At 70.4% G+C, this 96,610-nt stretch carries 85 protein-coding genes, 3 tRNA genes and 4 pseudogenes; 37 read left to right on the plus strand and 55 right to left on the minus strand.

What is annotated here, in order from left to right; translation table 11 throughout:
* From ACXJMZ_RS04440 to ACXJMZ_RS04470, 7 genes and pseudogenes are all read right to left on the minus strand, one after another.
* Nucleotides 1–695 (minus strand): annotated as a pseudogene (locus tag ACXJMZ_RS04440) (SUKH-4 family immunity protein); the annotation flags it as partial.
* Nucleotides 692–1,720 carry an SMI1/KNR4 family protein gene (locus ACXJMZ_RS04445; RefSeq protein WP_457028664.1) on the minus strand — a complete coding sequence of 343 codons (1,029 nt, stop codon included), beginning with the start codon at nt 1,718–1,720 and terminating at the stop codon, nt 692–694. The gene ACXJMZ_RS04445 and the pseudogene ACXJMZ_RS04440, both read right to left, overlap by 4 nt.
* A 275-nt stretch (nt 1,721–1,995) precedes the next feature.
* A complete protein-coding gene (locus ACXJMZ_RS04450; RefSeq protein WP_457028665.1) occupies nt 1,996–3,105 on the minus strand; it encodes a DegT/DnrJ/EryC1/StrS family aminotransferase in 1,110 nt (369 codons plus the stop codon).
* Nucleotides 3,102–4,583, minus strand: coding sequence for an MBL fold metallo-hydrolase (locus tag ACXJMZ_RS04455; protein ID WP_457028666.1), 1,482 nt, complete (start codon nt 4,581–4,583; stop codon nt 3,102–3,104). The genes ACXJMZ_RS04450 and ACXJMZ_RS04455 overlap by 4 nt, the downstream gene beginning before the upstream one ends.
* Nucleotides 4,580–5,692 (minus strand): DegT/DnrJ/EryC1/StrS family aminotransferase, encoded by a 1,113-nt coding sequence (locus tag ACXJMZ_RS04460; RefSeq protein WP_457028667.1) that lies wholly within the window; start codon nt 5,690–5,692, stop codon nt 4,580–4,582. The genes ACXJMZ_RS04455 and ACXJMZ_RS04460 overlap by 4 nt, the downstream gene beginning before the upstream one ends.
* Nucleotides 5,693–5,745: 53 nt before the next feature.
* A complete protein-coding gene (locus ACXJMZ_RS04465; protein WP_457028668.1) occupies nt 5,746–6,723 on the minus strand; it encodes an NAD-dependent epimerase/dehydratase family protein in 978 nt (325 codons plus the stop codon).
* Nucleotides 6,720–7,880 (minus strand): Gfo/Idh/MocA family protein, encoded by a 1,161-nt coding sequence (locus ACXJMZ_RS04470; RefSeq protein WP_457028669.1) that lies wholly within the window; start codon nt 7,878–7,880, stop codon nt 6,720–6,722. Before ACXJMZ_RS04470 ends, ACXJMZ_RS04465 begins: the two co-directional genes overlap by 4 nt.
* A gap of 363 nt (nt 7,881–8,243) precedes the next feature.
* On the opposite strand from ACXJMZ_RS04470, the gene ACXJMZ_RS04475 reads away from it, so the two are divergent.
* The 3 genes from ACXJMZ_RS04475 (at nt 8,244) to ACXJMZ_RS04485 (ending at nt 10,448) form a co-directional block, all read left to right on the plus strand.
* On the plus strand, nt 8,244–8,705 hold the full coding sequence (locus ACXJMZ_RS04475; protein WP_457028670.1) for a YwqJ-related putative deaminase: 462 nt from the start codon (nt 8,244–8,246) through the stop codon (nt 8,703–8,705).
* Nucleotides 8,706–8,719: 14 nt separating this feature from the next.
* The gene (locus ACXJMZ_RS04480; RefSeq protein WP_457028743.1) at nt 8,720–9,232 is read left to right on the plus strand and encodes an SUKH-3 domain-containing protein; all 513 of its coding nucleotides are present in this window, start codon (nt 8,720–8,722) and stop codon (nt 9,230–9,232) included.
* Between the two features lie 118 nt (nt 9,233–9,350).
* Nucleotides 9,351–10,448, plus strand: a complete 1,098-nt coding sequence (locus ACXJMZ_RS04485; protein ID WP_457028671.1) for an acyltransferase family protein — start codon at nt 9,351–9,353, stop codon at nt 10,446–10,448.
* Here ACXJMZ_RS04485 and ACXJMZ_RS04490 read toward each other — a convergent pair.
* Complete coding sequence (locus ACXJMZ_RS04490; protein WP_457028672.1) at nt 10,360–11,634, minus strand: sensor histidine kinase; 1,275 nt, start codon at nt 11,632–11,634, stop codon at nt 10,360–10,362. The two genes, ACXJMZ_RS04485 and ACXJMZ_RS04490, sit on opposite strands and share 89 nt — an antisense overlap.
* Before the next feature lie 221 nt (nt 11,635–11,855).
* Here ACXJMZ_RS04490 and ppc point away from each other — a divergent pair, with 221 nt between their 5' ends.
* Nucleotides 11,856–14,651 carry a phosphoenolpyruvate carboxylase gene (gene ppc, locus ACXJMZ_RS04495; RefSeq protein WP_457028673.1) on the plus strand — a complete coding sequence of 932 codons (2,796 nt, stop codon included), beginning with the start codon at nt 11,856–11,858 and terminating at the stop codon, nt 14,649–14,651.
* Between the two features lie 388 nt (nt 14,652–15,039).
* Here ppc and pth read toward each other — a convergent pair whose 3' ends face one another.
* From pth to ACXJMZ_RS04520, 5 genes and pseudogenes are all read right to left on the minus strand, one after another.
* Nucleotides 15,040–15,615 carry an aminoacyl-tRNA hydrolase gene (gene pth, locus ACXJMZ_RS04500; protein ID WP_457028674.1) on the minus strand — a complete coding sequence of 192 codons (576 nt, stop codon included), beginning with the start codon at nt 15,613–15,615 and terminating at the stop codon, nt 15,040–15,042.
* A gap of 101 nt (nt 15,616–15,716) precedes the next feature.
* The gene (locus ACXJMZ_RS04505) at nt 15,717–16,301 is read right to left on the minus strand and encodes a 50S ribosomal protein L25/general stress protein Ctc (RefSeq protein ID WP_457028675.1); all 585 of its coding nucleotides are present in this window, start codon (nt 16,299–16,301) and stop codon (nt 15,717–15,719) included.
* Between the two features lie 232 nt (nt 16,302–16,533).
* Nucleotides 16,534–17,493 (minus strand): annotated as a pseudogene (locus ACXJMZ_RS04510) (ribose-phosphate diphosphokinase); the annotation flags it as partial.
* A 202-nt stretch (nt 17,494–17,695) separates the two neighbouring features.
* Entirely contained in the window at nt 17,696–19,138 is a 1,443-nt protein-coding gene (gene glmU / locus ACXJMZ_RS04515; protein WP_457028676.1) for a bifunctional UDP-N-acetylglucosamine diphosphorylase/glucosamine-1-phosphate N-acetyltransferase GlmU, read from the minus strand.
* Between the two features lie 149 nt (nt 19,139–19,287).
* Nucleotides 19,288–19,358: transfer RNA gene (locus ACXJMZ_RS04520), tRNA-Gln, on the minus strand.
* A 181-nt stretch (nt 19,359–19,539) separates the two neighbouring features.
* On the opposite strand from ACXJMZ_RS04520, the gene ACXJMZ_RS04525 reads away from it, so the two are divergent.
* The 3 genes from ACXJMZ_RS04525 to ACXJMZ_RS04535 all read left to right on the plus strand — a co-directional run bounded on the left by ACXJMZ_RS04525 (nt 19,540) and on the right by ACXJMZ_RS04535 (nt 21,827).
* Nucleotides 19,540–20,502, plus strand: a complete 963-nt coding sequence (locus ACXJMZ_RS04525) for an acyl-CoA desaturase (protein ID WP_457028677.1) — start codon at nt 19,540–19,542, stop codon at nt 20,500–20,502.
* Entirely contained in the window at nt 20,499–21,239 is a 741-nt protein-coding gene (locus ACXJMZ_RS04530; RefSeq protein WP_457028678.1) for a TetR family transcriptional regulator, read from the plus strand. Before ACXJMZ_RS04525 ends, ACXJMZ_RS04530 begins: the two co-directional genes overlap by 4 nt.
* A gap of 93 nt (nt 21,240–21,332) precedes the next feature.
* Nucleotides 21,333–21,827 carry a MarR family winged helix-turn-helix transcriptional regulator gene (locus ACXJMZ_RS04535; protein ID WP_057228027.1) on the plus strand — a complete coding sequence of 165 codons (495 nt, stop codon included), beginning with the start codon at nt 21,333–21,335 and terminating at the stop codon, nt 21,825–21,827.
* Nucleotides 21,828–21,959: 132 nt separating this feature from the next.
* Here the strand turns inward: ACXJMZ_RS04535 and ACXJMZ_RS04540 are convergent, their stop codons facing one another.
* From ACXJMZ_RS04540 to ACXJMZ_RS04575, 8 genes are all read right to left on the minus strand, one after another.
* Nucleotides 21,960–23,495: a polysaccharide biosynthesis protein gene (locus ACXJMZ_RS04540; protein ID WP_457028679.1), complete on the minus strand. Its 1,536-nt coding sequence runs from the start codon at nt 23,493–23,495 to the stop codon at nt 21,960–21,962.
* A 55-nt stretch (nt 23,496–23,550) separates the two neighbouring features.
* Nucleotides 23,551–24,414, minus strand: coding sequence for a LuxR C-terminal-related transcriptional regulator (locus ACXJMZ_RS04545; RefSeq protein WP_457028680.1), 864 nt, complete (start codon nt 24,412–24,414; stop codon nt 23,551–23,553).
* A 222-nt stretch (nt 24,415–24,636) separates the two neighbouring features.
* Nucleotides 24,637–25,767, minus strand: a complete 1,131-nt coding sequence (gene galK / locus ACXJMZ_RS04550; protein ID WP_457028681.1) for a galactokinase — start codon at nt 25,765–25,767, stop codon at nt 24,637–24,639.
* Nucleotides 25,764–26,726 (minus strand): UDP-glucose 4-epimerase GalE, encoded by a 963-nt coding sequence (galE, locus tag ACXJMZ_RS04555; protein WP_457028682.1) that lies wholly within the window; start codon nt 26,724–26,726, stop codon nt 25,764–25,766. Before galE ends, galK begins: the two co-directional genes overlap by 4 nt.
* Entirely contained in the window at nt 26,723–27,808 is a 1,086-nt protein-coding gene (gene galT, locus ACXJMZ_RS04560; protein ID WP_457028683.1) for a galactose-1-phosphate uridylyltransferase, read from the minus strand. The genes galE and galT overlap by 4 nt, the downstream gene beginning before the upstream one ends.
* 87 nt (nt 27,809–27,895) lie before the next feature.
* Entirely contained in the window at nt 27,896–28,564 is a 669-nt protein-coding gene (locus tag ACXJMZ_RS04565; protein ID WP_457028684.1) for a response regulator transcription factor, read from the minus strand.
* A gap of 176 nt (nt 28,565–28,740) precedes the next feature.
* Nucleotides 28,741–28,816 (minus strand) — tRNA-Thr (locus ACXJMZ_RS04570).
* 91 nt (nt 28,817–28,907) lie between these two features.
* Nucleotides 28,908–30,212, minus strand: coding sequence for an MFS transporter (locus ACXJMZ_RS04575; protein ID WP_457028685.1), 1,305 nt, complete (start codon nt 30,210–30,212; stop codon nt 28,908–28,910).
* Nucleotides 30,213–30,355: 143 nt separating this feature from the next.
* Here ACXJMZ_RS04575 and ACXJMZ_RS04580 point away from each other — a divergent pair, with 143 nt between their 5' ends.
* Nucleotides 30,356–30,544: a hypothetical protein gene (locus tag ACXJMZ_RS04580; protein WP_457028686.1), complete on the plus strand. Its 189-nt coding sequence runs from the start codon at nt 30,356–30,358 to the stop codon at nt 30,542–30,544.
* Nucleotides 30,545–30,552: 8 nt separating this feature from the next.
* On the opposite strand, the gene ACXJMZ_RS04585 is transcribed toward ACXJMZ_RS04580, so the two are convergent.
* The 8 genes from ACXJMZ_RS04585 to rsmI all read right to left on the minus strand — a co-directional run bounded on the left by ACXJMZ_RS04585 (nt 30,553) and on the right by rsmI (nt 39,346).
* Nucleotides 30,553–32,343 (minus strand): ABC-F family ATP-binding cassette domain-containing protein, encoded by a 1,791-nt coding sequence (locus tag ACXJMZ_RS04585; protein WP_457028687.1) that lies wholly within the window; start codon nt 32,341–32,343, stop codon nt 30,553–30,555.
* Nucleotides 32,344–32,409: 66 nt separating this feature from the next.
* Entirely contained in the window at nt 32,410–33,396 is a 987-nt protein-coding gene (locus ACXJMZ_RS04590) for an aldo/keto reductase (protein WP_457028688.1), read from the minus strand.
* A gap of 74 nt (nt 33,397–33,470) precedes the next feature.
* Nucleotides 33,471–34,388, minus strand: coding sequence for a 4-(cytidine 5'-diphospho)-2-C-methyl-D-erythritol kinase (locus ACXJMZ_RS04595; protein WP_457028689.1), 918 nt, complete (start codon nt 34,386–34,388; stop codon nt 33,471–33,473).
* The gene (gene rsmA / locus ACXJMZ_RS04600; protein WP_457028690.1) at nt 34,388–35,266 is read right to left on the minus strand and encodes a 16S rRNA (adenine(1518)-N(6)/adenine(1519)-N(6))-dimethyltransferase RsmA; all 879 of its coding nucleotides are present in this window, start codon (nt 35,264–35,266) and stop codon (nt 34,388–34,390) included. Before rsmA ends, ACXJMZ_RS04595 begins: the two co-directional genes overlap by 1 nt.
* Nucleotides 35,267–35,316: 50 nt before the next feature.
* Nucleotides 35,317–36,186, minus strand: a complete 870-nt coding sequence (locus tag ACXJMZ_RS04605; protein ID WP_457028691.1) for a TatD family hydrolase — start codon at nt 36,184–36,186, stop codon at nt 35,317–35,319.
* The gene (gene metG, locus ACXJMZ_RS04610; RefSeq protein WP_457028692.1) at nt 36,186–37,805 is read right to left on the minus strand and encodes a methionine--tRNA ligase; all 1,620 of its coding nucleotides are present in this window, start codon (nt 37,803–37,805) and stop codon (nt 36,186–36,188) included. Before metG ends, ACXJMZ_RS04605 begins: the two co-directional genes overlap by 1 nt.
* A gap of 75 nt (nt 37,806–37,880) precedes the next feature.
* Nucleotides 37,881–38,297 carry a hypothetical protein gene (locus ACXJMZ_RS04615; protein WP_457028693.1) on the minus strand — a complete coding sequence of 139 codons (417 nt, stop codon included), beginning with the start codon at nt 38,295–38,297 and terminating at the stop codon, nt 37,881–37,883.
* A 203-nt stretch (nt 38,298–38,500) separates the two neighbouring features.
* A complete protein-coding gene (gene rsmI / locus ACXJMZ_RS04620) occupies nt 38,501–39,346 on the minus strand; it encodes a 16S rRNA (cytidine(1402)-2'-O)-methyltransferase (protein WP_057227441.1) in 846 nt (281 codons plus the stop codon).
* Nucleotides 39,347–39,547: 201 nt separating this feature from the next.
* Between rsmI and ACXJMZ_RS04625 the strand changes: the two genes are divergently transcribed.
* Nucleotides 39,548–41,398 (plus strand): dolichyl-phosphate-mannose--protein mannosyltransferase, encoded by a 1,851-nt coding sequence (locus ACXJMZ_RS04625; RefSeq protein ID WP_457028694.1) that lies wholly within the window; start codon nt 39,548–39,550, stop codon nt 41,396–41,398.
* 119 nt (nt 41,399–41,517) lie between these two features.
* Nucleotides 41,518–43,224: a penicillin-binding transpeptidase domain-containing protein gene (locus ACXJMZ_RS04630; RefSeq protein ID WP_457028695.1), complete on the plus strand. Its 1,707-nt coding sequence runs from the start codon at nt 41,518–41,520 to the stop codon at nt 43,222–43,224.
* A gap of 7 nt (nt 43,225–43,231) precedes the next feature.
* Here the strand turns inward: ACXJMZ_RS04630 and ACXJMZ_RS04635 are convergent, their stop codons facing one another.
* The 8 genes from ACXJMZ_RS04635 to ACXJMZ_RS04670 all read right to left on the minus strand — a co-directional run bounded on the left by ACXJMZ_RS04635 (nt 43,232) and on the right by ACXJMZ_RS04670 (nt 54,151).
* Complete coding sequence (locus ACXJMZ_RS04635) at nt 43,232–44,764, minus strand: N,N-dimethylformamidase beta subunit family domain-containing protein (protein WP_457028696.1); 1,533 nt, start codon at nt 44,762–44,764, stop codon at nt 43,232–43,234.
* Between the two features lie 40 nt (nt 44,765–44,804).
* Nucleotides 44,805–46,127, minus strand: coding sequence for a hypothetical protein (locus ACXJMZ_RS04640; protein ID WP_457028697.1), 1,323 nt, complete (start codon nt 46,125–46,127; stop codon nt 44,805–44,807).
* A 158-nt stretch (nt 46,128–46,285) separates the two neighbouring features.
* Nucleotides 46,286–47,917 (minus strand): DUF2079 domain-containing protein, encoded by a 1,632-nt coding sequence (locus ACXJMZ_RS04645; protein ID WP_457028698.1) that lies wholly within the window; start codon nt 47,915–47,917, stop codon nt 46,286–46,288.
* 12 nt (nt 47,918–47,929) lie between these two features.
* Nucleotides 47,930–49,165, minus strand: a complete 1,236-nt coding sequence (locus tag ACXJMZ_RS04650; protein WP_457028699.1) for a glycosyltransferase 87 family protein — start codon at nt 49,163–49,165, stop codon at nt 47,930–47,932.
* A gap of 202 nt (nt 49,166–49,367) precedes the next feature.
* On the minus strand, nt 49,368–50,774 hold the full coding sequence (locus ACXJMZ_RS04655) for a penicillin-binding transpeptidase domain-containing protein (RefSeq protein WP_457028744.1): 1,407 nt from the start codon (nt 50,772–50,774) through the stop codon (nt 49,368–49,370).
* A 113-nt stretch (nt 50,775–50,887) separates the two neighbouring features.
* A complete protein-coding gene (locus ACXJMZ_RS04660) occupies nt 50,888–52,225 on the minus strand; it encodes an FtsW/RodA/SpoVE family cell cycle protein (protein ID WP_457028700.1) in 1,338 nt (445 codons plus the stop codon).
* Between the two features lie 115 nt (nt 52,226–52,340).
* Nucleotides 52,341–52,850 (minus strand): DUF1269 domain-containing protein, encoded by a 510-nt coding sequence (locus ACXJMZ_RS04665; RefSeq protein WP_457028701.1) that lies wholly within the window; start codon nt 52,848–52,850, stop codon nt 52,341–52,343.
* 113 nt (nt 52,851–52,963) lie between these two features.
* Complete coding sequence (locus tag ACXJMZ_RS04670; protein WP_457028702.1) at nt 52,964–54,151, minus strand: FAD-dependent monooxygenase; 1,188 nt, start codon at nt 54,149–54,151, stop codon at nt 52,964–52,966.
* Between the two features lie 92 nt (nt 54,152–54,243).
* Between ACXJMZ_RS04670 and ACXJMZ_RS04675 the strand changes: the two genes are divergently transcribed.
* The 3 genes from ACXJMZ_RS04675 to ACXJMZ_RS04685 all read left to right on the plus strand — a co-directional run bounded on the left by ACXJMZ_RS04675 (nt 54,244) and on the right by ACXJMZ_RS04685 (nt 57,200).
* A complete protein-coding gene (locus tag ACXJMZ_RS04675) occupies nt 54,244–54,942 on the plus strand; it encodes a TetR/AcrR family transcriptional regulator (RefSeq protein WP_457028703.1) in 699 nt (232 codons plus the stop codon).
* Between the two features lie 66 nt (nt 54,943–55,008).
* Nucleotides 55,009–56,325, plus strand: coding sequence for a VWA domain-containing protein (locus tag ACXJMZ_RS04680; protein WP_457028704.1), 1,317 nt, complete (start codon nt 55,009–55,011; stop codon nt 56,323–56,325).
* A gap of 2 nt (nt 56,326–56,327) precedes the next feature.
* On the plus strand, nt 56,328–57,200 hold the full coding sequence (locus ACXJMZ_RS04685) for a peptidase (RefSeq protein ID WP_457028705.1): 873 nt from the start codon (nt 56,328–56,330) through the stop codon (nt 57,198–57,200).
* A gap of 180 nt (nt 57,201–57,380) precedes the next feature.
* Here ACXJMZ_RS04685 and ACXJMZ_RS04690 read toward each other — a convergent pair whose 3' ends face one another.
* Nucleotides 57,381–58,331: a GNAT family N-acetyltransferase gene (locus ACXJMZ_RS04690; protein WP_457028706.1), complete on the minus strand. Its 951-nt coding sequence runs from the start codon at nt 58,329–58,331 to the stop codon at nt 57,381–57,383.
* 185 nt (nt 58,332–58,516) lie between these two features.
* Nucleotides 58,517–60,058, minus strand: a complete 1,542-nt coding sequence (locus ACXJMZ_RS04695; RefSeq protein ID WP_457028707.1) for a M20/M25/M40 family metallo-hydrolase — start codon at nt 60,056–60,058, stop codon at nt 58,517–58,519.
* Nucleotides 60,059–60,327: 269 nt separating this feature from the next.
* Here ACXJMZ_RS04695 and ACXJMZ_RS04700 point away from each other — a divergent pair, with 269 nt between their 5' ends.
* On the plus strand, nt 60,328–61,341 hold the full coding sequence (locus ACXJMZ_RS04700) for a hypothetical protein (protein WP_457028708.1): 1,014 nt from the start codon (nt 60,328–60,330) through the stop codon (nt 61,339–61,341).
* On the opposite strand, the gene ACXJMZ_RS04705 is transcribed toward ACXJMZ_RS04700, so the two are convergent.
* The gene (locus ACXJMZ_RS04705) at nt 61,329–61,928 is read right to left on the minus strand and encodes a hypothetical protein (RefSeq protein ID WP_457028709.1); all 600 of its coding nucleotides are present in this window, start codon (nt 61,926–61,928) and stop codon (nt 61,329–61,331) included. The genes ACXJMZ_RS04700 and ACXJMZ_RS04705 overlap by 13 nt on opposite strands.
* Before the next feature lie 259 nt (nt 61,929–62,187).
* Here ACXJMZ_RS04705 and ACXJMZ_RS04710 point away from each other — a divergent pair, with 259 nt between their 5' ends.
* The 9 genes and pseudogenes from ACXJMZ_RS04710 to ACXJMZ_RS04750 all read left to right on the plus strand — a co-directional run bounded on the left by ACXJMZ_RS04710 (nt 62,188) and on the right by ACXJMZ_RS04750 (nt 68,885).
* On the plus strand, nt 62,188–63,081 hold the full coding sequence (locus ACXJMZ_RS04710; protein WP_457028710.1) for an RNA polymerase sigma-70 factor: 894 nt from the start codon (nt 62,188–62,190) through the stop codon (nt 63,079–63,081).
* Between the two features lie 48 nt (nt 63,082–63,129).
* Nucleotides 63,130–63,933, plus strand: a complete 804-nt coding sequence (locus ACXJMZ_RS04715) for an SDR family oxidoreductase (RefSeq protein ID WP_457028711.1) — start codon at nt 63,130–63,132, stop codon at nt 63,931–63,933.
* A 97-nt stretch (nt 63,934–64,030) separates the two neighbouring features.
* Nucleotides 64,031–64,855: a hypothetical protein gene (locus tag ACXJMZ_RS04720; RefSeq protein ID WP_457028712.1), complete on the plus strand. Its 825-nt coding sequence runs from the start codon at nt 64,031–64,033 to the stop codon at nt 64,853–64,855.
* 69 nt (nt 64,856–64,924) lie between these two features.
* Entirely contained in the window at nt 64,925–65,062 is a 138-nt protein-coding gene (locus ACXJMZ_RS04725) for a hypothetical protein (protein ID WP_457028713.1), read from the plus strand.
* Between the two features lie 87 nt (nt 65,063–65,149).
* Nucleotides 65,150–65,338 (plus strand): hypothetical protein, encoded by a 189-nt coding sequence (locus ACXJMZ_RS04730; RefSeq protein WP_457028714.1) that lies wholly within the window; start codon nt 65,150–65,152, stop codon nt 65,336–65,338.
* Nucleotides 65,339–65,394: 56 nt separating this feature from the next.
* Nucleotides 65,395–65,925, plus strand: coding sequence for an RICIN domain-containing protein (locus ACXJMZ_RS04735; RefSeq protein WP_457028715.1), 531 nt, complete (start codon nt 65,395–65,397; stop codon nt 65,923–65,925).
* Nucleotides 65,926–67,238: 1,313 nt separating this feature from the next.
* Nucleotides 67,239–67,535 (plus strand): hypothetical protein, encoded by a 297-nt coding sequence (locus tag ACXJMZ_RS04740; protein ID WP_457028716.1) that lies wholly within the window; start codon nt 67,239–67,241, stop codon nt 67,533–67,535.
* Between the two features lie 132 nt (nt 67,536–67,667).
* Nucleotides 67,668–67,760, plus strand: a pseudogene (locus tag ACXJMZ_RS04745).
* Between the two features lie 591 nt (nt 67,761–68,351).
* Nucleotides 68,352–68,885, plus strand: coding sequence for a hypothetical protein (locus ACXJMZ_RS04750; protein WP_457028717.1), 534 nt, complete (start codon nt 68,352–68,354; stop codon nt 68,883–68,885).
* A gap of 58 nt (nt 68,886–68,943) precedes the next feature.
* Here ACXJMZ_RS04750 and ACXJMZ_RS04755 read toward each other — a convergent pair whose 3' ends face one another.
* On the minus strand, nt 68,944–69,153 hold the full coding sequence (locus ACXJMZ_RS04755; RefSeq protein WP_457028718.1) for an Lsr2 family DNA-binding protein: 210 nt from the start codon (nt 69,151–69,153) through the stop codon (nt 68,944–68,946).
* 409 nt (nt 69,154–69,562) lie between these two features.
* Here ACXJMZ_RS04755 and ACXJMZ_RS04760 point away from each other — a divergent pair, with 409 nt between their 5' ends.
* Nucleotides 69,563–70,777 (plus strand): hypothetical protein, encoded by a 1,215-nt coding sequence (locus ACXJMZ_RS04760; protein WP_457028719.1) that lies wholly within the window; start codon nt 69,563–69,565, stop codon nt 70,775–70,777.
* Nucleotides 70,778–71,009: 232 nt separating this feature from the next.
* On the opposite strand, the gene ACXJMZ_RS04765 is transcribed toward ACXJMZ_RS04760, so the two are convergent.
* The 4 genes from ACXJMZ_RS04765 to ACXJMZ_RS04780 all read right to left on the minus strand — a co-directional run bounded on the left by ACXJMZ_RS04765 (nt 71,010) and on the right by ACXJMZ_RS04780 (nt 72,939).
* Nucleotides 71,010–71,312 carry a hypothetical protein gene (locus tag ACXJMZ_RS04765; protein ID WP_457028720.1) on the minus strand — a complete coding sequence of 101 codons (303 nt, stop codon included), beginning with the start codon at nt 71,310–71,312 and terminating at the stop codon, nt 71,010–71,012.
* Nucleotides 71,313–71,392: 80 nt separating this feature from the next.
* A complete protein-coding gene (locus ACXJMZ_RS04770; protein WP_457028721.1) occupies nt 71,393–72,238 on the minus strand; it encodes a helix-turn-helix domain-containing protein in 846 nt (281 codons plus the stop codon).
* Nucleotides 72,225–72,743: a DUF6879 family protein gene (locus tag ACXJMZ_RS04775; protein ID WP_457028722.1), complete on the minus strand. Its 519-nt coding sequence runs from the start codon at nt 72,741–72,743 to the stop codon at nt 72,225–72,227. Before ACXJMZ_RS04775 ends, ACXJMZ_RS04770 begins: the two co-directional genes overlap by 14 nt.
* Nucleotides 72,727–72,939: a hypothetical protein gene (locus tag ACXJMZ_RS04780; RefSeq protein WP_457028723.1), complete on the minus strand. Its 213-nt coding sequence runs from the start codon at nt 72,937–72,939 to the stop codon at nt 72,727–72,729. Before ACXJMZ_RS04780 ends, ACXJMZ_RS04775 begins: the two co-directional genes overlap by 17 nt.
* A 425-nt stretch (nt 72,940–73,364) precedes the next feature.
* Here ACXJMZ_RS04780 and ACXJMZ_RS04785 point away from each other — a divergent pair, with 425 nt between their 5' ends.
* Nucleotides 73,365–74,414 (plus strand): hypothetical protein, encoded by a 1,050-nt coding sequence (locus ACXJMZ_RS04785; RefSeq protein ID WP_457028724.1) that lies wholly within the window; start codon nt 73,365–73,367, stop codon nt 74,412–74,414.
* Between the two features lie 201 nt (nt 74,415–74,615).
* On the opposite strand, the gene ACXJMZ_RS04790 is transcribed toward ACXJMZ_RS04785, so the two are convergent.
* Complete coding sequence (locus ACXJMZ_RS04790) at nt 74,616–75,686, minus strand: hypothetical protein (RefSeq protein WP_457028725.1); 1,071 nt, start codon at nt 75,684–75,686, stop codon at nt 74,616–74,618.
* A gap of 159 nt (nt 75,687–75,845) precedes the next feature.
* On the opposite strand from ACXJMZ_RS04790, the gene ACXJMZ_RS04795 reads away from it, so the two are divergent.
* From ACXJMZ_RS04795 to ACXJMZ_RS04830, 8 genes and pseudogenes are all read left to right on the plus strand, one after another.
* On the plus strand, nt 75,846–76,139 hold the full coding sequence (locus ACXJMZ_RS04795; protein WP_457028726.1) for a hypothetical protein: 294 nt from the start codon (nt 75,846–75,848) through the stop codon (nt 76,137–76,139).
* A gap of 264 nt (nt 76,140–76,403) precedes the next feature.
* Entirely contained in the window at nt 76,404–76,577 is a 174-nt protein-coding gene (locus tag ACXJMZ_RS04800; protein ID WP_457028727.1) for a hypothetical protein, read from the plus strand.
* Nucleotides 76,578–76,726: 149 nt separating this feature from the next.
* Complete coding sequence (locus ACXJMZ_RS04805) at nt 76,727–76,912, plus strand: hypothetical protein (RefSeq protein WP_457028728.1); 186 nt, start codon at nt 76,727–76,729, stop codon at nt 76,910–76,912.
* The gene (locus ACXJMZ_RS04810; protein ID WP_457028729.1) at nt 76,906–79,131 is read left to right on the plus strand and encodes a type IV secretory system conjugative DNA transfer family protein; all 2,226 of its coding nucleotides are present in this window, start codon (nt 76,906–76,908) and stop codon (nt 79,129–79,131) included. The genes ACXJMZ_RS04805 and ACXJMZ_RS04810 overlap by 7 nt, the downstream gene beginning before the upstream one ends.
* Before the next feature lie 173 nt (nt 79,132–79,304).
* Nucleotides 79,305–80,051: a replication-relaxation family protein gene (locus ACXJMZ_RS04815; protein ID WP_457028730.1), complete on the plus strand. Its 747-nt coding sequence runs from the start codon at nt 79,305–79,307 to the stop codon at nt 80,049–80,051.
* Between the two features lie 55 nt (nt 80,052–80,106).
* A complete protein-coding gene (locus ACXJMZ_RS04820) occupies nt 80,107–80,538 on the plus strand; it encodes a helix-turn-helix domain-containing protein (protein ID WP_457028731.1) in 432 nt (143 codons plus the stop codon).
* Between the two features lie 71 nt (nt 80,539–80,609).
* On the plus strand, nt 80,610–81,230 hold the full coding sequence (locus tag ACXJMZ_RS04825; RefSeq protein WP_457028732.1) for an ImmA/IrrE family metallo-endopeptidase: 621 nt from the start codon (nt 80,610–80,612) through the stop codon (nt 81,228–81,230).
* Between the two features lie 30 nt (nt 81,231–81,260).
* Nucleotides 81,261–82,397, plus strand: a pseudogene (locus ACXJMZ_RS04830) (recombinase family protein); the annotation flags it as partial.
* A gap of 775 nt (nt 82,398–83,172) precedes the next feature.
* Here the strand turns inward: ACXJMZ_RS04830 and ACXJMZ_RS04835 are convergent.
* From ACXJMZ_RS04835 to ACXJMZ_RS04870, 8 genes are all read right to left on the minus strand, one after another.
* Nucleotides 83,173–83,249, minus strand: a tRNA-Ala gene (locus tag ACXJMZ_RS04835).
* 56 nt (nt 83,250–83,305) lie between these two features.
* A complete protein-coding gene (gene sepX, locus ACXJMZ_RS04840; RefSeq protein ID WP_457028733.1) occupies nt 83,306–84,334 on the minus strand; it encodes a divisome protein SepX/GlpR in 1,029 nt (342 codons plus the stop codon).
* 150 nt (nt 84,335–84,484) lie between these two features.
* Complete coding sequence (locus ACXJMZ_RS04845) at nt 84,485–85,084, minus strand: GNAT family N-acetyltransferase (RefSeq protein WP_457028745.1); 600 nt, start codon at nt 85,082–85,084, stop codon at nt 84,485–84,487.
* A 23-nt stretch (nt 85,085–85,107) separates the two neighbouring features.
* Complete coding sequence (locus ACXJMZ_RS04850; protein WP_457028734.1) at nt 85,108–85,629, minus strand: MogA/MoaB family molybdenum cofactor biosynthesis protein; 522 nt, start codon at nt 85,627–85,629, stop codon at nt 85,108–85,110.
* Nucleotides 85,626–86,072, minus strand: a complete 447-nt coding sequence (gene moaC / locus ACXJMZ_RS04855) for a cyclic pyranopterin monophosphate synthase MoaC (RefSeq protein ID WP_457028746.1) — start codon at nt 86,070–86,072, stop codon at nt 85,626–85,628. The genes ACXJMZ_RS04850 and moaC overlap by 4 nt, the downstream gene beginning before the upstream one ends.
* Before the next feature lie 107 nt (nt 86,073–86,179).
* Nucleotides 86,180–87,487 carry a molybdotransferase-like divisome protein Glp gene (glp, locus tag ACXJMZ_RS04860; RefSeq protein ID WP_457028735.1) on the minus strand — a complete coding sequence of 436 codons (1,308 nt, stop codon included), beginning with the start codon at nt 87,485–87,487 and terminating at the stop codon, nt 86,180–86,182.
* A 20-nt stretch (nt 87,488–87,507) separates the two neighbouring features.
* Nucleotides 87,508–88,428 carry a UTP--glucose-1-phosphate uridylyltransferase GalU gene (gene galU, locus ACXJMZ_RS04865; RefSeq protein WP_457028736.1) on the minus strand — a complete coding sequence of 307 codons (921 nt, stop codon included), beginning with the start codon at nt 88,426–88,428 and terminating at the stop codon, nt 87,508–87,510.
* A gap of 72 nt (nt 88,429–88,500) precedes the next feature.
* Nucleotides 88,501–89,391 (minus strand): GGDEF domain-containing protein, encoded by an 891-nt coding sequence (locus ACXJMZ_RS04870; RefSeq protein ID WP_457028737.1) that lies wholly within the window; start codon nt 89,389–89,391, stop codon nt 88,501–88,503.
* A 100-nt stretch (nt 89,392–89,491) separates the two neighbouring features.
* On the opposite strand from ACXJMZ_RS04870, the gene ACXJMZ_RS04875 reads away from it, so the two are divergent.
* Nucleotides 89,492–90,070 (plus strand): 5-formyltetrahydrofolate cyclo-ligase, encoded by a 579-nt coding sequence (locus ACXJMZ_RS04875; protein ID WP_457028738.1) that lies wholly within the window; start codon nt 89,492–89,494, stop codon nt 90,068–90,070.
* A 1-nt stretch (nt 90,071) separates the two neighbouring features.
* On the opposite strand, the gene ACXJMZ_RS04880 is transcribed toward ACXJMZ_RS04875, so the two are convergent.
* Nucleotides 90,072–92,810 (minus strand): penicillin acylase family protein, encoded by a 2,739-nt coding sequence (locus tag ACXJMZ_RS04880; RefSeq protein WP_457028739.1) that lies wholly within the window; start codon nt 92,808–92,810, stop codon nt 90,072–90,074.
* A 274-nt stretch (nt 92,811–93,084) separates the two neighbouring features.
* On the opposite strand from ACXJMZ_RS04880, the gene ACXJMZ_RS04885 reads away from it, so the two are divergent.
* The 3 genes from ACXJMZ_RS04885 (at nt 93,085) to ACXJMZ_RS04895 (ending at nt 96,560) form a co-directional block, all read left to right on the plus strand.
* Nucleotides 93,085–94,569: a potassium/proton antiporter gene (locus ACXJMZ_RS04885; RefSeq protein WP_457028740.1), complete on the plus strand. Its 1,485-nt coding sequence runs from the start codon at nt 93,085–93,087 to the stop codon at nt 94,567–94,569.
* A gap of 297 nt (nt 94,570–94,866) precedes the next feature.
* The gene (locus ACXJMZ_RS04890; RefSeq protein WP_457028741.1) at nt 94,867–96,165 is read left to right on the plus strand and encodes an MFS transporter; all 1,299 of its coding nucleotides are present in this window, start codon (nt 94,867–94,869) and stop codon (nt 96,163–96,165) included.
* Between the two features lie 80 nt (nt 96,166–96,245).
* Nucleotides 96,246–96,560 (plus strand): FmdB family zinc ribbon protein, encoded by a 315-nt coding sequence (locus tag ACXJMZ_RS04895; RefSeq protein WP_457028742.1) that lies wholly within the window; start codon nt 96,246–96,248, stop codon nt 96,558–96,560.
* Nucleotides 96,561–96,610: the final 50 nt, after the last annotated feature.

Raw genomic sequence — 96,610 nt, forward strand, 5'->3', positions numbered from 1 at the left:
GGGCCGGCCGGTGGCACCGGCGCGCCACCGTACGGGGCCTGCATCCCGGGCGGCGGCGGGGCGAGCATGGTCGGGGCGTCACCGGCCGGGCGCCCGGAGGCTGCGGGCGCGGTGAACACCGCAGGCGCCGGCGGCGGAGCCGACGGACCGTCAGCCGTTCCCGGCTCCGGCAGGTACGCCATCGGCGCGACCGGTGTCGCACCGGCCGGCTCGGGCACCGGCGGGGKCGGGGCCCCGGGCTCCGGCCGGGACTGCTTCGTCAGGGTCGGGCCGTCGGTGCCCGAGCCGGACGGGGCGAGCCTGGCGTGCTCGGCCGCGATCGCCGCCTCGCCCGCGTCCTTGAGCCACTGCGGCGGACTGAGCAGGAAGGAGGTCGCCTCCACCGCGCCCTGCACGGGCTTGGCCGCCCCGGCCGGGTTGGGTTCGGTCGGGCTGCCGTAGACCGCCTCGTAGCGGCTGACCACCTCGTTGACCGGCAGGGCGGGCCAGAGCGTGCTGGCCCCGCTGTCCCGGGCGATCACCAGCCGGGGGCCCGGCGCCGAACCGGGGTCGGCCGACGGGGCGTCCGTCCGCGGCTCCGCCCAGCAGACGAAGCCCAGGTCGAACTCCCGGACCCGGACCTCGCGTTGCTGCGAACGCGGCACCCCGGCGTTGATCCAGTCCTCGGCCAGCTCCTGCGCCTGCGCGTACGTCACCACGCCTGCTGCACCCCGTCCCCGTTCACCGGGACGGCGCGGACGAAGCCGCCGTCCACCATCATCGCCGCCACCGTCTCCAACTCCTGCGGACTGCCCGCCAGTCGGAGCAGGAACTGGTCGAAGTCCGCCCCGCACGGCAGCAGCAGCCTGGCCACCCGCTGCTCGGGGGTCTCCGCCGGGTCGCCCGCGTCCCGGGCGTCGTCGTACAGGCAGCACCAGACCGAACCGGCGTCCGCACCGCGCACCTTGAGCACCAGCAGGCCGCCCTGGACGTACGCGATGCCCAGGTAGTCCTTGGTGAGGTGGTCGCGCAGGCACTTGTTGGCGTACACCAGGTCGTGGACGCCGTACTCCTCACTGAGCGTCAGGAACGGCTGGTCGATCAGCAGTCCGAGCTCGGTGTCCAGCGCGACGCCGACCGGGGCCCGGCCGCCCGCGAGCTTGAGGAAGTCCCGGTAGGCGGGCGGCAGCGGGTGGCCGAGCCGCTGCTCCGCGCGCTGGACCAGGTCCTCGGTGACGGCCAGCGGGTCGCCGCCGTCCAGCGCCAGCGGGAAGTGCGCGGGGCGGTGCTCCTGCAGCGGCCTGGTCCCCCGGCGGCCGTGGTCGGCCCCGGAGTGGGCCAGCCCACCGTGGTGCCGCAGCAGCGCCTTGACCTCGACCGGGACCAGCTCCATCCGCCGCCAGCCGGGCGCGGCCCGGCCGCTGACGTGGTGCCAGGTCCAGCCGGGCGGTGTGGCCACGGCGGTGTCCTGGTCGGCCCAGAGCTCGTGCCCCTGGGTGTACAGCGCGGCGTTCGCCGACACGTAGTCGGTCAGCCGCAGCTCGTCCACCCCGAAGCCGTCCGGCGGATCGGCCACCTCGGCCACCGCCACGGCGTAGGGACCGAAGTCCGGCAGCCCCGCCTCGTCCACCCGCACCCCGGCCGGGTACCTCCCCGCCCGGACCGGATCGGGAAACTGCACCACCTGCCCCGCGTACGCCCCGTTGGGCGCGGCGGCAGTACCGGGCCGACCTGTCGTCATCTGGGTGCCCCCACTGGCTGCTGCGACGATTGCTGCAGACAGCCTAGGGGGTGCGGCGGGACCCGAGCGGCAGTGGCCCGGGTTGTCCGGACGCGGACCACCCGGGGGCCACTGCCGCTCCGTCAGATCCTGGCCAGCGCCTCAGGCCCTGCGTCGGTTGGGGGGCGGCGTCGCGGCGCCGGGGCACGCACCTCGCCGGCTTCTCGTCAGTCGCCGCAGCTCCGCTGCTACTCCCTCCTCGGCACCGCCGAGCCACGCACCCCAACACCGCTCCTTCACCCACCCCCCAACCGACGCAGGGCCTTGGCCAGGGTCTCGGCGATGAAGGTCTGCTGGTCCGCGGTCAGGTGCGGGTGCAGCGGGAGGGTCAGGATCTCCCGGGCCGAGCGTTCGGTGACCGGGAAGCTCCCCTCGGGGTGGCCCAGGTACTGGAACGCGGGCTGGAGGTGGACCGGGACGGGGTAGTGGATGCCCGCGCCGATGCCGGCCGCGTGCAGGGCGGCGAGCACCTCGTCGCGGCCGCGGGGCACCCGGACCGCGTACAGGTGCCAGACGTGCTCGTTGCCCGGCAGGGTGACCGGGAGAGTGAGGCCGGGCAGGCCGGCCAGCAGCTGGTGGTAGCGGACGGCGGCGGCCCGGCGGGCGACGTTCCAGCCGGGCAGGTGGCGGAGTTTGGCGCGCAGCACCACGGCCTGCAGGGTGTCCAGCCGGGAGTTGAAGCCGAAGCGCTCGTGGACGTACTTCTCGCTGGACCCGTGGTCGCCGATCTCCCGGACCAGGGACGCGAGTTCGGCGGAGTCGGTGACCACGGCACCCGCGTCGCCGTAGGCACCGAGGTTCTTGCCCGGGTAGAAGCTGGTCGCGGCGAGCAGGCCCCAGGAGCCGGAGGGGCGGCCGTGCCGGGTGGCACCCTGCGACTGGGCGCCGTCCTCGATCACCGGACGGCCTTCGGCGAGCTCCAGGATCTGCTCCATCGGCGCGAGCTGGCCGTTCAGGTGCACCGGCAGGTACGCGTCGGCGGCGGCCTCGGCGGCCCGCGCCGGGTCGATCAGCAGCGCGTACGGGTCGACGTCCACCAGCACGGGGTAGAGACCGGCCCTGACCACGGCCTCGGCGGTGGCGACGAAGGTGTTGGCGGGCAGCACCACCCGGGCCCCGGCGGGGAGTTCGAGGGCACGCAGGGCCATCTCGATCGCGTCGGTGCCGTTCGCGGTGCCGACCGCGTGGGAGACGCCGGAGAAGGCCGCGTACTCCGCTTCGAAGGCGGTCACGTCCGGGCCCTTGATGTAGGCGCCGGAGGTAAGCACCCGGTCGAAACCGGCCCTGACCTCCTCGGCCACCTCGGCGTGGGCGGCTTGCAGGTCGACGAGCGGGATCGGGTTCATCCGACGGGCCCTTCCAGGGAGAGGTGTTCGACGAGCAGCGGCAGGGAGCCGCCGGAGAGACAGCGGCCGGTCCTGGCGTCCCACTTCCAGTGGTGCCGGGGGCACTCGATCACGCCGTCCGCGATCACGGCATGGCCCAGGTCCTCGCCCGCGTGCGGGCAGTAGCGCTGGAACCGGAGGCCGTCCCGCTCCACCAGCTGCCCGGCGGCGGCGGTCCGCTCCCGGACCAACTGCCGGGTCTGGGCGGGCTGGTGGCCGTACCGGAGCAGGCTGAGCAGGGTGAGGTCGAAGACGTCGGGGTCACGGTGCAGGCTGAGCCGCATGGAGAGCAGCGCCTCCTCCCAGCCGGCCCGGCCGTCCAGCACCGCGCGCAGCGCCCGGGCCGGGACCCGGATGGTGTAGGCGGGGTCGACCGGTTCGTCCTCGAGCTCGACCCGCAGCGCCAGTTCGCCGAGCGACAGGGCGCAGACCGTGCCGTCGGTCTCCAGCCGCAGGTCGCGCCGGTAGTCGGCGAGCAGCGGCCGGTTCAGCCGCTGGAGCCGGGCGAAGTGCTCGGCCACCTCGGCGGGGTCGACGGTCGGGGCCCGGCCCCGGTGGTAGCCCTCCCACTCGTCCCGGCGGCGCTCCCGGTACGCCGCCAGGTAGCCCGCCGGGTCGGTGGCCCAACTGCCGGGCTCGGAAGGGGAGTCGACCAGGTCGCCGGGGCCGGTGCGGAGCACCTCGGTGCCGGGGCAGGCATCCGCGAAGGTCGCGGCGACGTCCTCCCACTGCGGGAAGATGGTGGCCACCCGGTCGTTGAATCGGTCCAGCTCCGGGTCGAGGAAACAGGCCGGACCGGCCGAGGGCAGGTAGGCCCGCGCGCCGGTCAGCTTCACCTTGCGGACCAGGGTGTCCAGCAGGTCGGCCCGGACCGCGGCGGTCTTGGCGGCCATCGCCTCGGGCGGGTAGTCGTAGGCGTTCGGGTACCACATCGCGCCGGAGTACTGCGCGGCCAGCAGGTCGATGCCGTCCGGGAGTTCGGACATCGGGGTGTTGCAGTCGTTCAGGTCCAGGAAGCGGTAGCCGCCCAGGTCGAGCAGCAGACCGCTGTCCTCCTTGTGGCTGGTGTCCAACAGCATGGTGGCGGTCGCGTCGGGCCCGAGCCGGTACGTCTCCCGGTGGCCGAGCAGCACCTGCCGGCCGAAGCCGAGCCGGTTCAGCCGCTTGCGCAGCCCGTGCGAACGGAACCTCGGCACCAGCACCGTGACGTCCCGGGAGAGCTGCCCGAGCAGCCGCTCGTCGAAGTGGTCCTCGTGGGTGTGCGAGACGTACAGGAAGTCGTAGCGGCCGTCGGCCACCTCGGGCAGCAGCGCCCGGTTGTCGGGGTAGGGGAACCAGGCGTCCAGGAAGGCGGGGTGGAACCAGGGGTCGATCAGGATGCGCAGACCGGCGTGCCCGACCACGAATCCCGCGTGGCCGAGGTGCCTGATCTCGGTCAACCGAGGATCGCCCGGAGCGCGCCGACCACGGTGTCCTGCTGCTGCTCGGTGAGCGTGTGGAAGAGCGGCAGGATCAGCGAACGCCCGGTCAGCAGCTCGGTGTTGGGCAGCGGCACCCGGGCAGCGTCCTTGTACGGGGCCTCCAGATGGGCCGCCATGATGCCGCGCCGGGCGGACACCCCCGCCCCGGCCAGCCGGGTCAGCACCTCGGTGCGGTCCGGCGCGTCCTCGGGCAGCAGCAGCCAGCAGGCCTGGAAGTTGCCGGTGCCGTGCGCCGGGTCGGCCACCAGCCGCTCGCCCAGCGGGCCGAGCAACGACCGGTAGCGGGCGGCGAGTTCGCGCCGCCGGGCGACCATCGCGGGCAGCTTGCCGAGCTGCACCAGGCCGATCGCGGCCTGGATGTCGGTCATCCGGTAGTTGTAGCCGATCTCGTCGTAGGTCTCGACCACCCCGGCCCCGCCGCTCGCGGCGTGCCGGTCGGCGGCCGAGACGCTCATCCCGTGCTCGCGCAACCGCCGCAGCCGGGCGGCGAGTTCACCGTCCTGACAGGTCACCATGCCGCCCTCGCCGGTGGTCAGCAGCTTGCGCGGGTGGAACGAGTACGCGGCGATCGCGGCCCCGCTGCCCACCGGGCGGCCGCGCAGCAGCGACCCGGCCCCGCAGGCGGCGTCCTCGATCACGGTGATGCCGCGCGGCCCGGCCAGCGCCTCGAGCGCGGTCAGGTCGACCGGCACGCCGCCCTGGTCCACCGCGATCACCGCCCGGGTGCGCTCGGTGAGCAGCGGCGCGACGGTCTCGGCGGTCAGGTTGCCGGTGGCGAGCTCCACGTCCGCGAAGACCGGGACGGCGCCGACGTAGGTGACCGCGTTGGCGGTGGCGACGAAGGAGAGCGAGGGCACCACCACCTCGTCCCCGGGGCCGACCCCCGCGCCGATCAGCGCCAGGTGCAGCGCGGTGGTGCAGGAGGAGACCGCGACGGCGTGCGGCACGCCGAGGTACTCGGCGAAGGCCCGCTCGAACTCGGCGACCCGGGGGCCCTGGGCCACCCAGCCGGAGCGGACGGCCTCGGCGGCGGCCTGGGCCTCTTCCTCGCCGAGCCAAGGGATCATGACAGGAATGGTGGACACAGGGCTGCTCCGAAGTACCTTGCAGGGACGGACGGTTACTGCTCGCGCCACCAGGCGACCAGCTGGCGCAGGCCCTCGTCCAGGCCCAGCTCCGGCTTCCAGCCGAGCTCGCGCTCGGCGGCCGAGATGTCGGCCAGCCGGCGGACCACGCCACCGGCGGTGCCCCGGGCCGGGCCGTGCTCGACGTCCAGCTCGGAGTCCATCGCGCGCAGCAGCGCGTCGGCCAGACCGCGCAGCGAGACCTCGGTGGAACTGGCGATGTTGTAGACCCGGTCGGTGACCGGGGCGGCGGCGGCCAGCAGGTTGGCCCGCGCGATGTCCTCGGTGTGCACGAAGTCCATGGTCTGCGCGCCGTCGCCGAAGATCAGCGGCGGCTCCCCGCCGTTGATCCGCTCCATCCAGCGGATGAACACCTCGGTGTAGCGGCCGTGCACGTCCATCCGGGGGCCGTACACGTTGAAGTAGCGCAGCGCCACGTAGTCGAGCCCTGACATCGCGTGGAAGCTGCGCAGCAGGCCCTCGTTGAAGACCTTGGCCGCGCCGTACAGCGTGTCGTTGTTGTACGGGTGCTGGGTCTCCGGCGTCGGGAAGGTGTCGGCCAGGCCGTAGACCGAGGCGGTGGAGGAGGCGATCACCTTCTTCACCCCGCACTCGGCGGCGGCCTCGACCACGTCGAAGGTGCCGTCCACCATGATCTCCAGCGCCAGCCGGGGTTCGGCGGCGCACTGGGTGATCCGGATCGCGGCCAGGTGGAACAGCAGGTCGGTGTCCTCGCCGAGCAGCTCGCGCAGCAGTGCCCGGTCCCTGATGTCACCGTCCACCACCCGGAGTTGCCCCGGGGCGGCGATCGACCCGGCGTACGCCAGGTTGGCCATCCGGCCCCGGACGAAGTTGTCGAGCACGACCACCTCGCGGGCACCGCCCACGAGCAGTTGGTCGACCACGGTGGAGCCGATGGTCCCGGCCCCACCGGTGACCAGACAGCGGGATCCCTCGATCGGGACAGCGTTCATCGGGCGGTGGCCCTCTCCTGAGCAGTGATCAGTTCTACGTCGCCGGTCGGCTCCACCGGCACGGTGGCACCGCCGAGTTCGAGGCTGCGCGAGGCGGCGTGCAGCAGCCGCAGCACCCGCAGTCCTGACCGGCCGTCGGTGAGCGGGGCCCGGCCCTCGGTGATGGCGGCGGCGAACTCCGCCATCACGTTGCGCAGCGCCTCCTGCTCGACCAGCGCGGGGGCGACCATCTCGCCGACCCGGTAGGAGATCAGCGCCTGGTGCCGGATCGCGTCGGTCAGCTCGTCCGGCGGGGTGAGGTCCACCCCCCGGTCGTGCACGGCCAGCCGGGCCTGCGGGTTGAGGTCGTCCCAGACCAGGGTCCGGCGGGAACCGCCGATCATGGTGGTGCGGACCTTGGTGGGCGAGAGCCAGTTGACGTGGCAGTGCGCCAGCGCGCCGTTGCTCAGCCGCACCGTCAGGTACGCCACGCAGGCCCGCCCGGCACCGATCGGGTCGGCGCCCTGGGCGCTCACCCCGACCGGCTCGACGCCCGGCGGCAGCACGAAGTCCAGGATCGACAGGTCGTGCGGGGCGAGGTCCCAGAGCACGTCCACGTCGGGCTGGACCAGCCCGAGGTTGATCCGCACCGAGTCGAAGAACTGGATGTCGCCCAGCTCGCCGCCGTGCACCAGCTCCCTGATCCGGCGCACCACCGGGGTGTAGCAGAAGGTGTGATCGCACATCAGCACCAGGCCGCGGGCCTCGGCCAGCTCGCAGAGCTCGGCGGCCTCCTCGGCGGAGGTGGTGATCGGCTTCTCCACCAGCACGTGCTTGCCGGCCTCCAGCGCGGCCCGCACCAGCTTGTAGTGCGCGGCCGCCGGGGTGGCGATCGCGACCGCCCGCACCCGCTGGTCCGCGAGCACCTCCTCGAACGAGGTGGTGGACCTGACGGTGCTGTACTCCCCCAGCACCCGGCGGGACTTGGCCTCGTCCAGGTCGCAGAGCCAGTGCAGCCGCAGGGCGGCCGTCTGCTGTGCGTTCCGGACCAGATTCGGCCCCCAGTACCCGGCGCCGACCACGGCCATGCCGATCCGCTCGGCGACCACGGGCTCGGGCACCCCGGGCGTGGGCACGTGCTCGCCGGGCGCCTCGTGCGCCACGGCCTCGGCGGACACTGCTCCGGACGACACTGCTCCGGACGACGTCATCGCAAGACCCCCCTTGCTCGGTGCCGGCGGCCCCTTCGCCGTCGGCTGCCCCGCAGTCGGCCTGCTGCGTCCGTCCCCCCGACGGTCGGCCCGGCCCTGCTGCCGGAACGCTATCGGCTGCCGTCAGCGTGCGGGGGCCGAATCGGGAAAACGTGGGGGAATGGTGAAGCCCGGTCAACGGACGGCGGGTCAGTCACCCGATTGGCCCCCGACGTCGGCAATGTCGGCGGCGTTTGGCAGGCTTGCCCCCTACTGTCGGACACCACCCGTCCGCCGGACCGTCGGATCCTCGGTCCGGACCGTCAAGACCCCGGTGAGGAGCAGCCGCCCATGGAGCAGACCGAGCCGTCGGACGCCCCGGCGCTGCGCCACCTCCGGGACAGCCTGCTCCCCGCCGTCGCGGCCGCACTCTCGTTGAAGAACGGCACCGTGCACACGCTGGCCGGGCACAAGCCCGACCTGTTGCCCGAGCTGCACCCGCTGGTCGCCGAGTTCCTGGCCGGGCTGCCGGCCGAGCAGCGCGAGCGGTTCGTCGGCCGCTGCCCCGAGGCGGAGCTGCTGTCCCGGTTCCTGGCCGAGGTGGACACCACCCGGTCCAAGCGGTCCGCCCGCAAGCCGCTCACCCTGCACGACGCCCGCAAGGCGCTGAAGGGCTCGCGGCTGACCACCGTCCGGATCCGCGAGGAGGGCGACCCGGCGCACGGCACCCACGCGCCGCCCTGCCGCTCCTGCGAGCCGCTGCTCGGCCACCTCCAGGTGGCCAGCGTCGCAGTCGGCCCGACCGCATCCTGACCCGCCCCGTACGACTGGAGCCCGCACTGAACTCCGTTCTCCGCACCCAACCCCGCTTCCCGGCCGACGTCGCCGCCGCGCTCAAGCAGGCCGGCTGGCACCCTGGCCGCTGGGAGATCCGGCAGGCCGAGGAGTGGGCCGACACGCTGGTCGCGCACGGCTCCCCGGACGAGGTCCAGCACGCCGTCTTCCCGGCCGCGATCGAGGCCTGGGCCGAGTTCGGCGGGCTGGCCGTCGAACTGACCGGAGCCGGCCGGGAGATCGCCCGGACGCCGTTCCTGCTCGACCCGCGCTGCGGGCTGCACCAGCCGCGCACCCTGGCCGACCTGGGCCGGGCGCTGGGCAGCCGGGTCGCGCCGCTCGGCGAGGAGGCGTACGGCCAGGCGCTGCTGGCCGTCGACGAGGAGGGCCGGGTGTACAGCCTGGACCACACCGGCGAGTGGTACCTGGGTCGTTCGGTCGACCGGGCGGTGGCCGCCCTGGTGCTCGGCCTGCAGCCCGAACGGCTGAGCACGCTGACGGTATGACAGGACCCGTCGGCACGTGACATTTTCGCCGATTCACTGCCGCTGAACGCCCGTTGAGTCCACACTGACCCCCAGCCCGATTGTGGAGCTTTCGCGGGGAACAGCAGGGGGATTCGCGTTGGAACGCCAACCGCTCTTCGACAACGCCAAGTTCGCCGCGGTCGCACTGGTGGTCTGTGCCCACACCTGGATGCCGCTGCTGGAGAAGAACCGCACGGTCGGCGTGGTGGTGCTGACCATCGCAGCCTTCTCGATGCCGGTCTTCATCGTGCTCTGCGGCTACTTCTCCCGCCCTCGGCCAGGACGTCCCCAGGTGGACGGCGGCCGGCTGATCGGCCAGCTCGTGGTGCCCTACCTGGTCTTCCAACTCCTGTACAACCTGGTGGGGATGGCCCTGGAGCAGCAGCTCCGGCCGATCCGCCTGCTGGAGCCTCGCTGGCTCACCTGGTTCCTGCTGTCACTGCTGATCTGGCGGCTCAGCGTGCCGCTCTGGACCGCGCTGCGGCACCCGCTGCCGGTCGCCGTACTGGTCGCGGCCGGCTCCGGCGCACTGCACGCCTACCCGGCCGAACTGGCACTCGGCCGGACCCTCGGCTTCCTGCCCTGGTTCGTGCTCGGCCTGGTGCTCCGGCCGCAGCACTTCGAGCTGCTGCGCCACCGGACGGTCCGCACGCTGGCGCCGCTCGGCCTGCTCGCCGCGTTCGCCGCGACCTGGCTGGCCTACCCCGAGCTGCTGAACAGCGCCTGGCTCGAGTACACCGAGACCGCCACCCAGCTCGGCGTCGGCTACCCGGTCTGGCTGGCCGTCAAGGCCGCCCTCGGCCTGCTCTCACTGGTCGCCGCCGCCTCGTTCCTCGCCCTGCTCCCGGCCCGCCGGCTGCGCTGGACCTCGCTCGGCGCCGCCTCGCTGTACGTCTACCTGCTGCACGGCCTGCCGCTCAAGGTGCTGCAGGCCAGCGGCGTCTACCACGCCCGCTCGCTGCAGCACGCCTGGACGGCGCTGCCGGTCTACGGCGGGTTCGCGCTCGCCCTGGCGGTGCTGCTCAGCCTGCCGGTCAGCGTCCGGCTGTTCGGCCCGCTGGTGCAGCCGCCGGTCGGGCTGCTGCTGGTCCGCAGAGAACCGGCACCTACGCCAGCCGACTGTCCCGTACCGCGAGCCGGGACGGCAGTACCGCCACCACCCGGAACCCCCCGTCCGGCTCCGGCCCGGCACTGAAGCTGCCGCCCAGCGCAAGCACCCGCTCGCGCATCCCGAGCAGCCCGTTGCCCCCGCTCGGCAGACCCGCCTCACGCTCGCCGCCGCCCGGGCAGTCGTTCAGCACCGCGACCCGGACACCGTTCGGCACAAAGGCCAGCAGCACCGAGACCCGGGCCCCGCCGGCGTGCTTGTGAGCGTTCGTCAGCCCCTCCTGCACCACCCGGTACGCGGTCTGCTCCGCCTCCGGCACGTACTTCTGCCGGGCCCCACTGACCGTCAGGGTGACCAGCATCCCGGCCGCCTCCGACTGCTGCACCAGCCGGGTCAGCTCGGCCAGCCCGGCCGGGGGCGCCATCGCCTCCTCGGACATCCGCAGCACCCCGAGGATCTCGCGCAGCTCGTTCAGCGCCTGCCGGCCCACCTCGCCCATCAGCTTGGCGCTCTCCTGCGCCTTCGCCGGGTCCTTCGGGATCACCCGCTCCAGCGCCCCCGCATGAACCACCATCAGGCTCACCCGGTGCGCCACCACGTCGTGCATCTCGCGGGCGATCCGGGTGCGCTCCTCCAGCCGGGCCCGGCGGGCCCGCTCCTGTGCCTGCTCGGCCAGCAGGTCCAGCTCGGTCTCCAGGCCGTGCGCCCGGTCCTTCAGGCTCTCCACCAACCGGCGGCGGGCCCCCAGATACAGCCCGGTCACCACCGGCGGGACCGTCAGCCCGATCGAGACCAGCACCGCCATCACCACGAACACCCAGGCCGGCGGCTGCTGCTGCTCGACCGTCCCGCCGTCCGGCAGGAACATGTAGAGCAGCACCACCGCCAAGGTCTCGACGAACGCCAGCGCCGACAGCGCCACCACCCGCCACCGTCTGGTCGGCCACTCCCAGGTCGCCGCCAGGGTGTACAGCGACACCATCAGCAGCACCACGCCGAACGACCCCGGTACGAAGACCAGCGCCACCACCACCGGTACGGCGGGCCACCTGCGACGCACCACCAGGCTCGCGCCCGAGAGCGCCCCCAGCACCGCAGCCGTCACGGCGACCGGCAACGCCCAGTCCAACTGCACCCGGGCCGTCGAGAACGCCCCCAGGGCACACTCCAGCCCGGCCAGCCCGGCCAGTCCGACATCCAGCACCACGCTGCGGCGCCGCTCCCACCACCACAGTGATCGGCCCGGCCCGCCCCCCTCCGGCGAGTTGCTCATGTCGGCCAGCCTATGCGAGCGGGCAACCGGATAAGCCGCTCCGCCGTCAGCAGCCGCGTCAGAAGACAGGGGTGCCACGTGTGTCCGCGATGCGGTTACCTCACCGGGACGGCACCGGGTGCAACCTATGCTGGTCGCGTCGGACAGCGCGGTCCGCACACACCGCCTTCACCCAGGCGGCGAGAGCCGTTGCCGAACCCCACCACCACAGGGAGCCAGCCGTGACCGCTCCGGTCCCCACTCCGGCGGAGAGCCCCACGCCGATCGCCGACAACGCCGCGCTCCGCGCGGACATCCGCCGTCTCGGCGACCTGCTCGGCGAGACCCTGGTCCGCCAGGAGGGCGCCGAGCTGCTCGGCCTGGTCGAGCAGGTCCGTCTGCTGAGCCGCACCGACGGCGAGGCGACCGCCGAGCTGCTCTCCGGGATCGACCTGGAGACGGCGGCCAAGCTGGTCCGGGCCTTCTCCACCTACTTCCACCTGGCGAACGTCACCGAGCAGGTGCACCGCGGCCGCGAGTTCGCCACCCGCCGGGCCAAGGAGGGCTCGCTGCTGGCGCAGACCGCCGACCAGCTGGCCGAGGCCGACCCGAAGCACCTGGCCGACACGCTGGCGCATCTGGCGGTCCGTCCGGTCTTCACCGCGCACCCGACCGAGGCCGCCCGCCGCAGCGTCCTCAACAAGCTGCGCCGGATCGGCGAGCTGCTGGAGCGGATCCACCGCGAGCACGCCGCCTCGGGTCTCTCCACCACCGACCCGGTCCGGCACTCCTCGGCGAAGCGTCAGGCCGACCGCCGCCTGGCCGAGGTGATCGACCTGCTCTGGCAGACCGACGAGCTGCGGATCGCCCGTCCGGAGCCCACCGACGAGGCCCGCAACGCCGTCTACTACCTGGACGAGCTGTACCGCGAGGCCGTCCCCGAGGTGCTGGAGGAGCTGCACGAGGAGCTGGCCCGGGTCGGGCTGAGCCTGCCCGAGGGCGTCCGCCCGCTGACCTTCGGCACCTGGATCGGCGGCGACCGGGACGGCAACCCGAACGTCACCCCGCAGGTCACCTGGGACGTGCTCAACCTGCAGCACGAGTACGGCATCAAGGACGCCCTGGCCGCCGTCGACGACCTGCGCAACTCGCTCTCCACCTCGGTCCGCCTGGCCGGTGCCTCGGAGGAGCTGCTCGCCTCGCTGGACGCCGACCTCAAGCTGCTGCCCGAGCTGAGCCCGCGCTACAAGCGGATGAACGCCGAGGAGCCGTACCGGCTCAAGGCCACCTGCGTCCGGCTCAAGCTGGAGAACACCCGCGAGCGGCTCGCCGCCGGCACCCCGCACGTCCCCGGCCGGGACTACCTGGGCACCCGCGAGCTGGTCGCCGATCTGAAGCTCATTCAGGACTCGCTGCGCGCCCACCGGGGCGGGCTGATCGCCGACGGCCGACTCGCCCGGGCGATCCGTACCGTGGAGGCGTTCGGCCTCCAGCTCGCCACCATGGACGTCCGCGAGCACGCCGAGGCGCACCACCACGCGCTCGGCCAGCTGTTCGACCGGCTCGGCGAGGAGGCCTGGCGCTACGCGGACATGCCGCGCGAGTACCGGCAGAAGCTGCTCGCCAAGGAGCTGCGCTCGCGCCGCCCGCTGGCGCCCACCCCGGCCCCGCTGGACGCGGCGGGCACCAAGACGCTCGGTGTCTTCAACACCATCCGGGAGGGCTTCGACCGGTTCGGCGACGAGATCGTCGAGAGCTACATCATCTCGATGTGCCAGGGCGCGGACGACGTCTTCGCGGCCACCGTGCTGGCCCGCGAGGCCGGTCTGATCGACCTGCACGCCGGGATCGCCACCATCGGCATCGTCCCCCTCCTGGAGACCACCGACGAACTCCAGGAAGCCGACCGCATCCTGGACGAGATGCTCTCCGACCCGTCCTACCGCCTGCTGGTCTCGCTCCGCGGCGACATCCAGGAGGTGATGCTCGGCTACTCGGACTCGTCCAAGTTCGGCGGCATCACCACCTCGCAGTGGGAGATCCACCGGGCCCAGCGCCGGCTGCGCGACGTGGCCCACCGGTACGGCATCCGGCTGCGGCTGTTCCACGGCCGCGGCGGCACCGTCGGCCGCGGTGGCGGCCCCTCGCACGAGGCGATCCTGGCCCAGCCCTGGGGCACCCTGGAGGGCGAGATCAAGGTCACCGAGCAGGGCGAGGTGATCTCGGACAAGTACCTGCTGCCCTCGCTGGCCCGGGAGAACCTGGAGCTGACCCTGTCGGCCACGCTGGCCGCCTCCGCGCTGCACACCGCCCCGCGCCAGGCGCCCGAGGAGCTGGCCCGCTGGGACCAGGTGATGGACCAGGTCTCCGAGGCCGCGCACACCTCCTACCGCGCGCTGGTCGAGCAGGAGGACCTGCCGAAGTACTTCTTCGCGGCCACCCCGGTCGACCAGCTGGCCTCGCTTCACCTGGGCTCCCGCCCGTCCCGCCGCCCGGACTCCGGCGCCGGTCTGGACGGCCTGCGGGCCATCCCGTGGGTGTTCGGCTGGACCCAGTCCCGGCAGATCGTGCCCGGCTGGTACGGCGTCGGCTCCGGCCTGGCGGCGGCCCGCGAGGTCGGTCTGGGTGACGTGCTGGCCGAGATGCACGGCCAGTGGCACTTCTTCCAGAACTTCCTCTCCAACGTCGCGATGACGCTGGCCAAGACCGACCTGCGGATCGCCCGGCACTACGTCGAGCAGCTGGTCCCGGCCGAGCTGCACCACGTCTTCGACCAGATCGTGGCCGAGCACGACCTGACCCTGAAGGAGGTGCTCCGGCTCACAGGCGAGAGCGAACTCCTGGAGCACAACGAGGTGTTGAAGCAGACCTTCACGGTCCGCGACGCCTACCTCGACCCGATCTCCTACCTCCAGGTCGCCCTGCTCCGCCGCCAGCGCGAGCAGATCGCCCAGGGCGGCGCCGAGGACCCGCTGCGGGCCCGGGCCCTGCTGCTGACCGTCAACGGCATCGCGGCCGGTCTGCGCAACACCGGCTGACCCCGGAAGACATGAGGAGGGGCGGTCCGCAAGACCGCCCACGGCGTACAGCCCGGACGAGGTGCCCAGCTCACCGGCCACCGGGGCAGGGAACTGCGCAGCCGCCGGCTCCGGCGTCACGGCGGGCCGCACCGTCGGGTCGGCCGCCTGCGCGGCCGTCACCCCGAACGCCGAGACCGCGAGCATCAGCGTCGTACCACCCAGCACACGTCCGACACGGACGCGCTGTGACCGAATCACGGTCCCTACCCCCAGATCCAACCCCTCAACCCTGCGTTACGGGCTGACGGTATCCGATCGGACCGGTCGTTCCCACACGGATTGAGGAACGATCAAGCAAGCGTTGTACGACCGTTGTGCAAACCCAGCGCGGTATCTTGACGGACCGTCAGGAGTTGTACGTGCCCTGGGCCCGCTCCAGGCCCTCGGCCAGCAGCGCCTCCACCGCGTCGGCCGAGCGGTCCACGAACCAGTCGAGCTCCTTGCGCTCGGTCGAGGAGAAGTCCTTGAGCACGAAGTCCGCGACGTCCATCCGGCCGGGCGGGCGGCCGATCCCGCAGCGCAGCCGGTGGTAGTCGGGGCCGAGCGACTTGGTGATCGACTTCAGACCGTTGTGGCCGTTGTCGCCGCCACCGAGCTTGAGCCGCAGGGCCGCGTAGTCGAGGTCCAGCTCGTCGTGCACGGCGACGATCGCCGAGGTGGGCGCCTTGTAGAAGTCGCGCAGCGCGGTGGTCGGGCCGCCGGAGAGGTTCATGAAGGTCATCGGCTTGGCCAGCACCACCCGCTGCCCGCTGATCCGGCCCTCGGCGATCTGGGACCGGCTCTTGTGGGTCTTGAACCTGGCACCGATCCGCTGGGCCAGCAGGTCCACCACCATGAAGCCGATGTTGTGCCGGTTCCGGGCGTACTCGTCGCCCGGGTTACCGAGGCCGACGACCAGCCACGGACCGTCGTAGTCGTTCATGTACCGCTCCTTCTTCGGATACAGCCATCATCCCGGACACACCGCTGCCCCGGTCACTCCGAACGGAGCGGCCGGGGCAGCGGTCAGGCAGCGGGTGAGGCTCAGGCCTCGGCGGCGGCGGCCTCGGCGTCGGCGTCGGCCTGCGAGGCCTGGGCGCCGATGACCTGGAGCACGACGGTGTCGGCCTCGACGGCCAGCGTGGTGCCGGCCGGCAGGGTGATGTCGCCGGCGAGGACGGAGGCACCGGCCTCCAGGCCCTGGATCGAGACGGTGACCGACTCGGGCAGGTGGGTGGCCTCGGCCTCGACCGGGAGGGAGTTCAGCACGTGCTCGAGCAGGTTGCCACCGGCGGCGAGCTCGCCCTCGGTGAGGACCGGGATCTCGACGGTGACCTTCTCGCCGCGCTTCACCAGCAGCAGGTCGACGTGCTCGATGGTGCGCTTGATGGCGTCACGCTGGATGGCCTTCGGCAGGACGTACTCGTCCTTGCCCTCGATCGGAACGACCAGCAGGGCGTTCGGGGTCTTGAGCGCCATCATCAGCGCGTGGCTCGGCAGGTTCAGGTGAACCGGGGCGAGGCCGTGACCGTAGACGACACCGGGAACGTGGCCGGCGCGACGGGCGCGACGGGCGGCACCCTTGCCGAACTCGGTGCGGGACTCGGCGGCAAGGCGGATCTCGGACACGTCTGCTCCTCTGAGAGAACGGGTGCAGACAAGCGAAAACCGCCGAAGCCACACCCTCAAATACCTGGGGGTTCGCTCGGCGGCAGACGACGGCTGAATGAATCTCAGCAGCGCGTCGATCACGGAGACGGCACCGAATGGGCGCACAGCATCCCTCGCCGAGCAGTCTCACGAGTCTAACCGCACGCCTCGTCAACCACGAAATCGGCCCCTGGCGCTCAGCGGAGCACCAGAAGAGGCTGGTGACCGAGCCGTCCTCGAAGACCTCGCGGATCGCGGCGGCGATCGACGGGGCGATCGAGAGCGTGGTCACCTTGTCCAGCTGGAGCTCCTGCGGGGTCGGCAGGGTGTTGGTGAACACGAACTCGCTGACCCGGGAGTTCTTCAGCCGGTCGGCGGCCGGGCCGGACAGCACGCCGTGGGTGGCGGCCACGATGACGTCGGCGGCACCGTTGTCGAACAGCGCGTCGGCGGCGGCGCAGATGGTGCCGGCCGTGTCGATCATGTCGTCGACCAGGACGCAGACCCGGCCCTTGACGTCGCCGACCACCTCGGCGGACAGGATGGTGTTCGCCTGGGTCATGTCCCGGCGCTTGTGGATGATCGCCAGCGGCGCACCGAGCCGGTCCGACCACTGGTCGGCGACCTTCACCCGGCCGGCGTCCGGCGAGACGATGGTCAGCTTCGACCGGTCGACCTTGCGGCCCACGTAGTCCGCCAGCAGCGGCAGCGCGAACAGGTGGTCCACCGGGCCGGAGAAGAAGCCCTGGATCTGCGCGGTGTGCAGATCCACCGCCATGATCCGGTCGGCGCCGGCCGCGGCCAACAGGTCGGCCACCAGCCGGGCCGAGATGGGCTCGCGGCCCAGGTGCTTCTTGTCCTGGCGGGCGTAGCCGTAGAACGGCAGGATCGCCGTGATGCTGCGGGCCGAGGCCCGCTTCAACGCGTCGATCATGATGAGCTGTTCCATGATCCACTGGTTGATCGGAGCCGTGTGGCTCTGCATCACGAAGCAGTCCGCGCCACGGGCGGAGTCCAGGAACCGGACGTAGATCTCACCGTTGGCAAAGTCCAGCGCCTTGGTGGGCACCAGCTCCGTCCCGAGCGCCGCGGCCACCTCGGTCGCCAGCTCGGGGTGGGCCCGGCCGGAGAAGAGTTTGAGCTTCTTCTCACCCGACGTCGTGATGCTCACTGCACCGTCTCCTCATGTTCCTGACGTACATGAACCCGCCGCGCCGCACCCCGGCTCAGCCGGGATCGGTGGTCAACGGGGATGGGGGGTACGCCCAGACACGGGCCAGGGAGCCCAGTGGCGCACGTATGTACTCCAGGTTACGCGCTGGGCCGTGAAGCGTCCGCCCCGGGCCCACTCCCCAAGATCCCCACGGGACCACTCAGACCTCGTTCGCCTCGGCCGCCGCACGCGCCGAGTCGGTGCCGGGGCGCTTGCGCTCCACCCAGCCCTGGATGTTGCGCTGCTGGGCCCGGGCGACCCCGAGCGCACCGGCCGGCACATCGCTGATGATCACCGATCCGGCCGCCGTGTAGGCGCCGTCCCCGACCGTCACCGGGGCGATGAACATGTTGTCCGAACCCGTGCGGCAGTGGGCCCCGATGGTGGTCCGGTACTTGTTCACACCGTCGTAGTTCACCGTCACGGAGGCCGCGCCGATGTTGGTGTGCTCACCGATGGTGGCGTCGCCGATGTACGAGAGGTGCGGCACCTTGGCGCCCTCGCCGAGCTCGGAGTTCTTGATCTCCACGTACGTGCCGACCTTGGCCTTGCGGGCCAGCTTGGCGCCCGGGCGCAGGTAGGCGTACGGGCCGACGCCGGCCTGCTCGCCGATCTCGGCGCCGATCGCCGTGGTGTTGCTCACAGTCGCGCCCGCACCGACCAGGGTGTCGGTCAGGGTCGAGTTCGGACCGACCTGGCAGCCCTCGCCCAAGTGGGTGGCGCCGTGCAGCTGGGTGTTCGGCAGCAGCACCGCGTCCGGCTCGTAGGTGACCTGGACGTCGATCCAGGTGGTGGCGGGGTCGACCACGGTGACGCCCTCGCGCATGGCCCGCTCGGTCAGCCGGGAGTTCAGGATCCGGCGGGCCTCGGCCAGCTGGACCCGGTCGTTGATGCCCAGGATGTCCCGGTAGTCGGCGGCCACCACGGCGCCCACCCGGTGGCCCGCGGTCCGGAGGATGCCGAGGGTGTCGGTGAGGTACTCCTCGCCCTGCGAGTTGTCGGTGGTGACCTTCGCCAGCGCCTCGGCCAGCAGCTTGGCGTCGAAGGCGAAGACCCCGGAGTTGATCTCGGTGATCGCGCGCTGCTCGGCGGTGGCGTCCTTCTCCTCGACGATCGCCGCGACCGCGTCCGCGCCGTCCCGCAGGATCCGGCCGTAGCCGGTGGAGTCCGGCACCACGGCGGTCAGCACGGTGACGCCGTTGCCCTGCTCGGCGTGCGAGGCGACCAGCGCGGCCAGCGTGCCGCCGGTCAGCAGCGGGGCGTCGCCGGTGGTGATCACCACGGTGCCGTTCGGCTCCTCGCCCTCGGCGGCCAGCGCCGCCAGCGCGGTGCGCACCGCATGGCCGGTGCCCTTCTGCTCCAGCTGCACGGCCGTCCGCACGCCGGGGTAGTACTCCGCCAGATGGGCCTGCACCAGCTCACGCTGGTGGCCGACCACCACCAGCAGCCGATCCGGCGTCAACTCCTGGGCGGCGGCCACCGCGTGGCCGACCAGGGTGCGACCGCAGATCGGGTGCAGCACCTTGGGCAGGCGCTTGGACTTCATCCGAGTCCCGCCGCCGGCGGCGAGCACGATCACGGCAGCAGGGTTGTTGGCACTCACGCGGGAGGCTCCTCGGGTTCGGCGCAGGAAGAGGGGTGGGCGCCCTGGGTCGGCGCTCCGCACGGCCGCACTCCGGGGCTGCCCAGAGCTTAGCCCGGACAGCGAGCAGCCCCCGGACCGCTGCTGCGGTCCGGGGGCTGTCGTGGATGCTCCCGGAGGAGGATTCGAACCCCCATAAGCTGGACCAAAACCAGCTGTCCTGCCCTTAGACGATCCGGGAAGGAGCTGCCGCACGCCGGTCGCCCGGCAATGCGGTCCACAGCCTACGGGGTAAGGGCCCGTACATCCACCACCTTGAGGGGCCCCTAGGGGCCCACGACACGTCTTCCCAACCGGGGCGGCAGAACTTACGATGCCGTAAGTTACGGCTACGTAGGTAGCCCCTTCCCTCAAGGACCCCCATGACGATCCAGGCCAGCGAAGCCCCTCCCGAGGCCGATGCCATCGCCGCCACCCAGCTCTCCGCCACCCGAGGTGGCGAGCAGCAGGGCCTCGCCGAGCGGATCACGCTCGGCCTCTTCATCGGTGTGCCCTTCCTGGCCCTGCTGGCCGTCGTGCCGGTGGCCTGGGGCTGGGGCCTCGGCTGGACCGACCTGGCGATCGCCACGGTGATGTACTTCGTCGCCTGTCACGGCATCACCGTCGGCTTCCACCGCTACTTCACGCACGGCTCGTTCAAGGCCAAGCGCCCGCTGGTGATCGCGATGGCGATCGCCGGCAGCCTGGCGATCGAGGGCCCGGTGGTGCGCTGGGTGGCCGACCACCGCAAGCACCACCAGTTCAGCGACAAGGACGGCGACCCGCACTCGCCGTGGCGCTACGGCGAGTCGGTGCCCGCGCTGCTCAAGGGCCTCTGGTGGGCCCACCTCGGCTGGCTCTTCGACGAGGAGCAGACCCCGCAGCTCAAGTACGCGCCCGACCTGGTGAACGACCCGACCATAAGGATGGTCTCCCGGCTGTTCTGGCTCTGGACCCTGGTCTCGATGCTGATCCCGCCGCTGGTCGGCGGTCTGGTCTCGATGTCCTGGCAGGGCGCGCTGACCGCCTTCTTCTGGGGCTCGCTGGTCCGGGTCGCGCTGCTGCACCACGTCACCTGGTCGATCAACTCGATCTGCCACGCGATCGGCTCCCGGCCGTTCAAGTCCCGTGACAAGTCCGGCAACGTCTGGTGGCTGGCGGTGCTGTCCTGCGGCGAGTCCTGGCACAACCTGCACCACGCCGACCCCACCTCGGCCCGGCACGGCGTGCTGCGCGGCCAGATCGACTCCTCCGCCAGGCTGATCCGCTGGTTCGAACAGGCGGGCTGGGCGAAGGATGTGCGGTGGCCGGACGCGGAGCGGATCGCCGCCCGCCGCACCGCATGACCCGACGCCTGCAGCATGATGTAAGGGTGAACGGGAGCAACGGAGACACCACGGACGGCCGGACCACACGAGCGGAGACCGCCCGTACCCGGTCCGCTGCTCCCGCCCGCCCCAGCAAGCCCGGCCGGGTCAGGATGACCGGCAAGCAGCGCAGAGAGCAGTTGCTGGACATCGGCCGGACGGTCTTCGCCGAGCGTGGCTACGACGGCACCTCGGTGGAGGAGATCGCCGAACGGGCGGGCGTCTCCAAGCCGGTGGTCTACGAGCACTTCGGGGGCAAGGAGGGGCTGTACGCGGTCGTGGTCGACCGGGAGATGCAGCTCCTCCTCGACATGGTCACCGGCGCGCTCACCGGCGGGCACTCCCGCGAGCTGCTGGAGCAGGCCGCCTTCGCGCTGATGGACTACATCGACACCTCGACCGACGGCTTCAAGATCCTGGTCCGGGACTCCCCGGTGGCCCAGTCCACCGGCAGCTTCGCCTCGCTGATCAGCGACATCGCCACCCAGGTCGAGGACATCCTCGGCCTGGAGTTCAAGTCCCGCGGCTTCGACGCCCGGCTGGCGCCGATGTACTCGCAGATGCTGGTCGGCATGGTCGCGCTCACCGGCCAGTGGTGGCTGGAGGTCCGCCGTCCGGGCAAGGCCGAGGTGGCCGCCCACCTGGTGAACCTGGCCTGGCACGGCCTGGAGGGGATGGAGCGGCACCCCAAGCTGGTCGGCGACCGGCAGCTCTGATTTCGTCGTGGCAGCTGTGCCCATGGTGTTCACCGAGGAAGTCTTGACGTCAAGAGGCTTCATATCGACACACCCGTGGCTACACTGATCCACATGGAGGACGAGGTCGACCGGCTGGTCGCTGCATGGCGCCGCGAGCGCCCCGACCTCGACGTGTCCCCGCTCGAGGTACTCAGCCGGGTCAGCCGGCTCGCCCGGCACCTGGACCGGGCCCGTCGCACAGCCTTCGCGGAGCACGGCCTGGAGCCATGGGAGTTCGACGTGCTGACCGCCCTGCGCCGGGCCGGCTCCCCGTACCAGCTCTCCCCCGGTCAGCTCCTCACCCAGACCCTGGTCACCTCGGGCACCATGACCAACCGGATCGACCGGCTCACCGGCAAGGGCCTGGTCAAGCGGCTGCCCGACCCCGACGACCGGCGCGGGGTCCTGGTCCGGCTGACCGAGGACGGCCGCGACCGCGCCGACGAGGCACTGGCCGGCCTGCTGGCCCACGAGCGGGCCCTGCTGGCCGAACTGACGGGTCACCAGCAGACCGAACTCGCCAGTCTGCTCCGCCAGTTGGTGACACCGTTCGACCGCGCCGGTTAGCTTTCTGCAGGTCGCTCGGGGCTCGGGTCACTGCGAAAGTGCCTGACCACCTACGCGCGGATCACCTGTTCCGAGGTCGGCGTCGCAGTTCCCCGAGCCCCTGGACCGTAGGACCGGAGCACCTGCCGAAAGTCAGAAGCCGTCCGGGTAGGGGCTGCTGAGGGCCGGGACGGGCTGGGCTTCGGGGGTGCGGTAGCCCGGGAGGAGTTCGGCGAGGCGGCGGCGGACTTCGGCGTCGGAGTTGCCCGCTGCGGCCTGGTAGAGGCCGGTCAGGCCGCCGGCCAGGTCCTCGGGGCCGGCCGAGTGGTCGGCGACGGTGGCGTAGATCCGGGCGTGTGCGGTGGGGAGACGTACCTCGCCCTCGGAGAACAGCGCCTCGTTGAGCTTCTCCCCGGCCCGCAGGCCGGTGTACCGGATCTCCACCTCCTCCGCCTCCAGCTGCACCTGCCGGGCGAAGTTGTGCACCAGGTCGACGATCCGCACCGGCTCGCCCATGTCCAGCACGAACACCTCCCCGCCGTGCGCCATCCGCCCGGCCTCCAGCACCAGGCCGACCGCCTCCTCGATGGTCATGAAGAACCGGGTCACATCGGGGTGAGTAACCGTCACCGGGCTTCCGCTGCGCAGCTGTTCGGCCAGTACGGACAGCAGCGAGCCCCGCGAGCCGAGCACGTTGCCGAACCGGACCGCCGAGAAGACCCCGGTACCGAGGTTGCGGGCGTCCCTGGCGTTGGCCTGCACGATCAGCTCGGCCAGCCGCTTGCTGGCGCCGAGCACCGAGGTCGGGTCGGCCGCCTTGTCGGTGGAGATCAGCACGAACCGCTCGACGCCGGTGGCCAGCGCCGCCTCGACCAGGTTGTCGGTGCCCAGCACGTTGGACTTCACGGCCTCGGAGGGGTGCCGCTCCAGCAGCGGGAGGTGCTTGTGGGCGGCGGCGTGGAAGACCACCTCGGGCTTGAGGTCGCGGAAGATCTGCTGGATTCTCGGCCGGTCCCGGATGTCGGCGATCACCAGCGAGTCGTCGGTGAGCAACGCCTCGCCCCAGATGTCCAGTTGGAGCCGGTGCAGGTTGGACTCGTCATGGTCGAGCATGTACAGCTCGGCCGGTCCGAAGGCGTGCAGCTGGCGGCAGAGTTCACTGCCGATCGAGCCGCCCGCGCCGGTGACCAGCACCCGGCGGCCCTCGATCACGGCCCGGACGTCCGAGGAGACCACGTGCACCTCGTGCCGGCCGATCAGCCGGTTGACGTCCAGGCTGCGCAGGTCGGAGCCGACCACCTCGCGGCGGAGCGCGGACAGGAAGGACGGCAGGTAGCGGACCGAGGCACCGGCCGCCGCCGCGGCGGTGGCGAGCTGGCGGACCCGTTGGTGGGCCAGGCCGGGGATGGCCAGCACCACCACCTGGGCCCGGTGCCGGACGGCGAGTTCGGTCAGTTCGACGAGCGTTCCGAGTACCGGTGCGCCACTGACCAGCTGACCGGCCTTCAGCGGATCGTCGTCCAGCAGTCCGACCGGGAGCAGCCCGAAGTCGGGCGTCCGATCGAGGTCGCGGACCAGTGCGGTGCCGGCCGAACCGGCTCCGACCACGATCGTCCGCAGACCCGAACCGCCCTCCTGGAGTGGATGGTTGGCCGGATTCAGGCGTGCGGCATTGTTGTACGGCGACATGTGTCCTCCGAATTCCCTGACCTGACGATGTCGGTACCTGGGCTTGGGGGGCTGGTCAGCCGGCGCCGGGGCCTGTGGCGACGGTTGGGGTGGTGCGCGGGGTGGGTGGTGCGGCCGGTTCGGAGGGGCTGACGCCCGCCCGCCGGGCCACCGCGACGGCGGCGAGGGTGGAGTGCACCCCCAACTTGCCGAGCACGTTCTGCATATGGGTGCGGACGGTGTGCGGGGAGAGGTAGAGCCGCTCGGCCACGGCCTGCCGGCCGAGCCCGGCGACCATGCAGCGGAGCACCTCCTCCTCCCGGGGGGTGAGGCTCTCCACCAGCCGTTCGCTCTCCGTCCGGTCCCGCCGGGCGGCGGTCAACTCCCGTACCACCCCGGTGAGCAGGGCGGGTGGCAGGTGGGTCTCGTCGCGCAGGACGCCGCGGATCACGGCCATCAGGCGCGGCAGCGAGCTGTCCTTGGCGACCCAGCCGCAGGCGCCGGCCTGCAGGGCCCGGACGGCCCGGCGCGGGTCGTCCTCGCGGGCCAGCACCACGGCGCGCAGTTCGGGATAGGTCCGGCAGGCCCTGGCCAGCAGTGGCAGGCCGTCGGCGACCGGCCCTGCCGGTGGCCTGAGCGGGCCTGCGGGCAGCAGTACGGGCGGCCTCCTGGGTGCCGGTGCGCGGCCGAACTGCCCTTCCGGCTCGGCTGGTTGACGGGGACGGCGGAGGACGGCGGTGCTCGCGGGGCCCAGGTCTGCGTCGATCAGGATCACGTCGAAGGCCCGTCCTTCGGCGGCGGCCCGCTCCAGGGCGTGCTCGGCTCCGGCCGCGCTCCCGGCCACACCGACCTCGACGTCCGCCTCGGCGGCCAGGGTGGCCGCCAGCGCCTCGGCAAAGATCCGGTGGTCGTCGACCACCAGGACGCGAACCCGTCCCATCGTCGTTCCCCCCTGCTCGGGTGCCGGCCCCCACCGGCTGCCGGGGCCACTGCGGCGGGCTCGCCCACTTCTGCCCCCCGGTTCCCTGCGGGACTCAGCGTACGGAAGCGGGCAGTGAATCGGTGGGGATTTGGTGAAGTTTCGTCATTCACCCCGTAGTTGTCCGGACATGACAGCGCCCCGGGCCGACGCTGGGTCGGTCCGGGGCGCTGTGCTGGGGACTCAGCCGAGCCGGCGGGCTCCGGCGGCCGGGGTGGCGGTGAAGGTGCGCGGGTCGGCGTACCCGGCGGCCTTGAAGGCACCGGTCACGGCGGCCGCGATGCCGTCCAGCCGTTCGGCGTCGACCAGGGCGATCACCGAGCCGCCGAAGCCGCCGCCGGTCATCCGGGCGCCGAGTGCACCGGCCTCGACCGCCGCCGCGACCGCGAGGTCGGTCTCCGGGCAGGAGACCCCGTAGTCGTCCCGGAGCGAGGCGTGCCCGGCGGTCAGCACCGGGCCGAGCCCGGTCAGGTCGTCCGCGTCCAGCAGCGCGATCGCCTGCTCGACCCGGGCGTTCTCGGTCACCACGTGCCGGACCAGCGGCCGGAGTTCATCGGGCAGCGCAGCCAGTGCGGCGGGCAGTCCTGCCTGGTCGAGGTCGCGCAGGGCGGGCAGCCCGAGCAGCCCGGCGGCCCGCTCGCAGCCGGCCCGCAGGGCGGCGTACGCACCGTCGGCCAGGTCGTGCTTGACCCGGGTGTCGATCACCAGCAGACGCAGGCCCCGGCCCGCCAGGTCGAGCGGGACCTGACGCTGCGCCAGGTCCCGGGTGTCCAGGAAGAGCGCGCCGCCCTCGGCGCAGCACATCGAGGCCATCTGGTCCATCACACCGCACGGGACGCCGACGAAGTCGTTCTCGGCCCGCTGCGCGAGGAGCGCCAACGCGGCCGCGTCCAGGTCCAGTTCGTACAGGTCGCGGTAGGCGGTGGCGACCACGCACTCCAGCGAGGCGGAGGAGGACAGGCCCGCCCCGGTCGGCACGTCGCTGTCGAACCAGAAGTCCGCGCCACCGACCTGGTGCCCGGCCTCGCGGAGCGCCCAGACCACTGCGGCGGGGTACTTGGCCCAGCCCTCCACGGCGCCGGGGGTCAGCCCGGCGACGTCCAGCTCGGTCACCCTGCCGTCGCCCTGCTCGCTCCACAGCCTCAACAGGCCGTCGGTGCGCAGCCGGACGGCCGCCCTGGTGGTGTGCGGCAGGGCGATCGGGAGCACGAACCCGTCGTTGTAGTCGGTGTGCTCGCCGATCAGGTTGACTCGGCCGGGCGCCGCCCAGACCCCGGTCGGGGCGGCGCCGTGGACGGACTGGAAGTCGGTCATGCGTTCTTCTTCTCCAAGGTGAACTGCCAGGCGTCCTTGACGATCTCGTCCAGGTCGGCACGACGGGGGGTCCAGCCCAGTGCCTGGTGGGCGCGGGCGGCGGAGGCGACCAGGACGGCCGGGTCGCCGGGGCGGCGGTCGGCGACCACGACCGGGATCTCCCGGCCCGTCACCCGCTTCACCGACTCGATCACCTCGCGGACCGAGAAGCCGCTGCCGTTGCCGAGGTTGCAGATCAGGTGCTCACCGGGCTTGGCGGCGTCCAGCGCCAGCAGGTGCGCGTCGGCCAGGTCGGCGACGTGGATGTAGTCGCGGATGCAGGTGCCGTCCGGGGTCGGGTAGTCCTCGCCGTAGACCGCGATGTGCGGGCGCTCGCCCAGGGCGGCCTGGAAGACCAGCGGGATCAGGTGCGACTCGGGGTCGTGCCGCTCGCCATAGGCGCCGTACGCCCCGGCCACGTTGAAGTAGCGCAGCGAGACCGCGGCGAGGCCGTGCGCGACCGCCTCACTGGTGATCAGGTGGTCCACCGCGAGCTTGGTGGCGCCGTAGGTGTTGGTCGGCGAGGTGCGGGCGGTCTCGGCGATCGGCACCTCCTCCGGCTCGCCGTAGACGGCGGCGGTGGAGGAGAAGACCAGCTTGCCGACGCCGGCCTTGCGCATCGCGCTGATCAGCTCCAGCGAACCGGCCACGTTGTTGCGCCAGTACTTCTCCGGGTCGGCGACCGACTCGCCGACCTGCGAGCAGGCGGCGAAGTGCAGCACACCGTCGAAGGAGGAGTCGAGCACCTCGGCCGCGTCCTGGATCCGGCCCCGGACGAACTCGGCCCCGGCCGGCACACCCTCGCGGAAGCCGGTGGAGAGGTCGTCGAGCACGGTGACCTGGTGGCCCGCCTCCAGCAGGTGCGCGGTGACCACACTGCCGACGTAGCCGGCGCCACCGGTGACCAGGTACTTACTCATGTTGCGACCTCCCGCAGGCGATGGGCCGCCGACTCCGGCGACACATCGTTGATGAATGCGTCCATGCCGGATTCGACGCCGGCCAGGAACTTGAGCTTGCCTACCGTACGACGGATCGTGAACAGCTCCAGATGCAGTGCCAGCTCGGTGCGGTGCCGGGCGGGCGCCTGGTGCCAGGCCGCGATGTACGGGGTCGGCGCGCTGCCATCGAACAACCGGTCGAAGCGGCGCAGCAGTTCGAGGTAGATCCCCGGGAACTCGGTCCGCTCCGGCTCGGTCAGCCCGGTCAGGTCGGCCACCCGGCGGTTCGGGTACAGGTGCACCTCGTACGGCCAGCGGGCGGCGAACGGGACGAACGCCGTCCAGTGCTCGCCCCGGAGCACCACTCGTACGGGATCGGCCAGTTCGGCCGCGAGCAGGTCCTCGGACAGGTTGCGGCCGGTGGCGGCGCGGTGCTCGTCGGCCCGGGCGAGCATCCTGACGGTGCGTGGGGTGACGAACGGGAAGGCGTAGATCTGGCCGTGCGAGTGGGCCAGCGTCACGCCGATCTCGGCGCCCCGGTTCTCGAAGCAGTAGACCTGCTCGACGCCCGGCAGCAGGGAGAGTTCGGCCGTCCGGTCGGTCCAGGCGTCCAGCACCAGGCGGGCCTGCGGCTCGCTCAGGTCGGCGAACGAGGCCTGGTGGTCGGCGGTGAAGCAGACCACCTCGCAGCGGCCGACACCCGGCGTCAGCTCGCGCAGCGGTGTGGCGTCCGGCTCCACCTCGGCGGCGGCGCCGAGGGCGAGCGAGGGGAACCGGTTCTCGAAGACCACCACCTCGTACTCCGGCGCCGGGATCTCGCTGAGGCGGCCGTCCCTGGACGGGCAGAGCGGGCACTCGTCGGCCGGGGGGTGGTAGATCCGGCCCTGGCGGTGCGCCGCGACCGTGACGTGGTCGCCGGTGACCGGGTCGCGGCGGACCTCCGACAGCGCGGCGGTGGCCTCCAGCGGACGCAGGTCGGTGAAGGCCCGGTCGGCGGTCTCCTCCGCGTCGAAGTAGATGAGCTCGCGGCCGTCCGCGAGCTTGGTCGTGGTCTTCTGCACGGCTCCGCCTTCCGATGTGCTCTGCGCTCACATAATCAAACAGAAACACACATCAGTCAACAGTCCACGGGTTAAAGGCCGCCGTCCTCAGTTCCGCGTGATGCGCTCCAGCAGGCCGGTACGGACCGCGAGGGCGGTGGCTTCCAGGCGAGTACGGGCGCCGAGCTTCATCAGGACGCGCTGGACGTGGGTGCGGGCGGTGCTCGGAGCGATGCCCATTCCGGCCGCGATGGCGGTGGTGTCCTGGCCCTCGGTGATCCGGATCAGCACCTGGACCTCCCGCCGGGTCAGCGCCCCGAGCAGCCGGACCGCGTCGTCGTCCGGCTCGGCCATCGGGCGGAGCACCCGCTCGAAGGCGCCCTGCAGCACCTCGACCGCGACCGCCGCCTCCCCCGCCCTGACCCGCGCGATCGCCCGCTCGACCCCCTCGATCCGCTCGTCGCTGCGGACGTACCCCGCCGCACCGGCCGCGAACGCCGCCGCCACCCGGCCCGGCTCGCCGACCGGGCCGAGCACCACCACCGCGATCTCCGGCCGCTCCCGGCGCAGCCGCCGCAGCGGCTCGAAGGCGTCCGGCGCACCCGGCCCCGACACCCCGAACAGGCAGACCTCGGGCCGCCGTCCGGCCACCGACTCGGCCACCGCCCGGGCCGGCGAGCCGATCGCGAGCACCCGGTGCCCGCGCAGCGCCAGCGCGGCGGCCAGCGTCTCCGCGAGCAGTCTGTGGTCGTCGACCACCACGAGCCGAACGCCCATGGCGCCCTCCACTCCCCGTCCGGCCGCGCCCCCCGCACCCCGTCCGTACCCGGCGGGCCGCCGTGACGCACCATCAGAGCGCATTCGGCCCCGGCCCGCCAGAGCGCGGGCGGGTCGGGCCACGCCCTCAGGAAACACCGAAGGCCCCCGCCGAAGTGGCGGGAGCCTTCTGTGACTGGAGCCCCCATGCGGAATCGAACCGCAGACCTTCTCCTTACCATGGAGACGCTCTACCGACTGAGCTATAGGGGCGAACCGGTCGAACGAGGAAGACATTACACGGTGATCGGCCGGTACGGGAAATCCGGTCCGGCCGCCGCTCCGCTCCCCGCCCGACGGCCCGTCAGCCGGGCTCGGCCACCGGCCCCCGGCGACGGACGGCGGCCAGGTCGCGCCCCCGGGTCTCGGGCAGCGCCAGCAGGCTGAGCAGCGAGATCACGCCCACCCCGGCCGCGTACCAGCCGATGGGGACGGCGGTGCCGTAGGCGCTGTTCAGCCGGGTGGCGACCAGCGGTGCGGTGGCCCCGCCGACCACCCCACCGAGGTTGTAGCCGAGCGCCACGCCGGTGTACCGCAGCCGGGTCGGGAACAGCTCCGGCAGATACCCGGCGACCGGCCCGAAGTGCAGCCCGAGCACGGCCATCGCGCCGATCAGCGCCACCCCGACCAGGACCGGCCTGGCCGTCTCCAGCAGCGGGAAGAGCACCAGCGCCCAGCCGGTGGCCAGCGAGGTCGTGGCGACCAGGGTCCGCCGACGGCCCCAGCGGTCGCCCTGCCCCGCGCTGAACCAGACCGTGCCCGCCATGACCAGCGCCCCGGCCAGCAGCAGACCGAGCACCAGGCCACTGGCCAGGCCCAGTTCACCGGTCGCGTACGCCAGCGCGTAGGTGGTGGTCAGGTAGAACAGCGTGTACCCGACGGTGATCGAGAGGCCGCCGAGCAGCACCGTCCGCCCGTGCTCCCTGAGCAGCTCGACCACCGGCACCCGGGCCCGTTCCGGCTGCTCCCGGAACACCGGCGACTCGGCCACCCGCAGCCGGACGAACAGCCCGAACGCCACCAGCGCGGCCGAGGCCAGGAACGGCACCCGCCAGCCCCAGCTGAGGAACGCCGACCGGCTCAGCCCCTCGGAGAGCGCCAGGAAGACCGCGTTGGCCAGGAAGAAGCCGGCACACGGGCCGAGCTGGAGGTACCCGCCGTACCGCCCGCGCCGCTCAGGCGGGGCGTGCTCGGCCAGCAGCAGCGCCGCGCCGCCCCACTCGCCACCCAGGCCGATGCCCTGACAGAACCTCAGGAACACCAGCAGCACCGGCGCCCAGATCCCCCAGGCCCCGTACCCGGGCAGCAGCCCGACCAGCGCGGTGGAGATCCCCATCAGCAGCAACGAGCCGACCAGGGTGGTCTTCCGGCCGAGCCGGTCGCCGTAGTGACCGAACAGCACCGCGCCGACCGGCCGGGCCAGGAACGCCACCGCGTACACCGAGAAGGCGGCCAGCAGCCCGCCGGCCGCACCGAGGCCGGGGAAGAACACCTGGCCGAAGACCAGCGCGGCCGCCGTCCCGTAGCTGAAGAAGTCGTAGTACTCGATCGTGGTGCCGACCATGGCGGCCGCCGCCACCCGGCGGAGCGCCGGAGGAGAGGAAGTCATGACCCCACCCTTGCGGCGGCCCCACCTGCCGGGACAGCGGTCAGCCGGGTGATCCCGGAGCGCGGTCCCGAGCGCCCGCCGGGGTGGTGCATGTCCCGGTACCTGGCGGTATGGTGTGCGCTCCTGGCAGGAAAGGACCGGACATGCAGGAGCTGTTCAGCAATCGTGGTGTCCTCTTCCGAGTCCTTCCGGTGCTCGGCCTGGCGCTCGGATTCTTCCTGCTGGACCGGGGGCTGACCCTCTGTCACGAGGGCGGCTCGATCGGCTGGCCGATACCCGGCGCGGTCGTCGCCGCGTGTTCGCTCGGACTGACGGTGCGCAGCTTCCGCTGAGCCGGTGTCTACTCCTGCTCGGCGAGTTCCATCCAGGCGAGCTCCAGCTCCTCCTTGTCCTCGCGGACCTTGCGGAGCTGAGCATCCAGGTCGGAGATCTTCGCGAAGTCGGCTGCGTGCTCGGCGAGTTGGGCGTGCAGCTTGACCTCCTGGGCGTCCAGCTTGACGATCTGGCGCTCCAGCTTCTGCATCTCCTTCTTCACCGCCCGACTGTCCCCGACCGGCCTGGCCGGGGCGGCGAGCGACGCCGGGACGGCCTGCTCGACCATCTTGGCCCGCCGCTCCAGGTACTCGTCGACGCCCTTCGGGAGCATCCGCAGCCGCTTGTCGCCGAGCAGCGCGTGCACGGTGTCGGTGGTCCGCTCGATGAAGAACCGGTCGTGGCTGATGACCACCATCGAGCCCGGCCAGCCGTCGAGCAGGTCCTCCAGCTGGTTGAGCGTCTCGATGTCCAGGTCGTTGGTGGGCTCGTCGAGGAAGAGCACGTTGGGCTCGTCCATCAGCAGCCGGAGCAGCTGGAGCCGACGCCGCTCACCACCCGAGAGGTCGCCGACCGGCGTCCACTGCTTGTCCTTGGTGAAGCCGAACTGCTCGCAGAGCTGACCGGCACTCATCTCCCGGCCCTTGCCGAGGTCGACCCGGCCGCGGATCTGCTCGACGGCCTGGAGCACCCGGGTCGCCGGGTCCAGCTCGGCGATCTCCTGGGAGAGGTAGGCCAGCCGGACGGTCTTGCCGACCTTGATCACACCGGACGCGGGCTGCACGTCACCCTGGGTCGCGTGGGCGGCCTGCATGGCCCGCAGCAGCGAGGTCTTACCCGCGCCGTTGACGCCGAGCAGGCCGATCCGGTCGCCGGGGCCGAGGTTCCAGGTCAGGTTCTCCAGCAGCAGCTTGGGGCCGGCCTTGACGGTGACGTCCTCCAGCTCGAAGACCGTCCGGCCGAGCCGGGCGTTGGCGAACTTCATCAGCTCGCTCTTGTCCCGGGGCTCCGGCACGTCGGCGATCAGGGCGTTGGCGGCCTCGATCCGGTAGCGCGGCTTCGAGGTCCGGGCGGGGGCGCCGCGGCGCAGCCAGGCCAGCTCCTTGCGGGCCAGGTTCTGCCGCTTCTGCTCCTCGGTGGCCTCGGCCCTGGTGCGCTCGGCGCGGGCGAAGACGTAGTCGGAGTAGCCGCCCTCGTACTCGCGGACCTCGCCGCGCTGGACGTCCCACATCCGGGTGCAGACCTGGTCCAGGAACCACCGGTCGTGGGTCACGCAGACCAGGCCCGAGCGGCGGTTCTGCAGGTGCTTGGCCAGCCAGGCGATGCCCTCGACGTCGAGGTGGTTGGTGGGCTCGTCCAGCACGACCAGGTCGTGCTCGCCGAGCAGCAGCTGGGCCAGCGCGATCCGGCGGCGCTCGCCACCGGAGAGCGGGCCGATCACGGTGTCCAGGCCCTGCGGGAAACCGGGCAGGTCGAGACCGCCGAACAGGCCCTGGATGATGTCGCGGATCCGGGAGTCGCCGAGCCACTCGTGGTCGGCCCGCCCGCCGATGACCTCCTGCCGGATGGTCGCCTTCGGGTCCAGCGAGTCGTGCTGGGTGAGCACCGCGAGCTGGAGGCCGCCGGAGTGGGTGATCCGGCCGCTGTCCGGCTCCTCCAGCTTGGCCAGCATCCGGATCAGCGTGGTCTTGCCGTCGCCGTTCCGCCCGACCACGCCGATCCGGTCCCCCTCGCTGACGCCGAGGGTGACCCCGTCGAGCAGGGCCCGGGTGCCGTAGACCTTGCTGACGGACTCGATGGTGGCGAGATTGACGGCCACTGCAGCTGCGCTCCTGGAACTAGAGAGGCCGGGAGACGTCCCGGGGCCTCCAGCCTAGTGGGGTGCTCAGCCGGAGCTGTCCAGCCGGTCGCGCTGCTCGGCCGACAGCTCCAGGTCGAGCGCGGCCAGGCTCTCGTCCAGCTGGGCCACCGAAGAGGCGCCGACCAGTGGGACCACCGGGACCTCGCCGCCGATCAGCCAGGCCAGCACCACCTGGTTGACGGTGGCTCCGGTCTCGGCGGCGACCTGGACGAGGACGGTCCGGCGGGCCCGGGTGCCCGCGTGGTCGAAGACCGGGCCGAGTGGCTTGTCCGGCCGGGTGTAGCCGCCGCCGAGCAGCGGCGAGTACGCCACCAGGGTGAGCGCCGGGTCCTCCCGCACGTAGCTGAGCAGGTCACCGTTGACCACGCCCTGGTCACCGTCGACCGTGAGGGCGCCCGGCAGGTCGGCCCGGCGGCGGAAGTAGCTGTGGCTGTACTGGAGCACCTCGTACCCCGGCAGCCCGGCCCGCGCCGCCAGGTTGCGCGCCCGCTCGACCCGCCAGGACCAGTGGTTGCTGACGCCCAGCAGGCCCACCGTGCCCTCGCCCACCAGCGCGCCGAACGCCTCGACGGTCTCCGCCAGCGGCACCTTGGTGTCCTCGACGTGCGCGTACAGCAGGTCCAGTTTGTCGACCCCGAGTCGCTCGCGGCTCTGCTCGGCCTGCTCCCGGATCGCCCGGGCGGACAGGCCCGCGCCGTTGTCCACGTAGCCGGTGCCCGGGGCCAGCGGGCGGGCGCCGAGCTTGGTGGCGATCACCACCTCGTCGGTGACCCCCCGGCTGCGCCGCCAGCGGCCGACCAGCAGCTCGCTGGCGTCGCCCTGGCTGCCGTCGATCCAGTAGGCGTAGTTGTTGGAGGTGTCGATGAAGGTGCCGCCCGCCTCGACGTAGCGGTCCAGCACGGCGAACGAGGTGGCCTCGTCGGTCAGCGTGCCCATCAGCATGGCGCCCAGGCTGAGCACGCTGACCTCGCGGCGGGTCTTCGGGTCGGTGCCGATCGTGCGGTACTGCATGCCAGTCTCCCCGTCTCACGGCCCGTCAACTGCGGGCGCTGAGCAGGAGTCTGGATCCTGGAGTGCACTCTAGGTCAACTGGTCTGGACCTCTGCACCGCGAACCGGGCCGTACGTGGCGTGCGCCGCCCGGCAGGTACCGGAGGCCAGCAGCGCCGCGGCGACCGCCTCGGCCGACTCGGCGTCCTTGACCAGGAAGGCGGTGGTCGGCCCCGAGCCGGAGACCAGCGCGGCCAGTGCGCCCGCCTCGGTGCCCGCGCGCAGGGTGTCGGCGAGCGAGGGGCGGAGCGAGACGGCGGCGGACTGCAGGTCGTTGGTCAGCGCCTTGGCCAGCATCACCGGGTCACCGGCGGCCAGCGCGGCCAGCAGCGCCGGGTCGGCGTCCGGGGTGGCCACCTCGGACTCGGTGCAGCCGGTGCCCGCCTCGACCCGCAGGCGGTCGCACTCGCGGAACACCGCCGGGGTGGAGAGCCCGCCGTCGGCCACCGCGAAGACCCAGTGGAACGTACCGGTGACCGGCAGCGGCTCCAGGATCTCGCCCCGCCCCCGGCCCAGCGCGACCCCGCCGAGCAGCGCGAACGGCACGTCCGAGCCCAGCTCGGCAGCCAGCTCGTGCAGTACCTCGGCCGGGGTGTCCAGGCCCCACAGCGCGTCGCAGGCGACCAGCGCGGCCGCACCGTCGGCACTGCCGCCCGCCATCCCGCCGGCGACCGGGATCGACTTGTCGATGTGCAGGGCGACGTGCGGCTCGATGCCGTGGTGGGCGGCGAGCAGCCGGGCCGCACGGGCGGCCAGGTTGCTGTCGTCCAGCGGGACCGAGGCGGCGTCCGGCCCGGTGCAGGTGAGGATGACGCCCTCGCCGTGACGGGCCGTCACCTGGTCGCCGAGCGCGACCGCGAAGAACACGTTGGCCAGGTCATGGAAGCCGTCGGCCCGCAGGCCGCCGACCCCGAGCTGCGCGTTGACCTTGGCGGGCACCCGGACCGTGACCATCAGACGTCCTTCGGCTTGTGCTCGGCGATCGCGGCGAACTGCTCGACCGTGAGCATCTCGCCGCGCAGCTTGTGGTCGATCCCGGCGGCGGCCAGCGCCTGCTCGGCCGCGGCCGGGGAGCCGGCCCAGCCGGACAGTGCGGCCCGCAGGGTCTTCCGACGCTGCGCGAAGGCGGCGTCCACCACCGCGAACACCTCCTTGCGGGTGGCGGTGGTCTGCGGCGGCTGACGGCGGATCAGCGAGACCAGGCCGGAGTCCACGTTCGGTGCGGGCCAGAAGACGTTCCGGCCGATCGCCCCGGCCCGCTTCACCTCGGCGTACCAGTTGGCCTTGACCGAGGGCACCCCGTACACCTTGTTGCCCGGCTTGGCGGCGAGCCGGTCGGCGACCTCGCTCTGCACCATCACCAGCGTGCGCTCGATGGTCGGGAAGGTGGCCAGCATGTGCAGCAGCACCGGTACGGCCACGTTGTACGGCAGGTTGGCGACCAGCGCAGTGGGCGGCGGGCCGGGCAGCTCGGTGACCTCCATCGCGTCCCGGAGCACCAGGTCGAAGTCCTTGACCCGCTCGGGCAGCCGGGCGGCGACCGTGGTCGGCAGGTGCCGCGCCAGCAGCGGGTCGATCTCCACCGCCGTGACGTGCTTCGCCACGTCCAGCAGCGCCAGCGTCAGCGACCCGAGCCCGGGCCCGACCTCGACCACCACGTCCTCGGCCGTCACCCCGCCCGCGCGGACGATCCGGCGCACGGTGTTGCCGTCGATGACGAAGTTCTGCCCGCGCTGCTTGGTGGGCTTCACCCCGAGCGTGGCGGCCAGCTCACGGATGTCGGAGGCGCCGAGCAGGAAGCTGTCGGCCGTGGGGGTGGGGTCGCTGTTCACCCCCCAAGGATACGAGGCGCAGAGACCCTCCGGCCGTTGGTGGGTGGGTCTCAGTATCCGAAGGCGCGGGCCGTGTTGGCGGCGATCGCCGTGGCGAGGCCGTCGTCGGACAGGCCCAGGGTCGCCGCCATCGAGCGCAGGGTGATCGGGATCAGGTACGGCGCGTTGGGGCGGCCCCGGTACGGGTGCGGGGTGAGGAACGGCGCGTCGGTCTCGATCAGCACCCGGTCCAGCGGGGTGGCCAGCAGCGCGTCCCGGAGCGGCTGGTTGGCCTTGAAGGTGACCGGCCCGGCGAAGGACAGGTACCAGCCGTGCTCGGCGCAGACCTTGGCCATCTCGGCGTCGCCGGAGTAGCAGTGGAAGACCGTGCGCTCGGGGGCGCCCTCGGCCAGCAGGACGTCGATCACGTCCTGGTGCGCCTCCCGGTCGTGGATCACCAGCGCCTTGCCGTGCCGCTTGGCGATCTCGATGTGCCGGCGGAACGACTCCTTCTGGATGTCCACGCCCTCGGGCCCGGTCCGGAAGTAGTCCAGGCCGGTCTCGCCGACCGCGAGCACCTGCGGCAGCGCCGCGAGGCGGTCTATCTCGGCCAACGCGGCTTCCAGCGCGGGCGAGCCGCCCGCTGCCCGCTTCTGCCCCGACCAGCCGTCGGGGTCGCCGAGCACCAGCCGGGGCGCCTCGTTGGGGTGCAGCGCGACGGCCGCGTGGACCTGCTCGAACTCCGCCGCCAGCTCGGCCGCCCAGCGGGAGCCGGCCACGTCGCAGCCCACCTGGACCACGGTGGTCACCCCCACCGAGGCGGCCTTGGCCAGGCTCTCGGCGGGGGTGCCGGACTGCATGTCCAGGTGGGTGTGCGAGTCGGCGACCGGCACCCCGAGGGGGACGGGCAGCGGCGGCGGGGTCGAGCGGTCGTCGGCCATCAGGCTGCGGGCTTCTCTTCCAGGCGGGGGAACAGGATCTCGCCCTTGGTCACCGTGGCGCCCACCGGCAGGCGGCCCCAGTCGGCGACGGTGGCGATGGTCTGCGCGGCCAGCGGGCCGAGCTCCGGCTCCGCGCCGAGCGACTCCCAGAGCTTCTCGGCGGTGGCCGGCATCAGCGGGTTGAGCAGCACGGCGGTCGCCCGCAGCGCCTCGGCGGCGGTGTACAGGATGGTGGCGAGGCGGGCCTGGCCCTCGGCCGACTCGTCCTTGGCCACCTTCCACGGCTCCTGCTCGGTGAGGTAGCCGTTGACCTGCTTGATGAACTCGAAGACGGCCGCGATGCCGCCCGCGAAGTCCAGCTCCTCGCCGATCTTCCGGTCCGCCAGCTGAGTGGCCGTCACCAGCCCGTCGGCGACGGCCTGCTCGGCCGCACCGGCCGCCGTCGCGGCGGGCAGCGCACCGTCGTAGTACTTGCCGACCATGGCCGCCACCCGGGAGGCCAGGTTGCCGAAGTCGTTGGCCAGCTCGGAGGTGTACCGGGCGGAGAAGTCCTCCCAGGAGAACGAGCCGTCGGTGCCGAACGGGATCGCCCGCAGGAAGTAGTAGCGGTACGCGTCCACCCCGAAGTGCGAGGTGAGCTGCTGCGGCGAGATGCCGGTCAGGTTGGACTTGCTCATCTTCTCGCCGCCGACCATCAGCCAGCCGTTGGCGACCACCCGCTTGGGCAGCGGCAGCCCGGCGGCCATCAGCATGGCCGGCCAGATCACCGCGTGGAACCGCAGGATGTCCTTGCCGACCAGGTGCACCGAGGCCGGCCACAGCTCGGCGAACCGCTCCGGGTCAGCGCCGTACCCGGCGGCGGTGATGTAGTTCAGCAGCGCGTCCACCCAGACGTACAGGACGTGCTTCTCGTCCCAGGGCAGCGGAATGCCCCAGTTGAAGGTGGAGCGGGAGATCGAGAGGTCCTTGAGGTCCTGCTCGACGAAGCGCAGCACCTCGTTGCGGGCCGAGGCGGGCGCGATGAAATCGGGGTTCTGGGCGTAGAACTCCAGCAGCTTCGGGCCGTACGCGGAGAGCCGGAAGAAGTAGTTCTCCTCCTCCAGCCACTCGACCGGCTTCTTGTGCACCGGGCAGAGCTTCTCGTCCGCGGTGGCGCCGGGCAGCAGCTCGCCCGGGATCTTGTACTCCTCGCAGCCGACGCAGTACGGGCCCTCGTAACCGCCCTTGTAGATCTCGCCCTTGTCGAAGAGCCCCTGGACGAACTCCTGAACGCGGTCGGTGTGCCGCTGCTGGGTGGTCCGGATGAAGTCGTCGTTGGCCACGTTGAGGTGCTGCCAGAGCGGCTTCCACTCCTCCTCGACCAGCTTGTCGCACCACTGCTGCGGGGTGACCCCGTGGGTGTCCGCCGTCCGCATGATCTTCTGGCCGTGCTCGTCGGTACCGGTCAGGTACCACACCTTCTCCCCGCGCTGGCGGTGCCAACGCGTGAGGACGTCCCCGGCAACGGTGGTGTACGCGTGGCCCAGGTGCGGGCGATCGTTCACGTAGTAGATCGGGGTGGAGACGTAGTAGGCCGAGTTCGATGCCTCGGTGGTGCTGTGGTCTGCAGTGGCCGCCATGGTCGGAAATCTTAGCGGCGCGAAGGAACCACCCTCGACTCGATTAGTTCGGGGGTGGCTCCTCCGGGGAGCGGGTCAGCTCGTGCGGCCGATCAGCGAGCGCAGCCAGGTGCCGAACGAGCGGTGCGGCAGCCGGGTGGGCAGCGGGTGCTCCGGCTCGGCGCGGCCGGCGTAGCCCGGCGCGTGGTGCCAGGAGTGCTCGGCCGAGGCGACCCGGCCCTCCCGCATGATCCGCACGGTGTGCCCGCCGCAGCCCGGGCAGGTCGGCTTGAGCAGCGGCGAGGGCACCCGGACGCCGTTGGCGTAGTACTCGATCACGGTGTGCCCGTCCCGGGCCACGTGGTGCTCGATCCGGTAGCCCTGCTCCCACCCGTAGCCGCAGCTCAGGCAGGCGAACGAGTACGCCTCACGGACGCTCTCCACCGGCGTGTGCGGGCTGGTCGTGCTCGGCGTGTTGCCAGAGGTCGTCGGACTGCCGATCGTGTCGCTCATGACCGTCTCCCAGCGCCCGCCGGGCGTTCGCCCGGCTCGGGTCTTTCCATCCCAGGGAATGCCCGGGGCCCGCTCTCCGCCAACCGGCTTTCCGAAGCTTGGCTCCGAATTGGGAAGGCCTGTACGACAACCGGGCCAAAACTTCAACAAGCCATGGCTTTACGGAGTGCTTCCTCCAAGGTACGCGCGTGCCGGTGCAGCCACTAGCCGTGTTTGGCGGCCACCAGGGCGTCGAAGACCTCCCGCTTGGGCAGGCCCAGTTCGGCGGCGACCGAGGCGATCGCCTCCTTGCGACGCTCGCCCGCCTCCTGCTCCCGCAGAGTGACCAGCCGGGCCAGCTCGGCCGGGGTGTGCTCCTGCGGGACGGCCGGCGGGGCGCCCGCCACCACCACGGTGATCTCGCCCCGGACGCCGTCGGCGGCCCAGGCGGCCAGGTCGGCCAGACCGCCGCGCTTGATCTCCTCGTAGGTCTTGGTCAGCTCGCGGCAGACGGCGGCGGGACGGTCGGCCCCGAAGGCGTCCGCCATCGCGGCCAGCGACTCGGCGATCCGGTGCGGGGCCTCGAAGAACACCATCGTGCGCGGTTCGGCCTTGAGCTCGCCCAGCGTCCGGGCCCGGTCGCCGCTCTTCCGGGGCAGGAAGCCCTCGAAGGTGAACCGGTCCACCGGCAGGCCGGACAGCGCCAGCGCGGTGAGCACGGCGGACGGCCCCGGCACGGCGGTGACCTTGATCCCGACGGCCACGGCGGCGTCCACCAGCCGGTAGCCCGGGTCGGAGACCGACGGCATCCCGGCGTCGGTGACCAGCAGCACCCGGGAGCCGTTCAGCAGCGCCTCGACCAGCTCCGGGGTCCGGCCGACCTCGTTGCCCTCGAAGTACGACAGCACCCGGCCGGTCGGGGTCACCCCGAGCGCCTGGGTCAGCCGACGGAGGCGGCGGGTGTCCTCCGCCGCGATCACGTCCGCCGTGGCCAGCTCGGTGAGCAGTCGGGGCGGCGCGTCCGAGACGTCACCGATGGGAGTTCCTGCGAGCACGAGTACGCCTGTCACCCGACCATCCTCCCAGCTCTTGGCGGACGCTCGGGCACCTGCGCTCCGGGCATCAGCCATCAGGGGCTCGGGGAACTGCGACGCCGACCTCGCAAAAGGTGATCCGCACGTGACTGGTCAGGCACTTTAGGCACAGCAGAATTGGTGACGAAAGGGGCAGGATCACAGCGATCCATTGCCTGCTCAGAAGCCACCCCTACGATGTGGCGGGTGAGCGGCGAAAAGGGCCTTGAGGGGCCGGTTGGCGTAGACCACTCGGAGCGGGGCGGAGCCGTCCTGCCGGACGAGGCTGCCCCCGTGCCGGGGCCCCGTCCCGCGGAGCCCGAGCGGCCGAGCCGACGGGGTGGACTGGAACGGTTCGGCTACCGGATGCCCGAGCGGGCCGGGACGGCGGAGCGGCTGGTGCCGCCGATGCCGGACGGCCCCGGCGTGACGCCCCGTCGGGTACCGCCGTCGCCGGTGCTGCTCCGCCTCGGCCTGCGGCTGCCGGACGCGCTGTGGTCCTGGCTGTGCCGCTGGGCCGGCTGGCTCGGCCCGCTCGCGGTGGCACTGTTCGCCGGAGTGCTGCGGTTCAGCGGCCTGGGCGGCCCGCACTCGATGATCTTCGACGAGACGTACTACGCCAAGGACGCCTACTCGCTCTGGCAGGTCGGCTACGAGACCAACTGGCCGGACGACTCCAACGGCAGGATCCTCTCCCCCGAGCAGTCCATCCCGTTCCGGCCCGACCCGTCGTACATCGTCCATCCGCCGGTCGGGAAGTGGATGATCGGCCTGGGCGAGCAGTGGTTCGGGATGAACCCGTTCGGCTGGCGGTTCGCGGTCGCGGTGCTCGGCACCCTCTCGGTGCTGATGATCGCCCGGATCGGCCGTCGGCTGTTCCGCTCCACCCTGCTGGGCTCGGTGGCCGGGCTGCTGCTGGCGGTGGACGGGCTGCACTTCGTGATGAGCCGGTCGGCGCTGCTCGACCTGGTGGTGATGTTCTGGTGCCTGGCGGCGTTCGGCTTCCTGCTGCTCGACCGGGACCGGACCAGGGGGCTGGTCGCCCGCAGGCTGGAGCAGGGTGCGCCGAGCGGCGGCTGGTGGCTGGTCCTCGGCTGGCGTCCGTACCGGCTGGCGGCGGTGGTCTGCATCGGGCTGACCCTGGCGACCAAGTGGAGCGGGGCGTACATCCTGGGCGCGTTCCTCCTGCTCAGCATCTGCTGGGACTTCGGGACGCGACGGCTGGCCGGGATCAGGTTCCCGCTGCTGTACGCGATCTCGGACTGCCTGCTGGCGGGGTTCCTGCTGGTGCCGGTCGCGATCGTGGTCTACGTGGCCTCCTGGACCGGCTGGTTCATGTCCAGCACCGAGCCCGGCAAGGGCGGATACGGTCGCGACTGGGCCCTGCACCGGGACGGGCTCTCGCCCGAGTACGTCAGCGGCGTCAAGATGCCGTTCCAGTTCGACCTGACCTGGGTGCCGGACGCGCTGCGCAGCCTCTGGCACTACCACGCGACGATGTGGGACTTCCACGTCGGCCTGACCAGCGCGCACACCTACCAGTCCAACCCGTGGAGCTGGCTGCTGGTCGGCCGCCCGGTCTCGTTCTTCTACGAGTCGCCGAAGATGGGCCAGTCCGGCTGCAAGGTGAACGAGTGCGCGGCCGAGGTGCTCGGGATCGGTACGCCGCTGCTCTGGTGGACGGGCCTGGTCGCGCTGCTGTACTGCCTGTACCGCTGGGTGCTGCGGCGGGACTGGCGGGCGGGCGCGATCCTGTGCGGGCTCGCGGCCGGGTACCTGCCCTGGTTCATGTACCAGCAGCGCACGATCTTCCTGTTCTACGCGGTGATCTTCGTGCCGTTCCTGGTGCTCGCGGTGACCATGCTGCTCGGGGCGCTGATCGGTCCGGTGACGGCCTCCCGGGACCGGCGGATGATCGGCGGCACGGCGGCCGGACTGCTGGTCCTGCTGGTGATGTGGAACTTCCTCTACTTCCTGCCGATCTACACCGGGCAGACCATCCCGATGGACGACTGGCGGGCCCGGATGTGGTTCAACAGCTGGATCTGACGCACCGTTCGCCTCTCTGTACCAGATGCGTCACAAGTGACCCGCCGATGGCAGGTACACAGAGTTCCCCCCCTTACTGTGGGTTGGATCTGACCTGACCATCGGGGGAATTCCGCACCATGAACAAGGGCGCCAAGATAGGCATCGCCACCGTCTGCACGGCGCTGGTCGGCGCCGCCGGGTTCGGTGCGTACAACGTGTACGACGCAATGGCCGGGGACGACTCCGCCAAGACCCCGAAGGTCAGGACCGTGGTGGCCGAGGCGCCCACCGCCGACCTGGCCGCGGCCGGGGCGAAGGCGTTCCTGGAGGCCTGGGCCAAGGGCGACCTGGCGGCGGCCGGGGCGCTGACCGACAAGCCGGACACCGCGATCGCCGCCCTGAAGGCCTTCCAGGACAACGTGAAGCCGAGCGCCGTCACGCTCACCCCCGGTGGTGCGCCGGCCGCCTCCGCCAGCGCGTCCGCCTCCGCCTCCGCGAAGGCCAGCCCCTCGACGAGCGCGAGTGCGAGCGCGAGCGCTCCGGTCGGCACCGAGGTGCCGCTGAGCTTCAAGGCCCGGGTGGAGTTCGCCGGGACCACCAACGTGTGGAACTACGACGGGCGGCTCGGCCTGGTCAAGATGAGCGACGGCAAGGCCGCCGTGCACTGGGCCCCGGGCGTGATCAACCCCAAGCTGGACGGCGGCGAGAGCATCGCGGTGAAGCCGGTCTTCGCGGAGCCCGCGATGGTGCTGGACCGCAACGGGAAGCCGCTGAACTACGCCTCGCTGACCCCCGCCCTGATGGCCAGGTTCAAGCAGAACGCCTCCGGGGCCCCGGAGGACGCCGGAACCGGCGTGGTGATCACCAAGGACGACGGCAGCGGCACGGCGGACAAGCTGTTCACGATCACCGACCCGAAGCCCGCGCCCTCGCTGAAGCTGACCCTGGACGGCAAGCTCCAGGCGGAGGCCGAGAAGGCGGTGGCGGCCGCGTCCAAGGGCGGCACCCTCCCGGCCTCGCTGGTCGCGATCGAGCCCAGCACCGGGAACGTGCTGGCCTTCGCCAACGCCCCGGCCGGCGGGCAGAACCGGGCTTTCCTGGCCGCGATCGCACCGGGCTCCACCATGAAGGTGGTCACGGCGGCCGCGCTGCTGGAGGCCGGGGTCAAGCCGGACGACGTGCTGCCCTGCCCCGCCACCCTGAGCGTGGCGGGACAGACCTTCAAGAACGACTTCCCCGACCCGCACGAGGACTGGAAGTTCTCCCAGGACCTCGCCCAGTCCTGCAACACCGCCCTGATCAAGAAGGGTCTGGAGGTGCTCAAGAGCGGCGACATGGAAGCCCTCGCCAAGGACGCCTTCGGCATCGGCCCGACCTGGAAGACCGGCATGCTGCTGGCCCCTGCCAAGGCCCCCGCACCGTCCGGGGAGAACCAGCGCGCCGCCCAGCTGATCGGCCAGGGCAGCATCACCATGAACGCCCTCACCATGGCCTCGATCTCCGCCACCGTGCAGAGCGGCACCTTCCGGCAGCCGATCCTGGTGCCCGGTGCCGAACAGCAGAAGGCCGACCGGACGCTCTCCCCGGCCACCCTGCAGGGCCTGCGCGCGATGATGAACCTGACCGCCACCAGCGGCACCGCCGCCGGGCCGATGAGCGGTATCACCGCCGGGGCGGGTGCCAAGACCGGTACCGCCCAGGTCAACGGCCAGGCCGACGACAACAGTTGGTTCACCGCCTACCGGGGCAACCTCGCGGTGGCCGCCGAGGTCGGCGGCGGCGGGCACGGCGCTGCGGCCGCCGGTCCTGCGGCCGCGCTGGTGCTCAAGGTCGGCAACGGCTGACGGTGAATCAGGCGCCCATCGGGTGCTGCACGGGGTACTGACGGCCCGCCGGGCCGGTGGCGAAGGCCCGCAGCAGGTTCTCGGTGACCTGCCGGGTGAACGCCCCGGCCCGGTGGTCCATCCCGTGGTCGGCCCGGCTGCCGCCGGGGCCGTCGGCGTCCAGCGCCTCCACCCAGCGCATGGTGCCGGTGGCGAACACCCCGGCCCCACCGGCCACCGTGCCGTACGCCGACTCGGCCCGGCTGCGGCGGCCGTCGCAGACCACCGGTGAGCGGGAGACGATCTCGATCGGGCCCGCCGCCGGTCCGTCGGTGGGCACCAGGTCGTACTCGACCCCGACCAGGTGCGGGAAGCTGTCGCCCGCCTTGGCCCCCGTACCGGCGAGCAGCCAGTGGCCGGGGTTGCTGACCACGTACGGCGCGTCCACCGGGTAGCCGTCGTAGCTCACCCCGAGCAGGCTGCTCTCCGGGTCGGCGCCCGGCCCGGACCTGAAGTCGGTGGTGGCGGGCCGCCCCGCCTTGAAGCCGGGGTCGTCGCGGTAGTCGGACTTCCAGCACACCACGGTCCGGTCCCGGCCGAGCCCGGAGGCTTCGTAACGGACCCTGCGGTAGCAGCAGTTGGCGCCCAGGAAGGCCAGGTTGGTGCCGGCGTCGCGGGCCGCGGCGACGTGCTGCCGTTGCTCGTTCGACCAGTACTCGTCGTGGCCGGGCGAGACCACCGCCGTTGCCCCGCGCAGGAGTTCGGGCTCGCGGGCCAGGTCGGTCCCGGTGACGTAGCCGAGCGGCAGCCCGAGCCGTTCGGCCAGCGCGATCAGCGGGGCCTCGTAGACCAGGAACAGCCCGGCGCCGTCGTCGTAGCGGTACGGCCGGTCGAAGCTGACCTCCGTCGCGCGGGTGCCGTAGCCGCCGGTCGGGCCGTTGTAGAGGCTGTGGCCGCCCCACTCGTTGTACGCCTGCCAGGTGGCCACGGCGTTCACCAGGACGGTCCGCCCGGCGGTCTCCCGGGACCGGACGGTGACCGGTGCGAAGCGCTGGCCCGGCGCGTCGAGCGCGTCCAGCCGGAGCAGGTAACTGCCTTCCGGCCAGCCGGTGGTGTCGATCGTGGTGCTCCTCGGCCAGTCGGCCCGGACGGTCCTGGTCCCGGCGGCCACGGTGGGACCCGGCCGGGCCGCGCCGGGCAGCCGGCCGGACTTCCAGACCAGCCGGGCCCTGGCCCCGCCGTACCAGCCCATCCGGTAGGCGGAGACGGTGAAGCCGGGGGCGGTGGTCGACACGTGCAGCCCGAGCGGCTCGCCGGGGAGGACGCTGACCCGGTCGGTGAAGCCCTCGATCGCGTCCGGCGGGCCCGCTGCGGTGACCCGCCAGTCGGCGTTGCCCGGCCGGTCGTTCTCGGTCTGGACCTGGGTCGGCGTGGGGCTCGGCACCGGCAGCGTGCTCGGCACCGGCTGCTCCGCCGGGGCCGCGGTGCTCCCACACGCCGTCAGACCGGCTGCCGCCGCAGCCAGTCCGAGGAAGTGCCGCCGCCCGTTATGTTGCGCCATGTCCGCATCGTCCCATGCCTCGACCGGCACAGGGTCCAGGTCAGAGCTGAACACCCGTGAGAATCGTGGTGAGCCGGTCCCGGGGGCGGGGGTTGGCGGCCAGCCGGGGCCAGATCACCAGCACCGCCGGGAGCGCCAGATAGCCGAACCGGCCGGCCGGGGCGAGCGTGAAGGCGACGGTCAGGCCGACCGCCAGCACGTCACAGGCGGCCACCGCGGAGGTCGGCGGGTAGGCCAGCAGCCAGATCGCCACCCCGAGTGCGCCGAGGCAGAGCAGGGTGAGCGAGATGGTGTGCCCGGTCGGCCCGAAGCCCGCCAGCACCTTGCCCGGCAGCGGACTGCCCGCCGGGGTGTGTACGGCCGTCAGCCCGAGCGGGAAGCTCACCACCTGCTCGCGCAGTACCTGACCCTGGGTCAGCAGGTACGGCAGCACCAGCGCACTGCTGCCGGCCACCGCGGTCAGGGTGGCGCGGGCGGCCGGGCGGCGGCCGTACAGCCGCCAGAGCAGCAGCGCCGCCACCGGGAGCGCGGGCCAGGCGGTCCACTTGAGGGTGCAGGCGAGGACCAGCACCAGCCCGGCGGGGATCGCCCGGCCCTTGGCGGCCAGCGCCATCGCCAGACAGCAGACCCCGATCAGCGGCAGGTCGACCCCGCCGACGACGAGCGCGAGGGCGATCAGCGGGGAGGCGGTCAGGGTGCCCAGCGGCAGCAGCGGGGAGGCGGAGTGCTGCGGCCTGAGCAGCCGCCAGCAGGCCAGCAGGCAGGCCAGGAAGGTGACGGCGAACCAGATCCGGGCGTCCCCGAGCACCGTGGTCACCGGGTTGCCGCTGCCGAGCAGCGCCCGGGGCAGCCCGAACACCGCCATGGCCGGCAGGTACGGGTCGTAGTCGGTGACCCGGGCCGGGTCCGGCAGGTACGGGCTCCCGGTGTGCAGCAGCAGGGCGGCCGAGCGTTCGACCACCATCACCTCGGACTGGTGCCTGCCCTGAAGTACCAGCAGCACCAGCGGCAGCAGCACCGCGCCGAGCACGGCGGCCCCGGCCGCCGCCCGCGCGGAGTACCGGCGCGGCAGGGTGAGGCAGAGCAGGCCGGCCAGAGCGTAGGCGGGAGCCGCCACGGCGCCCCAGAAGATCTGGTTCGGCAGGTCGGAGACCAGCGGGAACGCGACCGCCCAGCCGGCCGCGACCGCACAGCCCAGCACCTGGACGACCCGCCGCTGGGTCAGCCTGAGCCGGGCCGGGTGCGCGGACCTGACGGCCGTGCGCTGATCCGGTATCCGGGCGGCAACCACCCCCGACCGGGATGCCTCGTGCAGGGTACAGACCGCCTGCTCGGGTGCTCCGGGGGTTCGGGTGGTCGCCATGCTGGAAGGGTAGGGGCTGAGTTGTGCTGTTCCGAGGAAGGAGCGGCAACTGTTATGTGGAGCTCTTAGGCGCAGCGGGAATGCCGCGAACCACAAGTCACGCAAACGGAGCACCCCGGAGCGGGCCTTGTACGGATCGTCAGGCGGTGGCCGACGGATCAGCCCCGGAACAGGTTCCGGCCGACGTCGGACGGGACCACGTCCTGCACCGGTGCACTGTCCGGGCCGGGGACGGCCTCGCCAGGAATCGGCTGGTCGGAGGTCCGCTTCAGCAGCACCGCACCGCCCTCCGACCAGATCCGGGTGTAGCCGTGCGCGAGCAGCAGGCTGATCCGCTCGGCCTGCTCGGTGTCGGTGGCGAACGGGAAGGAGCGCTTGTCCGACCTGATCAGTACGTAGTCGCGGCCGCGCGGCGTGCCGTCCACCAGCACCACGTCGGTGCGGGCGGTGAGTCGCACCGCCACCTGGTTGTCCGCCTCCACCGACGCACCGTCAGGGATCAGCGCGGCGCCCCGGAGCAGGGCGGCCAGGCTGGTGTTCGGCGCCCAGTGGGACGGGATCGCCAGCCCGGCCAGGCCGAACGGGACGGCGGCCACCAGCGTCACACCCGCCGCCACCAGACCGGCCCGGCGTGCCAGGGCGGCCCGGGGGCGGCCGTCCGCGCAGAGCCGGCCGAGCACCTCCAGGGTGGCGGTCAGCAGCACCGGCCAGAGGAAGACGTCGTAGTGCCGGGCGATCGACCAGTGGTTGGGATTGCTGGAGAGGATCCGCTCGGCCAGCAGCGGGAGCGCACACAGCACGGTGGCCGAGCGCAGCGGCAGCGCGAGTGTGGTGCCGAGCAGCCAGAGCAGCAGCAGCGGCTTGAGCGGGGCGTCGAAGGCGGCCCGCACCAGCAGCAGCGGGTCGGCCAGCACGTTGCGCAGGGCGTCGCCACCGTCGGCGCCGAGCGCCGCGTAGTTCCAGTAGTAGCCGGGCTGGCCGCCCATCGCCGGGATCAGCCAGGTGATCGCCACGGCTGCCGCCAGCGGTCCCCCGACCAGCAGGCCGAGGCCGTGGCCGAGCTGCCGCCGGTCCCAGCTCGCAGCGGCCGGGCGGCTCGGGCGGGCCCGCAGGATCAGGACCAGCCCGTAGGCGCCGACCAGCAGGCCGAGGTCCTCCTTGGTGCCGCAGAGCAGCACCGCCGCCAGCACCACTCCCCCGTACCGGCGGACCTGACCGCGCTCGAACATCAGCAGCGTCAGGGGTGCGGCGAACGCCACCTCGTGGAAGCCCCCGCGCGAGGCGACCAGCAACGGCCAGCCGAGGCCGTAGGCGAGTCCGGCCAGGTCGACCGCCCAGCGGGCGGTCCGGCGGTCCGCCGTCGCGAAACACCGGGTGGCGATCCGCCGGGCCAGCGGCACTCCGGCGGCGAACAGCAGGGCCTGACCGATGATCAGCGAGCGCGGGTCGTCCCAGACCCAGTACAGCGGGGCGAGCAGCGCCAGCACCGGCGAGAAGTGGTCCCCCAGCAGCGAGAAGCCCGGCGGGAACTCGTGGTGGAAGGACTTCAGCGAGGAGACCGGCAGCCCGAGGTCCGCGTACCCGCGCACCCCCTGGTCGAAGATCCCCACGTCGAAGCCGCCCAACTGGAGGGCCGACCACTGCTGGAACCCGATCGCCAGGCAGACCAGCAGGCAGACCGCCGTCGACAGCAGGGTCCGGTGGGTGGCGGAGAGACCGGTCCCCCGGCCGGGCACGGGCAGCAGCCGGGCAGCCCGAAGGCGCGGCCGGTCGACAGGCTGGAGCGTCACATCACGTCATATCTACTTGGCCAGTACGGATTCGGTGGACACCGTCCGTACCGGGATCACCCGGCGGGCGCTGCGCCGCAGCCGGACGGCGGTCAGTCCGAGCACCGCAAGGCCGACCAGGGGGTAGAGCGAACTGACGGGCTGCCAGTACGGCTCGATACCGAGGCCGGCCCGTTTGGGCACGGTCCAGAGTAGATGGGTACCGAAGACCAGGACGGTCACCGCCAGCAGGACACGCCAGCGACGGTCCTGCCAGGAGCGGCCGTACCGGCCCCGGACCCGGATCTCCTGGGCGGCCTCGGCACAGAGCAGGATCAGCAGCGGCACGCACCAGACCCAGTGGTGACTCCAGCTGATCGGCGAGACCAACACGCCGGTCAGCGCCACGGTGACCACGGCCCAGGCCTCGGCCCGGCGCAGCCGGGACCTGGCGGCGAGCGCCGCGACCGCGAAGCCGAGCAGGCCGACGAGGCCCGTCAACGCACTGGCGAGCAGGCCGGGGTCGTTGGTGGAGAGCAGCCGGGCCACCATGCCCCGGACGGACTGGTTGTCGACCAGCTCGATGACGCCGACCCGGCGGGAGTCCCAGAGGTGCTCGGTCCAGAAGCCGTACGAGTCGCCCGGCACCACCACGGCGCCGAGCAGCACGGTGGTCACGAAGACCACCACCGACACCCCGGCGGCCCGGATCCGGCCGGTCAGCAGCAGGTAGACGGTGAACACCCCGGGGGTGAGCTTGATGCCGATGGCCAGGCCGATGCCCACGCCCTTGAGGCGGTTGGCGTCCGACCGGGTGAGGTCCCAGAGCACCAGACAGGCGATCAGCAGGTTGATCTGGCCGTACTGGAAGGTGGTGTAGACGGGCTCCAGGAAGACCCCGAGGCCGACGGCGAGCAGGATCGCCGGACCGGTGTTCCCACGCTTGGGCCAGCCGACCAGACGGAACGAGAGGTGCGCCAGCAGCGCCAGCAGGGCGACGTTCCCCAGCGTCACCAGCACCCGCAGCAGCGAGACGTCGAACCAGGTGCCTGGTACGAAGAGCACCGCGGCGAACGGCGGGTAGGTGGCGGCCAGGTCCCAGCCGGGGAGCCGCATCGCGTACAGGTCCTGGCTGTTGGCGACGGCCGCGCCCTCGGCCCGGTAGACCAGCATGTCGACCATGTTGAAGCCGTGGAAGTGCCGCACCACCGCGAAGACCGAGAGCAGCGCGAGCGCGACCAGCGCCGTGCTGGCCGTGCTGGTGCGCATCAGCGCTCTGGTCCGCATCAGCGCTCTGAGCCGGTCAGGCATGACGGCTCGCCACCGTCGAGCGGGCAGGCTGACTTCGACGGTGTGAAGGCATGACGGTTTCCCCCTACGGCGTGGCTCGAAGCCGTCCACGCTAGCCGAGCCCGGCGAAGCGGGCCGTGACTCCCGCCACATCCCTTGTCACAGTGCCGCTGCAAGTCCGTCAGGTTCCTTTCAGGACGGCCTGCATGACCGACCTGGCGATCGGGGCCGCCAGCCCGCCGCCGGTGACGTCGGTGGCGTTGCTGTCCGCGATCACCACGGCGACGGCCACCGGCGGGACCTGGTTCGAGCCGCTCGGCTTGGCCCAGGAGATGAACCAGGCGTACGGGATGCCGGAGTTGTCGATGCCCTGCTGGGCGGTACCGGTCTTGCCGCCGACGGTGGCGCCGCTGATCCGGGCGCTCCGGCCGGTGCCGTTCGCCACCACGTCGGTCATCAGCTGCTGCACCTGGCCGGCCACCGTGGGGCTCATCGCCTTCCGGTACTCGGTGGGCTGCATGACCTGGACCGAACTGCCGTCGCTCTTGGTCAGCTTGTCCACAAGCTGTGGATACATCACGGTGCCGTTGTTGGCGACGCCCGCCGCGACCATCGCCATCACCAGCGGGGTGGCGGCGGTGTCGTACTGGCCGATCGAGGAGAGCGCGACCTGGGAGGCGTTCATCGCGGTGTCGAAGTTGGACCGGGCGGCCCGGACCGGGGTGTCCAGCTTGGCGTCGTTGAAGCCGAAGTTCTGCGCCATCGAGACCATCCTGTCCAGGCCGACCTGGGTGCCGAGGTACCCCATCACGCTGTTGCAGGAGTTGACCATCGCCTGGTCCAGCGACTGGCCAGGGGTGTCGCAGGCGCTGGTGTCGTTGACCAGCTCGGTGGTGGTGCCCGGCATCACGAAGGGGTACGGGGCGGTGGTCGGCGCGTTGATGTCGGTGACCACGCCGTTGGCCAGCGCGGCGGCGGCGGTGACCACCTTGAAGGTGGAGCCGGGCGGGTAGATCTGACGGAGCGCCCGGTTCAGCATCGGCTGGTTCTTGTCGGCCTGCAGCTTGTTCCAGGCTTCCTGGTCGGCGGTCGAGGAGCCGGCGAAGCTGCCCGGGTCGTAACTCGGGGTGGAGGCCAGTGCGAGGATCCGGCCGGTGGCGGGCTCGATCGCGGCGACCGCCCCGGTCTGGTTGCCGAGGCCCTTCATCGCGGCCTGCTGGGCGGCGCTGTTCAGCGTGGTGTACACGTCGCCGCCCGGATTCTGCTTGCGGGCGATCTCGTCCCACAGGGCCCAACTGGCCAGCCGGGGGTCGGTGCCGGAGAGCAGGTCGTCCTCGACGCCCTCGATCTGGGTGTTCCCGTACGTCTGCGAGGAGTAGCCGGTCACCGCCGCCCACATCGGGCCGTCGGTGTAGGTGCGCTTGTAGGCGTACCGCCCGCCGGTCGGGGGCGCGCCGGTCACCGGGTCGGCCCCGACCAGGATGTTGCCGCGCGGCTGGGCGTAACGCTGGATGGTCTCCCGCTGGTTGGCCGGGTTGTCGTCCAGCTCATCGGCCTGGAACACCTGGACGTAGGTGGCCTGGCCCATCAGCGCTAGCACCAGCACCAGGCAGAAGGTGCCGGCCCGGCGGCCGGTGGTGGAGATGCCGGGCAGTCCCTGCGGGCCGCCGGTGGAGTCGGCCTCGGACCTTCGTCTCAACGTCACGGCTGCTCCACCAGGTCGGCTGCGGGCTCGGGGGCGGGTCGGCGGGCCTGGTCGCTCATCCGGACCAGCAGCGCCACGATGATCCAGTTGGTCACCACCGAGGAGCCGCCCTGGGCGATGAACGGCAGCGTCATCCCGGTCAGCGGGATCAGGTCGAGCACACCGCCCGCGACCACGAACAGCTGGATGCCGACGATCGCGGCCAGGCCGATCGCCAGCAGCCGGCCGAACGGGTCCCGGAGGGCGATCCCGGTCCTGAAACCCCGTGAGATCAGCAGCGCGTAGAGCAGGAAGATCGCGATCAGCCCGGTCAGGCCGAGCTCCTCGCCGATGGTGGCCAGGATGAAGTCGGACTTGGCGGCGAAGCCGATCAGGATCGAGTGGCCGAGCCCCAGACCGGTGCCGAGCATCCCGCCCCAGGCGAACGCGAACAGCGACTGGGCGATCTGGTTGGCGCCCTGCCCGGCCGCGATCGAGCCCAGCGGGTCCAGCCAGTCGGTGACCCGGCTGTGCACGTGCGGGGAGAGCCAGCCGACCGCGACCGCGCCGACCGCCGCCAGGAACAGGCCGATGGCGATCCAGCCGCTGCGCGCAGTGGCCACGTACAGCATCACCACGAACAGGCCGAAGAACAGCAGCGAGGTGCCGAGGTCGGTCTCCAGCACCAGCACCCCGACGAAGGCGGCCCAGATCAGCAGCACCGGGCCGAGGTCTCGGCCGCGCGGGAACTGGAACTTCCACACCTTCTTGCCGGTCAGCGCCAGCGCGTCCCGGTGCACGGCCAGGTAGGCGGCGAAGAAGATCGCCAGCAGGATCTTGGCGAACTCGCCCGGCTGGAACGAGATCGGGCCGATCACGATCCAGATCCGGGAGCCGTAGACCGGCGGGAAGAAGATCGGCAGGATCAGCAGCACCAGCGCCACCAGCGCGCCGATGTAGGCGTACCGCTGGAGGATCCGGTGGTCGCGCAGCAGCACCACCACGCCGATGAACAGCGCCACCCCGAGAGCGGACCAGAGCAGCTGGGTGGGCGCGGCCTCGCTGCCCGGAGTGGCCCGGTCCAGCCGGTAGATGACGACCAGTCCGATCCCGTTCAGCAGGATCGCGATCGGCAGCAGCAGCGGGTCGGCGTACGGCGCCTTCCAGCGGATCACCCCGTGCGCCAGCAGGGCCAGCACGCCGAGCGCCGCGCCGTACCCGGCGGCGCCGGACGGGACCTCGCCGTCGATGTTGACGCCGACCTCGACGTACCCGAAGACGGCGATCAGCACCGCCCCGAGCACCAGCACCAGTTCGGTGTTGCGACGGCTCTTGACCGGGTGTCGCCGTGGCACACCGGCCCTGGCTACGGCGGAGGGAGAGGCCACGGGCGTCCTGTCGGAGGTGGTTTGGGACAGCAGCGGGGGCGGACGGGCCGTCAGGCTCCGCCCGCCCCCGCCTGAAGTGGTGTCAGACGGTGACGGGTGCCTCGCCCCGAGCCGCCGCCACGGTGGCGCGCAGCTCGGCCTCGGCCGCCGCGCTCAGCGAGGTCTGGATGATCTGGCCGCCGTACTGGGCGACCGCCGGGATCACCTTGTCGGCGGTGGCCTTGCGGACCAGCAGGAAGACGGCGGCGCTGCCCGGGGTCAGGTGCTCGCCGACCTGGCGCATGAAGTTGTCGTCCACACCCACGTCGGTCGAGGCGCCGACAGCGGCACCGGTCGCACCGCCGACGGCCGCACCGAGGAACGGCATGAAGAACAGCAGGCCGATCACGCCGCCCCAGAGCGCACCGGAGGCGGCACCGGCCCCGGTGGTGGAGACGGCCTGGTGCAGCTTGATCTTGCCGTCCAACTTGCGCTCGACGACGACGGCGTCCTCGAGGTCGATCAGCTTCTGCTTCTGCAGTCCGACCACGGTGCTCCGGACCTGCTCGGCGGTGGCGAGGTCGGGGTAGGCGATCGCGAACAGGTTGCTCACGGGATGGGTCCTTCCAACTCGACGGGCACGGCTTCACAGGCACCCTAACGAGGATTAGCCATATTTATGACTGTTGATGCCGGTGTGTCCGATATTCACCCGGCCATCGCGGCTCACCCGACCGTCGCCCCGAGCTCCGCCGGGTAGTCCGGCAGCTCGACGGTGCTGACCTTCCTGCCCTCGTTGAGCATCCAGGTCATCAGTGCGGGCCGGTTCAGCATCACGTCCCGCAGCCGGCCGCCGATCCGGCCGGGAGCGAGGAACTTCCCGGTCCGGTCGCCGCCCTTCTGGCAGCCCTGGGCGTACTCCCGCAGCCGGCCCTCGTACGCGGTGAACCCGGCCCGGTGGTCCCCGGCGGCCCTGGCCAGCTCACCGGCCAGCACGTACGCGGCGACCACGCCGGTGCCGGTGCCCATGCCGCCGATGGTCGCGCCGCAGGCGGCGTCACCCACCAGGGCGATCCGGCCCTGGGACCAGACCGGCACGTCGGCCCGGCTGATCGAGTCGAAGTACAGCTCGGGGGCGGCCCGGAGCGACTCCAGCATCCCGGGCAGGTGCCAGCCGATCCCGGCGAAGTGCTCGGCGATCAGCGCCTTCTGCGCCGTCAGGTCGTGCCGGTCGTAGCTCAGTTCGGGGGAGGCGAAGACCACGAAGGCGTCCGCCACCCCGGGGTCGCGGTGGCCGCCGCCGAGCTGGGCCAGCCGGCCGGGGGTGTTGCAGCCGATCGTCTCCCGGCCGAGGCCGAGGTGGTTGGGCAGCTTCCAGGTCGCGGCGTAGTAGCCGAGGTGGGTGACGTAGTCCTGCTCCGGGCCGAAGGCGAGCCGGCGGACGTTCGAGTGCAGGCCGTCGGCGCCGATCACCAGGTCGAACTCGCGCGGGGCGCCGTGCCGGAAGGTGACCCGCACCCCGTCGGCGGTCTCGGTCAGGCCGGTGACCGAGTCGCCGAAGACGTACTCGGTGTACGGCAGGCTCGCCTCGTACAGCACCTGGGACAGGTCGCCGCGCAGCACCTCGATGTCGCCGCCGGTGAACTCGGCGGGCAGCTGCAGCCGCCGACGCCCCTTCGGGTCGACGAAGGCGGTGGTCCGGCCGCCGGTCTCCAACCCGCGCAACCGGTCCAGCACGCCCATCCGCTCCAGCACCGCCAGGTGGGTCTCGCCGCGGAAGTCGACCGCCTGGCCGCCCTCCCGCAGGGCCGGGGCCAGCTCGACCACGGTCGGTTCGAAGCCGTACCGGCCGAGCCAGTAGGCCAGTGCGGGACCGGCGATGCTCGCACCCGAGATCAGCACGTTCTTACCCATGACGAGACCCCCGTCAGAAACTGTGTCCGTCGGACACTTTCGATACTGTGTACAGTAGACGCAGTTTTGAGGCCGACGCAAGGGGAGTGGGAATGAACGAGGAACTGGCCCCGGCCGCCCGGCTGCTCTGGGGCCCGCCGCCGAAGGCCGGCCGGGGCCCGAAGGCCTCACTGACGCTGGACCGGATCGCCCGCGCGGGCATCGACATCGCCGACGCGGAGGGGCTGGGCGCGCTCTCCATGCAGCGGGTCGCCGGGCTGCTCGACGTCACCAAGATGGCGCTCTACCGGTACGTGCCCGGCAAGGCCGAGCTGGTCGCCCTGATGGTCGACACGGCGGTCGGCGCGGCCCCGCCGGTCACCGGTACCGGCTGGCGCGAACCGCTCGCCGACTGGTCCCGGCAGCTGGCCGCCGTCTTCCGGCTGCACCCCTGGCTGCTGGACGCCACCGTCGGCCCCCGGCTGGTCGGCCCGGCCGAACTCAGCTGGATGGAACGGGCCGTGGCCGCCCTGGCCGACACCCCGCTGACCGGCGCGGAACGCCTCGACGTGGTCGCCGTGCTGGCCGGCCACGTCCGCGCGATCTCCCAGCAGTCCCGCGCGGCCGGCCCGGAGGGCAGCCCGGAGCAGCAACTGCTGGCCACCCTCGGCACCCTGATCGCCACTCATCGGACCAGCTACCCGGCCACCGCCGCCGCAATGGCCGACGCCGCCCAGCCGGACGGCCAGGACCAGGCGCTGGAGTTCGGACTGCGCTGCTTCCTGGACGGGCTCGGGGTGCGGATCGCCTAGCTCCTTACCGGGCAGGCAAGTTCAGCACCCGGTCGGCTTTGGTCATCCCAACTGATGATCCATAAGATGCGGGCCGTGACCACACCACGACGACGACTGCCGGCCCGCCCACTCGGGCTACTGGCCGCCCTGGCGATATCCGCCGGGGCCCTCCTGCATGGGATTCCCGCGTACGCCGACGAGACCACCGCCGGGGCGGCGGCCACCGAGCCGCCCCGGGTCGACCTGGTCCTGGATGTGAGCGGCTCGATGCGGGCCACCGACATCCAGGGCAAGAGCCGGATGGCGGTGGCCCAGCAGTCGCTGACCGAGGTGATCGACGCGCTGCCGGCCGAGACCCACTTCGGCATCCGGACGCTCGGCGCCACGTACCCCGGCAACGACAAGACCGAGGGCTGCAAGGACACCAAGCAGCTCTACCCGGTCGGGAAGACCGACAAGACCGAGGCCAAGACCGCCGTGGCCACCCTGCGGCCGACCGGCTGGACCCCGATCGGTCTGGCGCTGCGCGGCGCCGCCCAGGACCTGGGCACCGGGTCGACCACCCGGCGGATCGTGCTGATCACCGACGGGGAGGACTCCTGTGCCCCGCCGGACCCGTGCGAGGTGGCCCGTGAACTGGCCGCGCTCGGCACCCACCTGGTGGTCGACACGCTCGGTCTTGCGCACGACGACAAGACCCGGCAGCAGCTGCTGTGCATCGCCAACGCCACCGGCGGCACCTTCACCGACGTCCAGAGCCAGCAGCAACTGACCGAGAAGGTCAAGCAGTTGGTCAACCGCGCGGGCACCACCAACCGGGTCGCGCCGACCAGGGCGACCGGCACCGAACAGTGCGACACCGCACCGGTGCTGACCCCCGGGGTCTACAGCGACCGGGAGAAGTTCGCCGAGCACCGGGTCTACCGGGTGAACGTCCGGCCCGGCCAGGAGCTGCGGGCCTCGGTCAGCATCTCGCTCGACCGGGCGCTGGCCCGGGACTACGGCGTCCTGTTGAAGGCCACCGACCCGAGCGGCCAGGAACTGGTTCGGGGCACCGATGCGGGCAGCGGCCGGACCGACGTGGCCTCCACCGGCGTGCGCTGGTCCTCCGGCCGTACGGCGTCCGCTTCTCCCAGCTCCTCCACCGCGAAGGCGGAGGACATGGTCTGTCTGGTCGTCAGCAACTCCTTCGCTCCGGCCCCCGGCGTCGCCGCCGAGCCCGGCCTGCCGCTGGAGCTGACCCTCGACGTGGCAGCCGCCTCCCCCGCCCCCGACGGCTGGTCCGCCGGACTCGGCCGTGGCTGGGTGCTGCTGCTGGTGCTCACCCTGGCCGGGTTGCTGACCGGGCTGGTCTTCGGCTGGCTGGCACGCTGGCGAATCGCTGTCTGGCGGGAGAACTGACGATGCGTACCACTGCACTGCGGGCCGCACTGCTCGCCGCCGGGCTGCCGCTGCTGATCGCGGCCTCCCCTTCCCCCTCCCCCMGCCCGTCCGTTTCGGGCACCGCCAGGCCGGTGACCGACGCGGGCACCAACTTCCTCACCGCGATCGCGCTCGGTACCGGTCAGGGCGCCGACGTGGCCGCCTCCACCGGTGACTACCTGTACTGGGCGTTCGGCGCCGCCGAGGGCCAGACCACCACCGTGGACGTGACCGTCACGCTGCCGCCGAGCGCCGAGCGGCACGGGCCGCAGAGCTGGTCGGTCGAGCTCTTCGACGGCCTGCGGCGCCGTCAGTCCTGCACCTCCGGGCCGCAGGACGCCACCGCCGAGACCGCGGCCGGCACCCTGGCGCTGCGCTGCACCCTGCGGCAGATCCGCTCCTGGGCCGAGCCCTGGTCGGGCGACCCGCTGCCGGGCACCTACTACGTCCGGCTGACCGCGGGTCAGGTACCGCAGAACGACCTCGGCCTGGCGGCCCAGGTGAAGCTGCGGCTGACCAACAAGGGCGGGGCGGGCAACGCCCAGCCCGAGGGCGGTGAGCTGCGGGCACCGCTGGTCCCGCCGGTCAACGCCGGCTCCCCCGCCGCAGCGGCCGCCCCGACCGCCTCGGCGACGGCGACGGCTCCGGCCGACCGCGCGGTGGCCCCCGAGGAGGAGGAGACGCACTGGTACTCCGCCCCCTTCCAGGGCCGCAACACCCGCTGGTTCTGGACCGTCGGCGGCGGCATCCTGGCCGCCCTGGCCGGTGTGCTCGGATACCGGCTGACCCGCCACCCCCGCGGCGGTGCCCCGCGCCGCGGCCCGGCCAACCCCGGGCCCGACGCTGCGATGTAGGCAAGGCGTCCAGTTGCACTATCTAGGGGCTCGGGGCTCTGCTGACTTGCGGCTCCGCCGCGTGGGCGAGGAGATCTGGCGTGCGGGTCACAGGCGAAAGTGCCTGACCACCCCTGCACGGATCACCTTGCACGAGGTCGGCGTCGCAGTTCCCCGAGCCCCTGCCTTCCGAAGCGCTCGCTACGGCGTGAGCACCAGCCGCACCCCGAAGTTGCGGTACCCCGCCCGGTCGAAGCAGGCCGCCATCGGCCCGTTGTCCCGGTCGGTGTCGGCGCCGATCCGCTCCGCGCCCCGAGCCGCGTGGAACCGGGTGATCTCACCGAGCAGCTCGTCCGCGTACCCCCGGCCGCGCATCGTCGGCACCACCCCGAGGTACCCGACCACCGGACCGCCCTGGTTGGCGGACGGCAGCGTGAAGCCGGCCAACTCGCCCTCAGGGGTGTACGCGAGCAGCCACCAGGACCGCTCCCCCGGCATCTGCAGGTAGCAGTCCAGCGTCTCCCTGGCCTGCCCGTCCGCGCCGAGCCGTTCCAGGTTCCGCCGGGTGTCGTCGTCCAGGCTGCCCTCGGCGGTCTGCCGGAACAGCTCCACGAAGACCTCGTCGTCCGGTTCGGTCCGGAAGACCAGCCGGCCACTGGCCTCGGGCACCGGCAGCTCGGGGGTCCACTCGTACCGCAGCCGCTCCAACCGGCCGGTCAGGCCGCTGCGTTCGGCGGCCGCGAGCCGCCACTCCAGGGCGGCGGCGACCGCCGGGTCGTCCCGCCAGGCGGGGTCCAGGAAGAGGTGCCATTCGGGCAGTTCGGCCCAGCCGGCCGCCCGGAAGGCGTCGTGGGCGGCGCCGAGCAGCCGAGCCGCGAACCCGACCCGGTCGGGAATTTCGGGGGCCACCCAGACGCAGTCCAGCGCCAGCGGCCGGTCGCTCTCCGGGAAGGCCCACCAGACGGCGCGGGCGAGCAGCCGGCCGTCGTCGTCCTGGGCGATCCAGGTGTGGGCGGGGCGGTAGCCGCCGTTGCCCAGCATGCGGCGGTAGCGCTCGGGGTCGGCCCAGCTGACGGGCTCGTCGGTGGTGCAGGAGAGCACCAGGTCGAGGTCGGCCTCGACGCTGGGACGGAAGGTGGGACGGAAGAACACGCTGCCTCCGAAGACAGTCGGCAGGCGCTTCCGTGCAGTCGGCTCTAGCCGGTTGTGCGGGAAGGAAGCGCCGAGAGGATGTGGGTGTACATCGCGAGGCCTCCTTCCTCCGCCCGAGGCGGACCTGGCGCCGGATGCGCCATCGACCGGGACGCTACCCGGCACCAGGTCCGACGGTCCAGCAATTATTCGGCGACCACGTGGTCCTCGTGCAGACCGCCGCCGGCCGAGCCGCCGGTGGTCTGTTCCGGCGCGACCGGGACGGCGAGCGAGGAGAGGTCCCAGGCGTAGGTGCCGACCGCGTTGGCGATCACGTCGATGTTCAGGTCGAAGGCCCGGTGGTCGAAGTTGGCCAGGGTGTCGCAGGCCTGGTGGTAGCACTTGTCGAAGGCCACGCCCGCCGTGCCGCCGTACTTCGCCGCCTGGGCCTCGGACTTGATGCCCTCGGCCCCGGTGGCGGTGCCGCCGGCCGGGATGCCCGCCGCGATGAACGGGCCGTAGTCCGAGCGTCCGGTGAAGTCGGCGCCCTCGTGCGGCTTCCGACGGCCGTCCAGGTAGCCGTTGAGCAGCCGCTCGATCTGCGCCGAACCCTCCGGCCCCGGGCCGGATCCGACCTGGTCGGAGTTGTCGCCGTCATAGACGAACTGGGCCGAGTTGGGCGAGGCGATCATGTCGAAGTTCAGATACAGCTTGATCTTCTGCTGCTCGGCCGCCGGCAACGCGGCGACGTACGCCTTCGAGCCGACCAGGCCGAACTCCTCGGCCGACCACCAGGCGAACCTGACCTTGTTCTTCACCTGACGGTCCGCCAGGCTGCGGGCCACCTCCAGGATGCCCGCCGAGCCCGAACCGTTGTCGTTGATGCCGGGGCCGGCCATGACCGAGTCCAGGTGGGCGCCGACCATCACGGTGTTGTTCTCGTCCCCGCCCCGGGTCTCGGCCAGCACGTTCCAGGTCTTCCGGGTCTCCACCCAGGTCCTGATGTCCAGGTTCAGCGTGACCGGGCCGGCCGCCGCCTCGGCCGCCAGCGCCTCACCGTCCGTCCGGCTCAGGCCGCCGGTCGGCACCTTGGCCACTGCCGGGTCGCCGAGCGTCCCGGCCAGTGGCCCGTCCACGTTGTTGTAGATCAGCACACCGGCCGCCCCGGCCGCCGCCGCGGCGGTCTGCTTGACCCCGAACGAGCAGCCGCCGCGCTGGATCAGCGCGATCCTCCCGGTCACCGCCCCGGCCGGGTAGTCCGTCGGCTCGCAGCCGGAGGTGGCGTCCACCGGCACCACCGCGAGCGGGGCCACCAGCCCGCCGTCGGGGCCGCTCGCCGAGTAGGTCATCGCGACCACCGCGAGCTGCTCGGCCTGCGGCGACACCACCGCGAGCCGTTCGGCCAAGGTCTCGTTGAAGACGTAGTCGAACTCCTGCCGGGAGACCTTCAACCCGGCCTCCCTGGCCTTGGCCGCCACGTAGTCGGCCGACTCGGCATGCCCGGCGGAACCCGCCACCCGGGTACCGCCGTTGCGGTCGGCGAAGCTCTGCAGCCGCTCCAGCGTGGTCCAGGCGTCCTTGCCGCTGCTCTGCTCGACCAGCTTGGCCGCCAGCTGGGCGGCCTTCCTGGCCGGGTCGGGTCCGTGGCCGTTCGCGGCCGCACCGGCCGCACCGGCGAACAGCACCGGCGTGGTCAGCGCAGCCACCGCGAGCGCGGAACCGAGGGAACGACGGGCACGAGAGTTCAAGGTGATTCCTCCGACAATCCGTCAATAACCAACGAGGAGTGTGGAGAGACCGTAGCCGGACTTCGCCCCGTGCACATCAAAAACCCGGAACCGGCGACTGTTGCCGCGCAGTGACACTCGCTCAACAGTTCGCGGATGTGTGGCTGACACAGTTCTCTCATCGCACGGAGCAGCAGCCGGTCGCCTGGTGACAACGGGGCCGAACGACCGATGAGCGTCTCACGGCAGGAACTCACATCCACGCTCGTCATTTCCGGGGGGAAATCACCATGTCCGTTGGTACCCGTCGCCACGCCGCCATCTCGCTGGTCTGCGCGCTCACCGCCGGCAGCACCCTGCTGCTCACCGCCTGCGACCCGGCGGGCACCACCACCGCCGCGCCTGCCCCGTCCTCGGCCGCTCCGAGCACGGCGGCCACCACGCCTTCGGCCGCTCCGAGCGCCCCGGCCGTCTCCGCGCCGATCTCGCCGGTGAACAAGACCGCGAACACCGGACTGACCATCAGCAACGGCACCAACCTGGTGCTGGTGAACGGTGACACCGTCGACTTCCACACCGTCGTGCGCGACCTCGCCTGGTCCCCGGACGGTTCCCGCGCCGCGTTCGTGGACGGCAGCGGCAACCTGGTCGTCAGCCGTCCCGACGGCAGCGCGGGCTCCGTGGTCGCGAAGAACCCCGGCGGTCAGACCTGGTCCCACCCCACCTGGCAGGTCGTCGGCCCGCACGACGGGCTCCCGGCGAACAACAACATCTTCTTCACCATCGCCGCGAGCGGCACCACCCACCTGGCGACCGTGCCCGCCGACACCGCCGGCAGCGTCCCCACCGACCTGCACCTGGGCTCCTACTCCGACAATGACGCCCCCGCGCTGCCCACCGCCGGCAACACCTGGATCAACGGCTCGGACCCGCAGGGCACCACCGTCTACGCCAACACCGCCGAGGGTGACGTCTACATCCGCGACGACTACCTGCGTCAGCAGGGCAAGGTCGTGACCAAGGGATCCCAGCCCGCGCTCTCCACCGACGGCAAGTTCGTGGTCTTCGTCCGCTCGGTCGACGGCCACGACCACATCTTCAAGCAGGGCGTCCACGGGCAGAACCAGGCACCCACGGACCTCACCCCCAGCGCCACCACCGACTACACCGAGCCCGCCTGGTCCCGCGACGGCAGGACCATCGCGGTGCGTACCCCCAACGGCGTCGCCACCCTGCCCGCCGACGGATCCGCCGCACCCGAGCTGGTCTCCTCGGTGGCCGGCCTGCCCGCCTACCGCGGCTGAACCGGCCCCACCGCCCGGTCGAGTTCGGCCCGCAGCAGGCCCAGATGCTCCTCCGACTGCGTGTGCGGCAGGAACTCGACCGGGGCGAGGAAACGGAACAGCACCTGGCTCGGGGTGATCGCGTACTCGTAGTCGGCGAAGCCCACGACCGCGCCCGTCCCGCCCCGGACCGTCCCGCGGACCAGATGCTCCGTCAGTTCGTCGGGCTGCTGGGCCGACAGCCCGCGCCGGGCGTTCGGCCGGGCCAGGTACGGGCAGACCATCGAGGCGTACAACATGCACGCACGGTGCCCCGGCCCTTCCAGGGTCGGGGCCAGGTTGCGATAGGGGCGGCCGACCGCCAGCGCCTCGCCGATCGCCGCACTCTCGGTCGCCCCGACCACCCGCCAGACCGTGCCGGCCGGCATCACCCCGCCGCACACCGAGCAGAGCCGCTCCCGCGCGCACGCCGCACTGAATCCGTGGTCGGTCAGCGCGAACTGCGGCTCCTCCCCCTCCCACGGCGTGATGGCGGGCACCGGGTACCCGCGACTGTCCTGGGGCCTGGCCGCGACGGAGGACGGCATCGGGACGGCTTCGAAGCGCATCCCCCATCCATACCATCCCACCGGCTCGGTTCGAGATCGTGACGGCTCGTCTAGTGCCGCGCCCGGCAAGGTTTGCCCCATCGCGTCGTTCGGTGCGTGCTCTCGGCGTGCCGGACGAAGGCCACTCGTAGCGGAGCTACTTGGGCCTTTGACCGGTGCGGCGAAAGGGCCCCTCCTGCCCGATGCCGGGCAAGGAGGGCGCGTGCCGGGCGGCGCGATGGGGCAAACCTTGCCGGGCGCGGCACTAGCGTGTCACCCCATGGACAAGGCACAGGAGTTCGAGGCACACCGGCCTCGGCTGTTCTCGCTGGCGTACCGGATGCTCGGGTCGGCGACCGAGGCGGAGGACGCCGTCCAGGACGCCTACCTGCGGTGGCACCGGACCGAGCCGGGCCAGGTCGTGGCGCCTGCGCCGTGGCTGGCCAAGGTGCTCACCAATCTGTGTCTGAACCGGCTGACCTCGGCGCGGGCCCAGCGCGAGGAGTACGTCGGGCCGTGGCTGCCGGAGCCGGTGCGGACCGACAGCGGGGCGCTCGGGCCGATGGAGACGGCGGAGCAGCGGGACGCGGTGTCGCTGGCGGTGCTGGTGCTGATGGAGCGGTTGACGCCGCCGGAGCGGGCGACTGTGGTGCTTCGCGACGCCTTCGACTACAGCCATCGGGACATCGCGGGCGTGCTCGACTGCTCGGAGGCGAACGCGCGGCAGCTGTACCGCAGGGCCAAGCAGCATCTGGCCGACGACCGGCCGAGGTTCGTCTCCTCGCAGGGGTTGAGCAGCGAACTGCTGGCCCGGTTCCTGGAGGCGGCGGCGCAGGGGGCGATGCAGCAGTTGGAGGCGCTGCTCGCCGACCAGGTGGTGGCGTGGTCGGACGGCGGCGGCAAGGTGAGTGCGGCCCTGCGGCCGGTGGTCGGCCGGGAGATGGTGGCCCGGTTCCTGGCGGGCCTGTTCGCCCGGTGGGTGAACGGGGTGCGGATCGAGGTCGTCGAGGCGAACGGCGGCCCGGTGGTGCTCGGTTGGGAGGACGGCGAGCTGACCTCGTTCGGTGCGCTGGAGGTCGGCGAGGCCGGGGTCACCGGCATCCGGCTGGTCCGGAACCCGGACAAACTGGCCTTTCTGGCGAATCAGCTGCCGGAGTTGTCACAGAACCCGTGAGTCGTCGGTTCTTCCTCGGTGACGGCAACACGAGAAGGGCTGTGGCTGATGAAGAACGACGCGATCATGGTGACCGGTGCGACGGGTGTGCTCGGCCGCGAGGTGCTGGACCGGGCGCGCCGCACCGGGTTGCCGGTACGGGCCCTCACCCGCAGGACCGCACTGCCGGACGACCCCGGGGTGGCCTGGTTCACCGGTGACCTGGTCACCGGCGCCGGGCTGGACGAGGCGTTCGCCGGAGTCGGCACGATCATCCACTGCGCGACCGACATCCGGCACTTCAAGAACGACATCCCGGCCTTCGAGCACCTGCTGGAGGCGGCCAGGCGCTCCGGGGTCGAACACATCGTCAACATCTCGATCGTCGGCATCGACCGGATCCCGTACCCCTACTACCGGATCAAGCTGGCGGGTGAGCGGCTGCTGGCGGCCTCGGGGATCGGCTGGACCAATCTGCGGGCCACCCAGTTCCCCGAGCTGCTGAACCTGGCCTTCGGGGTCCTGTCGAAGCTGCCGGTGGTCATCGTGCCGGCCGGCACCGCCTGCCAGCCGGTGAGCCAGGGCGATGTGGCCGACCGGCTGGTCGAGTTGGCCGTGGGCGAACCGGGCCGGGGGGCACCCCCGGCGGGCGGCTGGGGGCGGGTGCCCGACCTGGCCGGACCCACCGTGTACCCGGCCGAACGGCTGGCCGAGGACTGGCTGCGAGCGGCCGGGAAGCGCCGTCGCGTCCTGCCGGTCCTCATCCCGGGGAAGATCGGGGCCGGCTTCCGTTCCGGCGCCCTGACCGCACCCGACCGGGCGGTGGGCAGGCGGACCTGGGAGGAGTACCTGGCCGAGCACGTCGCCCGCTGACGGACGGTCAGTGCCCGGAGCACCAGGCCCACACCGGCACGGCGAACAGTGATCAGGACGTGACCTGCCGGGCAGCGGTGATCACTAGGGTTGGCGGGTGCCGAACAGTGACAGGACCCCGCCCGGCTCCGACCGGCCGGGCGATGAGGCGTGGAACGTGCCGCTCGACGAGGACTTCATCCGGGCAGCGACCCTCAAGGAGGGCGACAGCCTCACGCCGCCCGCCCCGAAGCGGCCCAGGCCGGTGTGGCCCCGCAACGCCGCTGCCGCTCTGGCCGCCGCCGCCCTGGCCTTCCTCGCGTTCAAGGCCGTCGGGCCGTCGGACCACCAGGAGGAGAGCGTCGCTGCTCCGGCGTCCTCGTCACCGGCCTCACCATCTGCACCCGCCGCATCCCCCGCACCGCTGTCCGCCCGCCCGATGATCGCGCTCGCCGAGGCCTTCCCCGCCGAGGTCAAGGACGGCTCCGGCGCGGTGTACACCAAGGTGGGAGCCGCCGCACTGACGAACTGCACCGAGCCCGACTCGGTCGGCCCCCGGCTGATATCCATGATCAACGAGAGCAAGGGCTGCGTCGGCCAGCAGGTGGCGCTCTACAAGGACGCCCAGAACAACCAGTTCAACCTGGCGGTCTTCACCATGAAGGACCCCCTCGACACAGTCCACCTGGTCACCGAACTGAGCATCGCCTTCGACTCCTACGAAGTCGGCGCCCAGGCCCCGCCACCCGCCTCAGGGCTGGCCACCCTCCCGCCGGACAGCGGCATGGTCCAGGCCTTCACCGGCCAGGGCCGAGCGATGGTGGTTGGCCTCGGCCAGTGGTCCGACGGCCGGACAGCCGACTTCCAGAAGCTGGTCGACCGGCTCGAACCACTCCTCAAGAACGTCTCCGGCAAGGTCGCGGACTACGAGAACCAGCACTGACGACGCCGGCCAACGGACTTCCCCCGCTACTCAGCCTGCCGTGCTGGCAGCTCGTCGGGGTTCTCGGCGGTGAGGCCGGCATCGAGACCTCTCTACGTCCACGAGGAGGCGTTCGAGCAGGTGACCGGGACGGAGTGGGACCGCCTCACCCGCCACGACTACGAGTCCTGCTCGAGCAAGGACGGCTGGCCCGAGCTCCGCGACTGAGCGCCAGACACCCTGGGGCTGCCGGACCTGGACGGATGGCGGCTGGTCCGAGGCCGGCTACTGGACCGTTGACGGAGTCTTCGGCCCGTGACCAAGCGGTGCTTTCCGGCCTGGTTCTCCGCCGAGACCGCCGCAATCCGCACCGCCTTCTCCGAGCGTGACCGCAAGGGCGACGAAGCCGACGCGCTCGGCGATCTGCGCGAGCCAGCTGTGAAGAAAACGCCGTCGTCCGCCCGCGAGACGACCGCTAAGGTGTGCCCTCGGACTGCCCAGTGATCATGCTGCGGGCACCCGCCCATTCCATTCGCACTCTCCCTGACGGGGTATCAATCATGGCCCTCAAGAACCGGATAGCCGCCGCCCTGCTGGGTGTCGGCCTCACCATCGGCGTTGGCGTACCTACCGCCGGCGCCGCTACCCAGTCCGTCCCGGCCGGTGTGCCGAACGTCGTCGTTCTGGGGAACGCCGGCAGCCCACACTGCCTGGAGATCGCAGACTGGCGCACCGACAACGGCGCCCCCGCCCGCCAGTGGGACTGCCTCTACGGGGCCAGCCAGCAGTGGAGCCTGACGGCTGGTCCTGCGGGGTCGCTGGTGAACGTCCATAGCGGCAAGTGCCTGGAGATCGCAGACTGGCGCACCGACAACGGCGCTCCCGCCCGTCAGTGGGGCTGCACCGGTGGCGCCAGCCAGCAGTGGTCCTGGACGCATGTCCCCGGCACCGGATACGTCCTGCGGAACGCCCACAGCGGCAAGTGCCTGGAGATCGACGGGCGGGTCTACGGCAACGGCGCTCTCGGCCAGCAGTGGGACTGCTGGAACGGGAACAACCAAATCTGGTACCCCCTCTCAACGAACCACTGACCCCGGAAGCCGGACGGCGCCCTGCAACAACGCCGTCCGGCTTCGGCCTGAGCCCTCGGGCGTCCGGGCCACCCGAAACACCGTTACAGACACCCCTGGGCCACGCTCGCGCAGCACCTCGAACTAGCCCGCACAACGGGTTGGTGGGGTGTTCACGAGTGGGGCAGACCTGCTGCGGAACGAACGGTTCGCAGATCGCTTCCCAGGGCGTCGGTGATCGCTTCCCGCGCCGGCCGTGAATTCGCTGGCCAACGGTCGTGGCGGCGGTCAGACCCCACTCTCATGGACCGGTCTACTAGTGATCTCCCCAGGCAGCTGGACGCAGACAACAGCGAGCCACGAACGCGTTGTGACGCTCCCGAACAGATGATTTCGGCCGTCGGACGGTAGTCAGCGCCTGTGGAGCGTGCCCCCAATGGAGAAGGAGCATCGTCACCGCCGAGCGAGCTCGGACGGTACTGATCCGCCACATCCATCCCCGAGGAGGCGCCCCATGATCGCGTCAAGCCGGGAACTCCCGTGGAGACCGGGGACCACCGCCGCGATCCCGCCGTAAGGTTCGCCGAGGTGCCGATCCCGGGAACGGTCACCTCCGGCAACGGCGAGAGCCTGCCGTTCGTTGCGAAGGCCGGGTCCTGCTGGCGGAGCGGACAGCGCGCGAGCGACGTAGCCAGGGCGAGGGCGACACCGAGGTGATGAAGCTCTGCTGTGTCCAGCTGTTCAACTCCGGCGGAGCGGACGACGCACTCGTGGTCTGGAGCGCGAAGAGGGCGAGCTACGACGCCGCGTGCTCGATCGACGTCCAACTCCTGCTCGGAGGCGGCCTCGACGCGACGAAGGCGTACCTTGCGGTGCACCCTTCGGTGGCTGCGGCGGAGGCTCTGGCGCGGCTGCGGGAGGGGAGTCGAGCGGTGAGTTCGAGGGCTTCTCGGTGGCGGGGCTCTCCGCGTACTACGACGGGTACTACGGGGACTGCTGAGGACGGAGTGCCGGTCGGGCGGACGCGGCCCGGGGGCCGCCGCCGCGACCGGCGAGCGGGTGCAGTGCTTGTACGCCGGGTGCGCCTGGCATGCTCGCGTCCGAAAAGACTGCAGGTCAAAGCCCTTCTCCAGAGCGACTGTCAGGTCTAGCATTCCGGGCACGACAGGTCCGACCCGAGCCGTCAGGGCTGTCGAGCAGAGCGGCCGCGCTCATCTCGGCCGAGCCTCCCCGGCCGGGGCCCGGGGGAATCCTCCCCAGGTCTTGGCCCTCTGCGGTCGGCCCTGATCCGTGCACACCTYCCCCGAGACCCTGGCAGCGTGATGATGAAGGCGTTGGAAGCACCCCACCCCAAGGTCGAGATCGTGCAGGTGGACAGCACCGGTTCCGATCTGTTGGCAGTCGTCGTGCGATGCCTGGCGACCACTCAGGTGGGYGCGCGCTTCCGCTGCGTGGGCCGGCACGGYCGTCCGGTCGACCTCGCCCTGGCGGAGATCCGMCGCTCCCCGCAGGCGGTGGTGACCGAGGTGGACCCGCCGCACGGTGCCCACTTCGTGTTCACCGGTGCGGGTGCSGACGACCTCCAGTTCAAGGCCGGGGACGTCCTGCGGGGCATCAACCCGGGGGCCTGAACCCGTCCTGACGGGCCCTCGCATCGTYGCGGACCGCCCTTTCCCCGGGTGTCAGCGGCGGGTCAGCTGGGTGTCAGGCCGTGCGGGCACAGTGGTTTCACGCCGAGGGGGTACGCACCACCGCCGAGGCTTGGAGAGGTGCCCGGAGCGGCTGATCGGGTGCCAGGCCGGTGACGGTCGAGCAGGACCTCCGGGTCCGCGCAGGTTCGAATCCTGCCCTCTCCGCCCTTGCCAGGCCCGGGTTGAGGCTGAGGCCGGCAGGTCCGTGGCGGGCTGGTCCAGTAGTCGACCACAATGGCGAGCGACGCCCACCGCATCCCAGACCACCCCAGTCACACCGCCGCAGGTCCCTGGACCAAGCTCGCGAAGGCCCACCAAGATCGCACAGCACCTCGAACAAGCCCGCACAACGCAGAAATCCCGCCCGATCACAAGGATCGGACGGGATTTCGTGACCATTCACGAGTCAGACTCGTGAACAGTCGGGTTGGTGGCCCTAAGCCGAGCGAACTCGAACGCCGTTCTGCGCTCTTACGTGCGCAAGCAGCTCGCTCGGTGGGCCATCGAAGATCGCCAACACGACGAGGGGTAGACCCTTGCCGCGCTGGTGCTCACCTCGCGGTCAGCACCGTCCCTGCTACCCGCTTGAGTTACCTTGGACGGGCAGCTTGTGCCCCTGTCTGGTTCGTCCGGGCAGGGGCTTTCTTGTCCAGCGGGATACTCAAAGACATACCGAGTGTGCCCAGTCGCTACGCACTGTCAAGGCCCCTTAGCGCCGCGGAGGTGTCCAGGATCGGTGCGGCCTAGCCTGAATCTATGGGTGATCTTTGGTATGACGCAAAGACGAAGTGCCGCGAGCACTACGCCATCGCCGTAGATGATAATGGCGACCTTTTCGAGTTTTTGCTTGTCTGCCGTGCTCCAGCTGGCGACGTATACGTGAACTTTGTGACGCGCCCTGAGTTCATGTCGCACTCTAGCTATCACGCCTCGGGCCAACTGGCTCACAAGCATTTTAATCGCAGGGTGTTTCCGCTTCGGCGGCGTCAGCCCCCGACCGGTGGCTTCAGTGGCGCCGAGACGATTATCACGACCGCACTGCGGACTGGAGATGGTCGGGCCATCAACCGCCCGTGCGTCGCGGCAGACTTTGACGACGTGATGCTTATTCCAGACACAGTACTTGCGCCCGCCGAGTTCGGCTATGGGTTTGGTGTCGAGCTGGTGGCACCAGGCCATAGCTCGTTCTACTCGACATATCCCTACGCCACCATCATCCAGCAGCACCAGTTTAAGCAACACGCACCTTGGATTGTCTGCACGCTGCACGAGATGCGCGGCAGTCTTTGATTAAGATAAACACCCCAAGCTCTCGAAAGAGCCTGGGGTGTTCTGCTAAGCACTTCCGTTAGCCAGAAGCACCGGAGGCATTGGCCTCAGTGTGGGCGGCGAGGTAAGCCCGCCGGATATCCTCCGGCACACGGCCCTTTTCGCCGATCTTGTAGCCCTGGCTCAGAGCCCAGCTCCGAACCGTGGCAGGGTCGTCATCGACGACCGAATGTGCGGACGCGCTGGGTATCCAGCGGGCGGCTTCTTTAGCCGTGATAGGTGCTGCCACCTTAATGAAGGGCGCGAGCGCTTCGCGCAGCTTCTTGGTGTTGGCAGCGGCGAGGTCTAGTTCCAGAACTCGCCGGCTAGGCCAAACATGGTTTCCTCGGCACCCTCGGTGCGTTGGTCGAGGTCATCTATTTTGACCAGCTTAGTAGCCATGACACGGTCTTCCTCTCTAAGAGTAGGGGGCGAAGACTGCCATGACCTTTTGTAGCGGAATGAATTTAGAATGCAAGCAACGGCGGATTGGAATCCTTGGGCTCCTTCATATCACGAGACGCTGGCACCCGGCCCTTGCGGTTAGCAGCAACGCTGGCGCAGCCCCAGCCTGTCTGGATGCCAGCAGATTTGATAGCTCAACACCGACAGGCTTCAAGTCGCTAGTATTTGCACAGCCGGAGCCGTACCATGAGGAAATGGACTACGAATCGGCACATGATCTCCCTAGCTTCGTGGAGATGCAGCGGCAGCTTAAAGGGCTCAAAGCCTGGCGCTTGCTGATTCCTAAGGATGAACGTAAGCGGCTGAAGGAGCTTGAACTCAAAATTCGCTCCTTGGGCGACACCGTGGACAACTTTTACCGTGTCCTCGGGCCGAGAAACTGGATTTTTCACGAGGCGCTGCCAGTTGATCATATCGCCGAACTGTTGGCCTCGACGTCCGACCCCAGCGAGGTTGAAGCGGGCCTGATGGCCCATTACAACAACCCGGACAACCTCACTTTTCTCCTGCGCAGGCTGAGAGGGCACCCCGCCCTGGATAAGAGGAATGGCCTTCTCATTAAGGCCCAGGAGGACTACTTCTGTGAGCGCTACTACGCATGTATTCATGTGCTCTTGAGCGTGATGGACGGGTTCGTGAATGAGTTTGAAACCGTCCGGCGAGGGCTGCATGCCCGAGAAGCTGAAGAGCTGAAGGCTTGGGATAGCGTCGTCGGACACCACATGGGTCTGACTAACGCGCATAAGACATTCACCAGGGCCAAGAGTACCCCTAATGAAGAGCCCATTTATGAGCTGTACCGCAACGGCATCGTGCATGGGAGCCAACTCAATTACGACAATATCGTAGTTGCGACCAAGGCATGGAACCGACTATTCGCGGTTGTCGACTGGGCCAATGCAACCCTTAAGGAGAAGCGGCCGGCCCCCGCTCAGACGAGCTGGAGGGAACTGATTGCACAGCTTGTAGAGAACGACAAGCGGAAACGAGCCAATGAGGCTTTTCAGCCATCTCAACTCCTGCCAGGTGAGGACGGCTTTGCCGATCATCTGGTTACGGTAGCTGTTAGCCAGTTCCTCGCCGCCTGGGAGCGGAAGAACTACGGCGAGATGACCCGAGCAATCTCAATGGAAGTGCAAAAAGCACATGGGGCCGTACTTCCTCGGTTGGTGAATCACGAGTATTCCCCGTACAGGCTTGTGACCCAGAAGATCACAGCCATTGACCAGTTTGCACCGGCAACCTGCATGGTGACGGTTGAGCTAGGTTTCGCGGATAACACCAACGTGACCGGGCGAATGAGGTGGATGTACGAGGATGCGAGCGGCGAGCCCACCTCATCGACGTTCCCTGGCGAGTGGCGGCTTTACCATTGGAATCCGTACACCTTCTTGAACTCGTCTCGCTAGCTAGCGCATGAACGAACCCCCAGCATCCCGCGAGAGTCGGATGCTGGGGTTTGCGTATCAATGCCTCGCCTGCTGGTGCTTGCGCATCAGGACATTGGCATCAGAGGCGGCGCTGAAGTTGCCCGATTCACGGGCCACACGGCGAAGCCTGACGAACCTCTGGCAGTCCATACATCCGGCCTTGGCTTGCGGGTCAGGTAGAGGAAAGACACGATCGATGGTTGCCAGCATGTCAGTTGCCAGAAGCGCGCTCAACGCGAACCGCGTAAGACCGGCCATCTAGCGCGAATGACAACACGAGATCGCCATCACGGTTCAGAAATTCGGTAACGCGCTCCTCGACGCCCGGCCCGAAGAAATATCGATACGCTTCGTACTGCGTATTTCCCAGTGGCAGCACCCGCAGGCTCTCCCACAAGGCCGCCAAACCATCCGACAGGCGCGCGAACGTGGCCGGAGCGGTAATATCCTCAATGGACACGGTGAAGCCCGAAGCTTTACGAGGCGACTCCGGCATGAGCGAAATCCAGGTCACTGCTCCCCCTGCGATTGGGTGTCGGCTGCCAGTAAACCAACCGTAGGGGCACCCAAGACCAGCGTCCACGCTCAGTCGCGTTACCGCATAAAGTCCTCAGCACACTGCCGCAGAAATGCCACCGCGGCCTCACCCGTCAGGGCATGGCTCAGGAAAAGATCAAATAGCTCAATGTGATAACTCACGTCCTGCGGGTTGCGCAACACGACCTCACCCGAGAACAGCTCAACCGTCACCAGTCGGTCGTCGTAGACCACGAAAACGTTGAGCGGGATGCCCTTCACCTCGGCCGACTGTGGAATGACCGCAATCTCGACGTTGGGCTTCTCGGCTACCGCCGCCATATGCTCGGCCTGGGCCGCCATAACCTCGGGGCCGGCTCGCCGCCAGCGTACGGCCTGCTCAGTTAGCAGGAAAATAAATCGGCGTGATGGCTCGTCAAACACGGCTTGGCGGTCGAGTCGCGCCTGGACTACCCGAGCCACATCGCGGGCTGGTTCGCCTTTTACCGTCGGCGTTAGCGTGGCGGTGGCGTATTCACGCACGTGCAGCAGGCCGGTCGGCACGGCGGGCAAGAAGTGCCGCATCAGGGTGGAGGATTCCTCCAGCGCCTTAAGCTCGGCCTGCTTTTGGTATAGCCCCAATCGGGCATACGTGCGCCAGGCGGTGTAATCGACGTTGGCGGTACGGGTTAGTGCCAGCAACTCACGGGCGACTTCCTCGGGCACGTCGAGCGCCGCCAAGATGCGTTCGACGTCGATCACCGACGGCAGCACCTTGCCGGTCTCAATTCGGCTGATCTTGGCCTGGCTCATGGCGCACCGCACGGCCAACCGCTCCCCGGACAGCCCAGCAGCCTGGCGGAGACTCCGCAGAGCCTCCGCCAGGTCTTGACGCTGCCGTCCGTGGTGGTCAGGTTCGAGCACGGTGCCACTCGGCGTAGGGGACGGCCTCGGCCAACGCCAGGTCGCGCCACCCGAGGTACTGCGACAGGTCGGGGTTCTCGATCAAGGTGCGGTTGATCTGTGTCCCGTCCGGCCGGTAGTTCAGGTGCACCACCACGGACTCATCGAACAGCCAGAAGTCTTGCTGCGGCAGGTCAACGACGCGCTCGGTCAGGTCGAGGATGCGGTAGTCCTCACCGGCCGCCACGTTGCCGGGGATGCACCAGTCGAACAGGTAGCGGCTGTAGTCGGTCAGCGGCAGCCGCACCAGCTTGGCCCGCTGCATCGTCCGACCGGCCGCCGCGTGGTCACGAATGGTCTGGTGCCAGTCGGCGTTGAACCCGGCCGGCTGCGGCTCATCGGCCAGGAAGCTGCGCAGGGTCTCGACTTCACCGGGCATCGTGTAGACCTGGTGGGTCTCCAGGCGGAACGCTGAGCGCTTGAAGCTACGGAAGTAGCCCTGCCACTCCTCACCGTCCAAGAGCACGGACGGCCTCCCTCAGCACGGCCTCGGGGATGGTCACGACGGCCTCGCCGTCCGGCGTCGTGTGCTCCAGCGTGTAGCCCTGCACCGCGATGGTGCCCGGCTCGTCAGTGGTGAAGATGGTCGGACAGTCGCCGTTGCCGCACTTGTCGTCGCCCTCGCTGCGGCACGGCCCTCCGGCGATCATGGTCAGCTTCACACCAGCACCCCCTGTAGTAGGTCGTGGGCAGCACGTTACGGAGCCGACACGTCCGGTCACAAGGGGCTCGGGCGGGCTAGTCGCGTTCCTGCATAGACAGGGCGTGATCAGTCCCGGGCCTGCTAGTCCAAGGCCCACGAAGTTAACCTCTGAAGATCAACATTGTTAAGCGTCTTGAAGTGGTCAGCTCGACGTGCAATCTTGCTGCCCTCGATCAATGATGGGAGTTGTCACAGCCAAACCCTCCGGGTCGTAACAGCCCGAATCGAACTCACTACCCGCCGTGGCCCTTGTTGCATCCGACAAGGGAGGCGTAAAATGATCTTAGGGAATAAAAGGAGCACCCATGGAGATCTAGTCTTCCTTCCCAAAACCTAGACACCTGCCCAAGCTGGCAGGTGTCTTGTTTTTTCAGGGAGTTCTTCATGCCCATTATGATCATTAAGAGCCTTGGCCGAAACCCGTTCAAGAAATCCTCTAAAGATGACCATGAGGATGCCTTCCTGGCATTTCTTGGTCGCACTTTCTGGCTTGGCACAGCTCTGATCATAGGAGCGGCGCTCTTAGACCTGCCGGAGACGAAGGGCTGGCAACATCAACTTGTTCGGGCCCTAGAGGGTATTTTGGGAGGCCTAGGTGCAGCATTGCTCATAGCGTTCGTTGTTGCCGCACTGGTCGAACCCTACATGAGATGGTGGTATGCAACCCAGATGGGCGAAGAGCTTTGGTGGGCGGTTCAGCGAAAGAACGCTCCCTCAGCAATGCGAAAGGCCATCACAGATTTGGCCCAAAGCAAGGAATATTATAGGAGCGTGACCTGGAAAATCAGGTTTTCCTGGGTCCCCGATTCAAATCAGAGTCAACTCAAAGTTGAACTTGAAGCCCACTCTCGGGGGTTCAATTTGGATGAGCCCGATTTTCACCCCGAGGTCGGCCTATGGCTAATGAAATCGGCGCCACCGCACGAATCATTTCACACTGGCTGGAAGCTTGACGTTCCAGACCTAGAAAACTCCCAATGGGAAATGAATACAGAGCAGATCAGAAGAGTTAAGGCTGGAGAAGAAGAGCTATCGCGATATTATCCCGAGAGCGCAACAGTGCCGATAGGAAAGACGTATCTGGTCAATAAGTCGGCAACAATCTACCCTAATTCCGATTTCATACCACTTCGAATTCGCGCTGTCACCGAAAGGTTCCATTATGAAATCTCGGGCGATGCCGCCCGCCACTTCGAGTTTAAAATAAAGCACCCGAACGAGGGTGGGCAGGAAAATGCATACCGATTCGACCATGCGGACCAGCAGATAATATCCATTGATAGCGCACCCGACACATGCAATTTCCCAGGCCAGGTAACGCTCATTAGCTGGGCACCCATTCCGCCTGCCGGCACAGGTGGAACGCCAGATGCTAGTCACCCTGACTCTGCGATACAGGCTGCAGCCGACAATCCATCAAATAGACCAAAATAATTTATTCTTCGCCGCCGTCATCCCCGCTGCCCTGGGAGTCACCTCCGCCGTCATCATTGCCTCCATCGTCCTCGCCGCCGTCATCACCCCCGTTACCGTCCGAACCGCCCAGCAGCACGGTCCACGGAGCTACTTCTTGGTGATCAAGGAAGGCTTGCACTTGCCGATTCCTTTCTAGGCGGCGATACACAGGGTGAGCTACTACCACTCCCAGGCGATGCCGTAGCAGTAGCCAAGTCGTAGGCTTGTCCAGCCAAAGCTGGCGTAACCAGATTCAATGGGAATCATGTTTCCATCCGTCACCACTCCAGGCTTCAGCCAGTCGGGGATGTCCTCGTAGTGCCAAACATGTCTCGGCCTTGCATGCTCAGGGAAGCGGATGTGCACGCTCGCCTCCGCGGTCGGCGTCACTAGATTATCGAGACCGACCTTGTCATGCCACCCCTTGCGAACGATTTCCTCCGCTGAGCCACCGTGCTGGCGATAAATCGCGAAGCCAGTGGTTTCGTTAGCCGTCAGCGGCTTGGGAAACTTGATCTCCGCCACGAACAGCCGCGCCGCCTCAGTCTTATGCGTGAATCTGTTGTCGTGGGTTATCGACAACTCGCCAGGACCAAAGAGCACTAGCTTCGGCAGCTCGCCTTCATCACCCTCACCCCACCAGCGCGTGCTTTGCCGCCAAGTCTGCACGCCATCTCGTGTGGCTCGGATTTCTCGAATCGTGAGGGCTTCTCGTGGCGCACCCGGCTGACTGGGCAGATTGTAGAACAGCTCGTAGGAGTCAAGGACGTAGTCGCCGCCGACGGGCAGATCAACCGGGTCGGATTGAAGGGCTAGCTCGGCCGGGCCGGCCGGGGTGAACTTCATTCGCTCTCCCTTGCGCCACAAAGCTAGGTACACGGCAAAAAGCAGACGCGTCAGTGGCTCTTTACGGTAATTCTCCCAGGTCCAGGTCTTATCAAACAAGGCCGCAACCTGCTCGTAGCGCTTGCGAGCTGGCAAGCCGGAATAATGGCCCAAGCCAAAGAGCAGTTGCGCGCCTTCCCGGTCCTTGCCTTTGAGTTCCTGGCTGACGACTTCCTCAAGCTGACGAGTGAATTCATCGGCTCTGACCGCCGGTGAAGCCCCTCGCCCAGTCCTTAATGTCGCAATCGGCAGATCAATCAAGGGCGATTGGTCGAGCTTGGGCGCCGCGCTCACGCCTGTCTGAAGTAGGTCGCGCAGGGCATCGACGTACGACTGGGCTTGCTCGGGTACGGAAAATTTCTCCATACAACAAACCTCATAGTTAACAGCCTAATCGTAGGACGCAAGGCCCTCTATGTCTTCGGCAAGGACGAACAAAGACGTTTGTTCCCGGTTGCCCCTGCTTCCACTGTGCACGTGCCCTCGTAGAGAAACAACACCGAAGCAAGAAGGGAGGTACCCGCCATGTCTGAGCTGGAGCGCCAACCCCGCGACCTGGAGCCGCTGTACAAGCGGCCACCGCGCGACGTACAGCGTCGAGTGGATGAGGCGGCGGCGGCCGGGCTGGTCACCGCGGCCTGGATTCAGGCTGCTGCCTGGGCGACGCAGGACGGCATGAGCCGCGCCAACATGCTGTCGGTGCTGGCGGCTGGGTACGCGGCGTCCGACCCCATCGAGGCCGACGACTACGCCGGGATGCTGCACGACTTCGTGGTGGTGACCCGTAACCGGATTCGCCGGCTGGGGTGTGCGTCGTGATCGGGCGCTTGGTGTGCCTCGTCATGTTCTGCCTGCTGGCGGCAGCTGTGCTGGGCGGCTGGGGCTACGTGGACTCCGGGATGGCGCGGCGGCATTGGGCTGCGGGACAGCGCTGGTACGCCAGTAGGCGGCTGCGGTGGCACGTTCGTCAGGAAGTTCTGCGGGCCGATTGGGCCGCTTTCCAGGTTGGGCTAGACCTGGCCCGGCAGCACTGGCGAGCGTCAGAAGCCATGCTGCGGCTGGCCGAGCGGAAGCGTGATCGAGATGACCAGTGAACACAACTCGGTACTGGAGCAGGCCGCTAAGGCGGCCCTGCTCCTGGTCGGCATTGCGGTAGGGGCGCGGGTGGCCTGGGCGCTGCTCGCACCCCTCACGCCGCTACTGATCAGCCTGGCCGTGGTGCTGGGCGTGTTCTGGGCCGCAATCCGGCGGCGGTGAATTTCGCTTTCCACTGCCGCCCATTCCTCCGCTGCTTGACTGTTAACTCCTGTTAACAGATAACGACAAGAGAGGGGCTGAAGTCTCTGGCGAACCTTTCGCTCACCGATTTCGGCACCCAGTTTTAGAAGCGAAAGGGGGTATTTACCATGGCACATCAACAAGGCTGGCACATCGAAGGCCAGCAGCAACCATTCGACCAGAAGAGCTTTACGCGCATCCTGGCGCTGCTCGTCGAGGAGCGCCTGCGTGAGCGGGCTCGCAGACGAGCCGAGGAGGCGGGCACGCCTGCGGCAGACTCGTCGGGGACTGACGAGGAGCAGTCGTCATGCTGACGGCCGCTCTCCTCGTACTCGTCTTCGGGTTTGGAGCCTTGGCCATTCTGCTCGGTGGGCGGCTGGCCAAGGCTCACCGTTGGCAACGATCGCTGGTGGCGTTGTCGGTTCGCTTCCCGCGTGGTCTCGGCCACGAAGAAATAACCGCCTGGTTGAGTGGCCTCGGGTCGCTCCGGGTGCCGGTTGGGCTGGAAATTGTGAGTACCCCGATGGGTATTACGCACTACCTACTCGTACCAGAAGCCGACCGGGCGGCAGTGCTGGCGAGAACGCAAGCGCTGCTGCCTCGGCTTCGGCTGGTGGAGGCTGCCGACTACCAGCCCGCCAAGGCCTACCAGCAGGCAGCGACCGAACTCCGGCTGACGAACCTGTCCCGGCCCCTGGCCGTCGACCGTGCGGCCACTACGTCGGCGGCGCTGCTGGCCGCCTTGAACACGGTTCGCTCTGGCGAAGCGATCCGAGTGCAGTACCTACTTACGGGTCTGCCTACGCCCCACCCCCGGCCCAACACCGATCCGGCGGCTGAGCTACGTCAGGCCGAAAAGATCAAACATCGGCAACCGCTCGTCGGTCTGTCAGTTCGTCTTGGGGCCATGGCTCACACCCCCGGCCGCGCTCACACCTTGCTGGGCGCTGTCACGGCCACATTTCGGATGCTGGATGCGCCGGGCGTTTCGCTGCGTCGGCGCATGCTGCCGAGTCGCGTGGTGGGTGGTCGGCTGGCGGCTCGGGCCTTGCCGGTGGCGGCTTGGCCGGTGGTGGTTAATGTCGATGAAGCCGGTGGGCTACTCGGCCTGCCTCACGGCCAGGTGCAGTTGCCCGGCCTGAGTGTTGGCCGCGCCCGGCAACTGCCAGCCGGAGCCGTACCAAGCGGTGGCGGCAGCGTGTTGGCCGACAGTAACTACCCTGGTGTGTTGCCTCGGCCGCTCGCCATCCGGTTTGAAGACCGGTTGCGTCACCTCTATGCGGTGGGGCCGACCGGCGTGGGCAAGTCAACGCTTATAGCCAACTTGGCAGTTGCCGATGCCGCAGCCGGTTACGGCCTGTTCTTGATCGACCCCAAGGGCGACCTGGTCGAAGATATCTTGGCTCGGCTACCGCACGAGGCGGCCGACCGCGTGGTGGTGCTCGACCCCAGCGAGACAGCTCAGCCAATCGGCTTCAACCCGCTGGCGGTGGCGCCGGGCGCCCCGGAACACGTCCGTGAGCTCGTTGCCGACCAGGTACTGCACATTTTCCGCGACCTCTACCGGGCGTTCTGGGGGCCACGTACCGACGACATCCTCCGGGCTGCCCTGCTGACGCTGGTCAGCGTCCCGGCTCCCAACGGCTCGGCCTTCACCTTGGCGGAGGTGTCGGAGCTGCTGACCAACCCAGCGCTGCGCCGGTATGCGGCGGCCCATCCCGGCCTGCCGCAGGTGTTGCGCGACTACTGGCGGTGGTTCGACGGCATGAGTGAGGGCGAACGGCTCCAGCACATCGGCCCGGTCAACAACAAGCTGCGGGCGTTCACCATGCGCACGCCGACCCGGCTCATGCTTGGCCAGAGTCAGGGGCTCGACCTGGCGGCAGCCATCCGGCAACGCAAGATCGTGTTGGTATCGCTGGCCAAGGGCAAGCTAGGCACCGAGACGAGCCAGCTCGTGGGATCGCTCTTGGTGTCGGCCTTCTGGCAGGCTGCCCTTGGGCGCGTCGCCACACCAGCCGACCAGCGGCAGCCCTACTTCCTGTACCTAGACGAGTTCCAAGACGTCGTGCGGCTCAGCGACGGCCTGGCCGACCTGCTGAGCCAAGCCCGCGGCCTGGGCGTCGGGGCGGTGCTGGCCAACCAATATTTGGCGCAGTTGCCCGACAGCATCCGAACCGCCGTGCTCGGCACGGTGCGGTCGCAGGTGGTCTTCCAGGTCGAGTACGACGATGCCAGGCTGCTCGAACGGCGCTTCGCTCCGGCCTTGTCGGCTGACGACCTGATGGGTCTGGATGCCCACGAGGTGGCCCTACGCGCCACCGTTCACGGCGAGACCGTGGCACCTGTGACTGGCCGGACTCGTCGTCTGGCCGAACCCATCCGAGAGGCGGCCGAGCTGGCCCGGCTTAGCCAGCAGCGTTTCGGCCGCAACCGCGCCGACGTTGAAGCCGACCTAACGGCTCGTATCCACCTGTCGGCCCCCGGCCGGCTGGGTCGGCGGCAGCACTCGAATGAGGAGGTGACGCCGTGACGCCAGTATTGCGGTCGCTGTTGTGGTCGCGTCGAGTGCCAAGTCCTGCTTGCCCCTACCCAGAGCGGCCTCGCTTCCACTACGCCCGCCGAAACTCTGCCTCTCTGCCTTCATTCGGCAGCAGAGTCGTCACCGGCCGCCCGGCCCGCGACCAGGCGGCCCATGCCGAGTGGGTGCGCGACGGCCTGAGTGACCGCGACTGGGCGGTGATCCAGACGCTCACCACCCTGCGTCTGGCTTCGGGGGCTCACCTCGAACGGCTGCACTTTGAAAATCTCACAACCGGCAGTCAGCCGGTCGTGCGGCGGCGGGTGCTGAGTCGGCTCGTGTCGTGGGGTGTGCTGGTCACGCTCGACCGCCGCGTGGGTGGGGTGCGGGCAGGCTCCAGCGGCCTTGTCTATGCCCTTGGCCCGACTGGCCACCGGCTGGCCCACACTCCGGCCCGCCGCCGTGAGCTGCCCGGCGAACGCTTCTGGCGGCACCTGTTGGCCGTGACTGAGCTGTATGTCGGCCTGGCCGAACAAGCGCGAGCAGGCCGGTTGCAGCTGGCCACCTTCCAAGGCGAACCGGCCTGCTGGTGGCGGGACGCCTACGGCGCGTGGCTCAAGCCTGACGCCTTCGTGCTGCTGTCGGCCCCGAGCCATGACGATGCCTGGTGGGTCGAGATCGACCGGGCAACGGAAAGCCTGCCGACGCTACGGCGCAAGCTCACGGCCTACGTGGACTTCGCCCGTACCGGCCAGCGTGGCCCGGCTGGGCTTATGCCTCGGGTGCTCGTCACGGTGCCGACCACGGCCCGGCAGCAGGCCGTAGAGACCATGGTGCGGCGACTGCCAGCCCCGGCCGGGGAGCTGGTCGCCGTGACCCTGGATAAAGACGCTTCGCTGTTTTTGGCTTCGGAATTGGAACGAAAATCCTAAACGTTTACTTTGGTTACCCAATGGTAGATACTCGGTGACGTAACGAGGAAATCCCATGCATGAAAACCCCAATCCTGCCGACAAGTTCGAGGCCGTCAGCCTTGGCCAATACGTGCGGGAACACCGGGAGCAGCTGGGCCTAACCGTGCGCCAGCTGGCTACCCGGGCAGGCGTCAGCCCTGCGTACGTGTCGCGCCTAGAGAACGACCAGTACCACGAGCCGACCCCCAGCACTGTGCGGCATTTGGCGGAAGCCCTAGAGCTCGAACCAGAGGATTTGTACGCCCTGAGCGGCTACACCGTCCCGCACGAATTGCCAGGCTACACCGCCTACCTGCGCGCCAAATTTGCCATGAGTGACAGCGCTGCCCGTGAACTGACGCGCTACTTTAACCAGCTAGCCGCGAAACATAACATCACGGAGCGCACCCACGAACGGAGCGAGAAGCGTAAAGGGTCAGCCGGCAAACCAGACAACGACAGTTAACTAAAGGAGGGAATTTGTCCAAACCAAGTACCTTACAACACTTACGAAACCTACTGCCGACCGATACGGCAGTGACCGATAACGAAGCCAGAGCCATAGCCGAGGCGCAAGCCGAGCGCTTGCTAGAATTGTTCGAAATCAAGGAGCCGAGCGTGGACGTGGGCCGCATCGCCGAGCTGCCGCGCGTTGATGTGCGGATAGCCTCACCGCTGCCTGTGTCGGGTCTGACCTACTGGGAAAAGAGCCGCTGGGTGGTGGCTATCCGCCGCGACGACAGCACCACGCGCCGCCGCTTCACCCTGGCCCACGAGCTCAAGCACATTATCGACCACCCCTATGTCGATGTGCTCTACCCACAGACACAGGCCAGCGACGAGACCACCAAGGGACAGGCCGCCAAGCAGGTTGAGGCCATCTGCGACCACTTCGCCGCCTGCCTACTCATGCCGGCCGCCTGGGTACGCCGCTACTGGCAGCAGGGGCTACGTGAGGTTGAGGTGCTGGCCAGGCTGTTCAAGGTGTCACCGGCAGCTATGACCATCCGGCTCGGTGTCCTGGGCCTGTTCGCCCGCACCAACCGGCCGGTGAAGACCCACCAGGAGGCTAAGCGCTACTTCCGAGCACGCTCGGCGAGTACGGCAGCCCACCCGGCAGATGGGCGATGCGCCCACCAAACCCTGAGCCTGCGTTAGCCAGCCCTGATACGAGAGAGGAGAGAACCGATGAGCACTTTAACGGGCCCATTAGAACCAACCGACAAACGAAAACCCCCAACACAGAAAGGGCACCCGACGGTGCCAGTCAAGAAATTTACCGACCGAGACGATCTGCTCGCCTACCTGACGGCTATCGCAGCGGCCCATCCTGGCATAAAGCTGGCCGTCAGCTACCTGCGGGTCTCCACCACCGGCCAGGCCGACAAAGACTATGACGCCGAAGGATTCTCGATTCCCGCCCAGCGGGAGGCCAACCAACGGACGGCCGAGAACCTCGATGCGATGATCGTGCTGGAGTTTGTTGATCGTGGCCAGTCGGCCAAGTCGGCAGATCGGCCCGAACTCAAGGACATGCTAAAGATTCTGGGTTGGGCGCATGGCCTGATTAGCTACGCCATCGTGCACAAGGTTGACCGCCTGGCTCGTTCCCGCGAAGACGACGTAGCCATTAACATCGCTATTCGCCAGGCTGGGGCTCAGCTGGTGTCCTCAACCGAGAACATCGACGATACCCCGTCGGGCAAGCTACTGCACGGCATCATGGCCACCATCGCCGAATTCTACTCGGCCAACCTGGCGACCGAAGCCAAGAAGGGCATGCGCCAGAAAGCCAAGATTGGTGGCACTGCCACCAAGGCACCTATCGGCTATCTGCACGTGCGGGAGCGCATCGATGGGCGAGAAATCCGCACCATCGCGCTCGACCCTGAGCGCGCTCCGCTGATGAAGTGGGCCTTTACCGCCTACGCCACCGGCGACTGGACGCTTGCCAGCCTGGAAATGGAGCTCGCTCGGCGCGGCCTGCGGTATCCGGCCACCGCCAAGATGCCGGAGCGCCCCGTCTCGTACCAGGCGCTCCACAAGCTGCTGACCAACCGCTACTACCTCGGCAAGGTCACGTTCGAGGGCGTGGAGTACGAGGGACGGCACCCAGCCTTGGTGGATGAGGCCACGTTCGAGATGGTCGGCGCGATCATGCGCAGCCGCTCGGAGTCCAACGAGAAGCCCCAGAAGCACCCGCACTACCTCAAGGGCACTGTCTACTGCGGCCAGTGTGGCGGTCGGCTGGGCATCACCAACGCCAAGAACCGGCACGGCACCGTCTACCCCTACTTCTACTGCACGGGTCGGTCGAAGAAGAGCGACTGCACCCAGAAGGCCGTGGCCATCTCGAAGATTGAGCAGGCCGTGGCCGACTACTGGCACCGTGTCCAGCTCACCGCCTTCCAGCGGGCCGAGGTGCGTCAAGGAGTGCTGTCGATGCTGGGCAGCCGCTGGGAGCACAGCGGTGAGGAGATCGCCCAGCAGGAGCGCCGTATCGAGAAGCTGGAGCGCGAGCAGACCAAGCTGCTGCAAGCCCACTACGCCGACGCCATCCCGCTCGACCTGCTCAAGACCGAGCAGGCTCGCATCCTGCGCGAGTTGATGGCAGCCAAGAAGGTCATCTCTGATGCCTCGGTGGAGCTGGAGACCGTCGAGCGCGACCTAGACGAAGCGCTGGCCCTCTGTGCCGACCCGCACCGGCTGTACATCAGCGCGCCGCAGAACATCCGGCGCATGCTCAACCAAGACGTGTTCCACAGGTTGTGGATCGTGGGCGACGAGGTCAAGGGCAGCAGCTTCACTCCGACCTACGCCCGGCTGCACTCGGGGTCTCTGGCTGAGCTGCTGACACTGGAGCTTGCCCACGACAGCGAGGAGGCTCAGCAGGCCGAGGACACCCTCTGGGAGCGCTTGCGCGACGTGATGGGCGTCACGGGCTACATGCGGCCGCTGAGCCGACCTGACGAACCGCTAGCGGCCGCCTGGGACGACCTACGTCCTTGGCTCCAGCCTGAACGCCCTTGGGGCGCTTTGCCCTTGGACATGAAGAACCCCGGCTCCCTGACCGGGAACCGGGGTTCGAACATCAATACATTGGTGGAGCTGAGGGGATTCGAACCCCTGACCCCCTCGATGCGAACGAGGTGCGCTACCGGACTGCGCCACAGCCCCAACGAGAAGAAACTCTAGCACCTCTTCGCGGGAGCTCGTGACCAGCCCTCACCTGGCTACTCGTTGGCGGCGCGGGGTCGGGAGGGGTAGTCCGCGTCGGTGCCGGGGGTGGGTTCGGCGTACTGGTCGAAGAGCGGGGTGTTGCGTGCCTCGGTGGTGCGGCCGGCGTCCCAGGTGGACCGGGGGTCGAGGCCGCGGGTGGAGCGGGGGGCCACCGGGGCGGTGACGTAGGTGGGGAGGGGGACCGGGACGGGCTCCCAGGAGTCGGGGCCGGCGGCGGCGCGTTCGCGCATGCCGTCGACCCACTCCTCGTGGTCGGTCGCCTCGACCAGGGCGGAGTCGGTGGTGGCCAGCCGCAGGTGCGGCCGCCCGTCGGCGGGGGCGGGTGCCGGAGCCGAGGACGGGGCGGCGGCGGGCGGCCGGGCGGACTGCTGACGCTCCGTCGGGCGGGGCCGCTCGGCCTGCCGGGGTCGGTCGGCCGGGCGAGGTGCGGCGGCCCGGGTGCGTTCGCGGTCGCGCAGCCGCTCGGCGTCCCGGGCGGCCCGGGTGCGGTCGATCTTGACCTCGTACCGCTGCCGCTCCAGCCGGCGCAGGTGGCCGATGTAGAGGGTGAGCAGCAGGCCCGGCACAGCGGGCACCCAGAGGAAGGCGACGCCGAACACGGCCGCGACCACCGCACCGGCGGCGAAGGCGAGGAAGAGTGTGGTGACCATCCGGCGCCGCCGGGCCAGCAGCCGGGCCCGGCGCTCGACCGAGCCACGCGCGGCCGCGGCCGCAGCAGCCGCCACGGAAGCCGGAGCAACCGGCTCAGAGGCCGAAGCGGCCGGGGCCGCCGGAGCCACGGCTCGGGGATCGGCGTCCGCCACCGGGGCGGAGTCCGATTCAGGACTGGTCTCGTCGTCGCCAAGTACCCGGGTCGCCCGCCGCTCCATGGCCGACCGTCCGGCCAGCAGGCGGATCGCGGTACTGAAGCGTTCCGTCGGACGCGCCTCGTTGAGCTCGTCCTGCCTGCGGAGCCACATCGGCACCAGATAGGCAGCCCAGGCCCCTACGATGACCGCGTAGATAAGGCCGCTACTGCGCATGTTTCACACGGTACGGGCGCGGGGGAAGGCCCGGCAGCAATTTGGCGCGGCGTGTCGTGTGATCAAGCTGATTCTCCGACTATTTTGCCGGTATTTGTGACCACTCGGCCGGCCGACGATGCCATATCGATATGTATTTCGAACACTTATTCAATTATCGCGCCGGTCCTGGCTCCTGATCGACCGCCAGCGGGCCAGCATGCCCTCCGGCACCTCCTCGGCGGTCAGCGCGTACACCAGGTGGTCCCGCCAGTCGCCGTCGATGTGCAGATAACGTGGCCGCATTCCCTCCTCGCGGAAGCCGAGCTTTTCGGCCACCCGGCGGCTCGGCCAGTTCTCCGGCCGAATGCAGACCTCGATCCGGTGCAGGCCGAGGGTGCCGAAGCAGTGGTCGACGGCCAGTGCGACGGCGGTCGGCATGATGCCGCGACCGGCCACCGACTCGTCCACCCAGTAGCCGATGTTGGCCGAGCACATCGAGCCCCAGGTCATCCCACCGACCGTCAGCTGCCCGACCAGTCGGCCCCGGTGCAGCACCACGAAGGGCACCATCCGGCCCGCCGCCGCCTCGTGCCGCAGGTAACGGGCCATCTGCCGGAAGGTCGGCCGGGGCACCCCGGCCCGGCCGGGACCGGCGGGCGGGACGGTGGCCTCCCAGCGGCGCAGCCAGTCCCGGTTGCGCTGGCTGACCTCCTGCCAGGACCGCTGGTCGCGGACCCGGATCGGACGCAGCGCGACGTCCCCCTCCAGGAGTTCGACCTGCCAGGAGGCGTTCAGGACGCGCTCCCCTCATCGGAGCCGGCGCCGGCGCCGGCGGCAGCAGGACGGGGGTGGTCGCCGCCGCCGAGCTGGTCCACGGCGTGCGGGAGCAGCGGCGTCAGCACGGCCAGACCGTCCTTCACGCCTCCGGTGGAGCCCGGCAGGTTGACGATCAGGGTACGTCCGGCCAGGCCGGCCAGGCCCCTGGACAGGGCCGAGGTGGGCACCTTCTCCCGGCCGTACGCCCGGATCGCCTCGGCGATGCCGGGGATCTGACGGTCGATCACCCGGGCGGTCATCTCCGGGGTGAGGTCCATCGGCGAGATGCCGGTACCGCCGGTGGTCACCACCGCGTCGTACCCGGCGGCCACGGCGGCCCGCAGTGCGGCCTCCACCGGCTCGCCGTCCGGGACCACCTGCGGCCCGTCCACGGTGAAGCCCATCGCCCGCAGGCCCTCGGCGACCAGCGGGCCGCCCTTGTCCTCGTACACCCCGGCCGAGGCCCGGTTGGAGACGGTGACGGCGAGCGCCCTCACTCCGACACCGCCGAGCCGGAGGCCGTCCAGTCGCCGCTCTTGCCGCCGGTCTTGCTGAGCACCCGGACGTGCTCGATGGTGGCGCCCTTGTCGACCGCCTTGACCATGTCGATCACGGTCAGCCCGGCCACCGCGACGGCGGTCAGGGCCTCCATCTCGACGCCGGTCCGGTCGGCGGTCCGCACGGTGGCGGTGATCTCGACGGCGTCGTCGGTCACCGTGAGCTCGACGGTGACGCCGGAGATCGCGATCGGGTGGCAGAGCGGGATCAGATCCGGGGTCTTCTTGGCACCCATGATCCCGGCGATCCGGGCCACCGCGAGGGCGTCGCCCTTGGGGACGCCCTCGCCGCGCAGCAGCTCGATCACCCGGGCGGCCACCCTGACCCGTCCGGCGGCGACGGCCGTCCGGACGGTGGTGGCCTTCTCGGAGACGTCGACCATCCGGGCGGCGCCGGTCTCGTCGACGTGGGTGAGGCGCGGTGTTTCGGACAAGGGGACTCCACGGTGGCACGGGTCAAGTACCGCGCTACCGTACAACCCCGCCCCGGTCAGCCCGTGAGAAGGACCACATCAACGGTGCGTCCGGCCGCCACCGAGGTCTCCTCCTCGGGCACCGCGATCAGGCAGTTGGCCCGGGCCAGCGCGCCGACCAGGTGCGAGCCCTCGCCGCCGACCGGCGCCACCTCGCCGTCCTCGGGCGAGTACCAGCCGCGCAGGAACTGCCGCCGCCCGGCCGGGGAGCGCAGGTCGGCGGTACAGACCGCGCGGACCACCGGCCGGTGGATGTCGGGCGCGCCCATCATGGTGCGGATCACCGGACGGACGAACAGTTCGAACGAGATGTACGAGCTGACCGGGTTGCCCGGCAGGGCGAGCAGCGGGGTGCCCTGGATCCGGCCGAAGCCCTGCGGCTTGCCGGGCTGCATCCGCAGCCGTCGGAAGTCCATCTCGCCGTACTCGGCGAAGACCTCCTTGACCACGTCGTACGCGCCGACGCTGACCCCGCCGCTGGTGACGATCAGGTCGGCCCGGCCGAGCTGGTCCTCCAGGACGGCCCGGAGAACGGACGCGTCGTCAGGAACGCCGCCGACCCGGTACGCGATCGCCCCGGCGTCCTGGGCGGCGGCGGTCAGCGTGAAGCTGTTGGAGTCGGAGATCTGGCCGGGGCCCACCGGGTCACCGGGCTGGACGAGTTCGCTGCCGGTGGAGAGCACCACCACGCGCGGGCGGGGGCGGACCCGGACGGTGCCGCGGCCGATCGCGGCCAGTAGGCCGAGCTGGGTGGGGCCGAGCAGGGCGCCCGCCTCCAGCACCCGCTCCCCCGCCGACAGGTCGCTGCCCCGGCGGCGGATGTGCGCGCCCTCGCTGACCGGGCGGAACACCCGGACCTCGTCCGAACGGTCCACGGGCGCGGCGGTCATCGCGTCGGCGGCCTGCCCGGTGCCGCTGCCGCCGTCGGTCCACTCGACCGGGGCGACCGCCTCCGCGCCGGGCGGCACCGGCGCGCCGGTCATGATCCGGGCGGTCTGGCCGGGGCCCACCTTGGGGAGCTCACCCGCACCGGCCGCGATCTCGCCGACCACGGTGAGCACCGAGGGGTACTGCTCGGTGGCCCCTGCGGTGTCGGCGGTGCGGACCGCGTAGCCGTCCATCGAGCTGTTGTCGAAGGGCGGCAGGTCGACCTCCGAGGAGACGTCCTCGGCCAGCCGGCAGCCCTGGGCGTCGAGCAGCTGGAGCTCGATCGCCGGGAGCGGGACGACATCTGACAGTACGTCCGCCAGATGCTCGTCCACGCTCCACATGCGCGGCGGCGCCGGGGTCTCTTCGCAGCAGGAATCCGAAGTCGTCCCGGTCATCGCTCACACTCGCCTTCTGGTCAGCCCTGCATCTCCGTGGCGACGAACTCCTTGAGCCAGGACCGGAACTCCGGGCCGAGGTCATCACGTTCGCACGCCAGACGGACGATAGCGCGAAGGTAGTCCGCGCGGTCGCCGGTGTCGTACCGGCGGCCCTTGAAGAGCACACCGTGCACCGGGCCGCCGCTGGTCTCGTCGCGGGTCGACAGCTCGCGCAGCGCGTCGGTCAGCTGGATCTCGCCGCCCCGGCCGGGCGGGGTCTCGCGCAGCACGTCGAAGACGGCCGGGTCGAGGACGTAGCGGCCGATCACCGCGTAGTTCGACGGGGCGTCGGCCGTGTCGGGCTTCTCCACCAGATCGGTGATCCGGAAGACGTCCTCGCCGAAGCCGTTGGGCTTGACCGCGGCGCAGCCGTACAGGTGGATCTGCTCCGGCTCGACCTCCATCAGCGCCACCACCGAGCCGCCGAGCTCCTGCTGGACCTCGATCATCCGGGACAGCAGCGGGTCGCGCGGGTCGATCAGGTCGTCACCGAGCAGGACCGCGAACGGCTGGCCCGCCACGTGCTGCTCGGCGACCGAGACCGCGTGGCCGAGGCCCTTCGGGTCGCCCTGGCGGACGTAGTGCATGTTGGCCAGCTGCACCGACTCCTGGACCCGGCGGAGCTTGTCCTTGTCACCCTTACGAGCGAGCAGCTCCTCGAGCTCGTAGGCCCGGTCGAAGTGGTCCTCGAGGGCGCGCTTGTTGCGGCCCGTGACCATCAGTATGTCGGAGAGGCCGGCTGCGGCAGCCTCCTCGACGACGTACTGGATCGCGGGCTTGTCGACGACCGGCAGCATCTCCTTCGGGGTGGCCTTGGTCGCGGGGAGGAACCGGGTCCCCAACCCGGCGGCAGGCACCACGGCCTTGGTGACAGGGAGGCGGGTGTTCGTCGTCGTCATGCGTCAGACCTTACTAAGGCGGGGTTCCACCGGGCTGAGAGCAGGGTTAACCAGCGATGAACCAACGGCTGGTCAGGGGCCCGTGTCGTGTCCAGCAGCCACAGCGGCCGTCGAGTGGGCGGTGCCGGCGGAGGTGAGGGAGGCCTTCTCCGTACCGGGCGACAGATTACCGGTGATTCCGGCCGCCTCCGCCACGCCGTCCAGCCCGACCGGCTCGGCCGCCTCCGCCGCGCCGTCGAGCCCGGTCAGTTCGGCCGCCCCGCGCCAGCAGTCACCGCCCCCGGCACGCGCCACCCCGAGCGCGCGGTCGGCGGCGCGCAGCAGCAGCGCGGCGTGCGCCCCGTCCTCCGGGAGCACCGCGATCCCGACCGCCGCGGTCAGACCGTTCCGCCCCGACACCCGGCCCGGCTCCGCACCGGCCGGGGACCAGTCGAGCAACTGGTGCCTGCGTACCGTCCAGCAGAGCCGCTCGGCCACCTGCACCGCGCCGTCCAGGCCGGTGTCCGGCAGCACCACCAGGAACTCCTCGCCGCCGTACCGGCCCAGGGTGTCCGAGCGGCGGATCTCCACGCTCAGCCGCTGCGCGAGGTCGCGCAGTATCGCGTTGCCCCGGGCCCGGCCGTGCTCGGCGACCACCGCCTCGAAGCCCGCGATCTCCACCATCAGCAGGGCCAACGGCCGTGGCACGGCGCCCGGGTCGACCCGGCGGGCGCGCTCCACCTCGCGGTCCAGGGTGAGCTGGAGGTGCCGGTAGTTCCACACCCCGGTGAGCGGGTCGCAGGACGCGGTGCGCTGGAGCACGTCCCGCTCGGCGGTCAGCTCGTCGACCTGGAGCCGGAGCACGGCCTCCCGGGCCTCGGCGTCGGCGGCCCGTCGGCGCAGCCGAAGGCCCGTCAGGGCGACGGCGCCCAGCGCCGGGGCGCTGAGCACGGCCAGCGCCTGGACCAGGAACGGGGTGGACATCCGGTGCCTTCCGCATGTCAGGCTCTGTGCACCGGGAAGCCGCCGCTCGCCGAGGAGTGCGGGCGGGCCACCCGGCCGGAGCGGGACCAAGGAGTATCCAGTGCACAACGACAAAGCCGGTCTGAGGTCACGCCTGCTCGCGGAACGGCGTGAACTCTCCCCCGAACGGCGGGAGCACGCCGCCGCACGGCTGGCCGTGCACGCCGGGTCGCTCGCGCGGGCGGGCCAGACCGTCGCGGCGTACGTCTCGGTCGGCGGTGAGCCCGGCACCCGGCCGCTGCTGGACGCGCTGCGGGCGGACGGGGTCCGGGTGCTGCTGCCCGTCCTGCTGCCCGACAACGACCTGGACTGGGCCGAGTACCAGGGCCCGGAGTCACTCGCCCCGGCCGGTCGCGGCCTGCTGGAACCGACCGGCCCCCGGCTCGGCCCGGACGCGGTCTGCGCGGCCGCGCTGGTCCTGCTGCCCGGCCTGGCGGTGGACCGCCGGGGCATCCGGCTGGGCCGCGGCGGCGGCTCCTACGACCGGGTGCTGGCCCGGCTGACCCGCCGTCAGACCGACCCGGTGTTGGCCACCCTGCTGTACGACACCGAGCTGCTGGACACCGTCCCGGCCGAGCCGCACGACCTGCCGGTGCACGCCGTGGTCACCCCGTCCGGCGTGCACCGGCTCGACCATTGAGTCAGCCGCTGGTGAGCACCAGCTTGTGCTTGGTGGCCTGCTCGACCTGCTCGGGAGACCAGGCCCAGGGCAGCAGTTCACCCTTGATCCAGAGCTCGGTCTGGTCGTTGTAGTTGTCGTGGAAGGCGTGCCCGGAGGCGCCACCGACGTTGATCCAGTGCGAGGCGTCGAAGTTGCTCAGGTCGACCACCATCCGCATCGAGGGCACCCAGTCCACCTGGTAGCCCGCCGCCGCGTTCCAGCCCGCCGCGTTGACCGCCGCGGTGCCGCCGGAGAGCTGGTAGGGGCCCCGGTTCAGCAGCTTGTGCACCAGCCCGGAGGCGGCCGAGGAGTCGTCCTTGCCGAGGGTCTGCTCGGTGAGCGTCAGGGTGTGCAGCCGGCCCCAGCTCCAGGTGGAGATGTCCTTGGTGAGCTTGGCGGTCAGCTCCTGCCTGGCGTTCTTGAGCGACTCGGCGAGCAGCTTGCCGAGGCCCTTCTGGGACTGGTGGTTGACGTCCTTGTACTCCCACCACGGGCTGTCCGGCTGGTCGAGCAGGGTGCGCACCACCTCGGTCCAGCGGTCCCCGCCGTCCGGCTGGGCCTGGCCCGGGTCACGGGTGCCGCAGACGGTGACCGGCGGTGCCGGGTTGAGGTCGTCGTCCGGCAGTGTGGAGTCGCGCTTCTGACGGACCAGCAGGCAGTCGCCCTCGGCCCGCAGCCCGGCCGGGAACTTCTGGCCGAAGGAGAGCGTGAGCAGCTGGCGCCAGACCGCGTTGTAGTAGGCGGCGGCGGCCGAGTCGGCGTCCTGGTGGAAGTTCCAGTCCTTCAGCAGGTCCTGGGCCTCGCGCACGTAGGGGTCGTCGATCCGGACCTTGAGCAGCAGCGGCACCAGGGTCTTGGCCATCACGCTGGTGTTGTCCAGCTGCATCAGCCGCATGTCGTCCGGGGAGATCTTGCCGTCGTTCTTCAGCCGGTCGGCGATCTGATCGGTGATCTCCTTGGCCCGGGTGCCGTACTCCCAGTCCTTGGTCAGCAGGTAGCTGTACTTCTGGTCCACCACGGCCTGGTTGGCGGTGACGATGTAGCCGGCCGTCGGGTTGAAGCTCCACGGCAGCGACCTGAAGGGGATCGGATCGACCTTCCCGGCGGAGTCGGTCTTCCAGCCGTACGAGGAGTCCCAGCCCGGCGCGGGGTAGCGGCCGTCGCCCTTGGTGCGCTGCGGGATCAGGCCGGGCGCCTGGTAGCCGATGTTGTTCTTGGTGTCGGCGTAGATCAGGTTCTGCGCGGGGACGGCGAAGTCGGCCGCGGCGTCGCGGAACGCGCCCCAGTCGCCCGCCAGGTCCAGCTTGAAGACCGCGTCCATGGTCTTCCCCGGGACCAGCGCCGTCCACTGCAGGGCGACGCCGTAACCGGCAGCTCGGTCGGGGGCGTTGTCGGCGGGGGCGTGCTTGCCGACGTTCTGCTGCTCGGTGCTCTTGTCGGAGATCAGCGGGCCCCGGTCGGTACTGCGCACCACAATGGTGCGGTCCTCACCGCCGGCCACCTTGATGATCTCCTTGCGGGTCTCGAAGGTCTTCTGCTTGCCGTCCACCAGGTAGGTCTCCGGGCTGGTGACCTTCTGCAGGTAGAGGTCGGTCACGTCGGCGCCCAGGTTGGTGAAGCCCCAGGAGATGTTCTGGTTGTGGCCGATCACCACGCCCGGCATCCCGGCGAAGGTGTAGCCCGCGGCGTCGAACCGGCAGGCCGGACCGACGCTGCGGCAGTGCAGGCCCATCTGGTACCAGACCGAGGGGATGGCCGGGCCGAGGTGCGGGTCGTTGGCCATCAACGGCTTGCCGGTGGTGGTGAACTGGCCGCCGACCACCCAGGAGTTGGAGCCGATGCCCTGGCCGGGCCGCCCCAGCAGCTGCGGCAGCGCGGCCATCCGGTCGGCGACGTCCTTGAGCAGCGCCTCGGATCCGGCCCGGCCCTGGGTGGTGGCCGTCGCGGGCGCCGGTGCGGCGCTCCCGTCGGCCGGCTGGTAGCTGCCGTCGGCGCCGACCTTGCCGGTCTTCACGATGGTGCCGTTGCGGTCGTACGGGTAGGCCGGGTAGAGCTGGTCGATCTTCTCCGGGCTGAAGTCCTGGGCCAGCAGCGAGCGGTCGATCTCCTCCTGCATGTTGCCGGAGAGGTTCCAGGCCATCGCCTTGAGCCAGGACACCGAGTCCACCGGGTCCCAGGCCTCGGGCTTGTAGTCGCCGTTCACCGCACCGAGCAGCGAGTACTCGAGCGAGGCCGAGCTGCCGCCGGGGTGCTCGCCCAGCCAGGCGTTCACGCCCTCGCTGTACGCCTGCAGGTACTTCTTGGTCTCCGGGGCGAGCAGCTGGTCGTACTCCTGCTGGGCCACCCGGCGCCAGCCCATGGTGCGCAGGAAGGAGTCGGTCTCGACCTGGCCGGAGCCGAACATCTCGGACAGCCGCCCGGCGGTGATGTGCCGTCGGACGTCCATCTCCCAGAACCGGTCCTGGGCCTGTACGTAGCCCTGGGCCCGGAACAGGTCCTCGGAGCTGTCGGCGTAGAGCTGCGGGATCCCGTTGCCGTCCCGCTTCACGTCCACCGGCGCGGTCATCCCGGGCACCTTGACGCTGCCCTCGACCACCGGGAAGGACGACCGGACGGTCTGCACCGCGAAGAACCCGGCGCCCGCCGTACCCGCGACCAACAGCACGACCAGCACGAGCACGAACAGACGAGCGCGCCGGAACCTCTTCGAGCGGGGCATCTGGTTGAGTCCTTGGCTGGGAGACGGGCGGCCGTGACAGACCACCACATTAGGGCGCACCGACCGAGGGAGCCGCACCCGGGGGCGTCCAGGCCGGATCAGGTGGACCCTACCGGGCCAAGCTGGACGGGAGCTGGTCGGCCGGATGTAAAAGAACAGGTAAAATGTTAGACTCGGTAACGACTTCCAGCCGACGGACCGTCAGGTCCCCTGCTGGACGCTGCCTTCAGACGCCCCATCAGCCCGCCCCCTCACTGCGCCGAGGTGCCACTGCGTGACTGTCGACGACCTGAACCGCTTTCTGCTCGAAGCCGCCGTGGTCCTGCTGATCGCGGTGGTCGCGGTGCGTATCTCGACCCGCTCCGGCCTCCCCAGCCTGCTGATCTACCTCGGCATCGGAGTGGCGCTCGGCCAGAACGGCCTGGGCATCGAGTTCAACAACGCCGAGCTGACCCAGGTCCTCGGCTACACGGCGCTGGTCGTGATCCTCGCCGAGGGCGGCCTGAAGACCAGCTGGCGGTCCATCAAACCCGTGATGCCGGCCGCCACCGTGCTGGCCACCGCGGGCGTCGCGGTCAGCGTCGCGGTCACCGCGGCCGGCGCGCACTACCTGGCCGACTTCGACTGGCGCACCTCGCTGCTGCTCGGCGCGATCGTCTCCTCCACCGACGCCGCCGCGGTCTTCTCGGTGCTGCGCACCGTCCCGCTGCCGTCCCGGCTGAACGGACTGCTGGAGGCCGAGTCCGGCTTCAACGACGCCCCCGTGGTGATCCTGGTGCTGGCCTTCGCCACCAGCGGCCCGCTGGACTCCTGGTACGTGCTGGTCGGCACGATCATCGCCGAGCTGGCGATCGGTGCCGCGGTCGGCCTGGCGGTCGGCAAGCTCGGCGCGTACGCCGTCCGGCACATGGCGCTGCCCTCCTCCGGCCTCTACCCGATCGCCGTGATGTCGCTGGCGGTCGGCGCGTACGCGGGCGGCGCGCTGCTGCACGGCTCCGGCTTCCTCGCGGTCTACGTCGCCTCACTGGTGCTCGGGAACTCCAAGCTCCCGCACGGCCCTGCGGTGCGCGGCTTCGCGGACGGGCTGGCCTGGATCGGGCAGATCGGCATGTTCGTGGTGCTCGGCCTGCTCTGCACACCCGCCAGCATGGGCAGTGCGATCGTCCCCGCGCTGGTGCTGGGCACCGTGCTGGTCTTCCTGGCCCGGCCCGCCTCGGTACTGCTCACCATGACGCCGTTCCGGCTGCCCTGGCGCGAGCAGGCGCTGCTCAGCTGGGCCGGACTGCGCGGCGCGGTGCCCATCGTGCTGGCCACCATCCCGCTGGTCGCGCAGGCCCCGCTGGCCCGCGAGGTGTTCAACATCGTCTTCATCCTGGTGGTGGTCTTCACGCTGCTCCAGGGCCCCACCCTGCCGCTGGTCGCCAAGTGGCTGCGGATCTCGGAGGGCGCGCTCGGCCAGGACCTCGGGATCGAGTCCGCCCCGCTGGAGCGCCTGCACGGCCAGCTGCTCTCGGTCTCGCTCTCGGCCGACTCCCGGATGGCCGGGGTGGAGATCAGCGAACTCCGGCTGCCCGCCGGAGCCGCCGTCACCCTGGTGGTCCGCGACGGCAGCAGCTTCGTCCCCGACCGCACCACCGTGCTCCGGCCGCTCGACGAACTGCTGGTGGTCACCACCGACGAGGTCAGTGAGGTCGCCGAGCGCCGACTGCGCGCGGTCGACCAGGGCGGAAAGCTGGCGGGTTGGCTGCGCGGGCGATAGTTCATGTGTTTTGCGCGACGTTCACCTTCGGTTCGCTGGGCGAGTCGCCGCCCAACCCGTAAGATGACGGATAAAGCTTTGGTATCAACTGACACATCCGCAACATCTGCCTGAAGCAGAGTTGGCGCGACCGCTCGGCGGCCGCGGTCCGCAGCAGTTCCTGCCCCCTGGCCCCCGCTTCCACGACGGCCAGCCGGACCCGGTATCACCCCGGTCGACGCGCGAGAGGACGACTCTCGGCGCCGTCGGGGTCTCCCAACCCCTTCCGCGCTACCAGGCAGCAGAAGGAAACCAACCGTGACGGCCCGCCGAACGGTCGACAACCCCACCCGCGTCGGGTACGGAGCGCTGCTCCGCACCCCCGGTGCCTGGACGTTCCTGGCACCCGCATTCGCGGCCCGGCTCCCGTACGCCATGCTCAGTCTGGGCATCGTGCTGCTGGTGCTGGACACTCACGGCTCCTACGGCACCGCCGGGCTGGTCGCGGCGGTCGCCGCGGTCGCCCAGGCCCTGATCGGCCCGCAGACCGGCCGGCTGGCCGACCGGTACGGGCAGTCCGCCGTACTGCTGCCGAGCGTCCTGGTGCACGCCCTCTCGGTCGGCGCGCTGATCGCGCTGGCCGTGGGCCACGCACCGGTCTGGACGCTCTTCCTGGCCGCCGCACCCGCCGGGGCCAGCGTCCCGCAGATCGGCGCGATGGTCCGGGCCCGCTGGGTCTCCCGGCTCTCCGACTCCCCGGCCACGCTGAACACGGCCTTCGCCTTCGAGTCGGTCACCGACGAGCTCACCTTCGTGATCGGCCCGGTACTGGCCGGCCTGATCGCGACCGGGATCAGCCCCTCGGCCGGGCTGATCGCCGAAGCCACCCTCACCGTGGCCGGCGGCCTGGCCTTCGCCGTCCAGCGCTCCACCGCACCGGCCCGGCACCCCCGCACCGCCGGGGTCAAGCGCGCCTCGGCCCTCGCCTCCCCGGGCGTCCGGCTGCTGGCGGGCTCCTTCCTGGGCGTGGGCACCATCTTCGGAGCCATGCAGGTCTCGATCACCGCCTTCGCCAAGGCTGGCGGCCAGGAGGACCTGAGCGGCATCGTGTACGGCGTCTTCGCCGGCGGCTCGATGCTGGCCGGTGTGCTGTACGGGCTGATCAACTGGCGGCACTCGGCCCGGCAGCGGATGCTCGGCTGCTACGCCCTGCTGGTGCTCGGCTGCTCCACCCTGTGGGCGATGCCCAACCTGACCTCGCTGGCGATCGCCGGGCTGTTCTGCGGCCTCGCCATCGCTCCCACCCTGATCACCGGCTACACGCTGGTCGAGACCCTGGTCGCGGACGGCGCCAAGACCGAGGCCTTCACCTGGCTCACCGGCGCCATCGGCCTGGGCCTGGCGGCAGGCTCCACGGTGGCCGGGATGCTGATCGACAGCTACGGCGCCTCGGGCGGATTCGTGGTGCCGGTGGTGGGCTCCGGGCTCGGCCTGGTCGCCCTGCTGACGCTGCGTCGGCTGCTGGTCGCGCCGAGCGCTCCGAGCCGCACCGTGGCCCGGGGCGGGACCATCGGCGGTGGGCAGGCGTCCGTTCTCACACCTGCGGCGCTGGACTGATCCCACGGAATGCCGCATCATTGAGGATCGTTAGCACTCATCAGGCGAGAGTGCCAGGGGGAAGTGCAGGAGGAAGCCAAGTGCCCACGTACCAGTACCAGTGCACCGAGTGCGGGACCGGCCTGGAGGCGGTGCAGAAGTTCACCGATGACGCGCTGACCACGTGCCCCGAGTGCCAGGGGCGGCTCCGCAAGGTCTTCTCCGCCGTGGGTGTGGTCTTCAAGGGTTCGGGCTTCTACCGCACCGACAGCCGCTCCTCGTCGAGCAGCTCGGTGAGCTCCTCGACGTCGGCGTCCTCGGCCCCGGCCGCCTCGACGCCCGCTCCGGCGGCCTCGGCCGGCTCCTCGTCGACGTCCTCGTCGTCCTCGGCATCGAGCTCGGCTTCGACCAGCTGACCTGCGTCTCTCCGGACGGCCCGGCCCCGCACTTCGGTGCGGGACCGGGC

The organism is Kitasatospora sp. P5_F3 (assembly GCF_054049135.1).

Excerpts from the sequence above, each read along its gene's own strand:
- ACXJMZ_RS04715 (WP_457028711.1), top strand. The coding sequence starts at position 63,130 with ATGAAGAACGACGCGATCATGGTGACCGGTGCGACGGGTGTGCTCGGC.
- ACXJMZ_RS04635 (WP_457028696.1), bottom strand. The coding sequence starts at position 44,764 with ATGGCGCAACATAACGGGCGGCGGCACTTCCTCGGACTGGCTGCGGCG.
- ACXJMZ_RS04535 (WP_057228027.1), top strand. The coding sequence starts at position 21,333 with ATGGAGGACGAGGTCGACCGGCTGGTCGCTGCATGGCGCCGCGAGCGC.
- ACXJMZ_RS04750 (WP_457028717.1), top strand. The coding sequence starts at position 68,352 with ATGGGTGATCTTTGGTATGACGCAAAGACGAAGTGCCGCGAGCACTAC.
- ACXJMZ_RS04580 (WP_457028686.1), top strand. The coding sequence starts at position 30,356 with ATGCAGGAGCTGTTCAGCAATCGTGGTGTCCTCTTCCGAGTCCTTCCG.
- ACXJMZ_RS04820 (WP_457028731.1), top strand. The coding sequence starts at position 80,107 with ATGCATGAAAACCCCAATCCTGCCGACAAGTTCGAGGCCGTCAGCCTT.
- ACXJMZ_RS04670 (WP_457028702.1), bottom strand. The coding sequence starts at position 54,151 with ATGGGTAAGAACGTGCTGATCTCGGGTGCGAGCATCGCCGGTCCCGCA.
- ACXJMZ_RS04525 (WP_457028677.1), top strand. The coding sequence starts at position 19,540 with ATGACGATCCAGGCCAGCGAAGCCCCTCCCGAGGCCGATGCCATCGCC.
- ACXJMZ_RS04785 (WP_457028724.1), top strand. The coding sequence starts at position 73,365 with ATGCCCATTATGATCATTAAGAGCCTTGGCCGAAACCCGTTCAAGAAA.
- glp (WP_457028735.1), bottom strand. The coding sequence starts at position 87,487 with ATGACCGGGACGACTTCGGATTCCTGCTGCGAAGAGACCCCGGCGCCG.
- galK (WP_457028681.1), bottom strand. The coding sequence starts at position 25,767 with ATGACCGACTTCCAGTCCGTCCACGGCGCCGCCCCGACCGGGGTCTGG.
- ACXJMZ_RS04705 (WP_457028709.1), bottom strand. The coding sequence starts at position 61,928 with ATGCGCTTCGAAGCCGTCCCGATGCCGTCCTCCGTCGCGGCCAGGCCC.
- ACXJMZ_RS04625 (WP_457028694.1), top strand. The coding sequence starts at position 39,548 with ATGTGGCGGGTGAGCGGCGAAAAGGGCCTTGAGGGGCCGGTTGGCGTA.
- ACXJMZ_RS04675 (WP_457028703.1), top strand. The coding sequence starts at position 54,244 with ATGAACGAGGAACTGGCCCCGGCCGCCCGGCTGCTCTGGGGCCCGCCG.
- ACXJMZ_RS04575 (WP_457028685.1), bottom strand. The coding sequence starts at position 30,212 with ATGACTTCCTCTCCTCCGGCGCTCCGCCGGGTGGCGGCGGCCGCCATG.
- ACXJMZ_RS04530 (WP_457028678.1), top strand. The coding sequence starts at position 20,499 with ATGACCCGACGCCTGCAGCATGATGTAAGGGTGAACGGGAGCAACGGA.
- ACXJMZ_RS04595 (WP_457028689.1), bottom strand. The coding sequence starts at position 34,388 with ATGGTCACGGTCCGGGTGCCCGCCAAGGTCAACGCGCAGCTCGGGGTC.
- ACXJMZ_RS04565 (WP_457028684.1), bottom strand. The coding sequence starts at position 28,564 with ATGGGCGTTCGGCTCGTGGTGGTCGACGACCACAGACTGCTCGCGGAG.
- galE (WP_457028682.1), bottom strand. The coding sequence starts at position 26,726 with ATGAGTAAGTACCTGGTCACCGGTGGCGCCGGCTACGTCGGCAGTGTG.
- ACXJMZ_RS04650 (WP_457028699.1), bottom strand. The coding sequence starts at position 49,165 with ATGCGCACCAGCACGGCCAGCACGGCGCTGGTCGCGCTCGCGCTGCTC.
- ACXJMZ_RS04805 (WP_457028728.1), top strand. The coding sequence starts at position 76,727 with ATGGCACATCAACAAGGCTGGCACATCGAAGGCCAGCAGCAACCATTC.
- ACXJMZ_RS04655 (WP_457028744.1), bottom strand. The coding sequence starts at position 50,774 with ATGGGCCAGGCCACCTACGTCCAGGTGTTCCAGGCCGATGAGCTGGAC.
- ACXJMZ_RS04545 (WP_457028680.1), bottom strand. The coding sequence starts at position 24,414 with ATGGGACGGGTTCGCGTCCTGGTGGTCGACGACCACCGGATCTTTGCC.
- ACXJMZ_RS04490 (WP_457028672.1), bottom strand. The coding sequence starts at position 11,634 with ATGAGCAACTCGCCGGAGGGGGGCGGGCCGGGCCGATCACTGTGGTGG.
- ACXJMZ_RS04700 (WP_457028708.1), top strand. The coding sequence starts at position 60,328 with ATGTCCGTTGGTACCCGTCGCCACGCCGCCATCTCGCTGGTCTGCGCG.
- ACXJMZ_RS04615 (WP_457028693.1), bottom strand. The coding sequence starts at position 38,297 with ATGAGCGACACGATCGGCAGTCCGACGACCTCTGGCAACACGCCGAGC.
- ACXJMZ_RS04445 (WP_457028664.1), bottom strand. The coding sequence starts at position 1,720 with ATGACGACAGGTCGGCCCGGTACTGCCGCCGCGCCCAACGGGGCGTAC.
- galU (WP_457028736.1), bottom strand. The coding sequence starts at position 88,428 with ATGACGACGACGAACACCCGCCTCCCTGTCACCAAGGCCGTGGTGCCT.
- ACXJMZ_RS04680 (WP_457028704.1), top strand. The coding sequence starts at position 55,009 with ATGCGGGCCGTGACCACACCACGACGACGACTGCCGGCCCGCCCACTC.
- metG (WP_457028692.1), bottom strand. The coding sequence starts at position 37,805 with ATGGCGGCCACTGCAGACCACAGCACCACCGAGGCATCGAACTCGGCC.
- ACXJMZ_RS04540 (WP_457028679.1), bottom strand. The coding sequence starts at position 23,495 with ATGTCGCCGTACAACAATGCCGCACGCCTGAATCCGGCCAACCATCCA.
- ACXJMZ_RS04790 (WP_457028725.1), bottom strand. The coding sequence starts at position 75,686 with ATGGAGAAATTTTCCGTACCCGAGCAAGCCCAGTCGTACGTCGATGCC.
- ACXJMZ_RS04465 (WP_457028668.1), bottom strand. The coding sequence starts at position 6,723 with ATGAACGCTGTCCCGATCGAGGGATCCCGCTGTCTGGTCACCGGTGGG.
- ACXJMZ_RS04880 (WP_457028739.1), bottom strand. The coding sequence starts at position 92,810 with ATGCCCCGCTCGAAGAGGTTCCGGCGCGCTCGTCTGTTCGTGCTCGTG.
- sepX (WP_457028733.1), bottom strand. The coding sequence starts at position 84,334 with ATGCGCAGTAGCGGCCTTATCTACGCGGTCATCGTAGGGGCCTGGGCT.
- ACXJMZ_RS04810 (WP_457028729.1), top strand. The coding sequence starts at position 76,906 with ATGCTGACGGCCGCTCTCCTCGTACTCGTCTTCGGGTTTGGAGCCTTG.
- pth (WP_457028674.1), bottom strand. The coding sequence starts at position 15,615 with ATGAACGACTACGACGGTCCGTGGCTGGTCGTCGGCCTCGGTAACCCG.
- ACXJMZ_RS04590 (WP_457028688.1), bottom strand. The coding sequence starts at position 33,396 with ATGCAGTACCGCACGATCGGCACCGACCCGAAGACCCGCCGCGAGGTC.
- ACXJMZ_RS04710 (WP_457028710.1), top strand. The coding sequence starts at position 62,188 with ATGGACAAGGCACAGGAGTTCGAGGCACACCGGCCTCGGCTGTTCTCG.
- ACXJMZ_RS04475 (WP_457028670.1), top strand. The coding sequence starts at position 8,244 with ATGGAGCAGACCGAGCCGTCGGACGCCCCGGCGCTGCGCCACCTCCGG.
- ACXJMZ_RS04630 (WP_457028695.1), top strand. The coding sequence starts at position 41,518 with ATGAACAAGGGCGCCAAGATAGGCATCGCCACCGTCTGCACGGCGCTG.
- ACXJMZ_RS04795 (WP_457028726.1), top strand. The coding sequence starts at position 75,846 with ATGTCTGAGCTGGAGCGCCAACCCCGCGACCTGGAGCCGCTGTACAAG.
- ACXJMZ_RS04735 (WP_457028715.1), top strand. The coding sequence starts at position 65,395 with ATGGCCCTCAAGAACCGGATAGCCGCCGCCCTGCTGGGTGTCGGCCTC.
- ACXJMZ_RS04760 (WP_457028719.1), top strand. The coding sequence starts at position 69,563 with ATGGACTACGAATCGGCACATGATCTCCCTAGCTTCGTGGAGATGCAG.
- ACXJMZ_RS04870 (WP_457028737.1), bottom strand. The coding sequence starts at position 89,391 with ATGTCCACCCCGTTCCTGGTCCAGGCGCTGGCCGTGCTCAGCGCCCCG.
- moaC (WP_457028746.1), bottom strand. The coding sequence starts at position 86,072 with ATGGTCGACGTCTCCGAGAAGGCCACCACCGTCCGGACGGCCGTCGCC.
- ACXJMZ_RS04450 (WP_457028665.1), bottom strand. The coding sequence starts at position 3,105 with ATGAACCCGATCCCGCTCGTCGACCTGCAAGCCGCCCACGCCGAGGTG.
- ACXJMZ_RS04800 (WP_457028727.1), top strand. The coding sequence starts at position 76,404 with ATGACCAGTGAACACAACTCGGTACTGGAGCAGGCCGCTAAGGCGGCC.
- ACXJMZ_RS04460 (WP_457028667.1), bottom strand. The coding sequence starts at position 5,692 with ATGATCCCTTGGCTCGGCGAGGAAGAGGCCCAGGCCGCCGCCGAGGCC.
- ACXJMZ_RS04640 (WP_457028697.1), bottom strand. The coding sequence starts at position 46,127 with ATGGCGACCACCCGAACCCCCGGAGCACCCGAGCAGGCGGTCTGTACC.
- ACXJMZ_RS04605 (WP_457028691.1), bottom strand. The coding sequence starts at position 36,186 with ATGGCCGACGACCGCTCGACCCCGCCGCCGCTGCCCGTCCCCCTCGGG.